The sequence below is a fragment of the Sphingobium sp. GW456-12-10-14-TSB1 genome (assembly GCF_059424385.1).
Genome location: NZ_JBWKZI010000001.1, coordinates 2,655,474 through 2,769,546, shown reverse-complemented (window position 1 = coordinate 2,769,546; position 114,073 = coordinate 2,655,474). Strand labels below are relative to the sequence as shown.

Annotated in this window: 101 protein-coding genes, 1 tRNA gene and 2 pseudogenes (2 of these 104 only partly in view); 51 read left to right on the top strand and 53 right to left on the bottom strand. The window is 63.5% G+C overall.

Features of this window, described 5'->3' with window-relative positions:
- The 4 genes in view from AC07X9_RS13480 to AC07X9_RS13465 are tightly spaced (at most 17 nt apart) and all read left to right on the top strand, a layout consistent with a single transcriptional unit that may run on beyond the window.
- Window positions 1–659, top strand: the 3' portion of a protein-coding gene (locus AC07X9_RS13480) for an MlaE family ABC transporter permease (protein WP_017183222.1). Its footprint begins 451 nt before the window's first position; 659 of the gene's 1,110 nt are visible here — the last part of the coding sequence; the start codon falls outside the window, past its left edge; it ends in the stop codon at window positions 657–659.
- Window positions 659–1,543, top strand: a complete 885-nt coding sequence (locus AC07X9_RS13475; RefSeq protein WP_017183221.1) for an ABC transporter ATP-binding protein — start codon at window positions 659–661, stop codon at window positions 1,541–1,543. The genes AC07X9_RS13480 and AC07X9_RS13475 overlap by 1 nt, the downstream gene beginning before the upstream one ends.
- Window positions 1,544–1,546: 3 nt before the next feature.
- Window positions 1,547–2,509, top strand: coding sequence for an MlaD family protein (locus tag AC07X9_RS13470; RefSeq protein WP_017183220.1), 963 nt, complete (start codon window positions 1,547–1,549; stop codon window positions 2,507–2,509).
- A 17-nt stretch (window positions 2,510–2,526) separates the two neighbouring features.
- On the top strand, window positions 2,527–3,138 hold the full coding sequence (locus tag AC07X9_RS13465) for an ABC-type transport auxiliary lipoprotein family protein (RefSeq protein ID WP_017183219.1): 612 nt from the start codon (window positions 2,527–2,529) through the stop codon (window positions 3,136–3,138).
- Here AC07X9_RS13465 and AC07X9_RS13460 read toward each other — a convergent pair.
- Together AC07X9_RS13460 and mutS are read right to left on the bottom strand one after the other, a co-directional pair.
- Window positions 3,135–5,897, bottom strand: coding sequence for a [protein-PII] uridylyltransferase (locus AC07X9_RS13460; RefSeq protein WP_017183218.1), 2,763 nt, complete (start codon window positions 5,895–5,897; stop codon window positions 3,135–3,137). The genes AC07X9_RS13465 and AC07X9_RS13460 overlap by 4 nt on opposite strands.
- Before the next feature lie 9 nt (window positions 5,898–5,906).
- Window positions 5,907–8,558, bottom strand: coding sequence for a DNA mismatch repair protein MutS (mutS, locus tag AC07X9_RS13455; RefSeq protein ID WP_017183217.1), 2,652 nt, complete (start codon window positions 8,556–8,558; stop codon window positions 5,907–5,909).
- A 112-nt stretch (window positions 8,559–8,670) separates the two neighbouring features.
- On the opposite strand from mutS, the gene AC07X9_RS13450 reads away from it, so the two are divergent.
- The 4 genes from AC07X9_RS13450 (at window position 8,671) to AC07X9_RS13435 (ending at window position 13,852) form a co-directional block, all read left to right on the top strand.
- Window positions 8,671–10,932, top strand: coding sequence for an NADP-dependent malic enzyme (locus AC07X9_RS13450; RefSeq protein WP_017183216.1), 2,262 nt, complete (start codon window positions 8,671–8,673; stop codon window positions 10,930–10,932).
- A 67-nt stretch (window positions 10,933–10,999) separates the two neighbouring features.
- Window positions 11,000–11,497 (top strand): flavin reductase family protein, encoded by a 498-nt coding sequence (locus AC07X9_RS13445; RefSeq protein WP_017183215.1) that lies wholly within the window; start codon window positions 11,000–11,002, stop codon window positions 11,495–11,497.
- Window positions 11,498–11,660: 163 nt separating this feature from the next.
- Window positions 11,661–12,641 (top strand): polysaccharide deacetylase family protein, encoded by a 981-nt coding sequence (locus tag AC07X9_RS13440; protein WP_017183214.1) that lies wholly within the window; start codon window positions 11,661–11,663, stop codon window positions 12,639–12,641.
- Entirely contained in the window at window positions 12,638–13,852 is a 1,215-nt protein-coding gene (locus AC07X9_RS13435; RefSeq protein ID WP_017183213.1) for a carboxylate--amine ligase, read from the top strand. Before AC07X9_RS13440 ends, AC07X9_RS13435 begins: the two co-directional genes overlap by 4 nt.
- Here the strand turns inward: AC07X9_RS13435 and AC07X9_RS13430 are convergent.
- Complete coding sequence (locus AC07X9_RS13430) at window positions 13,821–14,372, bottom strand: arsenate reductase/protein-tyrosine-phosphatase family protein (protein WP_017183212.1); 552 nt, start codon at window positions 14,370–14,372, stop codon at window positions 13,821–13,823. The two genes, AC07X9_RS13435 and AC07X9_RS13430, sit on opposite strands and share 32 nt — an antisense overlap.
- 20 nt (window positions 14,373–14,392) lie before the next feature.
- A tRNA-Ser gene (locus AC07X9_RS13425) sits at window positions 14,393–14,484 on the bottom strand.
- 234 nt (window positions 14,485–14,718) lie between these two features.
- Here AC07X9_RS13425 and AC07X9_RS13420 point away from each other — a divergent pair.
- Entirely contained in the window at window positions 14,719–15,501 is a 783-nt protein-coding gene (locus tag AC07X9_RS13420; protein ID WP_017183211.1) for a DUF1134 domain-containing protein, read from the top strand.
- Window positions 15,502–15,537: 36 nt separating this feature from the next.
- Here the strand turns inward: AC07X9_RS13420 and dinB are convergent, their stop codons facing one another.
- From dinB to AC07X9_RS13400, 4 genes are read right to left on the bottom strand one after another with little or no spacing between them, the layout of a single operon-like run.
- On the bottom strand, window positions 15,538–16,626 hold the full coding sequence (dinB, locus tag AC07X9_RS13415) for a DNA polymerase IV (RefSeq protein ID WP_017183210.1): 1,089 nt from the start codon (window positions 16,624–16,626) through the stop codon (window positions 15,538–15,540).
- A gap of 58 nt (window positions 16,627–16,684) precedes the next feature.
- Entirely contained in the window at window positions 16,685–17,215 is a 531-nt protein-coding gene (locus AC07X9_RS13410; RefSeq protein ID WP_017183209.1) for a DUF177 domain-containing protein, read from the bottom strand.
- Window positions 17,212–17,739, bottom strand: coding sequence for a ubiquinol-cytochrome C chaperone family protein (locus tag AC07X9_RS13405; RefSeq protein ID WP_017183208.1), 528 nt, complete (start codon window positions 17,737–17,739; stop codon window positions 17,212–17,214). Before AC07X9_RS13405 ends, AC07X9_RS13410 begins: the two co-directional genes overlap by 4 nt.
- A gap of 5 nt (window positions 17,740–17,744) precedes the next feature.
- Window positions 17,745–17,924, bottom strand: a complete 180-nt coding sequence (locus AC07X9_RS13400; RefSeq protein WP_167383138.1) for a hypothetical protein — start codon at window positions 17,922–17,924, stop codon at window positions 17,745–17,747.
- On the opposite strand from AC07X9_RS13400, the gene AC07X9_RS13395 reads away from it, so the two are divergent.
- Window positions 17,904–18,419 carry an outer membrane protein assembly factor BamE gene (locus AC07X9_RS13395; protein WP_026002401.1) on the top strand — a complete coding sequence of 172 codons (516 nt, stop codon included), beginning with the start codon at window positions 17,904–17,906 and terminating at the stop codon, window positions 18,417–18,419. The genes AC07X9_RS13400 and AC07X9_RS13395 overlap by 21 nt on opposite strands.
- Window positions 18,420–18,432: 13 nt before the next feature.
- Here the strand turns inward: AC07X9_RS13395 and pepN are convergent, their stop codons facing one another.
- The 7 genes from pepN to AC07X9_RS13360 form a co-directional block, all read right to left on the bottom strand.
- Complete coding sequence (gene pepN / locus AC07X9_RS13390) at window positions 18,433–21,030, bottom strand: aminopeptidase N (protein ID WP_017183206.1); 2,598 nt, start codon at window positions 21,028–21,030, stop codon at window positions 18,433–18,435.
- A 117-nt stretch (window positions 21,031–21,147) separates the two neighbouring features.
- The gene (locus AC07X9_RS13385) at window positions 21,148–22,071 is read right to left on the bottom strand and encodes a ParB/RepB/Spo0J family partition protein (RefSeq protein WP_017183205.1); all 924 of its coding nucleotides are present in this window, start codon (window positions 22,069–22,071) and stop codon (window positions 21,148–21,150) included.
- A complete protein-coding gene (locus tag AC07X9_RS13380) occupies window positions 22,068–22,850 on the bottom strand; it encodes a ParA family protein (RefSeq protein ID WP_017183204.1) in 783 nt (260 codons plus the stop codon). The genes AC07X9_RS13385 and AC07X9_RS13380 overlap by 4 nt, the downstream gene beginning before the upstream one ends.
- Entirely contained in the window at window positions 22,847–23,491 is a 645-nt protein-coding gene (gene rsmG / locus AC07X9_RS13375) for a 16S rRNA (guanine(527)-N(7))-methyltransferase RsmG (RefSeq protein WP_017183203.1), read from the bottom strand. Before rsmG ends, AC07X9_RS13380 begins: the two co-directional genes overlap by 4 nt.
- The gene (mnmG, locus tag AC07X9_RS13370; RefSeq protein ID WP_026002400.1) at window positions 23,488–25,338 is read right to left on the bottom strand and encodes a tRNA uridine-5-carboxymethylaminomethyl(34) synthesis enzyme MnmG; all 1,851 of its coding nucleotides are present in this window, start codon (window positions 25,336–25,338) and stop codon (window positions 23,488–23,490) included. Before mnmG ends, rsmG begins: the two co-directional genes overlap by 4 nt.
- A 61-nt stretch (window positions 25,339–25,399) precedes the next feature.
- Window positions 25,400–26,683: a tRNA uridine-5-carboxymethylaminomethyl(34) synthesis GTPase MnmE gene (gene mnmE, locus AC07X9_RS13365; protein WP_017183201.1), complete on the bottom strand. Its 1,284-nt coding sequence runs from the start codon at window positions 26,681–26,683 to the stop codon at window positions 25,400–25,402.
- 15 nt (window positions 26,684–26,698) lie between these two features.
- Entirely contained in the window at window positions 26,699–26,947 is a 249-nt protein-coding gene (locus AC07X9_RS13360) for a DUF6489 family protein (RefSeq protein ID WP_017183200.1), read from the bottom strand.
- A 149-nt stretch (window positions 26,948–27,096) separates the two neighbouring features.
- Between AC07X9_RS13360 and AC07X9_RS13355 the strand changes: the two genes are divergently transcribed.
- On the top strand, window positions 27,097–27,795 hold the full coding sequence (locus AC07X9_RS13355; RefSeq protein ID WP_026002399.1) for a dienelactone hydrolase family protein: 699 nt from the start codon (window positions 27,097–27,099) through the stop codon (window positions 27,793–27,795).
- Window positions 27,795–28,763, top strand: coding sequence for a quinone oxidoreductase family protein (locus tag AC07X9_RS13350; RefSeq protein ID WP_017183198.1), 969 nt, complete (start codon window positions 27,795–27,797; stop codon window positions 28,761–28,763). Before AC07X9_RS13355 ends, AC07X9_RS13350 begins: the two co-directional genes overlap by 1 nt.
- Before the next feature lie 264 nt (window positions 28,764–29,027).
- On the opposite strand, the gene AC07X9_RS13345 is transcribed toward AC07X9_RS13350, so the two are convergent.
- Entirely contained in the window at window positions 29,028–29,750 is a 723-nt protein-coding gene (locus AC07X9_RS13345) for a YjbE family putative metal transport protein (RefSeq protein ID WP_017183197.1), read from the bottom strand.
- A 16-nt stretch (window positions 29,751–29,766) separates the two neighbouring features.
- Entirely contained in the window at window positions 29,767–31,023 is a 1,257-nt protein-coding gene (gene rho / locus AC07X9_RS13340; protein WP_017183196.1) for a transcription termination factor Rho, read from the bottom strand.
- A gap of 299 nt (window positions 31,024–31,322) precedes the next feature.
- Here rho and AC07X9_RS13335 point away from each other — a divergent pair, with 299 nt between their 5' ends.
- Entirely contained in the window at window positions 31,323–32,312 is a 990-nt protein-coding gene (locus AC07X9_RS13335) for a retroviral-like aspartic protease family protein (protein ID WP_017183195.1), read from the top strand.
- A 62-nt stretch (window positions 32,313–32,374) separates the two neighbouring features.
- On the opposite strand, the gene AC07X9_RS13330 is transcribed toward AC07X9_RS13335, so the two are convergent.
- The 9 genes from AC07X9_RS13330 to AC07X9_RS13290 all read right to left on the bottom strand — a co-directional run bounded on the left by AC07X9_RS13330 (window position 32,375) and on the right by AC07X9_RS13290 (window position 42,622).
- Window positions 32,375–34,459 (bottom strand): transglycosylase domain-containing protein, encoded by a 2,085-nt coding sequence (locus AC07X9_RS13330; RefSeq protein ID WP_017183194.1) that lies wholly within the window; start codon window positions 34,457–34,459, stop codon window positions 32,375–32,377.
- A gap of 161 nt (window positions 34,460–34,620) precedes the next feature.
- On the bottom strand, window positions 34,621–35,064 hold the full coding sequence (msrB, locus tag AC07X9_RS13325; protein ID WP_017183193.1) for a peptide-methionine (R)-S-oxide reductase MsrB: 444 nt from the start codon (window positions 35,062–35,064) through the stop codon (window positions 34,621–34,623).
- A complete protein-coding gene (locus tag AC07X9_RS13320) occupies window positions 35,057–36,139 on the bottom strand; it encodes an NAD(P)/FAD-dependent oxidoreductase (protein WP_017183192.1) in 1,083 nt (360 codons plus the stop codon). The genes msrB and AC07X9_RS13320 overlap by 8 nt, the downstream gene beginning before the upstream one ends.
- The gene (locus AC07X9_RS13315; protein WP_017183191.1) at window positions 36,118–36,792 is read right to left on the bottom strand and encodes a methyltransferase domain-containing protein; all 675 of its coding nucleotides are present in this window, start codon (window positions 36,790–36,792) and stop codon (window positions 36,118–36,120) included. Before AC07X9_RS13315 ends, AC07X9_RS13320 begins: the two co-directional genes overlap by 22 nt.
- Complete coding sequence (locus tag AC07X9_RS13310; protein ID WP_086012010.1) at window positions 36,789–37,844, bottom strand: type III polyketide synthase; 1,056 nt, start codon at window positions 37,842–37,844, stop codon at window positions 36,789–36,791. Before AC07X9_RS13310 ends, AC07X9_RS13315 begins: the two co-directional genes overlap by 4 nt.
- A 73-nt stretch (window positions 37,845–37,917) precedes the next feature.
- On the bottom strand, window positions 37,918–38,943 hold the full coding sequence (gene holA / locus AC07X9_RS13305) for a DNA polymerase III subunit delta (RefSeq protein ID WP_017183189.1): 1,026 nt from the start codon (window positions 38,941–38,943) through the stop codon (window positions 37,918–37,920).
- Window positions 38,940–39,443: an LPS assembly lipoprotein LptE gene (gene lptE, locus AC07X9_RS13300; RefSeq protein ID WP_017183188.1), complete on the bottom strand. Its 504-nt coding sequence runs from the start codon at window positions 39,441–39,443 to the stop codon at window positions 38,940–38,942. Before lptE ends, holA begins: the two co-directional genes overlap by 4 nt.
- A 98-nt stretch (window positions 39,444–39,541) precedes the next feature.
- A complete protein-coding gene (gene leuS, locus AC07X9_RS13295; RefSeq protein ID WP_017183187.1) occupies window positions 39,542–42,070 on the bottom strand; it encodes a leucine--tRNA ligase in 2,529 nt (842 codons plus the stop codon).
- Window positions 42,071–42,172: 102 nt separating this feature from the next.
- On the bottom strand, window positions 42,173–42,622 hold the full coding sequence (locus AC07X9_RS13290) for a DUF3576 domain-containing protein (protein WP_017183186.1): 450 nt from the start codon (window positions 42,620–42,622) through the stop codon (window positions 42,173–42,175).
- 240 nt (window positions 42,623–42,862) lie between these two features.
- Between AC07X9_RS13290 and AC07X9_RS13285 the strand changes: the two genes are divergently transcribed.
- Window positions 42,863–43,585, top strand: a complete 723-nt coding sequence (locus AC07X9_RS13285) for a hypothetical protein (RefSeq protein ID WP_026002396.1) — start codon at window positions 42,863–42,865, stop codon at window positions 43,583–43,585.
- A 238-nt stretch (window positions 43,586–43,823) separates the two neighbouring features.
- Here AC07X9_RS13285 and AC07X9_RS13280 read toward each other — a convergent pair whose 3' ends face one another.
- Window positions 43,824–44,177: a GIY-YIG nuclease family protein gene (locus tag AC07X9_RS13280; protein WP_017183184.1), complete on the bottom strand. Its 354-nt coding sequence runs from the start codon at window positions 44,175–44,177 to the stop codon at window positions 43,824–43,826.
- Between the two features lie 70 nt (window positions 44,178–44,247).
- Entirely contained in the window at window positions 44,248–44,805 is a 558-nt protein-coding gene (locus tag AC07X9_RS13275) for a thiamine phosphate synthase (protein WP_017183183.1), read from the bottom strand.
- A gap of 23 nt (window positions 44,806–44,828) precedes the next feature.
- Between AC07X9_RS13275 and AC07X9_RS13270 the strand changes: the two genes are divergently transcribed.
- Window positions 44,829–45,575 (top strand): YggS family pyridoxal phosphate-dependent enzyme, encoded by a 747-nt coding sequence (locus tag AC07X9_RS13270; RefSeq protein ID WP_017183182.1) that lies wholly within the window; start codon window positions 44,829–44,831, stop codon window positions 45,573–45,575.
- On the opposite strand, the gene AC07X9_RS13265 is transcribed toward AC07X9_RS13270, so the two are convergent.
- Both AC07X9_RS13265 and pdeM read right to left on the bottom strand, forming a co-directional pair.
- On the bottom strand, window positions 45,553–48,348 hold the full coding sequence (locus AC07X9_RS13265) for a TonB-dependent receptor (RefSeq protein ID WP_026002394.1): 2,796 nt from the start codon (window positions 48,346–48,348) through the stop codon (window positions 45,553–45,555). The two genes, AC07X9_RS13270 and AC07X9_RS13265, sit on opposite strands and share 23 nt — an antisense overlap.
- 188 nt (window positions 48,349–48,536) lie before the next feature.
- The gene (gene pdeM / locus AC07X9_RS13260) at window positions 48,537–49,196 is read right to left on the bottom strand and encodes a ligase-associated DNA damage response endonuclease PdeM (protein ID WP_017183180.1); all 660 of its coding nucleotides are present in this window, start codon (window positions 49,194–49,196) and stop codon (window positions 48,537–48,539) included.
- A gap of 43 nt (window positions 49,197–49,239) precedes the next feature.
- Here pdeM and trhO point away from each other — a divergent pair, with 43 nt between their 5' ends.
- Complete coding sequence (gene trhO / locus AC07X9_RS13255) at window positions 49,240–50,109, top strand: oxygen-dependent tRNA uridine(34) hydroxylase TrhO (protein WP_017183179.1); 870 nt, start codon at window positions 49,240–49,242, stop codon at window positions 50,107–50,109.
- 47 nt (window positions 50,110–50,156) lie between these two features.
- On the opposite strand, the gene AC07X9_RS13250 is transcribed toward trhO, so the two are convergent.
- The 4 genes from AC07X9_RS13250 to AC07X9_RS13235 are packed head-to-tail and all read right to left on the bottom strand — an operon-like array spanning window position 50,157 to window position 52,240.
- Window positions 50,157–50,456 (bottom strand): hypothetical protein, encoded by a 300-nt coding sequence (locus AC07X9_RS13250; RefSeq protein ID WP_017183178.1) that lies wholly within the window; start codon window positions 50,454–50,456, stop codon window positions 50,157–50,159.
- A gap of 4 nt (window positions 50,457–50,460) precedes the next feature.
- Window positions 50,461–51,177: a M48 family metallopeptidase gene (locus tag AC07X9_RS13245; RefSeq protein WP_017183177.1), complete on the bottom strand. Its 717-nt coding sequence runs from the start codon at window positions 51,175–51,177 to the stop codon at window positions 50,461–50,463.
- On the bottom strand, window positions 51,158–51,583 hold the full coding sequence (locus AC07X9_RS13240; RefSeq protein ID WP_017183176.1) for a YcgN family cysteine cluster protein: 426 nt from the start codon (window positions 51,581–51,583) through the stop codon (window positions 51,158–51,160). Before AC07X9_RS13240 ends, AC07X9_RS13245 begins: the two co-directional genes overlap by 20 nt.
- Window positions 51,584–51,586: 3 nt before the next feature.
- Window positions 51,587–52,240 carry an SCO family protein gene (locus tag AC07X9_RS13235; RefSeq protein ID WP_017183175.1) on the bottom strand — a complete coding sequence of 218 codons (654 nt, stop codon included), beginning with the start codon at window positions 52,238–52,240 and terminating at the stop codon, window positions 51,587–51,589.
- 41 nt (window positions 52,241–52,281) lie between these two features.
- On the opposite strand from AC07X9_RS13235, the gene AC07X9_RS13230 reads away from it, so the two are divergent.
- On the top strand, window positions 52,282–52,908 hold the full coding sequence (locus AC07X9_RS13230; protein ID WP_026002393.1) for an ankyrin repeat domain-containing protein: 627 nt from the start codon (window positions 52,282–52,284) through the stop codon (window positions 52,906–52,908).
- A 13-nt stretch (window positions 52,909–52,921) separates the two neighbouring features.
- Here the strand turns inward: AC07X9_RS13230 and AC07X9_RS13225 are convergent, their stop codons facing one another.
- The 11 genes from AC07X9_RS13225 to AC07X9_RS13175 all read right to left on the bottom strand — a co-directional run bounded on the left by AC07X9_RS13225 (window position 52,922) and on the right by AC07X9_RS13175 (window position 60,033).
- Window positions 52,922–53,416: an MmcB family DNA repair protein gene (locus AC07X9_RS13225; RefSeq protein ID WP_026002392.1), complete on the bottom strand. Its 495-nt coding sequence runs from the start codon at window positions 53,414–53,416 to the stop codon at window positions 52,922–52,924.
- 111 nt (window positions 53,417–53,527) lie between these two features.
- Entirely contained in the window at window positions 53,528–54,199 is a 672-nt protein-coding gene (locus AC07X9_RS13220) for a cell wall hydrolase (RefSeq protein ID WP_017183172.1), read from the bottom strand.
- Window positions 54,200–54,376: 177 nt separating this feature from the next.
- Window positions 54,377–54,730, bottom strand: coding sequence for a DUF1491 family protein (locus AC07X9_RS13215; protein ID WP_017183171.1), 354 nt, complete (start codon window positions 54,728–54,730; stop codon window positions 54,377–54,379).
- Entirely contained in the window at window positions 54,720–55,190 is a 471-nt protein-coding gene (locus AC07X9_RS13210; protein ID WP_026002390.1) for a PaaI family thioesterase, read from the bottom strand. Before AC07X9_RS13210 ends, AC07X9_RS13215 begins: the two co-directional genes overlap by 11 nt.
- Window positions 55,177–55,644, bottom strand: a complete 468-nt coding sequence (locus tag AC07X9_RS13205; protein WP_017183169.1) for a PTS sugar transporter subunit IIA — start codon at window positions 55,642–55,644, stop codon at window positions 55,177–55,179. The genes AC07X9_RS13210 and AC07X9_RS13205 overlap by 14 nt, the downstream gene beginning before the upstream one ends.
- A gap of 130 nt (window positions 55,645–55,774) precedes the next feature.
- Window positions 55,775–56,380: a ribosome hibernation-promoting factor, HPF/YfiA family gene (gene hpf / locus AC07X9_RS13200; protein WP_017183168.1), complete on the bottom strand. Its 606-nt coding sequence runs from the start codon at window positions 56,378–56,380 to the stop codon at window positions 55,775–55,777.
- Window positions 56,381–56,455: 75 nt separating this feature from the next.
- The gene (dnaQ, locus tag AC07X9_RS13195; protein WP_017183167.1) at window positions 56,456–57,157 is read right to left on the bottom strand and encodes a DNA polymerase III subunit epsilon; all 702 of its coding nucleotides are present in this window, start codon (window positions 57,155–57,157) and stop codon (window positions 56,456–56,458) included.
- Window positions 57,158–57,189: 32 nt separating this feature from the next.
- Window positions 57,190–57,783, bottom strand: a complete 594-nt coding sequence (gene coaE / locus AC07X9_RS13190) for a dephospho-CoA kinase (protein WP_017183166.1) — start codon at window positions 57,781–57,783, stop codon at window positions 57,190–57,192.
- Window positions 57,784–57,794: 11 nt separating this feature from the next.
- Window positions 57,795–58,619 (bottom strand): shikimate dehydrogenase, encoded by an 825-nt coding sequence (gene aroE, locus AC07X9_RS13185; RefSeq protein WP_017183165.1) that lies wholly within the window; start codon window positions 58,617–58,619, stop codon window positions 57,795–57,797.
- Window positions 58,616–59,209, bottom strand: a complete 594-nt coding sequence (locus AC07X9_RS13180; RefSeq protein WP_017183164.1) for a Maf family protein — start codon at window positions 59,207–59,209, stop codon at window positions 58,616–58,618. The genes aroE and AC07X9_RS13180 overlap by 4 nt, the downstream gene beginning before the upstream one ends.
- Window positions 59,206–60,033: a pyruvate, water dikinase regulatory protein gene (locus tag AC07X9_RS13175; protein ID WP_017183163.1), complete on the bottom strand. Its 828-nt coding sequence runs from the start codon at window positions 60,031–60,033 to the stop codon at window positions 59,206–59,208. The genes AC07X9_RS13180 and AC07X9_RS13175 overlap by 4 nt, the downstream gene beginning before the upstream one ends.
- A 289-nt stretch (window positions 60,034–60,322) precedes the next feature.
- Between AC07X9_RS13175 and hemE the strand changes: the two genes are divergently transcribed.
- Window positions 60,323–61,378: a uroporphyrinogen decarboxylase gene (gene hemE / locus AC07X9_RS13170; protein ID WP_017183162.1), complete on the top strand. Its 1,056-nt coding sequence runs from the start codon at window positions 60,323–60,325 to the stop codon at window positions 61,376–61,378.
- On the top strand, window positions 61,378–61,818 hold the full coding sequence (locus tag AC07X9_RS13165; protein WP_017183161.1) for a CopD family protein: 441 nt from the start codon (window positions 61,378–61,380) through the stop codon (window positions 61,816–61,818). Before hemE ends, AC07X9_RS13165 begins: the two co-directional genes overlap by 1 nt.
- A 157-nt stretch (window positions 61,819–61,975) precedes the next feature.
- Here AC07X9_RS13165 and panC read toward each other — a convergent pair whose 3' ends face one another.
- On the bottom strand, window positions 61,976–62,821 hold the full coding sequence (panC, locus tag AC07X9_RS13160; RefSeq protein WP_017183160.1) for a pantoate--beta-alanine ligase: 846 nt from the start codon (window positions 62,819–62,821) through the stop codon (window positions 61,976–61,978).
- 109 nt (window positions 62,822–62,930) lie between these two features.
- On the opposite strand from panC, the gene AC07X9_RS13155 reads away from it, so the two are divergent.
- The 16 genes from AC07X9_RS13155 to AC07X9_RS13080 all read left to right on the top strand — a co-directional run bounded on the left by AC07X9_RS13155 (window position 62,931) and on the right by AC07X9_RS13080 (window position 79,201).
- Window positions 62,931–63,737 carry a division plane positioning ATPase MipZ gene (locus tag AC07X9_RS13155; protein WP_017183159.1) on the top strand — a complete coding sequence of 269 codons (807 nt, stop codon included), beginning with the start codon at window positions 62,931–62,933 and terminating at the stop codon, window positions 63,735–63,737.
- Window positions 63,737–64,162, top strand: a complete 426-nt coding sequence (locus tag AC07X9_RS13150; RefSeq protein ID WP_017183158.1) for a J domain-containing protein — start codon at window positions 63,737–63,739, stop codon at window positions 64,160–64,162. Before AC07X9_RS13155 ends, AC07X9_RS13150 begins: the two co-directional genes overlap by 1 nt.
- Window positions 64,159–65,541, top strand: coding sequence for a phosphoglucomutase/phosphomannomutase PgmG (gene pgmG / locus AC07X9_RS13145; RefSeq protein ID WP_017183157.1), 1,383 nt, complete (start codon window positions 64,159–64,161; stop codon window positions 65,539–65,541). Before AC07X9_RS13150 ends, pgmG begins: the two co-directional genes overlap by 4 nt.
- Before the next feature lie 399 nt (window positions 65,542–65,940).
- Entirely contained in the window at window positions 65,941–67,236 is a 1,296-nt protein-coding gene (locus AC07X9_RS13140) for an OmpP1/FadL family transporter (protein ID WP_026002389.1), read from the top strand.
- Window positions 67,237–67,356: 120 nt separating this feature from the next.
- The gene (gene ispG, locus AC07X9_RS13135) at window positions 67,357–68,517 is read left to right on the top strand and encodes a flavodoxin-dependent (E)-4-hydroxy-3-methylbut-2-enyl-diphosphate synthase (protein WP_017183155.1); all 1,161 of its coding nucleotides are present in this window, start codon (window positions 67,357–67,359) and stop codon (window positions 68,515–68,517) included.
- A gap of 20 nt (window positions 68,518–68,537) precedes the next feature.
- Entirely contained in the window at window positions 68,538–69,437 is a 900-nt protein-coding gene (locus AC07X9_RS13130) for a DMT family transporter (RefSeq protein ID WP_017183154.1), read from the top strand.
- Window positions 69,438–69,932: a GNAT family N-acetyltransferase gene (locus AC07X9_RS13125; RefSeq protein WP_017183153.1), complete on the top strand. Its 495-nt coding sequence runs from the start codon at window positions 69,438–69,440 to the stop codon at window positions 69,930–69,932.
- A gap of 250 nt (window positions 69,933–70,182) precedes the next feature.
- Entirely contained in the window at window positions 70,183–72,501 is a 2,319-nt protein-coding gene (locus AC07X9_RS13120; RefSeq protein ID WP_017183151.1) for an FtsK/SpoIIIE family DNA translocase, read from the top strand.
- A 100-nt stretch (window positions 72,502–72,601) separates the two neighbouring features.
- Window positions 72,602–72,850, top strand: a complete 249-nt coding sequence (locus tag AC07X9_RS13115) for a DUF5678 domain-containing protein (protein WP_017183150.1) — start codon at window positions 72,602–72,604, stop codon at window positions 72,848–72,850.
- Window positions 72,837–73,250: a retroviral-like aspartic protease family protein gene (locus tag AC07X9_RS13110; protein ID WP_081490913.1), complete on the top strand. Its 414-nt coding sequence runs from the start codon at window positions 72,837–72,839 to the stop codon at window positions 73,248–73,250. The genes AC07X9_RS13115 and AC07X9_RS13110 overlap by 14 nt, the downstream gene beginning before the upstream one ends.
- Before the next feature lie 79 nt (window positions 73,251–73,329).
- On the top strand, window positions 73,330–73,965 hold the full coding sequence (locus AC07X9_RS13105) for a LolA family protein (RefSeq protein ID WP_086485796.1): 636 nt from the start codon (window positions 73,330–73,332) through the stop codon (window positions 73,963–73,965).
- 275 nt (window positions 73,966–74,240) lie between these two features.
- Window positions 74,241–75,038, top strand: coding sequence for an exodeoxyribonuclease III (gene xth, locus AC07X9_RS13100; protein ID WP_017183147.1), 798 nt, complete (start codon window positions 74,241–74,243; stop codon window positions 75,036–75,038).
- Window positions 75,038–76,111 carry a GTP cyclohydrolase II gene (gene ribA / locus AC07X9_RS13095; RefSeq protein WP_017183146.1) on the top strand — a complete coding sequence of 358 codons (1,074 nt, stop codon included), beginning with the start codon at window positions 75,038–75,040 and terminating at the stop codon, window positions 76,109–76,111. Before xth ends, ribA begins: the two co-directional genes overlap by 1 nt.
- Window positions 76,108–76,608: a L,D-transpeptidase family protein gene (locus AC07X9_RS13090; protein WP_017183145.1), complete on the top strand. Its 501-nt coding sequence runs from the start codon at window positions 76,108–76,110 to the stop codon at window positions 76,606–76,608. Before ribA ends, AC07X9_RS13090 begins: the two co-directional genes overlap by 4 nt.
- Before the next feature lie 415 nt (window positions 76,609–77,023).
- Window positions 77,024–78,190 carry a nucleotide sugar dehydrogenase gene (locus tag AC07X9_RS13085; protein WP_017183144.1) on the top strand — a complete coding sequence of 389 codons (1,167 nt, stop codon included), beginning with the start codon at window positions 77,024–77,026 and terminating at the stop codon, window positions 78,188–78,190.
- A gap of 204 nt (window positions 78,191–78,394) precedes the next feature.
- Complete coding sequence (locus AC07X9_RS13080; RefSeq protein ID WP_017183143.1) at window positions 78,395–79,201, top strand: class I mannose-6-phosphate isomerase; 807 nt, start codon at window positions 78,395–78,397, stop codon at window positions 79,199–79,201.
- Window positions 79,202–79,337: 136 nt separating this feature from the next.
- On the opposite strand, the gene AC07X9_RS13075 is transcribed toward AC07X9_RS13080, so the two are convergent.
- The 3 genes from AC07X9_RS13075 to AC07X9_RS13065 form a co-directional block, all read right to left on the bottom strand.
- Complete coding sequence (locus AC07X9_RS13075) at window positions 79,338–80,405, bottom strand: glycoside hydrolase family 62 protein (RefSeq protein WP_485637001.1); 1,068 nt, start codon at window positions 80,403–80,405, stop codon at window positions 79,338–79,340.
- A 76-nt stretch (window positions 80,406–80,481) separates the two neighbouring features.
- Window positions 80,482–82,851 carry a glycoside hydrolase family 127 protein gene (locus tag AC07X9_RS13070; protein ID WP_086485794.1) on the bottom strand — a complete coding sequence of 790 codons (2,370 nt, stop codon included), beginning with the start codon at window positions 82,849–82,851 and terminating at the stop codon, window positions 80,482–80,484.
- Between the two features lie 233 nt (window positions 82,852–83,084).
- A complete protein-coding gene (locus AC07X9_RS13065) occupies window positions 83,085–86,009 on the bottom strand; it encodes a TIM-barrel domain-containing protein (RefSeq protein ID WP_176342120.1) in 2,925 nt (974 codons plus the stop codon).
- Between the two features lie 381 nt (window positions 86,010–86,390).
- Here AC07X9_RS13065 and AC07X9_RS13060 point away from each other — a divergent pair, with 381 nt between their 5' ends.
- Both AC07X9_RS13060 and AC07X9_RS13055 read left to right on the top strand, forming a co-directional pair.
- Window positions 86,391–87,365, top strand: a complete 975-nt coding sequence (locus tag AC07X9_RS13060) for an alpha/beta hydrolase (RefSeq protein WP_086485792.1) — start codon at window positions 86,391–86,393, stop codon at window positions 87,363–87,365.
- A gap of 47 nt (window positions 87,366–87,412) precedes the next feature.
- Window positions 87,413–87,736 carry a hypothetical protein gene (locus tag AC07X9_RS13055; protein ID WP_176342119.1) on the top strand — a complete coding sequence of 108 codons (324 nt, stop codon included), beginning with the start codon at window positions 87,413–87,415 and terminating at the stop codon, window positions 87,734–87,736.
- A gap of 237 nt (window positions 87,737–87,973) precedes the next feature.
- Here the strand turns inward: AC07X9_RS13055 and AC07X9_RS13050 are convergent, their stop codons facing one another.
- The gene (locus tag AC07X9_RS13050) at window positions 87,974–89,017 is read right to left on the bottom strand and encodes an IS110-like element ISShsp1 family transposase (protein WP_026150064.1); all 1,044 of its coding nucleotides are present in this window, start codon (window positions 89,015–89,017) and stop codon (window positions 87,974–87,976) included.
- A 51-nt stretch (window positions 89,018–89,068) separates the two neighbouring features.
- Between AC07X9_RS13050 and galA the strand changes: the two genes are divergently transcribed.
- The 6 genes from galA (at window position 89,069) to AC07X9_RS13020 (ending at window position 98,470) form a co-directional block, all read left to right on the top strand.
- Window positions 89,069–91,738 carry a beta-galactosidase GalA gene (galA, locus tag AC07X9_RS13045; RefSeq protein ID WP_254908071.1) on the top strand — a complete coding sequence of 890 codons (2,670 nt, stop codon included), beginning with the start codon at window positions 89,069–89,071 and terminating at the stop codon, window positions 91,736–91,738.
- A 460-nt stretch (window positions 91,739–92,198) separates the two neighbouring features.
- Window positions 92,199–93,440: a cation:proton antiporter gene (locus AC07X9_RS13040; RefSeq protein ID WP_086485791.1), complete on the top strand. Its 1,242-nt coding sequence runs from the start codon at window positions 92,199–92,201 to the stop codon at window positions 93,438–93,440.
- A gap of 139 nt (window positions 93,441–93,579) precedes the next feature.
- Window positions 93,580–94,731 carry a fumarylacetoacetate hydrolase family protein gene (locus AC07X9_RS13035; RefSeq protein ID WP_086485790.1) on the top strand — a complete coding sequence of 384 codons (1,152 nt, stop codon included), beginning with the start codon at window positions 93,580–93,582 and terminating at the stop codon, window positions 94,729–94,731.
- A 54-nt stretch (window positions 94,732–94,785) separates the two neighbouring features.
- Complete coding sequence (xylB, locus tag AC07X9_RS13030; protein ID WP_086485789.1) at window positions 94,786–95,568, top strand: D-xylose 1-dehydrogenase; 783 nt, start codon at window positions 94,786–94,788, stop codon at window positions 95,566–95,568.
- Window positions 95,568–96,449, top strand: coding sequence for an SMP-30/gluconolactonase/LRE family protein (locus tag AC07X9_RS13025; protein WP_086485788.1), 882 nt, complete (start codon window positions 95,568–95,570; stop codon window positions 96,447–96,449). The genes xylB and AC07X9_RS13025 overlap by 1 nt, the downstream gene beginning before the upstream one ends.
- A gap of 134 nt (window positions 96,450–96,583) precedes the next feature.
- Window positions 96,584–98,470, top strand: a complete 1,887-nt coding sequence (locus AC07X9_RS13020; RefSeq protein ID WP_176342118.1) for a glycoside hydrolase family 97 protein — start codon at window positions 96,584–96,586, stop codon at window positions 98,468–98,470.
- Window positions 98,471–98,620: 150 nt separating this feature from the next.
- Here the strand turns inward: AC07X9_RS13020 and AC07X9_RS13015 are convergent, their stop codons facing one another.
- Window positions 98,621–100,750, bottom strand: coding sequence for a glycoside hydrolase family 2 protein (locus tag AC07X9_RS13015; RefSeq protein WP_254908070.1), 2,130 nt, complete (start codon window positions 100,748–100,750; stop codon window positions 98,621–98,623).
- A gap of 441 nt (window positions 100,751–101,191) precedes the next feature.
- Between AC07X9_RS13015 and AC07X9_RS13010 the strand changes: the two genes are divergently transcribed.
- The 5 genes from AC07X9_RS13010 to istB all read left to right on the top strand — a co-directional run bounded on the left by AC07X9_RS13010 (window position 101,192) and on the right by istB (window position 110,757).
- Window positions 101,192–103,651, top strand: a complete 2,460-nt coding sequence (locus AC07X9_RS13010; RefSeq protein ID WP_086485786.1) for a glycoside hydrolase family 3 protein — start codon at window positions 101,192–101,194, stop codon at window positions 103,649–103,651.
- 22 nt (window positions 103,652–103,673) lie between these two features.
- Window positions 103,674–105,323, top strand: coding sequence for a DUF5597 domain-containing protein (locus AC07X9_RS13005; protein ID WP_217884248.1), 1,650 nt, complete (start codon window positions 103,674–103,676; stop codon window positions 105,321–105,323).
- Window positions 105,324–105,340: 17 nt separating this feature from the next.
- A complete protein-coding gene (locus tag AC07X9_RS13000; protein ID WP_086485785.1) occupies window positions 105,341–108,250 on the top strand; it encodes a glycoside hydrolase family 31 protein in 2,910 nt (969 codons plus the stop codon).
- A 277-nt stretch (window positions 108,251–108,527) separates the two neighbouring features.
- Entirely contained in the window at window positions 108,528–110,042 is a 1,515-nt protein-coding gene (gene istA, locus AC07X9_RS12995; protein ID WP_021238707.1) for an IS21 family transposase, read from the top strand.
- Window positions 110,029–110,757: an IS21-like element helper ATPase IstB gene (istB, locus tag AC07X9_RS12990; protein ID WP_031304487.1), complete on the top strand. Its 729-nt coding sequence runs from the start codon at window positions 110,029–110,031 to the stop codon at window positions 110,755–110,757. Before istA ends, istB begins: the two co-directional genes overlap by 14 nt.
- A gap of 96 nt (window positions 110,758–110,853) precedes the next feature.
- Here istB and tnpC (AC07X9_RS12985) read toward each other — a convergent pair whose 3' ends face one another.
- Complete coding sequence (gene tnpC / locus AC07X9_RS12985; RefSeq protein ID WP_140159590.1) at window positions 110,854–111,696, bottom strand: IS66 family transposase; 843 nt, start codon at window positions 111,694–111,696, stop codon at window positions 110,854–110,856.
- Window positions 111,697–111,854: 158 nt separating this feature from the next.
- Window positions 111,855–112,587: pseudogene (locus tag AC07X9_RS12980) on the bottom strand (IS3 family transposase); the annotation flags it as partial.
- Window positions 112,588–112,687: 100 nt separating this feature from the next.
- Here AC07X9_RS12980 and AC07X9_RS12975 point away from each other — a divergent pair.
- The 3 genes and pseudogenes from AC07X9_RS12975 to tnpC (AC07X9_RS12965) form a co-directional block, all read left to right on the top strand.
- Complete coding sequence (locus tag AC07X9_RS12975) at window positions 112,688–113,017, top strand: transposase (protein WP_017181823.1); 330 nt, start codon at window positions 112,688–112,690, stop codon at window positions 113,015–113,017.
- On the top strand, window positions 113,014–113,361 hold the full coding sequence (gene tnpB / locus AC07X9_RS12970; protein WP_026002167.1) for an IS66 family insertion sequence element accessory protein TnpB: 348 nt from the start codon (window positions 113,014–113,016) through the stop codon (window positions 113,359–113,361). The genes AC07X9_RS12975 and tnpB overlap by 4 nt, the downstream gene beginning before the upstream one ends.
- A gap of 187 nt (window positions 113,362–113,548) precedes the next feature.
- Window positions 113,549–114,073: pseudogene (gene tnpC / locus AC07X9_RS12965) on the top strand (IS66 family transposase) (its annotated part continues 984 nt past the right edge of the window); the annotation flags it as partial.

The window sequence follows — 114,073 nt, the reverse complement described above, 5'->3', positions numbered from 1 at the left end:
TGGTCCAGCGGTTCGAGGTTGTCGGCGTGTCGGCGCTGGGCATTATCGGCCTGATGAGTTTCCTGATCGGCATCGTCATCGCGCAGCAGGGATCGGTGCAGTTGCGCCAGTTCGGCATGGAGATGCTGACGATCAATCTGGTGGGTCGGCTGACCTTCCGCGAACTGGGCGTGCTGATGACCGCGATCATGGTCGCGGGCCGGTCCGGATCCGCGTTCGCCGCGCAACTTGGCACGATGAAGCTGACCGAGGAAGTCGATGCGATGCGCACGATCGGCGTATCGCCGATGGAGGCGCTGGTGCTGCCGCGCACGCTGGCGGTCGTCGTCATGATGCCGCTGCTGGGCTTTTACGCGTCGATCATGGCGGTCATCGGCGGCGGTTTCCTCTGCGCCATCGCGCTCGACATACCCCCGATCACCTTCGTCCAGCGCCTGCGCGAAGTCGTGCCGATCACCGACCTGTGGGTGGGGCTGATCAAGGCCCCGGTATTCGGCCTGATCATCGCCATTTCCGGCTGTTTCCAGGGGATGCAGGTCAAGGGCAATGCGGAGGAAGTGGGGCTGCGCACCACGGCTGCGGTCGTGCAGGCCATCTTCCTGGTCATCGTTCTGGACGCGATATTCGCCGTGTTCTTTACCTGGGTGGGGTGGAACTGATGGCCGAGCATGAGGACATCGTCGCCGAGGAAGAGCGGATCGAAACCGTGATGGAGCAAAGCGACATCGCGATTTCGGTGCGCGGCATCCGCAACAGTTTTGGCGATCAGGTGGTGCATGACGGGCTGGACCTGGACGTGCGCAAGGGCGAGATCATGGGCGTTGTCGGCGGGTCCGGCACCGGCAAATCGGTGCTGATGCGGGCGATCATCGGCCTTCAGACCCCGGACGAGGGGGAAATCCACGTCTTTGGCGAATCGATGATCGGCCGTTCCGACGATGAGGCGCTGGCGATCCGCAAGCGTTGGGGTGTGCTGTTTCAGGGCGGCGCGCTGTTTTCGACGCTGACCGTCGCGGAAAATGTCGAAGTGCCGATCCGCGAATATTATCCCAATATCGGCGCGGAACTGCGCGACGAAATCGCCGCCTACAAGATCCGGATGACCGGGCTTCCTGCCGAGGCTGGTCCCAAATATCCGTCGGAACTGTCGGGCGGGATGAAGAAGCGGGCGGGGCTGGCGCGCGCGCTGGCGCTGGACCCGGACCTGTTGTTTCTGGACGAGCCGACGGCCGGGCTGGACCCGATCGGCGCGGCTGCGTTCGACGAACAGACCCGCCAGTTGCAACAGACGCTGGGGTTGACGGTGTTCCTGATCACCCATGACCTTGATACGCTCTATTCGATCTGCGACCGGGTCGCCGTTCTGGCCGACAAGAAGGTGATTGCCGTCGGCACGATCGACGAATTGCTGGCCACCGATCATCCGTGGATTCAGGAATATTTCAACGGCCCGCGCGGCCGCGCCGCGACGGCGGCGGTTACCCGTCAACATGACCGCGAACAGGATAGGGTGGCCCAGACGTCGCCCGATGGAAGGCAATAGGATATGGAAACCCGGTCCAACCATGTGCTTGTGGGCACGGTCACGCTGCTGCTGCTGGCGGCGATCATCGGTGCCGCCTTCTGGTTTTCGCGCCTGTCCGATGGCGAGAATAAGGAATATGACATCTTCTTCAAACAGTCGGTCAACGGCCTGGCGAAGGGATCGAGCGTCAATTATTCGGGCGTGCCGTCCGGCCAGGTCGAAAAGATCGAACTGTGGAAGCGCGATCCCGGATTTGTGAAGGTCCGCATTTCGGTGAAGGACGGCACGCCCGTCCTGCAGGGCACGACCGCGACGATCGCGGGCGTGGGCTTTACCGGCGTCAGCGAAATCGTGCTGGATGGCGCGGTCAAGGGCGCGCCGCCGATCATTTGCCCGGCCAACAATCCGTTGACGGTTTGCCCCGATGGCGTGCCGGTCATCCCGACCAAGCCGGGCGCGCTGGGCGAATTGCTTAACAATGCGCCGCAACTGCTGGAACGCCTGTCGACCCTGACCGAGCGGCTGACCGAATTGCTGAACGACAAGAATCAGCAGTCGATCGCCGGCATCCTGGCCAATGTCGAGCGTATTTCGAGTTCGCTGGCGGATCGCAGCCCGGAAATCTCCGCCACGCTGGCCGAAGCGCGCATCGCGGTGCAGCGCACCGGGGTTGCGGCCGAACAGATTGGCAAGCTGGCCGCGACGACCGATTCGCTGCTGACCGACGAGGGCAAGCCGCTGATGGCCGACCTGCGCAAGAGCGTTCAGTCGGCGACGCGCAGCATCGACACGCTGGATAAGACAATTGCCGAAGCCCAGCCGGGCGTGCGCGCCTTCAGCAACCAGACCATGCCGGAGGTCAACCAGCTGGTCCGCGACCTGCGCGAAATGTCGCGCGCCTTCCGCGGCGTGGCCGAAAAGCTGGACCAGCAAGGCGCTGGTTCGCTGGTAGGATCGCCCAAATTGCCGGATTACAAGCCATGATGAGAGGGACAAGGCGTATGTTCAACCGCCAAACGCGCAGCGCCACGGTTGCGCTCACCGCAGCCTTCCTGTTGGCTGGCTGCGTCTCCTTCGGCGCCAAGCCGCCAGAACAATTGCTGGCGCTGAGCGCCACGCAGACCGTCGCGCCGGGACGCCTGCTGACCGGCGCGCAGGGACCAAGCCTGACCGTGGCCGATCCCGAAGCGCCCAAGACGCTCGATACGGTGCGGGTGCCGGTAAAGCTGTCGCCCACCTCGATCGCGTATGTGACCAAGGTGCAATGGGCCGACACGCCCCGCCACCTGTTCCAGAAACTGCTGGCGGAGACGATTGCCGCGACCAGCAACCGCATCGTGCTGGACCCAGGCCAATATGCGGGCGACGCTGGCCAGCGGCTGATGGGCGAACTCGTCGCTTTTGGCCTGGATGCGCCAGGCAACAGCGCGGTCGTGACCTATGATGCGATATTGACCAAGGGCAGCGGCACCGTGATCGCGCGGCAGCGCTTTACCGCCACCGTACCGGTCGGCGCCAAGATCGAGGCAGGCACGATCGGCGTGCCGCTCAATGCCGCAGCGAACAAGGTCGCGGCGGATGTGGCGGCCTGGCTGGCAACGCAGCCGGGTTAAGCCCGCTCCAGCGCTTCACTCACCTCGCCGCCTGCCGCTTCGAGCAGGCGGCGCTCAAGCGTTTGCAACCGCGCCTTGCTCTCGATCTTGCCGCCGAGCAGGTCGGTGACATAGAATGTGTCGACCGCGCGTTCGCCATAGGTAGCGACATGGGCGCTATGGACGGTGACCTTCGACTGGAACAGCGCATTGGCCAGGCTGAACAGCAGGGCTGGCCGGTCGGCAGCGTTGATTTCCACCACGGTGAAGCGATTAGACGCCTTGTTGTCGATCAGCACGTTGGGGACGATGCGGAACGCTTCGGCGCGGGTCCGGGTCAGCGGGCGCGCCGACAATTTGGTGATCATCCGGTGGCGATTGGACAGCGAATCCTCGATCGCGTTGCGGATGCGGGTCAGCTGGTCGGGATCATGAAAGGCGCCGCCGAACGGGTCCTGCACCAGGAAATTGTCGATCGCCACGCCGTCGCGCGTCGTGTGGATGCGCGCGTCGATGATGTTCCCGCCCGCCAGATGGATGGCGCCCGCGATGCGATAGAACAGCCCCGGATGGTCGGTCGCATAGACCGTTACCAGCGTCGCGCCGCGCTGCGGATAATAATGGGCGGCGATCGACAGGGGCGCATCGGCAGACGCCAGGATGTGCTGCGCATTGTGGATCAGAATATCCTCTGGCTCGGCGATCCAGTAGGATTCGGGCAGCCGACGACGCAGCCGTTCAAATTCCGCATCAGGCAGACCCAACGCCTGCCGCGTCGCTTCCTGCTTGGCCGCGACCCGTTCGCTGCGGCCCTTCTGCTTGTGACCCAGCCGCAGCAATTCTTCGGCGGCCTCGTACAGGTCGCCCAGCAACTGCCGTTTCCAGCTGTTCCACACCCCCGGCCCGACTGCGCGAATATCCACCACGGTCAGGCAGAGCAGCAGGCGCAGCCGCTCCGGGCTTTGCACGACATCGACGAAATCGAGGATCGTCTTGTAGTCGGCCAGGTCGCGCTTGAAGGCGGTGGCCGACATCAGCAGATGATAGCGCACCAGCCAGGCGACCGTTTCCGTCTCCGCCGGGGTCAGGCCCAGCCGCGGGCACAGCTGTTTGGCGACGTCTGCGCCCAGGATACTATGGTCCCCGCCCCGTCCCTTCGCAATGTCATGCAGCAGCACCGCGACGTACAGGACGCGGCGCGACAGCAGCTTGCCCATCAGTTCGGTCGCCAGCGGATGATCGCCGGGCAGGTCGCCCTTTTCGATCCGGGCCAGCAGGCCAACGGCGCGGATCGTATGTTCGTCCACCGTATAATGGTGGTACATGTCGAACTGCATCTGCGCCACGACGCGGCGGAAATCGGGGATGAAGCGCCCGAAAACAGTGGATTCGTTCATCCAGCGCAACACGGTTTCGGGATCGCGCGGGGATGTGAGCACATCCATGAAGGCCGCATTGGCGCGCGGATCCTTGCGCACCTTGGCGGTGATCAGCCCGGCGTCGCGGCTGGCCGCGCGGATCGCGCCGGGGTGGATGGCCAGGCCATGGCGGTCGGCGACGGCGAAGATTTCCAAAAGCCGGACCGGATCGACCTGAAAAAAATCATCGCTGGGCAGCGACAGCCGACCGCGTTCGAGGACGAAGCCGTCCAGCTTTTTGGGCCGGCGAAACAGGGCGGGGATGTAGCGCCGCCCCCTGGCCCCCAACTGATCGTCCAGATGGGCCAGGAACATGGCCGTCAGGTCGCCCACGATCTTGGCGTTCAGGAAATAATAGCGCATGAAGCGCTCCACCCCCGACCGGCCATGCCGCCCGGTAAAGCGCATCCGCGTCGCGGTTTCCAGCTGGAGGTCGAAGGTCAGTCGATCCTCCGCCCGGCCAGTGATGGTGTGCAGGTGGCAACGCACCGCCCACAGAAAATCCTCCGCCTTCTGAAACTGGCGCAGTTCCAGCTGGGTCAGCAGCCCGACATCGACCAGTTCGGCCACCGACCGCACCCGGTTCACATATTTGCCGATCCAGAACAATGTGTGCAGGTCGCGCAGGCCGCCCTTGCCCTCCTTCACATTGGGTTCGACGACATAGCGGCTGTCGCCCATCCTTTTGTGGCGCTCGTCACGCTCGGCCAGCTTGTCGGTGACAAAGGCGCGGGCAGTGCCCTGCATCACTTCCGCGTCGAAGCGGGTTGATGTTTCCTCATATAGCGCGCGATCGCCCCAGACATAGCGCGCCTCAAGCAGGGCAGTGCGGACCGTGAGGTCGGCCTTGGCCATCCGCATCGTCTCGTCAATCGAGCGGCTGGAATGCCCGACTTTCAGACCGAGATCCCAGAGCGAATAGAGCATGGATTCGATGACCTGCTCGGTCCAGCCGGTCGGTTTCCACGGGGTGATGAAGCCGATGTCGACATCGCTATGCGGCGCCATTTCGCCCCGGCCATAGCCGCCGACCGCGATCAGGGCGATCCGCTCCCCCGTGCTGCGATTGCCCGACGGGTAGAGATGATGCGTCGTCGCGTCATAGAGCAGGCGCAAAATCTGGTCGATCAGGAAGGCAAAGGCCGTCACCGACTCCCGCCCGCGCGTGGGCTTGGCATGCAGCCGCCGGGCGATTTCGGCCCGGCCGTCGTCCAGTGCCGCCTTCAATTCCTTGACGATCACGCCGCGCAGCAGCATCGGATCGCTCCGGTGCAGTTGCGCCTGTGCGGTAATATTGTCGGAAATCGCACGCCGATCGATGATCGCGCGGCGCGATCCCAGCGCGGGAAATTGCATGACCATGATGGCTATCTAGTCTTGCTCGCTGGTCGCGGCCAGTTGTTTCAGCCGATATATGTGATCGAGCGCTTCGCGCGGCGACAATGCGTCGGCATCAATGCCATCAAGCGCGGCGCGCAGCGGATCGACCAGCGGTTCGGGCTGGGCGGCGACAGCGGCAAACAGCGGCAGGTCGTCCAGTCCCGCCGCGATGCCACCCGTCCTGGCCTTGCCCGCCTCCAGCCGGGCCAGCACATCCTTGGCACGCTTGAGGACCGCAGCCGGGAGGCCCGCCAGCCGCGCGACGGCCAGGCCATAGCTGCGATCGGCCGGCCCGTCGGCCAGTTCATGCAGCAGCACCAGATCCCCCTTCCACTCGCGCGCGCGCACATGATGGAGCGAGAGCGAGGACAGGCTTTCCGCCAGCCGGGTCAGTTCATGATAATGGGTGGCAAACAGGCAGCGGCAGCGATTGACCTCATGCACCGCCTCCACCACCGCCCATGCGAGCGCAAGCCCGTCATAGGTGGATGTGCCGCGCCCGACCTCGTCCAGAATGACGAAGCTGTCGGCGGTCGCCTGCGCCAGGATCGCGGCGGTCTCCACCATCTCGACCATGAAGGTGGAACGGCCCCGCGCCAGATTGTCCGACGCGCCGACCCGGCTGAACAGCCGGTCGACCAGACTGAGCGTCGCGGCCTGCGCCGGGACATAGGCGCCCGCCTGCGCCAATATGACGATCAGCGCATTTTGCCGCAGGAAAGTGGATTTGCCGCCCATGTTGGGGCCAGTGACCAGCCATAGCCGGTCGTCCTGCACCAGACGGCAATCATTGGCGACGAAGGGTTGCCCTTCGCGCCGCAGCGCGTCCTCCACCACCGGATGCCGGCCGCCGACAATGTCCAGGCATGGCCCGGCCCCGTCCGCCACCACGAAATGGGGCCGCTGCCAGCCGCCCTCCGCCGCCCGTTCGGCGAGCGCCGCGGCGACATCCAGCCGGGCCAGGGCCTGCGCGGCGCGCGCAATGTCCGCCTTGCGATCCAGGACGGCGGCGATCAGGTCTTCCAGATGGGCCGCTTCGGCGACCAGCGCATGCCCCCCCGCCTGCGCGACGCGCCCGGCTTCCTCATGCAGATCGACCGAGTTGAAGCGCACGACGCCCGCCAGCGTCTGGCGATGGGTAAAGCCGCTGTCGGGTTGCATCAGCGTGTCGGCGGCGCGGGCGGGGACTTCGACATGATAGCCGAGCACGCCATTATGGCGGATCTTGAGGGCGGAGATGCCGGTTTGCGCGCGATATTTCGCCTCTAGCGCGGCGATCGCCCGGCGGCCATCGCCCGCCATGCGGCGCAATTCGTCCAGCGCCGGATCATAGCCATCGGCAATATAGCCGCCACTCGCCGTTTCGGTCGGCGGTGCAGGCACCAGCGCGCGCGCCAGATTGTCGACCAGCGCGCCATGGCCATCGAGCGCGGGCAGCAAGCGGGCGAGGAGCAGCGGCTGGTCGGGCTGACGCCCCAGCCGCTCCCGCAAGAGGCGCGCTTCGCCAAGTCCGTCGCGCAACTGGCCAAGGTCGCGCGGGCTGCCCCGGCCCACCGCGACCCGGCCCAGCGCCCGGCCAATGTCCGGCAGTGCGCGCAAAGCGCCACGCAACTGGTCGCGCAGCCCCGCATCGTCATGGAACAATTGCACCAGCCCCAGCCGCGCGTCGATCAGGCCCATATCCATCAGCGGCGCAGACAGATCCTGCGCCAACAGCCGCGCCCCCGCCCCCGTCACGGTGCGATCGACCGCGCCCAGCAGGCTGCCCGCCCGCGCGCCATTCATCGTCGCGACAATTTCCAGGCTCTCGCGCGTCGCCGCATCGATGGCGACATGGCCACCGCTCGTCTGGCGCAGGGGTGGCGCAAGGAAGGGCAATGTCCCCTTGCCCGCATGGTCGAGATAGCCGATCAACCCGCCCATCGCCGCCAGTTCGGCGCGGCTGAACTGACCAAACCCGTCCAGCGTCGCGACCCCGAACAGCCGTTTGAGCGCGGTTTCGGCGCGGCTGCTGGAAAAGGCGGCGCGATCAAACATATGCGCGTCGGCTATGTCGAGCGTCGCCCCTTCCGCCACCACCGTCTCGCTGGGGCGCAGGCGGGCGAGTTCGGCGGGCAGATCGGCGGGCCGGCAGGTCATCGTTTCGAACCGGCCAGTCGAGATGTCGGCGGCGGCCAGGCCGACCTCGCCCTCTCCGCCCACCTGCGCCAGCGCGACAAGCATGTTGTCGCGACGGGAATCGAGCAATGTTTCCTCGGTCAGCGTGCCCGCCGTCACATAGCGGACAATGTCGCGCGCCACGAGCGTCTTGCCGCCGCGCGCCTTGGCCTGCGCCGGCGTTTCGGTCTGTTCGGCGATGGCGACCCGGTGGCCCGCCTTGATCAACCGGGCCAGATAGCCTTCCGCGCTGTGCACCGGCACGCCGCACATCGGGATCGGCACCCCGCCATGTTCGCCCCGACTGGTCAGCGCAATGTCGAGCGTCGCGGCCGCTGCCTTCGCATCGTCGAAGAAAAGTTCGAAGAAATCCCCCATGCGGTAGAAGAGCAGGCAGTCATTCGCCTGAGCCTTGAGCGCCAGATATTGCGCCATCATGGGCGTAGGGGCGGGCTGGATCGCGATGTCGTTCGGGGCGCTGGGCATGAAGCCCGGATAGCGCCAAGCTGCACAGCAGGAAAGAAGCCTTCTCGCACTTGCCCACAAGGCGCGCTTGCCGCTAGGGCCGACGCAACGGACAGCAAAGGGCGGATGAGTGATGACCGACAAGTCGAATGTGGAATTTTCCGAGCGCGAGGCGCTGTTTTTCCATTCGACCGGACGCCCCGGCAAGATCGAGATCATCGCGTCCAAACCCATGGCGACCCAGCGCGACCTGTCGCTGGCCTATTCCCCCGGCGTTGCGGTGCCCGTGCTGGCCATCGCAGCGGACGCCGCCACCGCCTATGATTATACCGCAAAGGGCAATCTGGTCGCCGTCATCACCAACGGCACGGCGATTCTGGGCCTTGGCAACCTCGGCGCGCTCGCATCCAAGCCGGTGATGGAGGGCAAGGCGGTGCTCTTCAAGCGCTTTGCCGACGTGGACAGCATCGACATTGAACTCAAGACCGAGGATGTCGACCGCTTCATCGAGGCGGTGGAACTGATGGAACCGACATTCGGCGGCATCAACCTTGAGGATATCAAGGCGCCTGAATGTTTCATCATCGAACAGGCGCTCAAGGAGCGGATGAACATTCCGGTATTTCATGACGACCAGCATGGCACCGCGATCATCGCGGCCGCAGGCGTCATCAACGCCGCGATGCTGACCGGGCGCGAATTGAAAGACCTGAAAGTCGTGGTCAATGGCGCGGGCGCGGCATCGATCGCCTGCACCGAGCTGATCAAGGCGCTGGGCGTGGCGGGTGACAATGTCATCATGTGCGACAGCAAGGGCGTGATCTACCAGGGTCGCACCGAAGGCATGAACCAGTGGAAATCGGCCCATGCGGTCAGGACCGACGCGCGCACGCTGAAGGAAGCGATGAAGGGCGCAGACGTGTTCCTTGGTCTGTCGGTCAAGGGCGCGGTGACGCCGGACATGGTCAAGGATATGGGCGAAAAGCCGATCATCTTTGCGATGGCCAATCCCGACCCGGAAATCACCCCGCCCGATGCGAAGGCGGTGCGCCCCGAAGCGATCGTAGCGACGGGCCGGTCGGACTATCCCAATCAGGTCAACAATGTCATCGGCTTCCCCTTCATTTTCCGCGGCGCGCTGGACGTGCGGGCGACGACGATCAACGAAGCGATGAAGGTCGCCGCCGCCCATGCCATCGCCGAACTGGCACGCGAACAGGTGCCGGAGGAAGTGGCCAAGGCCTATGGCCGTTCGCACAGTTTCGGGCCTGACTATATCATCCCCGCCCCGTTCGACCCGCGCCTGATGGAAGTGGTGCCGTCCGCCGTCGCGCAGGCGGCGATGGACAGCGGCGTGGCGCAAAAGCCAATCGCGGACATGGCCGCCTATCGCCAGTCGTTGAAGGGCCGGCTGAACCCGACCACATCGGTCCTGACCACGGCCTATGAAGTGGCCAAGGCCAATCCCAAGCGCGTCGTCTTTGCCGAAGCGGAAGAGGAAGTGGTGTTGCGCGCGGCGATCCAGTTCCGCGACCTGGGCTATGGCATCCCGGTGCTGGTCGGTCGCGGCGATGTGGTCGACAAGCTCAAGGCGCTGGGCGTGCGCGATCCCGACAGTTTCGAACTGCACAACAGCGTCAACTCGCCGCTGGTCCCGCAAATGGTCGACCTGCTCTACGCGCGCCTGCAACGGCGCGGCTATCTGCGCCGCGATTGCGAGCGGATGGTGAACCGCGATCGCAATATTTTCGGCACATTGCTGGTCAGGATGGGCGTGGCCGATGCGATGATCACCGGCATGACCCGCCCCTATGCGCAGACATTGCGCGAGGTGAAACGGGTGATGGACCCGGCGGCAGGACGCACCCCGTTTGGCATCCATGTCATGGTGGCCAAGGACAAGACCGTGTTCCTGGCCGACACCACCGTCAACGAGCGCCCGACGGCAAACGAACTGGCCGATATAGCAGAAGGCACCGTCGCCGTGGCCCGCCGCATGGGCCATGACCCGCGCGTCGCCTTCCTCTCCTACTCCAATTTCGGCAACCCGCCCGGCGCGTTTCTGGAAAATGTGCGCGGCGCGGTGAAGTTGCTCGACGAACGCGGCGTCGATTTCGAATATGAAGGCGAAATGACCGCCGATGTGGCGCTCAACCCGGCGGTCATGAAAAGCTATCCGTTCAGCCGCCTGTCCGGCCCCGCCAATGTGCTGGTGATGCCCGGCCTGCAATCGGCCAATATCTCGGCCAAGCTGCTGCGCGAACTGGGCGGCACGTCGATGATCGGCCCGGTGCTGGTGGGCATGGAAAAATCGGTACAGATTGCGACGATGGCGTCCAACGCATCGGAACTGCTGACGCTGGCAGTGCTGGCGGCGGGCGGGATTGCGCTTTGATCGACATAAAATCGCACCCCATCCTGTGGCAGCAAGGAAACATGATGGGGTGCAGGGGAGAGTCCGCATGAATGACGTGATCAGTTTCGACAGCGCAACCTTTCGCCGGGTGCTGGGCCATTATCCCACCGGCGTATGCGTCGTCACCGCCGTAGAGGCGGACGGCGCGCCCGTCGGCATGGTGGTAGGCTCCTTCACCTCGGTCTCGCTTGATCCGCCGCTGGTCGCCTTCTTCCCGGCCAAAACGTCGCAAAGCTGGCCACGTCTGGCTGCGGTCGGCAAATTCTGCGTCAATGTGCTGGCCAGTGACCAGCAGGCGCTGTGCCGCCAGTTGTCCGGGCGCGGCGAGGACAAGTTTGCCGGCGTCTCGCACCGTGTATCGGCCAATGGATCACCGATATTGGACAATGTCGTCGCCTGGATCGACTGCACGCTGGACGCGGTGCATGAGGCGGGCGACCATTATATCGTGCTGGGCAAGGTCATCGCGCTGGAAGTCGACCGGCCTGAAAGCCCCTTGCTGTTCTTTCAGGGCAATTACGGGGAATTTTCGCTGCTCGCGTGACGGAGTGGGCATTGTCGCAGCGTCGGATAGGGATGGCAGCGGATTGACGGCCCGATGCTATCTTTCCAATATGTGGACCAGAGGACATATTGGGGACATATCACCGGTCCTTAACTCCTGATCCCTATTGCTGTCCAATTGCCTCCCCCCGACCGGATCGCCCATGACCGCGCTGCTCATCACCGTCGATACGGAACTGTCCGCCTCGCTCCAGCAGCGCGGCGTCGACCTGGATGACAATATCCGCCGTTCGATCTGGGCCGAAGCGCAGGGGCAGGCGCATGGCATAGGCTGGCAGATGGACATGCTCGACCGCCATGGCCTGAAAGGCGTGTTCTTCCTCGATCCCCTGCCCGCGCTGGTCCACGGCGCCGATTTCCTGACCCCGATCGTCACCGCAATCGTGGAGCGCGGCCATGAAGTGCAGATGCACATCCACACCGAATGGCTCGCCTGGGCGAAGGAATCGCCGGTCGGTGGACGACAGGGCCGCAATATCGGCGATTTCACGCTGGCGGACCAGATCGTTCTGCTGGGCCTGGCCAGGCAGCTGCTGGAACAGGCCGGGGCGCCCGCCATCACCGCCTTTCGCGCGGGTAATTTCGGGGCCAATGACGACACGCTGCGCGCCCTTGCGGCAATCGGCCTGTCGTGGGACAGCAGCGTCAATCCCGCCTATCTGGGCCTTGACTGCCATATCGATGCCGATCCGGGCGAGATAGGCGCAAGCCGCCTGCACGGTATCAGTGAATTGCCGGTATCGGGCATATCCGACCGGCCCGGCCGCTTTCGTCCGGCGCAAATCTGCGCCATGTCCGCCGCCGAAATGCGCGCGGGGCTGCGCCATGCCGCGCAGGAAGGCCATGATGCCTTCGTCATTGTCACCCATAGTTTCGAAATGCTGTCCCGCGACCGGCAACGCCCCAATGGCGCGGTCAAGGCGCGGTTCGTCGCGCTCTGCCGGGAGGCGGCCCGCCTGCCGCAGATCCGTGGCGCAGGCTTCCACGACCTGCCCGACGATCTGGCCGATCGCGCTGGCCGCAGCCTGACCCGCGTGCCGCCCAGTCGTCTGCGCACCGGGTTGCGGATCGCCCAGCAGGCCTGGTCGACATGGCGCTACGAACATCGGCTGGTGCCTGCGTGACAGCCCTGCCCGGCGCCATCGTCCTGGGTCTGGAGAACGCCATCGGCCTGACGGTCGTGCGTGAACTGGGGGAGCATGGCGTGCCCGTGCACGGCGTTGCGGGCGATGCGGACAGCGTGGGTGCGGCCTCTCGCCACTGCACCCGGTCGCATTTGCGCCCCGACGGTCCTGCCGCGCTCTGGCTGCCGGACCTGATCGCCCGCACCGGCGCGGGCGCGGTGCTGGCCGTGTCCGAATCGGACCTGCTGGAACTGGCGGAGCTGCCACCCACGATCGGCGATTGCCACATATTGGTGCCCCGACCCGACCGGCTGGCCAAGGTCATCGACAAATTCCGAACGCTGGACATTGCCGAAAAGGCTGGCCTGCGCGTGCCGCAAACCTGGCAACCACAGATCGGCGAGGATTTTGCCGCCCGTGTCGCGACGATGCAGTATCCGCTGGTCGCCAAATGGGCCAATCCGCCCGCGATCATGCCAATCTTGGAGCAGGCCGGGCTTGAATGGCTCAAGACCGAATATGTCCACACGCCGCAAGAACTGGTCGCACTGCTGGACCGCTACGCGCCTGTAGGCCTTTGGCCGTTGATCCAGCAATATTGCCGCGGCGTCGGCCTGGGGCAGATGCTCTACATGGAACAGGGACAGGCGACGCTGCGCTTCCAGCATCGCCGCCTGCACGAATGGCCCCCCGAAGGAGGCGTATCCACGCTGTGCCGGGCCGAACCGGCGGACCTGCATGGCGATCAGATGGCGCTGTCCGAACAATTGTTGCGCGCGCTCGACTGGGACGGGCAGGCGATGGTCGAATATCGCTATGAGCCGGACAGCGGACGCTATTGGCTGATGGAGGTCAATGGCCGTTTCTGGGGCAGCCTGCCGCTGGCCCGCCATTGTGGCGCGCATTTCGCCTGGGAAGCCTATCGCCGCACCGTGCTGGGCCAGCGTGACCCGGCGCCGCCGCCGCGCGATGATCTGCGCGCGCGCTATATGGTGCCGGAAACCAAGCGTCTCATACGCCTGTGGATTGCGCCGGGACGCATCAGCGATCCGTTCTTCAAACGGCGGCCAGTCAGGGATCTGATCGGCTATGTGCTGGGCTTTTTCGACCCGGCAACCCGCTATTATGTGCTGACGCTATCCGATCCCCGTCCCTGGATGCGGGATATGGCGCAGATGTTCAGGAAAGCCGTGCGCGGGGGAAAGCGCTGACCAGCCGCTCGACCGCCTGCTCGATTCGGGCAAGGCAGGTCGCCATATAAGGGTCGTCCAACCCATAGGGATCGTGCAGATGCGGCAGCACCGGCACCGTCCACCGCCCAAGCAATGTCCGCGGCAGATGGTTGAGGCGCGGATCGGCAGCCAGCCGGTGCAATTGCCGCACCTCCATCGCCAGCAGCAGGTCGCCCGCCTGCGGCACATAATCCGCCATGTCGACCGCACGATGCTGCGCCAGATCATGGCCCAAGGCGCGGGCGGCGGCGATGGCGGGATCATGCGCGGCCCGCCCCGTGGTGGTCGACAGCCCGAAAGACGCCGACCGCAGCCCCGCCCTGCGCGCCACGACATCGGCAAAGGCGCTGCGGCAGATATTGCCCTGACACACGAACACCAGCCGCCGCACCTGCGCAGGATCAGCCGGGCGACTGGCGGATAGGCCCAGCGCCAGTTGCGGATAGGACAGGATCAGGCGGACCAGGCCGCGCAAAGTGCCGAAACGGGCGCGGATCATCGGTTCAGTCCGAAAAAGGGTGGCGGAGACGGAGGGATTCGAACCCTCGGTAAGGAGTTATCCCTACGACGGTTTAGCAAACCGTTGGTTTCAGCCACTCACCCACGTCTCCAAACATGGCCTGAACGCCCGCTTGGGGCGGGGCTGCGGCTAGGCGACGTGTCCTATAGCGACGGCTTTGGCGCATGGCAACGGTCCTGTTCGGGGATTTTTTGCGCTAATGTCATGCTTGTAAATCGTTCCGGCCCGGAATCGACTCAGGTGGACGTTCGTTCATTGTCGTTTCAGGTTGAAAGCCGATAGTCTGGGGGATGGTTAGAATGGAAATTTGCGGGGAGCATCGGGCATGATCGGGATTATGGGACGGAAAGGCGCCCGCCTGGCACGCGCAGGCGCGCTGGTCGTGGCGCTGGCGGGGCTGGCGCTCAGCCCGGTGGCGTCTGCCCAGGTGCGCACGATCGATCCCAACACCGCGATCGACGCCGATCTCGCGCCGCCGCCACCCGCGCGCCCCGCCCCTACGGAGCCGGGCGTCGATCCCAGCGTCTATAATGACAGCCCGGCCAACAGCGCCGTCACGTCCGGCACCACCGCAACCGGCGCACCCGTTACGGAATCATCCCCGCCTGCCGCCATCGCGCCCAGCGATTCTTATCAGCAGGACGATCTGATCGGCGCGGCGGAAGGCGTGTTCGGCAAGGGCGCGGAAGGGCTGGCGGGCCTTATCGAAAAGATATTGAAGGATCAGGGTCGCCCCAACGCCTATATCGCCGGGCGTGAGGCGTCGGGCGCCTTCGTTGTCGGCCTGCGCTATGGGTCCGGCACGCTCAATCACAAGGTCGAGGGCAAGCGCGAAGTCTATTGGACAGGGCCATCGATCGGCTTCGATGTCGGCGGCAACGCGGCCAACACCTTCGTGCTGGTCTACAATCTCTACGACACGCAGGATCTCTATCACCGCTTCCCGGCGGCCGAAGGCACCGCCTATTTGGTCGGCGGCTTCACCGCCAGCTATCTGCGCTGGGGCAATGTCGTGCTGATCCCGATCCGTCTTGGCGTCGGCTATCGGCTGGGCGTCAATGCCGGTTACATGAAGTTCAGCGAAAAGCGGACCTGGCTGCCATTTTAAGGGGCGATCATCGGCGGGCGGACTGACGGCTGGGGCTTATAACCCCAGCGCCAGTTGATCGCCCTGCCCCGCTTCTTCCTCCACTTCCAGATTATGCACCCCCAGTCCCAACAACCGCGCGCCCATGCGCAGCGGTAGCTGGGCCAGCAGCAAGTCCCGCGCCGCTTGCGCCAGCAAGTCGGGCGAACGCACCGGCGTAGCAAAGCTGCGTGAGCGGGTGATGATACGGAAGTCGGCGAATTTGATCTTGAGCGTCACCGTCCGGCCCCAGGCCTGCGCCTTTTCGATCCGGCCCCACAGACTGGCGGCGATTCGCTCTATCTCCGCCACCAGCCGATCCCGATCGGTCAGATCGTCGAAAAATGTATCCTCGACACTCACCGACTTGCGCTGCTCGCGTTCGCGCACTGGCCGGTCGTCCTGCCCGCGGGCGGCCCGGTAATAATATTGGGCGGCGTTACCGAAATGCGCCTGAAGGAAGGGCAGGTCGCGCGCGCGCAGGTCTGCCCCCGTCTCGATCCCCAGCGCGTGCATCCGCGCCGCCGTCACTGGACCCACGCCATGAATGCGCCGCACCGGCATGGCGGCGATAAAGGCCGGGCCTTCGCTTGGCCGCACGACACATAGGCCGTCGGGCTTGTTCTGGTCCGATGCCAGCTTGGCGATCAGCTTGTTATAGGACACGCCGGCCGAGGCGGTGAGCCCGGTTTCCGCGCGAATCAGCGCGCGAATCTCCGCCGCCACCTGCGTCGCGGACGCGATGCCTGGCTTGTTCACGGTGACGTCCAGATAGGCTTCGTCGAGCGATAGCGGCTGGATCATGTCGGTAAAGCGCGCGAAGATCGCCCGGATCTGCCCGGACACCGCACGATAGGCTTCGAATCGCGGCGGCACGAAGATGAGGTCGGGGCAGAGCCGCCGCGCCCGTGCGCCGGGCATGGCGGACTTCACCCCGAACGCCCGCGCCTCATAGCTGGCCGTGGCGACCACCCCGCGCGGGCCGCCCCCGCCCACCGCGATCGGCTGGCCGCGCAGCGCGGGATTGTCCCGCTGTTCCACCGACGCATAGAAAGCGTCCATGTCGATATGGATGATCTTGCGCGGCGATGGCGGCGGGGCGTCCATGGCCCGATCTTATGCCATGACAGGAACGAAAGGGAAACAGCGCAGCCGCGACCGCGACTTATTCCTTGCCCTTGAGTGCCAGCAAGGCGGCAAAGGGACCGGCCTGATCCTCCTGCAACACGCCTGCTTCGCGCAAAATGGCGTCGGCATCGGGCGCGCGGGGATAGGGCGCCATCGCCAGCGCCACTGTCTCGGCGACGGCTTCGCCCATGTCGATGCTGTTGCCGCTATAGCCGATCGTGTCGCAATCTTCGGCGTCCAGCTCCATTTCGGCGCCTTCGACGACATCCTCATCGTCAGGAACGAAACGGAGCAGGAATTCTGTGTCGATGGTTTCTGCCACCGGCTGGCCAGTTGCGACACAGGCCTGCGCCAGGCTGGCCCGCACCCGACCGCGCGCGAAGATGCTGCCATTCTCCTCACTGATTCGATAGTCCGCCTCCAGCGCATCGAGCGCCAGCAGGCCGAACCGGCGCATCAGCGCTTCCCGCTCGGCCGCGTCGGCGACGATGCTGGTGCTGCCGCTGATATGGCCGATCTGGTCCAGCCGGACGGGGCGCGAAAATTCGGGCGTCGGCAGCGCGCTCATCCCAAGTCCCCCGCCAGCATCGCATCGCGGGTCAGGCAGCCCAGCCGCGTCCAGCGTTCCCGCAACGCGCCTTCGACATGGGCGAGCGCGGCGTCGCTCACCGGTGCGCCGCGATAGAGGTTGCGGCGCAGTGCGTCGGCCATGTCGGCTTCCCCGGCCAGCGCGGCACGATAGGCGCTGATCCGGCCACCCAGCGCGCTCACCATCCGGCCGATATGCTTGCCGACCACGACATCGCCTATGCCTTCCTGGCGCAACTGGCCGTCCATGTCATCGACGAACAATTCGGTCAGCCAGACGCTTTCCTGCGTTGCCCCCTGCTGCTCCAGCCGCATTAGCACCTGCGCCAGGACCGCGACGATCATGTCGAACCGTCCGTCCAGCGTGTCGGGCACCGCGCCGTCGATATACCAGTGCGGCTGCCGCCCCTGCGCGACGATGACATTGTAGAGCGGCAGCAGTCCATCCTTGGGATCGGTGCGGCCAAACAGGCGCTGGAGGAAGGAAGGGGAGGCTGTGGACATGGGGACTATGCTTTTTTAAGATGGATCGTTCGACGGAGCACCGTCTTGCCAAGTGTCGCCCCTTGCCGGGAGCGACGCATTTCCATATTGATCGAGCCGCTGCCCAATGCAATGGCGGCGTCATGTTTATTGGGTTCGCGGGAGCGTTCCGCCAGGAGAAGTCCATGCGTCAGTTCAGCCGTCATTCCACACGCGGGCGTGTCCTGTTGGCTCTTGGCCTGGGCGCGCTGGTGCTGGGAGCATCGGGCTGCACCCGCATCCGCACCCATCAGGGCTATCAGGTCGACAAGCTGCTGGTTGATTCGGTTCAGCCGGGCATCGACAATCGCGCATCGGTGGAAGGCACGCTGGGTCGTCCCAGCTTCGTCTCGCAATTTGGCGAGCAGGACTGGTATTATGTGTCGCGTGACATGCGCGCGCTGGCCTTCTCCAACCCCAAGCCCGTTGCCCAGACGGTACTGCGCGTCCATTTCGACGCGGCGGGCAATGTCGCAGCGGTGGACCGCATGGGGCTGGAACAGGTCGCCCATATTTCGCCCATGGGCGACAAGACGCCGACGCTGGGTCGCAATCGCAGCCTGTTTGACGAGATATTCGGCAATATCGGTGCGGTCGGCGCTGGCGGCATGGGCGGCAATGCCGGCGGCAGCGGTCCGGGCGGCGGCCCGAACGGCAGCTAAGCCAGCCTGCCCCTCACTCCAGGCTTTTGCTGGCCTGTTCGGTGACATCCTTCGACAGGCCCGGCTGCGCCAGGATGCGTGACAATTGCGCACGCATCAGCCCGGCCCGATCAGCATCGAAACGCTTCCAACGCCCCAGGGGCGGGACCAGCCGTGCCGCAGTCTGCGGATTGCGCTTGTCGAGCGCGATGATGCAGTCGGCCACCAGTTGATACCCTTTGCCCGACCGATGGTGGAACGCCCATTGGTTGCCCGAAAATGCGCCATAAAGGGACCGCACCCGGTTTGGATTGGACAGAGTGAAGGCCTTGTGCCGTCCCAGTTCCTCGACCTGACCGACCGTATCGGGATGCAGCGCGAACGCCTGGGTCTGGAACCATTTGTCGAGCGTCAGCGCGTCATGGCCGTAGCGGTTGTAGAATATGTCGATCGCCGCGTCGCGTTCCATGCTGGTCCTATTGGCCAGCGTGGCGAGCGCTGCCTGCCGCTCGGTCATATTGTCCGCCTCGTGGAACTGGGCGAAGGCAATGGCGGGGCCATCCTCCGCGCCCGACGCCACCAGATAATGCAGCGCTGCGTTGCGCAGCTTGCGCGCACCTTTGGCCGCCGGTGACAGCGAAAAGCCGTTCGCCTTGGTGCGGCTGTGCATGTCGCGCCATAGCGGCGCCAGATCCGCGCCGATCCGCCGTTGCAGCGATTCCCGCGCTGCATGGATGGCATCGGGGTCGACGACCGCCATCTGGTCGCCCAGATAGGCTTCGCTGGGCAGACGGATGGCTTCGGCAACGAAGGCAGGGTCCAGCAGCGGATCGTTGATCGTATTGCGCACTGCTGCGACGACGGCGGCGTCATCGACTGGCTGCCCCGCGATCGCGCCGACCAGCACGTTGACCATCAGTTGCTGCATCGCTTCATAGCGCGCGAACGGATCGTCATCCCGCGCCGACAGGAACGCGAGGTCATCCTGGCTGCGGTTGGTTTCCACGATCACCGGGGCCGAAAAGCCGCGGTTGATCGACAGGATCGGCGGGGCAGCGAAGCCTTCGAAACGAACATTTTGCTGCGCCTCCGTCAGCATCAGCAATTCATCGCCATGATGCGTGCCGGTAGCGGGATCGAACAAGGCGACCCGGAGCGGAATGGCCATGGGCTGCTTGTCGGGCTGGCCGGGGGTTGGCGGTATGCTCTGTTGCAGATCGAGGTCAACCGTGCCGGTCGCCGCGTCATGGCGCAGCAGCGCGCGGACATGCGGTGTGCCCGCCTGCTCATACCAGCGGCGGAACTGGGTCAGGTCTATGCCTCCGCCCTCTTCCATCGCGACCACGAAATCCTCGCAGGTCGCGGCCTGCCCGTCATGCCGGTCGAAATAGAGATCGCTGCCGGCGCGGAAGCGTTCAGCACCCAGCATCAGCGCCATCATGCGGATGATCTCCGCCCCCTTATTATAGATGGTCGCGGTGTAGAAGTTGCTGATTTCCATATAGGATTCAGGACGGATCGGATGCGCGAGCGGGCCGCTATCCTCCTGGAACTGGGCGGCGCGCAAGATGCGGACATCCTCGATCCGCTTGACCGCATGACTACCCATGTCGGCGGAAAAATTCTGGTCGCGAAAGACCGTGAATCCTTCCTTCAGGCTCAATTGGAACCAGTCGCGGCAGGTGACGCGATTGCCCGACCAGTTGTGGAAATATTCGTGCGCGACGACGCCTTCGACCCCGTCATAATCAATGTCGGTCGCGGTTTCGGGATCGGCCAATATGTAGCGCGAATTGAAGATGTTGAGACCCTTATTCTCCATCGCACCAAAATTGAAATCGGCCACGGCGACGATGTTGAACACGTCCAGATCATATTCGCGGCCATAGACGCGCTCGTCCCACGCCATGCTGTTCTTGAGCGCCTGCATGGCGTGCGCGGTGCGGGGCAGATCGGCTTCGCGCACCCATATGCCCAACTGCACCTCCCGTCCGCTCATCGTCACGAAGCGATCGGCGTTGCAGGCCAGGTCGCCGGCAACCAGCGCGAACAGATAGCAGGGCTTGGGAAAGGGATCGTTCCAGAGCGCCCAATGGCGGCCATCGTCCAGCACGCCCTGCTCGACCGGATCGCCATTGGCCAGCAGGATGGGATAGCGCGCCTTGTCGGCGGTCAGCCGAACGCTGTAGCGCGACAGGACATCGGGCCGATCGGGGAAGAAGGTGATGCGCCGGAACCCTTCCGCCTCGCACTGGGTGCAGAGCAGGCCGCCGCTGGCGTAGAGGCCCATCAGCTTGCTGTTGCTTTCCGGGGCCAGTTCGACGAGCGTTTCAATGCTGTGCGCCGCGCCGGACAGCGCGATGATCAGCGACCCGGCCTCCATATGCCAGTCATCCGCAGCCAGCGCCGTGCCGTCGACCTTTACCTCCAGCGGCACCAACCCGTCGCCATCGAGGCGCAGTGGCCTGTCATGATCGCCATTGCGCGTGACCGACAGCGTTGCGCGAACGATGGTCAGCGCCGGGTCGAGATCGAAATCCAGCGCGATGGCGGGGACCAGCCAGTCGGGCGGGCGATAATCCGAGCGGCGGATGATCGTGGGAGCGGCGGTAGAGCTTTGCATGTCGGCCATGCCCGCAACCTAGGGAGCGGGTGGGTAAAAGACCAGTCTGCTTTGGTTCAAACTCTTCAAACTTCGCCCATGTCGCATATGGCGATTCACGGTCGGCAGCGCGCTACCCATGGTCGCCTAAATGCGTTCGCCCGACAGGCGCTGGCACAGCATGTCGAGCTGGTCGAGCGTCGAATAGCGCAGCGACAGCGTGCCGCCCGCGCCGCTGGCATGATCAATATCGACCTTCAGCCCCAATATGTCGGCCAGATGCTGCTCCAGCGCGGCAATATCCGCATCCTTGTCGCCCGAACCGCCGCCGCGCCGTGCGGCCGGTGCGTCCTCGCCCTTCTTGACCCGGCGAACCAGCTGTTCGGTATCACGGACGGACAGCCCCTTCTGTTCGACCTGCCGCGCCAGCGCCTCGCAATCGGGTGCGCCGATCAGCGCGCGGGCATGGCCCATGCTGATTTTCTGTTCGACCACCTGCTGCTGCACCGTTGCTGGCAGATCGAGCAGGCGCATGAGATTGGCGACATGGCTGCGCGATTTGCCGACCAGGCGGCCAAGCGCTTCCTGGCTATGGCTGAATTCGGCGATCAGCTTGCGATAGGCTTCCGCCTCTTCGATCGGGTTGAGATCTTCACGCTGGATATTCTCGATCAGCGCGATTTCAAGCGTTTCGGCCTCATCGAAATCGCGCACGATCGCGGGGATGCGGTGCAGATGGGCGCGCTGGGCCGCGCGCCAGCGGCGTTCGCCCGCAACGATCTGGAAGCCGCCACCATGGGGCCGGACGATGATCGGCTGAATCACGCCGCGTTTGCCGATGCTTTCGGCCAGTTCCTGCAACGCGCCTTCGTCGAAATGGCGACGCGGCTGTTCCGGGTGCGGCTGGATCAGCGCGACCTCGATGGACTGGATTGCCTTGCCCGATGGCGATGGAGCGACCGCCGCGACAGGTTCTTCGCGCGCGACGTCGCCGAGCAGCGCGGACAGGCCACGGCCCAGCCCGTGCGGGCGCTTGGCCATTTTGGGCTTTTCGCTGGTTTCGTCGCTCAAGCCGCCACCTCCTGCCGGGGCAGGCGCGCGATCAGTTCGCGTGCCAGTCGCATATAGGCTTCCGACCCCGAACAGCGGAAGTCGTAGATCAACGCCGGGACGCCATGGCTGGGCGCTTCGGACAGGCGCACATTGCGCGGGATGACAGTGGAGAATACCAGATCGCCCAGGCAGGCGCGCACATCGTCGGCAACCTGATCGGTCAGCCGGTTGCGCCGGTCATACATGGTCAGCGCCACACCCATGATCGACAGGCTGGGATTGAATCGGCCCCGGATGCGCTCGACCGTCTGGAGCAGTTGCGACAGACCTTCCAGCGCGAAAAATTCGCACTGCAACGGCACCAGCAGCGATTGCGCCGCCACCATCGCGTTGATCGTCAGCAGGCCGAGCGACGGCGGACAATCGATCAGGCAGATGTCCCATCGACCTGCCGGGGCTTCGGACAAGACCCGTTCCAGTCGGTGCGTACGCTCTTCATATTCGATCAGCTCAATCTCGCAGCCAGACAGATCCTGCGTCGCGGGAACGATGTCCAGCTTGGGCACGCGGGTCGCGACAATGGCGTCCTCCAGCGCGCAGTTACCGACCAGAAGATCATAGCTGGACTGCGCCCGATCCGCCTGCATGACGCCCAAACCAGTCGACGCATTACCCTGCGGATCGAGATCGACCAGCAACACGCGCAACCCCGTGGCCGCCAATCCCGTGGCCAGATTGATGGCGGTGGTGGTTTTGCCCACGCCGCCCTTCTGATTGGCGATGGCGATGCAGATCATGCGCGGCCTTTCCTCCTGGCGACGGGTTTGACGGATCGGGCGATCAGGATGGCGCTATCCGCATCCGTTACGCTGGCTTCCATGTGAAAGTCACCTTGCCACGATGGGCGCACGGCCTCCAGTTCATTTTGCGCATTTCGTCCCTTCGGCAGCACCCATAGCGTTTTTTCATTCGCCAGATGCGCCGCGGACGACAGAAGTTTGGGCAAGGGCGCATAGGCACGCGCGCTGATGACCGCCGCTGCCGTTGGCGGAACCGCTTCGACCCGACCACCGAACACATGCGCGCGCTTGAGACCCAGTTCGTCGATCACGCCGTCCAGAAATTCGATCCGCTTGCGCCGCGATTCCACCATCATAACTGGCCGCGTAGAAAGGCAGGCGATGACGATGCCGGGCAGCCCCGCACCAGAACCGAGATCATACCAATCCCCCTCCTCTGCATCCTCCGCATGGCGCAGCAACTGCGCGGAATCCACGATATGCCGCGCCCAGACATGGGGGCGGGTCGATCGGGCGATCAGATTCTGCTCGTCCATCGCGGCCAGCAGGATCGCGACATAGCGCTCCAGCCGGTCCCATGTTTCACGTGAAACATCGAATTGTGAATCGAGCCAGGCCCGCGCTTCATCCTCCGTCACGCGGCCACCCGGCGGACGTGAACAAGGATTGCTGCCAGTGCCGCCGGGGTGATACCCCTGATCCGGCCAGCCGCCGCGAGCGTATCGGGTCGCGCCGCATCGAGCCGTTCGATCATCTCCGTCGACAGACCGCCGATCCGTGCAAAGTCGAAATCGGCGGGAATCATCACCCTCTCGTTGCGGCGCATGTCGGCAATCTCGGCATCCTGCCGTTCGAGATAAGGGGCGTAATGCGCGTCTTCCAAAATCTCGGCGCGCAGATCATCCGGCGCATCACGCAGACCGGGCACCAATTCGAGCAACAGCGCCTCGTTCACTTCGGGGAAACGCGCCCATTCGAACAGGCTGCGCCGCGCGCCATCCTGCCGAACCGATGCGCCCGCACGGGCCATTTCCGTGGCGGTCATCATGCGCGCCAGTTCTGTTTCGATCGCCAGACGTTGCGCCGCGCGACTCCCCAACCGCGCCTGCCGCACCGCGCCGATCAGTCCATGCGCCAGGCCGATCGCGCCCAACCGCGTTTCGGCATTATCGGCGCGGAGCCGTAGTCGATATTCGGCGCGCGCCGTCAGCATGCGATAGGGTTCTGTCACACCCTGCAAAACCAGATCGTCGATCATCACGCCAATATAGCTGCTGGCGCGATCAAGGACCAAAGCCGCCTCCCCCCGCGCTCGTGCCGCGGCGTTGGCGCCGGCGATCAGACCCTGCGCCGCCGCCTCCTCATAGCCGGTGGTGCCGTTAATCTGTCCGGCGCAGAACAGGCCGGGGATAGCGCGTACTTCCAGCGAGGAATCCAGTGCGCGCGGATCGACATGATCATATTCGACGGCATAGCCCGGCACGACTATCTCGGCCTGCTCCAGCCCGCACATGGAGCGGACCATCGCAACCTGCACATCGGTCGGCAGCGACGTGCTGATGCCATTGGGATAGACCAGCGGATCGTCCAGCCCTTCTGGCTCCAGAAAAATCTGGTGCCCGTCACGATCGCCGAAGCGCTGAATCTTGTCCTCGATCGACGGGCAATAGCGTGGCCCCCGCCCCTCTATCGCACCGCTGAACAGAGGCGAGCGCCCCAGCCCGTCGCGGATGATGTGATGGGTGCGTTCATTGGTGCGGGTGATGGCGCAGGCGAGTTGCGGCAGGACGCGGCCATCCGATAGCGGGGACATGGTCCAGTTCGCGCCGTCGGAAGGCTGCGCCTCCAGTCGCGCCCAATCGATCGTGCGACCATCGATGCGTGGCGGCGTGCCGGTCTTGAGCCGCCCGATCGGCAAGCCGATCTCGCGCAACTGAAGGCCAAGCGTCGTGGCCGCGCGCTCCCCTACGCGACCGCCGGCCTCGCGCTCGTCACCCCGGAACAGCTTGCCGCCCAGAAACGTCCCGGTCGCCAGCACGATGGCGGGGGCTGACAAGAGACGCCCATCCGCTAGCTTCAGCCCGGCAACAGCCTCCCCGGCGAGCAGCAACGCATCGGCCTCACCCTCCACGATCGTCAGCCCCGGCTGCGCGTCGAGCATCTGATGGATCGCCGCGCGATACCGCTTGCGGTCCGCCTGAACGCGCGGCCCCTGTACCGCAGCGCCCTTGCTGCTGTTCAGCATGCGATAATGGATTGCAGCGGCATCGGCGGCGCGGGCGATCAGTCCGTCCAGCGCGTCGACTTCGCGCACCAGATGGCCCTTGCCCAGACCACCGATGGCCGGGTTGCAGGACATCGCGCCCACGGTCGCCCGTTCAAAGGTGAGCAGCGCCACCGTCGCGCCTTTGCGCGCTGCGGCAGCGGCCGCCTCACACCCGGCATGGCCGCCGCCGACCACGATCACATCATAGCTTGTTCGCATGGTGCCGCCCTTATCAGAAAGGCGCGCGCGGAGCAAAAGCGTTCCACGTGGAACATGCCGCTCATTTGCCGATACAGAAGCCCGCAAACAGCCGGTCTAGCATATCCTCGGTTCCGGCTTGGCCGGTCAGCGCGTCGATCTCTCGCCGCGCCTGTCGCAACTCCTCGGCCAAGATCAACAGGTCATGCGCGCCAGCAGCGGAATCGAGAAATGCCGCAATCTGTCCAACGCGCTGGCGCTGTCGCGCGTGCAGTGCATAGTCGCCTTCGCCCGGCAGCATGTGCGCGGCGCGCTCCAGCAGCATCGCCACCAATGCGTCCATCCCTTCCCCCGTGCGCGCGGACAGGCGCAGGCCCGGACGCTCTGCCGCGCCGTCGCGGTCGCACTGCGCCGCGATCAATATCGCATCGTCGCGCGGTGCCTCTGCCTCATCGCCCAGCCACAGGATGATGTCCGCCGCCGCCAGCGCCGATCGCGCCCGGTCGATGCCGATCGCCTCGATCGCGTCGCCTGTCTCGTCCCGCAGTCCCGCCGTGTCGGTGAACAGGAAGGCGACGCCGCCGATCGCCGCAGGCACCTCGATCCGGTCACGCGTCGTCCCGGCGATGTCGGATACGATCGCTGCATCCCGTCCGACCAGCGCATTGAGAAGGGTCGACTTGCCCGCATTGGGCGGCCCGGCCAGCACCACTCGCACGCCGTCCCGCAACCGCTCGGCAGACGGCGCGGCGAGCATGGCGGCGACATCCTGCGCCAGCGCCGTGATGCCCGCGCCGATCCGCGCCTCGATCGCGGCGTCGGGCACATCATCCTCATCGGAGAAATCGAGCGCGGCTTCGGCCATCGCCGACAGGTCGAGCAGGGTCGCGCGCCAGCCCTCTATCCGTCGGGAGAAATGCCCTTCCGCCATCATCAGCGCGGCGCGGCGCTGTTGCTGGGTTTCGGCGGCCAGCAGGTCCGCCAGCCCTTCCACCGCGTTCAGGTCCATCCGGCCATTGGCGAAGGCGCGACGGGTAAACTCGCCCGCTTCGGCGCGGCGCAGCCCCGGCATCGCCGCGAGCGTTGCCTCTACTGCCGCCACGACCGCGCGGCCGCCATGGCAGTGCAACTCGACCAGATCTTCGCCGGTGACGGTTGCCGGACCGGGGAGCCACAGGGTCAAGGCCCGGTCGAGCGGCGCATCGTCCTGCGGGTCGACCAGCAGCGCAAGACTGGCGGTGCGCGGTGGCGGGACGCGGCGGGCCAATCGTTCCAGCGCGGCGCGGGCGGCGGGACCACTGACGCGGATCACCGCAATCCCCGCGGGCGGCGCGCCGCTCGACAGGGCGAAAATCGTGTCGGTCACGGTCGGTGGCGTGGCTTATTTCTTCTCGGTGCCGGACATGCCCGACAGGCCGATATTCATCATCTGCTGGAACAGGCGCACGCCCGCATCGCCCATGGGGGAGAAGCTTTTGAACAATGTTTCCATCTGTTCGGCGCTGCCGACGCCCTCAAACCCTTCCAGCATCGTCTTGATATATTTGTCGTGAATCGGGGTCACGTCCGGCAGGCCCAGGAAAGCGCGCGCTTCGGCCGGGCTGCAATCGACATCGACGGTCACTTTCATGTTCAAAGCCCTTCCAGCGCGGAAAATTCCGTTGCGCCCGTCATGCCGCAAGTGGGGCGGTCATGGCAAATATTTTGGGCGATACGCCCGTTGCGCTGCCTGTCGATCAGGCCAATATGGGCCGGACACAACAGTTGGAAGGGATTCCCATGGCAGGCTTTATTTCCGTCCCCACGCTGGAAGAGGAGGGCGCATTCGACGCCTATGTCGCCAAGCCGGCAGAGGACGCCACCGCCGCGATCGTCGTCATTCAGGAAATTTTCGGCGTGAATGAGGGCATCCGCCGCAAGTGCGACAGTTGGGCCAAGGCAGGCTATGTCGCCTATGCCCCCGACCTGTTCTGGCGCGAAAAGCCGCATGTCGAACTGGACGCCGACGTGCCGGAGGATTTCCAGGCGGCGCTGGGCCATATGCAAAAGTTGAATCAAGACCAGGCGATCCGCGACATCGAAGCGACGATCCGGGCGGCGCGGGCGGCTGTCGGCGGTGGCAAGGTCGGGCTGGTCGGTTATTGCCTGGGCGGGCGGCTGGCTTTCATGGCCGCGTGCCGGACCGATGGCGATGCGTTCGTCGCTTATTATGGCGTGGGCATCGACGGCTTGCTGGGTGAGCAACATGCGATCGGCAAGCCGACCATGCTGCATATTCCGACCGCGGACGGCTTCGTCCCCGCCGAGGCGCAGGCCGCGATGCATGCCGGGCTGGACGATAATCGCCATGTTACGCTGCACGACTATGACGGTCTGGACCACGGCTTTGCCGCTGAAATGGGCAATCGCCGGGACGAGGATGCGGCCCAACTGGCGGACAAGCGTACGGCGGATTTCTTTGCCGAGCATCTCGCCTGATGGCGGACGCGTGGCGCATGGTCGCCCGCAGCCATGGCGGGCCGGAAGTGATCGTACGCGAGGATTTCGATCCCGGCGCACCGGGTGAAGGCGAGCTGCTGGTTGCGCAGGACGCCGTCGGCCTCAACTTCATCGACACCTATTATCGCACCGGCCTCTATCCCGCGCCCCTCCCCACCCCCCTGGGGTCGGAAGGCGCGGGCCGCGTCGTGGCTGTTGGCGCGGGCGTCACCGGCTTTGCCGTTGGCGATCGGGTCGGCTGCGTCAGCGGGCTGGGCGCCTATGCCAGTCACCGCATCATCGCCGCCGACAAGGCTGTCAGGATTCCCGATGGCGTGTCGAACGAAGATGCGGCCGCGATGATGCTCAAGGGCATGACCGCCTGCTACCTTGCCGAGGACAGTATCGACCTGCACGCCGGGCAGGTGGCGCTGGTCCATGCGGCGGCTGGCGGTGTCGGATCGGTGCTGGTCCCCTGGCTGCGCGACAAGGGCGTGACCGTCATCGCCCATTGCGGGTCCGCCGAAAAGGCGGCGCAGGTCGATGCCGATCATAGCCTGCACGCTCCCTTTGACGAGTTGGCCGCGACGGTGCGCGACTTGACGGGCGGCAAGGGCGTTGATGTCGTCTATGATGGCGTGGGCAAGGATAGCTGGGCCGCATCGCTCGCCAGCCTCAAGCGGCGCGGACTGACGGTCAGCTATGGCAATGCGTCAGGCGCGGTGCCGCCGGTCAGCCTTCTGGAACTGAGCCGTGGCGGATCGCTCTATGTCACCCGCCCTACCCTGTTCGATTATATCGCGACGCCACAGGAACTGGCCCATACTGCCGAGCGATTGTTCGACCGGATGCAGCGCGGCGTCGTGAAGGCGGTGATCGGCCAGCGTTTCGCGCTGAGCGATGCGGCGCAGGCGCACCGCGCGCTGGAGGCGCGGCAGACGATCGGTGCGACGGTGCTGGTGGTGTGATCCTCCCCCGATGGGGAAGCACCGCTATCGCGTACGGAACGGACCTCATTTTACTTCGTCATGCTGAATTTATTTCAGCATCCATTGTGCCCCAAGAGCCACCGCTTGGGGCGAGAAATGGACCCTGAAACAAGTTCAGGGTGACGAGTATAGTGGGGATGGCTCCATATGCGACAGCCTCATTGGGGCCATAAACGCCACAAAAAGGGGGGGCGGAACCTGTGTGGTTCCGCCCCCCTTTTTGTTGCGTCGCTGCGTTCAGCCTCAGGCGAACAGCGTCAAAATCCCGACCTGATGATCGACAAAGCCTTCGTAGATCATCTTGACCGCGACATAGACGATTACCGCCAGGCCGAGATAGGCGATCCAGCGGAAACGCTCGATATATTTGGCGATGATGTTCGCCGCGATGCCCATCAGCGCCACCGACAGGATCAGCCCGATGATCAGGATGCCCGGATGGTCCTTGGCCGCGCCAGCGACCGCCAGCACATTGTCCAGGCTCATGCTGACATCGGCGACGGCAACGGCCCAGGCGGCGGCGGCGAAGCTCTTGGCCGGGCGCAGGCCCGATATATCATCGTCGCTTGTGTCGCCGGGCGTTTCGCCACCCCGCTTGGGATGCAGTTCACGCCACATTTTGAAGCTGACCCACAGCAGCAGCAGGCCGCCAGCCAGGATCAGGCCGACAATCTGCATCAACTGGCTGACCACCAGCGCAAAGGCGATGCGCAGCACCAGCGCGGCGATGATGCCGATCAGGATGACCTTCTTGCGCTGGGCGGCGGGCAGTCCAGCCGCCAGCGCGCCGACGACGATCGCATTGTCGCCCGCCAGCAAAATGTCGATCATCAGCACCTGACCAAAGGCGGCCAATGCGCTGGGCGATGTTATATTGCTGAAATCATTGACGATATGCGCCCAAATGTCAGCGGGCGAACCCAGCCCCTGAGCGGCGGCGGCTGCGGTGGTGAGAAGGTCGAACATGTCGGCGCAATCCCGCTTACTGGTTCATCGAATCGAAGAAATCTTCGTTGGTCTTGCTGTCCTTCATCTTGTCCAGCAGGAACTCCATCGCGTCGATCGTACCCATCTGCATCAGGATGCGGCGCAGCACCCACATTTTGGAAAGCTTGGCCTTGTCGACCAGCAATTCTTCCTTGCGGGTGCCCGACTTGCCGACGTCCAGCGCCGGGAAGATGCGCTTGTCGGCAACCTTGCGGTCCAGCACGATTTCGGAATTGCCGGTGCCCTTGAATTCTTCAAAGATGACTTCGTCCATCCGGCTGCCGGTGTCGATCAGGGCCGTGGCGATGATCGAGAGCGAACCGCCCTCCTCGATATTGCGGGCCGCGCCGAAGAAGCGCTTGGGCCGCTGGAGCGCGTTGGCGTCCACACCGCCGGTCAGCACCTTGCCGGACGAGGGAACGACCGTGTTGTAGGCGCGGCCCAGGCGGGTAATCGAATCGAGCAGGATCACCACATCCTTCTTGTGCTCCACGAGCCGCTTGGCCTTCTCGATCACCATTTCGGCGACCTGGACGTGGCGGGTGGCGGGTTCGTCGAAGGTGGAAGACACGACCTCGCCCTTCACGCTGCGCTGCATGTCGGTCACTTCTTCCGGGCGCTCGTCGATCAGCAGGACGATCAGGAACACTTCGGGATGATTGTCGGTAATGGCCTTGGCGATGTTCTGGAGCATCACCGTCTTGCCGACGCGCGGCGGCGCGACGATCAGCGTCCGCTGGCCCTTGCCCTGCGGCGACACGATGTCGATGACGCGCGCCGACTTGTCCTTCTGGGTCGGGTCGCCCGGATCGAGCGTCAGCTTCTGTTCGGGATAGAGCGGCGTCAGATTGTCGAAATTGACGCGGTGGCGGACCACATCGGGATCGTCGAAATTGACGGTGTTGAGCTTCACCAGCGCGAAATAGCGTTCGCCGTCCTTGGGTGCGCGGATTTCGCCGTCCACCGTGTCGCCGGTGCGCAGGCCAAAGCGGCGCACTTGATTGGGCGAGACATAGATGTCGTCGGGACCGGCCAGGAAATTGGCTTCCGGGCTGCGCAGGAAGCCAAAGCCATCGGGCAGCACCTCGATCGTGCCCTCGCCCATGATCTGCTCGCCATTTTCGGCCTCGGCCTTCAGGATCGCGAACATCAGATCCTGCTTACGCAGGGTCGACGCGCCCTCGACGCCCAGTTCCTCTGCAAGTTGCACGAGGTCGGCTGGCGCGGTTTTCTTGAGGTCCTTGAGATGCATTGCGAGTCGATCCGATGACGAGAGGAGAATTGTGCCGGAAACGGCGAGATACAGGCAAGCAGGACGCCGCCAGACGCCTGCCCAGGACGGACAGGGTCGATAATGCGCGCATTTAGCGAAGCGGGCCGGCCCAAGTCAAGGCGGGACTATGGGCAGGGACCAGAGAAAATGGCTTTTCAGCGCGGTTTCGGGCCAAAGAGTGTCGCTGGTGCGACCACGCGGCTTCATGCTATAACGGGCCGATAAAATCGGGAAAGGATGCGGCAATGGGACGGCACCGGCTCACAGGGTCAGGGGCCATGGGGCTGGGGGCGCTGGCCATCGGCCTGGCGATGGTCGGCCTGATGACCGCCGGAGCGCCGCTGGCCGCGCAGGACGCGCCGGCGCTCGATCCCGCCGTGCCGCCAGCCATCGTCCGTACCGGCCCGTCGCCTGACGAACGGGTGACCATCCCCATTCATATCGACGGCAAGGGGCCGTGGAACTTCATCATCGACACCGGATCGCAGCGCACCGTCATTGCCCGCGATCTGGCCGAGCAGCTGGCGCTGCCGCCCCGCGCCAATGTGACGATCCTGAGCATGACCGGCCGGACGGAAGCGGAGACGGTCGCGGTGCCCAAGCTGGGCTTTGGCGGCGGGACGATCGACGATATCGAGGCGCCGGTGCTGGAGGGCGAGAATCTCGGCGCGCCGGGCCTGCTGGGGCTGGACAGTCTGCACGCCAAGCGGCTGCTGCTCAATTTCCGCACCGGGCGGATGGAAATCAGCGCCAGCGGCGGATCACGCCGCCGCATCGCCATAGACCCCGACGCCATCGTGGTGGAGGCGCGGCGGCGGCGCGGCCAGCTGATCCTGCTCGATTCCGAAGTCAACGGCATGACGGTCGCCGTCATGCTGGACACAGGCAGTCATTTCAGCATCGGCAATCTGGCGCTGCGCGACCGGCTGATCGCCAAGAAGCGCGCGCCGGACATGGCGGAGGCCGTGCTGACCAGCGTTACCGGCGGGCAATTGACGGGCCAGGTGGGGCGGATCAAATCGGTGCGGATGGGCCGGGTCAACCTGATCCAGGTGCCCGTGCTGTTCGCCGACGCCAGCCCCTTTGCCGAACTGGGCATGAAGGACAAGCCCGCCTTGCTGCTGGGGATCAGCGCGCTGCGGATATTCGACCGGGTCGCAATCGACTTTGGCCGGGGCAAGGTGGATTTCCTTCTGCCCGACGCCAGCGCGATCAGCCAGACGCAGCTGGCGGCAGCAGTGCCGCCGGTTAAACTGCCCGTCCAGTAATCGAGCGAGCGGGGCAAAAACCTCCGTTCGCTTCGAATGGATCAGGGTGACGTGATCAAACCCTACGGACCAGGCGCTGGCCGCGGAGGCGGCTGGCGCTGACGGTCGCGGCCCAGCACATTGTCGATCCATTGCTGGTCGATCCGCTGCGACGACAGACGGTCCTGCGGATCGACCTCCATGTCCTGATCGTCGCGCGGATCAGGCTGCGCGGGACGGGCGCGCTCGATCGGCAAGCCATTCTCGTCCACCATCATGCCGTCATCGACGCCATTGTCGGGGCTGCCATAATAAGCTTCGGCGTCCGGCTCCAATTGCCATTCGGGCAAGGTCACTTCGGTTTCGAACGGTTCGACCGGGCGTTTGGCGACCGCGACCTTCATATAGTCGGCAAAGGCGCGGGCCGGCGCGCGTCCCCCCTGCAACCCGCCGACCGCGCGGGCATCGTCGCGGCCCATCCATACGCCGGTGGTGACGCCGCTGGAAAAGCCCAGGAACCAGCCATCCTTGTTGCTGGTGGTCGTGCCGGTCTTGCCCGCCACGGGCCGTCCGATCTGCGCCGCCTTGCCGGTGCCGGTGCTGACGGCGGTCTGCATCAGGTCCGTCATCCCCGCCGCGACCCAGGGCGCGACCAGCACGCGGCTGGTATCGTCCTGATGCTCGTACAACAGCCGCCCGTCGGCGGTCGTCACCTTGGTGATGCCATAGGGCGTCACTGCAATCCCCTTGCGCGCGATCGAGGCGAAGGCGCGGGTCATGTCGATCAGGCGCACGTCCGACGTGCCCAGCACCATGGACGGATGGGTGTTGATCGGCGTGGTGATGCCAAAACGACGCGCCATGTCGGCGACGGTCGGAAAGCCGACTTCGACGCCCAGCTTCGCCGCGACCGTGTTGATCGAATAGGCAAAGGCGGTGCGGATATCGATATCGCCGGAAAAACGCCCCGAACTGTTGCGCGGCTTCCACCCGTTAATGTCGACGGGTTCGTCCGTGATCCCGGTGTCGGGGGTATAGCCCGCCTCCAGCGCAGCCATGTAGACAAAGATTTTCCATGCCGATCCGGGCTGGCGCGTCGCGGTGGTCGCGCGGTTGTAATTGGACGTCACATAATCGAGGCCGCCGACCATCGCCCGCACCGCCCCGTCACGGTCGAGCGACACGAGCGCACCCTGCGTGCCCGCGGGCACATTGGCCTGGATCGCGGCGGTCGCCGCCTTCTGCATGTTAAGGTCGATGGTGGTATAGACTTCCAGCGGTTCGTTCGGCTCGTCGATCAGCACGTCGAGCTGGGGCAGCGCCCAGTCGGTAAAGTAGCGCACGCTGTTCTGAGGCGGTTCGGGGGCCAGCTTCACCCCCTGCATGTCGACCGCCGCCCGTTCCGATGCGCTGATCACGCCATTGTCGCGCATCAGGTCCAGCACCACGCCCGCACGGCCAATCGCGGCTTCGGCGTCGGCGGTGGGCGAATAGCTGGACGGCGCCTTGACCAGCCCCGCGATGATCGCGGCTTCGGGCAGATCGAGCGTCGTGGCGGAGTGACCGAAAAATTTGCGGCTGGCCGCGTCGATGCCATAGGCGCCGCCACCGAAATAGACCTTGTTCAGATAGAGTTCCAGGATCTGGCGCTTGGAAAATTTGCGCTCCAGCGCCATCGCCAGCACCATTTCCCGCACCTTGCGGCCCCAGCTATAGCTGTTGTTCAGGAAGATGTTGCGCGTCACCTGCTGGGTGATGGTCGATGCGCCCTGCCAGCGGCGGCCCTTGCCGCGATTTTCCACCGCAACCCAGGCCGCGCGCGCCATGCCGATCGGGTCGACGCCGGGATGAAGGTAGAAACGCCTGTCCTCGGTAGAGATCATCGCGTCGACCATGACCTTGGGGATCTGGTCATAATCCATCCAGCGCCCGAAACTTGGCCCCAGCGATACGATGACGCTGCCGTCGGCGGCATGCACGCGGATCATCTGGCCATTGGGGGAGGATTTCAGACTATTGTAGTCCGGCAGCGACTGCATTGCGATGACGACGGCGATCACCACCGCCAGCAGCCCGGCGACACCCGCCGCGACGCTGATCTTGAGGCCGCGAACCAGCCATCGCTTCGCCTTGCCCGGCGTGCCCTTGCTCTTGCCTGATCCTGCCATCTGTGCGCCCCGGATACCCGCTAATCCCGGCCCCGGCCAGCATGTTTCATGCGTCCCGCCCGGAAAATTGCCTAGATCGTCTCCATGACGATGGCCGCTTTACGGGCGATGAACGATCCATCCATGAAATTGCGCCCAAAAGCGCATCTCGTGCCGAACGGCTACGCGTCGCCGTCGCGCGGCTTGAAGTCCAGCGAAGCGCTGTTCATGCAGTAGCGCAGGCCGTTGACGCCCGGACCATCGGGAAACACATGGCCCAGATGCCCCTCGCACTTCGCGCAGCGCACCTCGGTACGGATCATGCCATGGCTGGTGTCACGGATTTCCTCGACCGCGTCGATATCCACGGGCGCTGTAAAGCTGGGCCAGCCCGACCCGCTGTCATATTTTTCTTCCGCGTCGAACAGTTCCGCGCCGCAGCCAGCGCAATAATAGACGCCGTCGGCCTTGTTGCTGTTGAGCTTGCCGGTAAAGGCCCGCTCCGTCCCGCCCTCACGCAACACATGATAACGGTCGGGGGAAAGGCGCTCGCGCCATTCGGCATCGGTCAGATTGATCTTGTCCATGGCCGCAATATGGGCGCTGGCAGCGCGCCGATCAAGCATCCGCGATCCGGGTGAGCCGCATCGCCAGGCGTGCCGCCCCCGGCGTCGCGGTCAGCAGCCGCAGCAGCCCCGGCGAGCGTCCCAGCGCGCGAAACCCGGCCGCCGCGCGCAGCGGCAGCATCGCGCGACGGGAAAAATCCCTCTGATAGCGGACCGCGCCATCGCGCCCCTCCCCCTGCCAGCGCGCCACCGCCGCCGCCGCGCTGGCCAGCGCGATGCCGATCCCCTCCCCCGCCAGCGACGGGATCACCGCCGCCTGATCGCCCAGCCGGTAAAGACCCGGCCAGCTTGTCGTCGCGCGCCAGCCATAGGGCACATCGCCAATAGCATCGACCTGCGCATCGTCCGGCACTTCGCCCAGCCGGTCGGCCAATGCGGGCGAGAGGTCGGCCAGCCGCGCAATCAGGGCAATCGGACGCCCGCCCGCCGCTGCCAGCGCGCTCTTGCGCACCGCCATGCACAGATTGGCGCTGCCATCCTCCTGCAACAACAGCCCGACATAGCCACCATCGATCCAATGAAGTTCGATCCGGCTGCCGATCAGCCGGCGCCGCGCAGGACTGGACGGCAGGCGCAGACGCAGGCCGAGTTCCGGGTCCGCGCCGCCATGGGGCCGCGCCGCGCCGCGCAGGTCATGCTTGCCCGTCGCCAGAAAGAGGCTGTGCCAGTCGATCGCGTCGCCATCGTCCAGCGTGATCGTGGTGGGCGTCAGCGTCCGCACCGCGCGCCCCAGGCGTAACGTGACGCCCGCTTCCTGCGCCGCAGCCCGCAACATCGTGTCGAGCCGATGACGCGACAGGCCCATGCCCGCCGCCGGGAGCGGCAGGACGATTTCCTGTCCGCCCGCAAACAGCGCCAGCCTATCGACCCTGTGGCCGCCCAGCGCCGCCGCCTCTATCCCCAGCGCCTCGATCTGCGCGATCGTCGCCCAACTCAGGAACCCGCCGCACAGCGCATCGCCCGGCACAGTGTGCCGGTCGATCAGCAGCGGTGCCGCCCCTGCCCGCGCCAGCCGCATGGCCGCCGCCGCGCCTGCCGGCCCCGCGCCGACGATTATCGGCGCCGGGATACGCACAGCCGGAACGGAAAAACGCGCGCGATCCGCGCGTCGCTGATATACGCCGCGTCCAGCATCGCCCGCCATTCGGCGGCGACGAAGCTCCGCGCGATGGAAAGTTGGCCGTCCGCCCGCACGATCGGATGCACCCGCAGCAGCCGGGCCAGCCAGGGATAGCCATGATAGGCAAAGCCATGGCGGTGCAGGTCGTTGACGAACCAGCCCATGCGCGCCTGATCCTCCATGAAGCGCAGGAACGCCAGCCGCTCCGCATCGTCCATATGGTGCGTCACCAGGCTGGAAATCAGTATGTCCCATGGTTCATGCGCCAGCGCGGCATAGTCCCCGGTGCGATAGTCGATCGCCATGGCCGGATCGGTCCGCGCCTGCGCCACGGCCTGACTGCGCGGATTAAGGTCTATGCCCACCAGTTCGCAGGCCATGCCGCGCCGCTTTGCCCAACGCGCGACCTGCCGCAGCATACCGCCATCGCCATAGCCGACGTCCAGCAGGCGGAACGGCCCGGTCACAGCGCGATCCAGAAAGGCCAGCGTCGGCCGCGCCGCCATCGTCACCCGGTTCACCCGGTCGAGATCGGCCAGCACCTGCGCATAGACATTGGCGGGCAGGTCGGCTGCGTCCATCTGCTCGTCGGCAAGCGACCGTTTCATGGTGCTTCGCGGCGAAAGGTCAGCCCCTCCGCCGCCAGGCCCGGCCCGAAGGCAAGCGCAACGCCCTGCCCCGTCGCCTGCCCGGCCAATATCCGCGCCAGCACGAACATCAGCGTCGCCGACGACATGTTGCCGAACGCGCGCAGCACCGCGCGGCTATGGTCCAGCGCGTCCGGGGCAAGGTCCAGCGCGCGCGCCACCGCGTCCAGAATGGATCGTCCCCCGGCATGGACGGCCCACATATCGACGCTGTCGGCCGGAACCGGCAGCGTCACCGTTCCCGCCAGCGCCTGCGCGATCGCGCCCGGCACTTCGCCCGACAAATGCATCGCAAAGCCATGGTCGCCCAGATCCCAGCGAATAAGGCCCGCCGTATCCGGCACGGTCATGGCAAAGGGCTGGTCCAGCGCAATGCCGCCCGGCGCGGCGCTCACCAGCGCCGCCGCCGCGCCATCGCCAAATTGCAGCATCGCCAGCAACGGCTCGACCTCCGCATTCGCCTGCAAATGCAGGCTGCTCAGTTCCACGCACACCACCAGCACCCGCGCGCCCGGTTCGGACCGGACGATATGCCGCGCGGATCGCAATGCGACGATCGCGGCATAGCACCCCATATAGCCGACCATCAGCCGCTCGACCGAAGGATCGAGCCCCAACAGCCTGATCAACTGCTGGTCGATGCCCGGCGCGGTAAAGCCAGTGCAACTGGCGACCACCAGATGGGTGATGCCGTCGATCGCGACCTGATCCCCCAGCGCCGCCACAGCCCGCGCGGCCAAGGCCGGCGCTTCATCGGCATAGATGGCCATGCGCTGCGCCGTCGTCGGCCAGGCGTCGCCGTAAAAGCCGCCCTGCGCGGTCGGCGATCCGCCGCCGCCGTCCAGCACCGACCAGCGATGATGGATGCCGCTGCGCTGCGCCATCCGCATGAACAGCGCCCGCTCCCGCGGGTCGGTTATGCGCGCGCCTGCCCAGTCGATAAAGGCCGGGTGGACATCAGTGGCGGGGACGGCTGTGCCGATGGCTTGGATGGTGGCGGTGGACGAAATGATGCGCTGCCTTTGTTGCGCGCTGGCACATGGCCACGCTCTACCCTGTCTTATTCGTCAAAGCGCACGTCGGCGTCTATCGTTCCCGTGCCGCCTGCCGCGCGATCGTCAACAATTCGTGCCGTACCAGCAGGTCGCCCGTGCCCCGGCCGGACCGGGTCGCGCGCTCGGCCTGCGCCAGCCTCTGGATGACACGGGCGATGCCGGTTGCGTCCCACAGCCGTACCTGCCGCGTGACCACGCCCTTTTCCTTCCAGAACACCGCTTTGCCCGCCGCCTCGACCGCGCCTTCCAGCCGTCCGCTACTGTCGAAATCGGCGCGGATATTGGCCAGCAGCATGGCGCGGGTCAGCAGCGGGCGAATGACCGACGCCATGCTTGCGCCAACCTCCGACAGGCTGGTCAGTTCGCGGTGCATGGCTTTCAGGTCGCCGCCCAGCACGGCATTGACCAGGGGCGCGACCTCCGTATCGGGATTGTCGGCCGACAATGCGTCCAGCGCTTCCGCCGTCGCCTCGCGCGGGCGGTCGGGCGCGGCATCCAGATAGAGGATCAGCTTTTCGACCTCGCCGCTCATCAGCGCCCGGTCGCCATTGGCCAGATCGACGATCCGCCGCGCCAGTTCGGTCGACAGCCGCAGCCCGCCTTCGCGCGCGATGCCGATCGCGATCTGCTCCGATTCGCGCGCGTCGGGCTGGTAGGACACGAAAGCCAGTGCCCCCTTGTGATCGAGCGTCAGCTTGAGCAGCTTGGACGTCGCTTTCAGCGCGCCCGCCACCGCGATGACCGGATTGCCCGCCGCCTCCGCCTCCAGCAGCGCGGTCAGCGCAGGCAGCGATTCCTCGCCCATGCCATGCACGCGAATCCAGCGCTTGTCACCGAACATGGAAAAGGATGCGGCCTCGTCCGCCAGCCGGGCCGGATCGTCGCGCAGCGTCGACCCGTCCAGGTCCACCCGCTCCGCCCCCGGCCCCATCGCCCGTTCCAGCCGCCGGACCAGCGCCTGACTGGCGGCTTCGTCCGGGCCGTAGAGCAGGATGAAGCGCAGCGCCGCCGATGGCGCGTCGAGCGCCTTTTCAATCTGGCCGCGATTGGCCTTCAAGGGGCGGCGTCCCGGCTGGCATAGAGCGCCAGCCGCGCGATGATCTGGTCCGCCACGGTCTGCGACAGGCGTTCCAGCGCTGTATCCTCCGCTGCGATCGTCGCATATTCGCTTGACGTGACGTCGATGCCCGCGTCCGATCCGGCGCTGTCGTCCAGCAACTGCGCGCCGGTCGCTTCGTCCACCAGCTGATAGCGCGCGCGCAACGTGCGGCGTTCGCGGGTGACGGCGGCGTCGGACCGCAGACCGAAACCGCTGATCTGGTCGTCCAGCTTGACCACCAGCTTGTAGCGCGGCCCGGACCCGCCCTGCTGCATCGCGGCCAGCCGGTCATTGAGCGCATTGCGCATCAGCCAGCCATTCTTGCCCGCGATCGGCTGAACATCGACATGGCCCAACGTCTGCGCTACGGCCCCGTTAGCGCCCCCGCCATAGACCGGCCGCAAACCGCAGGCGGTGAGGAGGAGCGGAAGGCTCAGGAGCAGGGGCCAAGATTTCATGCCAACCTCCATAACCGTTCGCCCTGAGCTTGTCGAAGGGCCGTTCTTCTATTCGCAGAAGGGCGGGGCTTCGACAGGCTCAGCCCGAACGGACATTGTTAGATAACCAGATTCACCAGACGATCCGGCACGACGATGACCTTCTTGGGCGTCGCCCCGTCCAGGATGCGCATGACATTGGGCGCGGCCAGCGCCAGACGCTCCAATTCGTCTTTCGCCGTCCCCTTGGGCACGGTGATGGTGTCGCGCAGCTTGCCCATCACCTGGCAGGCGATGGTCACTTCGTCATCCACCAGCAAAGCCGGATCGACTTCGGGCCAGGCAGCGTCGGCGATCAGGCCGGTTTCGCCCATATCGGCCCAGGCTTCCTCCGCCAGATGCGGGGTCATCGGCGCGACCAGCAGCGCCAGCGCACGAATGGCGGCGTTGCGCGACGCGGACGGTGCCGCTTTCTCCACCGCATTGGCCAGTTCGTAAATCTTGGCGACCGCCTTGTTGAAGGACAGCGCCTCTATGTCCTTCGCGATCCCGTCGATCGTCTGGTGCAGCTTGCGGTCGAGCTGCTTGTCCTGCCCTTCCGCTCCCGTCTCGACCTGACCGAACAACCGCCACAAGCGGTTGATGAAGCGCCACGATCCCTCGATCCCGCTTTCGGTCCAGGGCAGGTCGCGCTCTGGCGGGCTGTCCGACAGCATGAACCACCGCACCGCGTCCGCGCCATATTGGGCGATGATGTCATCGGGATCGACGACATTCTTCTTGGACTTGGACATTTTGACGACCCGGCCAATCTCGACCGGCGCCTTGTCGGCGATCAGGGTCGCGCCATCGGCGGCGCGTTCGATCTCGCCCGGCGCGAAATAGACCGGCGGCAGGCCATCGCCCTGTTCGCGGCTATACGTCTCATGCGTCACCATCCCTTGCGTGAACAGGCCGGTAAAGGGTTCGGCAAAACCCAATTGCCCCATATGCTGGAGCGCGCGCGTCCAGAAACGGGCATAGAGCAAATGCAGGATCGCATGTTCGACCCCGCCAATATATTGGCCGACCGGCAACCATTGCTCCACCGTCGCACGTTCGAACGGCTTGTCCTTGGGCTGGCTGGCGAAGCGGATGAAGTACCAGCTTGAATCGGCGAACGTATCCAGCGTGTCGGTTTCCCGCACCGCCGGCTTGCCGCACGATGGGCATGCCACATGCTTCCAGGTCGGGTGGCGATCGAGCGGATTGCCGGGGATGTCGAACGTCACATCGTCGGGCAGCACCACCGGCAATTGCGCCTTGGGCACCGGCACCACGCCGCAATCGGCACAATGGATCACCGGGATCGGCGTGCCCCAATAACGCTGGCGCGACACGCCCCAGTCGCGCAGGCGGAACACCGTCTTGCCCGCGCCCCATCCTTCGGATTCGGCCCGCGCGATGACTGCGGCCTTGGCCTCCTCGACCGCCATGCCGTCGAGGAAGCGGCTGTTCACCAGCCTGCCCAGCCCGACATAGGCTTCGTCATGGATCGGCGCTGCTTCGTCCCCCTCGGCCGCGACCACGCGCTCGACCGGCAGCATATATTTGTGCGCGAAGTCGAGGTCGCGCTGGTCATGCGCGGGAACGCCCATCACCGCGCCGGTGCCATAGTCCATCAGCACGAAATTGGCGATAAACACCGGCAGTTGCCATGCGGGATCGAACGGATGGGTGACGGTCAGGCCGGTGTCGAAACCCAGCTTCTCCGCTGTTTCCAGCTCCGCCGCCGTGGTGCCGCCTGCCTTGCACAGATCGATAAAGGCCTGCGCCTGCGCATTGTCCGCCGCCAGCTGCTGCGCGACCGGATGGTCCGCCGCGATCGCAACGAAGCTCGCCCCGAAAATCGTGTCGGGGCGGGTGGAATACACCTCTATTTCGCTCTCGAACGGCGCGACCGGCTGAAAGCGGAATTGCAGCCCGACCGACTTGCCGATCCAGTTTTCCTGCATCGTGCGGACCTTGTCGGGCCACTGGTCCAGACCTTTAAGGCCCTCCAGCAGATCATCGGCAAATTGCGTGATTTTCAGGAACCATTGGCTGAGCTTGCGCTTCTCGACCGTCGCGCCCGATCGCCAGCCCTTGCCGTCGATCACTTGCTCATTGGCCAGCACGGTCATGTCGACCGGGTCCCAATTGACCGCCGATTCCTTGCGATAGACCAGCCCTGCGTCCAGCATGTCCAGGAACAGAGCCTGTTCATGGCCATAATAATCGGGGTGGCAGGTGGCCAGTTCCCGGCTCCAGTCCAGCGCAAAGCCCAGTTTCTTGAGCTGCGCCTTCATATTGGCGATATTCTCATAGGTCCATTTGCCCGGATGAACCTTTTTCTCCATCGCGGCATTTTCGGCCGGCATGCCGAACGCGTCCCAGCCCATCGGGTGCAGTACCTCATGCCCCGTCATCCGGCGGAAGCGCGCCAGCACGTCCCCCATCGAATAGTTGCGGACATGGCCGATATGGATGCGCCCGGACGGATAGGGGAACATCTCCAGCACATAGGATCGCGGCTTGGGCGAAGCATCGTCCGCCCGAAAACTCTGCTTCTCGTCCCAGATCGCCTGCCAGCGGGCGTCGGCCTCCAGCGGATTGAAGCGCCTTTGCATGTCCTGTCCTACCAAATGCGAGGGGGCTGGGCCTTTGCAAGCCCAGCCCCGAACCGTCGAAAAACCGGGGCTTCGCGCACGCAAAACCCAGGCGAAGAAATATCAGCCGGAAATCGCGGTGCGGCGCAGGTCGCGGGCCTTGGTCAGGATGACCTCTTCCAGCTTCTGCACCGTCGCCGCCTTCACCGGGGCGTCGATCCACTGGCCATTCTGGTTCACCTGACGGCTGGCCGCGACACGCAGCGCGTCCGCGCGCAGATCCTGATCCAGGATCGACACGGTCAGCTTCATCCGCTCATTGGGGCTGTTGGGATTGGCATACCAGTCCGTGACGATGACGCCGCCGTTGGAATCGGTCTGCACCATCGGCATGAAGGACAGCGTGTCCAGGCTGGCGCGCCACAGATAGGCGTTGACGCCGATCGTGGTGACCCTGGACGCGGCCAGATCCGCCTTGGGCCGGTCCTTGGCCCCGCCACCGCAGGCGGCCAGCGGCAACAGGGCGGTCAGCAGCAGACCTGCGGAAACGGAACGAAAAAAGCGGCTGGCCATCAGGCATGTCCTAGCTGAAAAGACGAAAAATGCTCGCGCCTTCTATAGTGGTCCCGCGCCAAGGAGCAAGGGGCGGCGGGCGACGGCGCATGCGATCCGGCACGGATCATTCTGCGCGCCTGTGTGTTCCGTGCAACATCTCTGACAAAAAGGGGTGCAAGAAGGGGGTGGCACTAGCCAGTGGCGGCTTTGTACGTGTAGAGCGTTGTGCAATATAAGTGGCGGGGAAAGAATCGAATCATGCGCGTGAATAGGGGACATTTGGCATTGGCGGGCGCGGCGGTTGCCGTGGCTGGCTTCATGCTGTCTCCTGCCATCGGCGCAGCGACCGATCTGGTGCGCACGCAATCGCCGGTTTCGCTCGGCGCGCTGGGCAGCATCTCTTCCTTCACGCCCACGACCAAGGACCCGCGCCTTGCCGCCGCCTATGCGAAGATCGCAGCGTCGGCCAGCCGTCAGGGCTTCCGCTTCACGCCGACCAGCGGCTCGCTCAGCGGCCAGCGGGCGATCACCGTGATGGTCCGCGCGGGCGACAATGATCGCGTTGCGGTCAACACCACCCTCACCCCGGTCAATATCGCGCCCGTCGCCTTCAGCCTGAACGGCGCGCATGGCTGGCGCAAATTCGCCCTGCCCGAAGCGATCGGCCGCAAGGCGCTCGATCCGGTGCCGGTCGAAACCATGGTCGATGCCAAGAATTTCTCGCTGGATAGCGGCAAGAAGGATCGGTTCAGCACCAAGATGCTGATCGAAACCCGCCGCGACGCGGTTGCCGCGACACGCAATCCGGCCGCCGACAAGGATTATTCGCTGGATCTCGCCAGCTCCTATTCGCTGACGCGCAACCTGAACGTCACCGCAGGCGTGCGCTACAACAACAGCGTCGCAGGCCGCCTGACCCCGATGACCGACGATCGCCAGGACAGCCAGGCCGTCTATCTGGGCACCGTGTTCAAATTCTGATCGGCTGAAAGGCTGGCGGGAAAGAGCGACGGGCGTATCGCCTGATCGCGTCTCCCTCCGTCATCCCGGCCCCTTCGACAGGCTCAGGACAGGCTTGATCCGGGATCCATTCACGCAAGCGTTGCGATTATGCGTGAAGATCGCGCCAATGGATCCTGACGTCAGCTACGCTGCCGTTCAGGTCGTCAGTCGGCCATTTCCTTCATCGTCACCCCAGCGAAGGCTGGGGTCTCAAGCGTCAGAAGATAACGTCTGACATATCGCGCCAATCTGGATTGGCTTCTTCCACAAGGCGGATTTTCCATTCGCGTTTCCAGGCTTTAAGCGCCTTCTCGCGGGCGATGGCGAGCCTAATGTCATCATGTGGCTCGACCAGAACAAGGCGGGTCAACCCATATTTCTTGCAAAAGGCGGAGCCGGTGCCTTTTCGATGGTGTTGGGCGCGCGTAGCTATGTCGGCTGTGACGCCAATATAGAGCACGCCCCTTGGCTTATTGGTCATGACATAGGTGTAGCCGCCTCGCGCCATATCCAACTGTAGCGCATCTGCGCCAGAGACCCCAGCCTTCGCTGGGGTGACGGTGAAAGGCATCTGCCCTCTACGGTTCTTGCACCCACAAACCCTCCATTCCGCAATCCATCCAAGACCAACAAAGTCCCCCCTACTCGCTCACTAGCCCATCAATCGCCGCCCATCCCGCAGCGCCGATAGTGCGCAACATCCGGCCATGCTTTCGCTTCACGCCGCCCAGCGCGATGACGGGCATGTCTGCCCCCCTCGCGAGCTTCGCAAACCTTACCCGCCCCAGACTCGCCCCTCCCGGATGCGAGCGTGTCGGAAATAGGGGCGACAGCAGCACCATGTCCGCCCCGCCCCGCCGCGCCGCCACCATCTCCCGCGCGTCATGCACCGGCGCGCTGTGCCGCATCGGTCGTGCTGCCCGGCGTACGTCGCGCCCGTGCCAGCCATCCGCTGCCCAGGCCGCGGCCTGCCGCGCCGTCCCCGCCAGCAGCAACGTCAGCCGCCGCCGCCGCGCGATCGCCCGTACCGCATCGAACAGCGCCCGCCGCGCGCCCGGCGCCGTCCTGTAATGGCGAAAGATGATTCCCGCCCGCCCCCTGGGCAATCGCGCCACCGCCGCCAGCAAGGCCGCCTCCCCGATCCGCTCGTCGGTCATCAGCCAGATCAGCGGCATATTTTTGCGGTGGCGACAGGTCATGACCCTGCCCTATAGCAGCGCGCATGACGACAGACAGCAGCATTGCCACCCAGGACGCCGCCAGCCGCCTGGCCACCATTCAGGATGAGATCGCCAAGGCCGCCCGCCTGACTGGCCGGACCGCGGACGCCATCACCCTGATCGCCATATCCAAGACCAAGGATGCCGCCGCCATCCAGCCGCTGATCGATGCGGGGCAGCGCGTGTTCGGCGAAAACCGGGTGCAGGAAGCGCAGGAGAAATGGCCCGCGCTGCGACAGGCGCATCCCGACATCCGCCTGCATCTCGTCGGCCAGCTGCAATCCAACAAGGCCGCCGATGCCGTCGCCCTGTTCGATGTTATCCACAGCCTTGATCGCCCTTCGCTGCTGACCGCGCTGGCCAAGGCGATGGACGCGCAGGGCAAGCGCGTCCCCTGCTATGTTCAGGTCAATATCGGTGCGGAGCCGCAAAAGGGGGGCTGCGCGATCGCCGACACGCCCGCGCTGATCGCCGCCGCCCGCGCCGCCGACATTCCCCTGCTCGGCCTGATGGCCGTCCCGCCCGCCGATGTGGAGCCAGCCCCCTATTTCGCGCTGCTTGCAAAAATGGCGCGGGAAGAAAGCCTCCCGCGCCTGTCGATGGGCATGTCCAGCGATTATGAAACCGCGATCATGCTGGGGGCGACCGATATTCGCGTCGGCACCGCCCTGTTCGGCGATCGTCCCCCGCCAGCCCGCCCCGTTCCCCGGAGCGGGCTGGGGATGCTTAGAAACTCCCCCGGAGCGTGATGCCGTAGGTGCGCGGCTCGGCGAGGTAGGAGGAGATCAGCTGGTTCGCCATCGGCGCGCCCGCTGCGAACTGGCCGGTGGTGGAGGTTGCCGGGCTGCTCGACTGGAGCGGGCTGCTGAACGACACCTGGGTATAGTCCTGGTTGAAGATATTCTGACCCCAGAACTCTACCGCCCAGCGCTGGTTGGGACCGCGAATGCCGACGCGCGCGTTGACGATGGCAAAGCCATCCTGCCGCTTTTCGGGGAACAGGTCCGACCCGGTATTATAGTCGCTGGTCAAGCGGCCATCGACATAGAAGAGCGCTGACAGGCCGCTCGTCCCGATGTCGGGTGTCCAGGCCATGCTGGCGGTCGTCACCATCTTGGGCGCGTTGCTGTTGATGGAGCCGGGCAGCAGGAACAGGGCAGGGTCCAGCGGGACCGCGCCATTGCCGCTGCCCACCAGCCGGTTGGCGAATTTCGCCTCGGCATAGGTTGCGCCGCCCGCCACGCGGAAATTGCGCGCCGGGGTCACCGACCATTCCAGTTCGACACCCTGGCTGATCAGGCCCGGCCCGACATCCCCCGCCGCGCAGGTCCGCGCCGCGCTCAGCGCACTGTCGCAGCCATTGATATTCTGGACGACGAAGCTGGTGCCGTTGAAGGTGTTGAGCTGGAAATTCTTGAACTCCTGCCGGAAGCCGGCCAGGTTCACGCTCCATTTGGGCGCGCTATATTTGAGGCCCACCTCGAACGAATCCACCTTTTCCGCGGCAAAGCGCAGGCTGGTCACGTCGGCGTTGGTGCGCGGCGCGAACACGGCGGGGATGACATTCAGCCCGGTCGATCCCAGCTGGAAGCGATCGAGGTTGAAGCCGCCCGCCTTATAGCCCTTGGAATAGCTGCCATAGACCATCAGGTCGTCAGTCGCCTTCCAGGACAGGACCGCCGTGCCGGAAAATTCGCCGTCGCTGATCTTGTCGTTCAGGTCGAGCGCATTGAGCGTGGTCGATCCGTTGCCCAGGCATCCCAGCGTCAATATGCCGCCCGCCAACGCCGCAGCGCTGCCCAGCGACGGGTTGGTCGCGATCGGCGCCAGTCCGGGCTGCAATGCAGCGCAGGTCGCGTTGTTATTGTTGAAATCGGCGGAGAATGTCTTGCTCTCATGCGTGTAGCGCAGGCCCAGCGTCAGATCGAGCCGATTGGTGATGTGCACGATATTGTGGGTGAACAGCGCCCAATTCTCGCTCTTCTGGCGATAGATGGACGCGATGTCGCCCGTGCCCGACGGGATCGCCGCCAGCGCGCGCAGACCGTTGCCCAGACCCGTCGAGATGGCGGCCGCCTGGCCCGCAGCGACTGGCGCTGGCAGGCCGGCGTTGAGGAAGGCGGCGTTCAGCCCGGCGTTCAGGTTCGCCTGCGTGCCCGTGATCAACGCGCCGGTCGCCAGCCCGCTGCCACAGGCAGCCAGCGTCGACGCCGGGAAGTTGCTCGTCGCGCCAGCCCCTGCCATCAGGCGGCAGGCGGCAAAGCGGCCATAATCCGCGCCAAAGCGGATATTATCCTGCAAGGTCAGCCGTTCATTGGCATAATAGCCACCGACCAGCCAGTCGAGCATGTCGCCAAAGGCCGAACCCTGCGCCCGCAATTCCTGGGTGAAGGTCTTGAACTGGCGATAGGTATTGGGATCGCGATAGAGCAGGTCGGCGCGATTATAGTCATAATCGCCATAGTCGCTCGACTTGTAATCGCGATAGGCGGTGATGCTGGTCAGCTTCACGTCGCCCAGGTCGTAATTGACCTCGCCCGACACGCCCCAGTCCTTCAATTTGCTCACATAGTCGCGACCCGGCGTGATCGTCAGTTCGCGATCATAGGGGTCGGCCGCGATCACGCTGCCCTGCCCTGCCAGAATCGCGGCGATGCGGTTGAACGGCGCGGTGTTATATCCGCCACCTGCCGCCGGGGTCCGTTCGCGCGCCTCGGTATAGGCGGCGCCGCAACAGCTTTCGTCGCGATTGGTATAATCGCCGATCAGACGGATCGACAGATCGTCGTTCGGCTCGATCAGCGCCTGTCCACGCAGGAAATAACGGTCGCGGTCATTGGTGTCGCCTACATTGTTCCCGGCCGTATCGACCAGCTTGTAGAAACCGTCACGCTTGGACCATACCCCGTCCAGGCTGAGCGCGATGCCATCGGCCACCGGCCCGGTGACGCGGCCCGACAGCCGCCAATAATCATAATTGCCGTAGGTGATCTCACCCTTGGCGCTGAACGTGTTTTCCGGCGCCTTGCTGATTATGTTGATCAGGCCCGCCGACGCATTGCGGCCAAACAGCGTCCCCTGCGGCCCGCGCAGCACCTCGACCCGTTCGATCTCGCCCAGTTCGTTGAGGCCCGCGCCGGTGCGCGAGCGATACACGCCGTCGATGAACACCGCGACCGAGCTTTCCAGGCCGGGATTGTCGCCGACCGTGCCGATGCCGCGAATACGCGCCGACGCATTGGCTTCCGATCCGGTCGATGACACCAGCAGCGACGGGGCCAGCTGGTTCAATGTGCGGATGTCGCTGGCGCCGCTATTCTGCATCGCCTGCGCGCTGACGGCGGACACCGCGATCGGCACGTCGGACAGGGGACTCGCGCGCCGGGTGGCGGTCACGATGATTTCCGCACTGTCCTGATCGACGGCGGCTTGCGGCGCGGTCGTGTCTTGTGCGGCGGCGGGCATCGCCATCGTCAATGCGATCATGCCGGCGGTCGTCAGCCAAAGGCTCTTGTCTGTCATCATGGTCGTTCCTCTCCTGCCCGCACGCCTTTTCGACGTATCGGGTGCTGCCCTAGTTTATGATGCCACAGCAGGGCGAAGGCAAGAGAGCCTAGCTTTTCTGCGCCTTTTGCGATGTCTGGTGGCGTGATATTCACACCCTGTTGCCTATCAGCAACAGCTTAAAATCCGGTTTCCGTAGCGTTTCTTTACGATAACGGAAAGCGTAACAATCGGTCGGAAACAGGGACCAAAGCGCTCGCACCCGGTCCCACCACCCGCCGAATCTCTCCATGACCCGCATCCAGCCCTCCCGTCAGCGCGCCCAGCGCGGGTAGAATCAGCTTTGTCGACGACTCCACGAAGCAGCGGCGCGCGACATGGCGTCCGCGCACCGACAGGCGGAATTTGGGGTGGAAATGGCCGGAGATTTCAGGCCGTGGATCGTCCGGTTGCGCTTCATGCCGCAGGATGATCCCGCCCAGTTCCGTCTCGACCAGCCTGCGTCCTCCCGGCATGTCCGCCACGCCGACGTCATGATTACCCGTAATCCAGGTCCAGTCCAGCCTTTCCGTAAGGGAAACCAGCCGCTCTCTCGCGCGCGGGTCCAGCCGCGCGGCGCCATCGGCATCGTGAAAACTGTCGCCCAGCGACCAGACCGACCGTGCGCCCGTCTGCGCCACCAGCCCCTCGATCAGGTCCAGCGTCGCCTCGCTGTCATGGGGCGGCAGGAACTGGCCAAAGCGCGCATACCAGCTCGCTTTCTCGAAATGCAGGTCGGCGACCAGCAAGGCCGCGCGAGCGGGCCAGAAGAGCGCAGCCTGCGGCAGCGCCAGAAACGCCTCACCAGCGAACGAAAGGGGAACCATGGCCCGGCTATGCGCCGATGCGGTCCCGCTTTCAAGAGGGCCGATGAACGCCTATAGCGCCGCCATGTCCGATACCGCGCCTTGCCCCGACCCTTTCACCGTCGCCGCCCTCTATCGCTTCGCCACCTTCGATGATCCCCAGGGCATCGCGGCGGATCTGCGCACGCTCTGTACGGCGCTCGACATGCGCGGCACGCTGATCGTCGCGGGCGAAGGGATTAACGGCACGGTCGCTGGCCGTGCGGACGCGATTACGGCCTTGATCGATCATCTGCGCCAGTTGCCTGGTTGCGCCGATCTGGACGTCAAATATGCGACCGCGCAGGCCGCGCCGTTCGCCCGGATGAAGGTGAAGGTAAAGCGGGAGATCGTGACGCTGGGCGTGGGCGATCTTGATCCGGCAAATCAGGCCGGCACCCATCTCGACCCGGTCGACTGGAACGCGCTGATCGCTGATCCCGACACGATCGTCATCGACACACGCAACGCCTATGAAGTCGCGGTCGGCACCTTCGATCGCGCCATAGACCCCGGCACCCGCGCCTTTCGCGACTTTCCCGGCTGGTTCGACGCGTTCGCCGCCGACCTGAAGGCGCAGGGGCGCAGCCCGAAGATCGCGATGTTCTGCACCGGCGGCATACGCTGCGAAAAATCCACCGCCCTGGTCAAGGCGCGCGGTTTCGACGATGTCTTCCACCTGAAAGGCGGAATCCTGCGCTATCTGGAGGAAATGCCCGAAGGCGATAGCCGCTGGCAGGGGGATTGCTACGTGTTCGATGAACGGGTGGCGGTGGGCCATGGCCTCAAGGTTGGCGACTATGTGACCTGCCGTGCCTGCGGCCTGCCCTATCCCCGCGATGCGGCCCATGCATGCGCCGCCGACGGATCAGGCGTGTGGCCGCATCGGGGATAGAAACACCCAACTCCGTTCGTTTCGAGCGAAGTCGAGAAACCTGTGCGCTACGTTTCTCGACTTCGCTCGAAACGAACGGCTTTAGGCGCTGTCTCCGTCTCCACCAGTTCCGCAATCTCGAACGCATAGCTTTTCCAGCCCCGCATCCGCGCGCCGTCCTCCGCTGCCCCACGCTTCTTCTTCGCCTCGGCCAGGGAACGGCTATGGCCCCAGAACACTTCCGTCTTGCCATTTTCCAGCACCGCGACGATCCGCCAATAATGGGTGAGGGGGTCCGCCGTCGGCCCGATCGTCTTGACATAGCCGTCCGCCATGGTGGCGGTCAGATAGCGTTTCCGGCGCGCCATCGGCTCAGGCCCGATAGCGGTGCAGCCCCGCCCCGTTGGCGCGCAACCACGCCCGCGCAGGCCGGGGGTCTGCCCCAAGGATTCGCGCATGTGCCGCATGAAAGGCCGCGCTATGATCCATATGCAGCAGATGCGCCAGTTCATGCGCCACGGTCGACCGGCGCACGTCGGGCGGGCAGAGGATCAGCCGCCAGCTATAGCGGATCGCACCGGACGAAGTGCAACTGCCCCAGCGGCTGCGCGGATCGCCCACGCCCACCGACGCGACGATCAGGCCATGTTCGCGCGCCAGTTCCGTCGTTTCGGTCTCCAGCACCGCCCGCGCCCGCGCCACCAGCCAGCGCTGCACCCGCGCGCTGACAGACTCCGCCGCCCCACCGAGCATCAGCCGGTCGTCCGCCAGCCGGATCGTACGCGACGCACCCTCGACCCAGCAGATGCGGACGGCCCGTCCCTCCAGCGGAAATGTCGCGCCATCGTCCAGCAGGGTCATCGCCGGTTGCGCCGCCATTTGCGTACGCACCCAGCCTTCATGCTGCTGCGCCCAGCCCAGTGCGCGCTTCAGGTTCGCCCGCACCGGCATCGACAGGCGCAATTCGCCGCGCGCGCCGTCGATCGTCAGCCGGTAGGCGCGCGCCCGTGCGGACCGGCGCACCCGCACCGGCATCGCCACGCCGTCGATCAGGATCGCGACGTCGGGATCAGATGTCCCGGTCGACAAGATGATTCTCCAGGTCGCCCGCTTCCGCCTCCGCCACGGTCCAGCCGCGCACCGATTCCTGCGCGCGATGCACCGCTTCCCGGTCGCCGCAGACCAGATAATGCCAGTCGGGCAACGGCTCGCCCGCTTCACGCAGGCGATAGGCGCAGGTGCGCGGCAGCCAGCTGATCTGCTTCACCTTGGCCGGGGTCAGCCGCACGCAATCGGGCACGAATTTGCGGCGGTTCCTGTAGCTGGTGCACTGGCCGCTATGGCGGTCGAGCAGGCGGCAGGCGACATTGGTGGGGTAGATATGCCCCGTATCCTCATCCTCCGCCTTGTGCAGGCAGCATTTTCCGCACCCGTCGCACAATGCCTCCCACTGGGCGGCATCCAGCGTGTGGAGAGGCTTTTCCCAGAAGTCCAAGCCCTATTTCACCCATTTCCTGAGGGCAGCCAGCACCTTGTCCGGCGCGCCTTCGTCCACGTTCGGCGTGCCCGGATCATCGACCGGGACCAGCGCAACCGGCTTGCCGTCGGGATCGAACAGATATGGCGTGCGGCTGTGGCTGACCAGATAATCCTTGTCCCCCGGCTTACCGTCCACATTGTAGAGGACGACGAAATCCTTGGCGACCCTGGCGATCTGCTCCGGCGTGCCGGTCAGGCCGATGAGGCGCGGGTGGAAAGCCGCGACATAGGGTTTGAGGACCGCGGGGGTATCGCGCGCCGGATCGACGCTGATGAAGATCGGCTGGACCTTCGCCGCCAGCGCGGGCTGCGCCTTTTCGAACTGGCTGAACGCCTGCATGATGCGTTGCAGGTCGACCGGGCAGACATCCGGGCAATAGGTGTAACCGAAATAGACCAGGCGATACTGGCCCTTGAAATCGTCCCAGCTTCTGGGCTTGCCATCCTGATCGGTCAGGGTGAAAGGCGCGCCGATCCGCGCGCCCGCCAGTTCGCCCTGCGCGCTATCGCCGCTTGATGCGTTCCCGTCCGTCCCCATATTGCACGCAGCCAGCAGGGCCAGCAGCGGCAGGGCGATCGCAATCTTTGCTTTGTTCATGGTGCCGCCAGCCATGCCTTGCTATGGGCCGATTTGCAAATGATACGGGGCAGATGATGAGCAAGACCGGGTTGAGCGCATGGATGGGTCTGGGGCGCGCCGCCGCATTGACGCTGGCGCTGCTGTCCCCGGTCGCCGCGCAGGCGCAATTTTCCGACAATTATAATTTCCTGAAGGCCGTGAAGGATGCCGACGGGCAGAAGGTCACCGACCTGCTGCAAAAGCCCGGCTCCACCGTGGTCAACAGCCGTGACGTCACATCGGGTGAGACCGCGCTGCACATCATCATCGCCCGGCGCGACGCCACCTGGCTCGCCTTCATGCTGGCCAAGGGGGCGAACCCCAATCTGGCCGACAATGAAGGCAACACCCCGCTGATGAAGGCGGTGCAGGGCCGTTTCGAAGAGGGGGCACGCACGCTGATCGCGCGCGGCGCGCAGGTGGACAAAACCAATGGCAGCGGCGAAACCCCGCTGATCCGCGCGGTGCAACTGCGCGATCTGGGGCTGGTCCGGCTGCTCGTGGCGCAGGGCGCCGATCCCGACAAGCGCGATTCCATCGCCGGCATGTCCGCCCGCGACTATGCCAACCGGGACAACCGCACGCCCGGCCTTGCCGAAGCGCTCGCCGCCGCCAAGACCAGCACCACGCCCAAAGGCCCGGTGCAGGGTCCGGTATTCTGAGCTAAAGCCCGGCCTACCAGCCGATCTCGGCCGCATGATCGGGATCGTTGATCGCCGTCAGCCGCCGCGCCGCCCGCCGGGCAAAGCGTAATGTCTCCGCCTTGCGCCGGGCCGCGGCCAATGGCTCGATCGGCGCGGGACGGACCAGTTCGGCGTCATATTGATCCGCGACGATCAGGCCGGTGCGCGCGGGCCACAGCGATTCACTGTCGAACAGCGACAGGTCGAACCCCATCGGCACTGCCCAATAATAGCGGTCGCAATAGTCGAAATAATCGGGCCATTTCATGTCGCCCAGCAAGTCCGCCCGGCTGCACTTGATCTCCACGATCGTCAGCCGCCCCGCCCCGTCGATCGCCATGATGTCGGCGCGCCGCCCGTTGGGCAGCGGCACTTCCATTATGCCGCTCATGTCGTGGCGGAAAAACAGCCGCAACGTCCCCCGCGCCACCGCCAGCGCAGTGCCGTCGGTCAATGGGGAACAGCTTTCGATCGGGGCGCTACTCATGGCGCGACTTTAGAACAAGTCAGGAACAAAAGAAAAGGCCGATTCGGTAGAACCCGAACCGGCCTTTTCATGATCCACCCCAAAGGAAGCGCGCCAATCGCGCGCCGTCGCTCAACGATAGAAGATATGATTGTCGATCATCGCCAGCTTGGCCTTGCCCCAGCCCGGCGAAACGCGGCGGGCGTGGAAGAAAAGGGCGCCTTCGGCCCGGCTGTTCCAGCTGTCGTCCATGGCGATCTGGGCGATGGCGACGGCCTCGCGCCAGGCGTTGCTTTCGATGCGGATCGGCGGCATCCCGTGCCCGCGCACGAAGCTGAACTGGCTGGGCTGATAGACGACGCCGCACAGGCTGTCGGCAAAGCGGCCCGATTTGGCGCGGTTGATGATCACCCGTGCCACGGCCAGCTGGCCTTCCAGGCTTTCGCCCTTGGATTCGAAATAGACCGCTCCGGCCAGGCATTTCATGTCGCCGTCCACGGCTTCGGCGTCGCCATGGGCGTCGACCAGCGCGGCCAGGCTGCTCGCCTGCATGTCGGATTCGGTGGAATAGGTCAGATCGGCCTTGGAGGCCGAAGCCAGCGGCTGCACGATTTCGCGCGGCGCGGCAAAAGTGATTGCGGGCTTCTGTGCGGCCGCAGGCGCTGTCGTCAGCGCGTCGCCGCTGGACAGGGACGCTACCGAATGGATCGACTCACCGGCGATCGACATGTCGGAAGCGGTCACGGCCGCTGTAGCGGACAGCGCAAATGCCACGATGATCGCGGCCCTCAATCGAAAACTCATTATGACTCAAAAACGTGCGGTTCTTGGCCTTGGACGTCGTCTTATACCCATATTCCTTGACGTCTGGCCGCCCCCCGTCTGCGTGTTTACCAAATCCGCCCCCCTTGGACGAATGCAGCAACCTGCGCGTTCAGCGTTGGCGGGGCCTCTGCACGGACCATTGCACTAAGTCAACGATCAGCAGATCGTTTCAGCGGCGAACCGTTCTGCTTCCGGGATATCGAGTTCGATTATCCACAGGTCGGGGTCCGACCTGCGCCGACGCGCCACATAGGTGGCGAGCGCCTCCGGGCCATCCTCCAGGGACGGTCCACAGCGCATCAACGCATAGCCGCCGGCAAAGTTCGATACACGCTCGAACAAACCAGTTTCTTTGCCCTTTTCAAGGACTTGTACCAATATGACGCCGCTCGTTTCGTCGCCCTTGACGATGATCGTGGCAAAGCCGCCAGCCGCATTGGTGCGCCGCACCAGCGCATTGACCAGGATAGCGCTGGTCAGCCGCGCGCCGTCCTGCGACTCAGCCACCATATCCCGGCAGCGATGACAGCGGGAATTGCGACCGCATGAAGGTGCCGGTGCCGCGCCCGACCTCCTCGCCATCGGAATCGATCAGGCTGGCCTCGGCCACATAGACGCGGCGCTTGCCACTGATCCAGCGTCCCTCGGCCCGAATCCGGCCCGGCGCAATTGGCCTGGTGAACAGCAGGTTGAACGCGGTGGTCAGCAGGAATCGGTCACTGACCAGGCTGTTGGCCGCGTAAAAGGCCGCATCGTCCAGCATCTTGAAATAGACGGTGCCGTGGACCGCGCCGGCGGCATGAAACTGGCTTTCATCGACATCGAAATCGATGATGCAACGCCCCGGTTCCTGAATCGCGATATCCGACCGGAACAGCCGGTTGATCGGCGCGGAGCGATAGAGATTTTCCAGCGCACGGAAATGCGCGGTCTCGCCGCTTGCGGGCGTGCCTGCCTCAGGCAGCGTCACGCGCCCCGCCACCGGCCAGCAGCGCGTGCAGCGCCGCGTCCGACTTGGCCCCGCGCAACCGCGCGACCTGATTATCGTCACGCAGATAGCGCGACACCCGCGCCAGCGTCTTGAGATGTTCCGCTCCGCTATCGACCGGCGACAGCAGTGCAAAGACGATGTCGACCGGCGCATCGTCGACCGCATCGAACGGCACTGGCGGATCGAGCAGCACGACCAGCCCGCACATTCGGTCCAGCCCGGCAATCTTGGCATGGGGAATGGCGACACCGCCGCCAAATCCGGTCGAACCCAGCCGTTCCCGCTCGAACAGCGCGTCGCCAACCTCGTCGGCGTCCAGCCCATAGGCGCAGGCCGCGAGCGTCGCGATCTTCTGGAACAACTGCTTCTTGCCGTTTACCGTCAGGCCGGTGGCGAGCGCGTCCGCTGAAACGATGTCGTGGAAATCAACCATGGTCTGTCCGAACCAGCCGAGCCGCGCTCAGCCTGGGGTCTAGATGCGCGGTGATCGGGGAATAGAAAGCCCGGCCCCATAAGCCGCCTGCACCATCAGGTCAACAGGCGGCCCATGGCGACTGGCTGGTTCAGCGCGCCGTCATGCGCGGTTCGACCCAACCGATGGTCCCGTCATGGCGACGATAGACCATGTTGTAGGCCGCGGTGCCGGCATTGACGAACAGCAGCGCATTGGTGTTGCGCAGGTCCAGCATCATCACCGCGTCGGACACGCTGGCTTCGGGAATATCGACGCGCGTTTCCGCAACGATCAGCGGGGAATCCTCGACCTCCTCCTGCTCGTCCGCGGGCGAGGCGAAGATGGTGTAGCCCGCCCCGTCAATATCATCGACGCTCAAGCTGCTGACCCGCTGCGCTTCGGCCGCACTGGCTTGGCTGTGCCGGTCCTTCAGGCGGCGCATATAGCGGCGCAGCTGCTTTTCGATCCGGTCCGCCGCCTGGTCAAAGGACGGATGCGCCTCCTGCGCCTCGCCTGCTCCCTTCAGGATCAGGCCGGTCATCACATGACAGATGATGTCGCAGTGGAAGGCGCCGTGCGGCGCGGGTCGAAAGGTCACATGGGCCGAAATCGTGCGGGAAAAATATTTCTCGGCCATCGCCTCCATGCGGTCTGCGACATGCTGCTTGAGCGCATCGCCCGTGTCGACCTGATGCCCGGAAACACGAATATCCATATGCCTTCTCCTTATTCTTGCCGGGTCGCAGGAAGCGGCCCGGATAAACTGGAGGCACGGACACGGGCCTTTGTGTCAGCCCGCCAGCGCCTCCTCCAGCCAGATCGGCTTGTCCAGGGTCGCGATGAACCTGCCATGCCGTTCCAGCTCCACCGCGCTCGCTGCAAAAACGCGCGCGGGACGAACAGGGCGAACCATGGCGCCAGCGCCAAGTTCCCCGTCGATGGCTGCTTTTTCCTCCTCCTGTGCAAGACCCAGGCCGATCTGACGGCCGCCGGTCAGTTCGATGTAAAGCTGCGCCAGCAATTCGGCGTCCAGCAGCGCGCCATGCTTGATGCGATGGCTGCGATCGATGCCGTATCGGGTGCAGAGCGCGTCCAGGCTGTGCTTAGCGCCCGGATGCAGCGTCCGGGCGATCGCCACCGTGTCGATCATCCGCGTCATCGACACGTCGGGCCGCCCGCACAGCCGCAATTCATGGTTCAGGAAGCCGAAATCGAAGCGCGCATTATGCGCGACCAGCGGGCTATCCTCCAGAAAGGCGAGCAGTTCGTCCACGCCGCTGGCGAACAGCGGCTTGTCCTTCAGGAAAATCGACGACAGGCCATGCACCGCCTCGGCCGCCGCAGGCATGTCGCGCTGCGGGTTGTAATAGGCATGGAAGGTCCGCCCGCTTGGCACGCGATTGATCAGTTCGATGCAGCCGATCTCGACCAGTCGGTCGCCGGAGGCCGGATCGAATCCGGTCGTTTCGGTATCGAAAATAATCTCGCGCATCGCCCTCTTCATATCGACTCTTGGGCAAACCCTTATCGGCCTATCTTTGCCCCAAGGCAAGCGACCAGACGCCGCACCTGCGCGCGAGTCTGGGTAAAGGTCGTGCCGGTGTGGATGATATGATCGGCCCGCCGCCGTTTTTCCGCGTCGGGGGTCTGGAGATGGACGATCCGGCGGAATTTGGCGGGCGTCATGCCCGGCCGCGCCAGCACCCGCTTGCGCTGTTTCCACGCCGGCGCGGTGACGACGATGACGCCGGCCAGCCGCTTGTGCCCATGGGTCTCGAACAGCAGCGGTACATCGAGAATCACGAAACGGCGCGAACGGTGCCGTTGCAGGAACGTGCGCCGCGCCGCCTGCACCGCCGGATGGACGATCGCTTCCAGCGCCCTGAGTTCATGGGGATGGCCAAAGACAGCCGCGCCCAGTTTCGCCCGGTCCACGCCATCGGGTCCGGTCGTGCCGGGAAAGCGCGCCTCGATCGCGGGAATCAGCGCGCCGCCCGGCCCTTGCAGCCGATGGACTTGCGCATCGGCATCGAACAGGGGCACGCCCTCCCGCCGGAACATCGCCGCGACCGCGGACTTGCCCATGCCGATCGATCCGGTCAGGCCGTAAATCTTCATGACGCTATCCGTCAGTCCGCCGCCAGCAGCAACGCGCGCAATTGCTCGTCCAGCTCGCGCGGTGCCTGCGCATCGAAGAAGATGTCAAAGGCCAGCGCCGCCTGCCCGATCAGCATCTCCAGCCCGTCGAGCGTCTTGAGACCCCGCGCCCGCGCCGCCTTCAGCAAGTCCGTTTCCAGCGGCGCATAGACAATGTCGTAAACGGTCGCGCTGGCGGGCAGGGGGGTAAGGTCCAGGTCCAGCACCGGCTGGCCGACCATCCCCAGCGACGTGCTGTTGACCAGCAGGTCGCAGGCCGGCAGCGGATCGGTCATGCCGATGACACGACCTTTCAGCCCCGCCCGGTCGAACAAGGCCTGCCCCTTGGCGACATCGCGCACCATGACGGTCAGGTCGGCCACGCCCAGGCTCGACAGCGCAAACAGGATCGCCCGCGCCGCGCCGCCCGCGCCGATCAGCACGGCGCTCTGCCCTTTCCATTTGTCGCGCAGCAGGGGCTGGAGGAAGCCGCCCGCATCGGTATTGGTGCCGATCAGCGGCCCGCCGGTTTCGCTGGCGATCGTATTCATCGCCCCGATCCGCGCGCGCACCCCGCCCGGATCGTCGGTATAGTCCATCACCGCAATCTTGTGCGGAAGGGTGACATTGCAGCCCAGCCAGTCGGGATCGGCGCGCCGTTGCAGGAAATAGGCGGCCAGCCCGTCGGGCGTCACATGCGTCTTGCGATACTCCGCCTCTATATCCAGCGCTTTCAGCCAGAAATTATGGATCAGCGGCGATTTGCTGTGCGTGATCGGGTCGCCAATCACTTCGGCATAGGGGAGCGTGTCGGTCATGCCGCCAGAACGCCGCGCACGCGCAGAAAGTCAAGCAGGGGCAGCAACGGCAAGCCCTGAATCGCAAACTGGCTGCCCTCCACCTTGCTGAACAGCTGCGCCCCCGGCCCCTCGATCCGGTAACAACCCACGCACCAGCGGCATTCCTCCCAATCGCTCTCCAGATAGGCGTCGATGAAGGCGTCGGACAATGGCCGCACCGTCATCCGCACTCGCTCGACATGCCGCCAGATCGGTTCGCCGTTCAGCACGATCACCGCTGCGCTGTGCAGATGATGCACCCGCCCGGACAGCAGGCGCAGTATCCGCGCTGCGTCCGCCCGGTCGACCGCCTTGTCGATCATGCTGCCATCATCCAGGCTTAGCGTCTGGTCGCACCCCAGCACCAGCCCGCCCGGCACCCGGCGCGAAACCTTGAGCGCCTTCAATTCCGCCAGCGCATCGGCCAGCGCCCGCGCGTCCAGCCCGTCGGCGCGCAACGCCTCCTTGGCCGCCTCCTCGTCCACGCCGGGCGAAAGCGCTTCAAACTCTATCTTCGCCGCCTCCAGCAGCGCCCGGCGACTTGCGCTTTGCGACGCGAGCACGATCATGATGCCGCCCCTTCATCCAGAACATGGTCGTTGAACAGGTTGATGATCGCCGCGGCCGCTTCCTCGATCGACCGGCGCGTCATGTCGATCACCGGCCAGCCATTGTCGGCGAACATGCGCCGGGCAAAGGCCAGTTCCTCCTGCACCTTCTCATTGTCGACATAGGCGGTTTCCGGCGCCTGATTGAGCGAGAGCAGCCGGTTGCGCCGGATCTGGATCAGCCGATCCGGGCTGACCGTCAAGCCGACGATCATCGGATGCTTCAGGCTATAGAGGCTTTTGGGCGGCGGGGATTCCGGCACCAGCGGGATGTTGGCGGTCTTGTAACCGCGATTGGCAAGATAGATCGACGTCGGCGTCTTGGACGCGCGCGACACGCCCGCCAGCACGATGTCGGCCTCCTCCCAATTTTCATGGCCCACGCCGTCATCATGGGCGATGGTAAACTGGATCGCCTCGATCCGGGCGAAATAGGCTTCGTCCAATATATGTTTGCGCCCCGGCCGGGTCCGCGTTTCCTGCCCCAATATGTTGGACAGCGCGTCTGCCACGCTGTCCAATGCGGCGACATGGGGCAGGCCCAGCGCCCTGCAGCGCGTTTCCAGCCGCCGCCGCAACATATGGTTGGTCAGCGTGAACAGCACCAGCCCCGGATTGGCCGCGATTTCCTGCATGATCCGGTCGAGATGGACTTCGGAGCGCACCATCGGCCAGAAGTGCCGGATCGCTTCCACATTTTCGAACAGGCCGATCGCGGCCTTGGCTATATTCTCCAGCGTTTCACCGGTGGAGTCCGACAGAAGGTGCAGGTGGATGCGCGACATGGCCCATATCTGTGTGGGCAGGCTGTGGATAAAGCAAGGGAGGAGTTGGGGACAAAATCCCGCCTTTCGCTTCGTCCACGAAGCCCGGAATCTTATCCACAGACCCCCAACAGACCGATAATTTCATCCACAGGCTGTGGATAACGGGGATAGAGCGGCTGACTCGGACGGCAAAGCGTCAGGCAGGGGAGTCAAGCTGTTGGCAAATCCGGGCACAGCGCATAAACCCCGCTGCCAACGTCCCTACTATCTCCATCATCCTTCTGAATCCTATATTAAGAGAGAATAGATGAGCCTCGACGCGCCGCCGGTCCTTGCTACCAAGCCTCTGCTTGGCGTCCTCTCTGGCGACCGTCCGGCCGTGCCGCCCATGTGGCTCATGCGCCAGGCCGGGCGCTACCTGCCCGAATATCGCGCGCTGCGGGCTGACAAGGGCGGATTCCTCGAACTCGTCTATGACAGCGCCGCCGCTGCCGAAGTGACTCTGCAACCCCTGCGCCGGTTCGGCTTTGACGGGGCGATCCTCTTTTCCGACATTCTGATCGTCCCCTACGCCATGGGACAGGATCTGTGGTTCGAGGCTGGCGAAGGCCCGCGTCTCGCGCCCATCCTCGCTGAAACCGACCTTGCCGCCCTCAAACCCGATTTCAGCCGCTTCGACGCGGTCTATGAGACGGTCCGGCAGGTCAAGGCAGCGCTCGACCCTTCCGTCACCTTCCTGGGCTTTGCAGGCAGCCCCTGGACCATCGCCACCTATATGGTCGCAGGGCAGGGCAGCAAGGATCAGGGCGCGGCCCGTCGCCTCGCCTATGGCGATCCTGTCCGCTTTGGCGCGCTGATCGATGCCATTGTCGATGCGACGGTCACCTATCTGTCGGGCCAGATCGATGCCGGGGTCGAAGCGGTGCAATTGTTCGACAGCTGGGCCGGCAGCCTGGCCCCGCTTCAGTTCGACCGCTGGGTGATCCAGCCCAACGCCGCGATCGTGCGCAAGTTGAAGGCGCTGCATCCTGCTATCCCGATCATTGGCTTCCCCAAGGGCGCAGGCGCGAAGCTCGCCGATTATGCCGCTGGCACCGGGGTCGATGCGATCGGCGTGGATGAAACGGTCGATCCCCACTGGGCCAACCGCGTCCTGCCAAAGGGGCTGGCCGTACAGGGCAATCTCGATCCGCTGGCGCTGATCGCGGGCGGGCAGGCCGTCGAACAGGCGGTGGACAATATCCGCGCGGCCTTCGCCGACCGGCCGCACATCATGAATCTGGGCCATGGCATCCTCCCCGACACGCCGATCGCGCATGTCGAGGCGCTGATCGCCTATGTCCGCAACGGAAAGGGCGTCTGATGGCTTATCTTGGTGCCGCTTATCTCTGGGTGAAGGCTGCCCATGTGATTTTCGTCATCTTCCTGATGGCGGGATTGTTCATGATGCCGCGCTTCTTCGTCTATCATCAGGAAAGCGCGCCGGGATCGGACGAGGATCGCAAATGGATCGATCGGGAAAAGCGGCTGCTCAAGATCATCCTCAACCCCTCGCTTGCGCTGACCTGGATTTTCGGGCTGATGCTGATGGTGGAGATTGGCGCGTGGAGCTTTGGCTGGTTCCACCTCAAACTGCTCTTCGTGCTGGGCCTGTCGGCCTATCATGGCTGTATCGCTGGCTATGCCAGGAAACTGGCCAAGGGACAGCGCACCCTGACCGACAGGCAGTTGCGCCTGTTCAACGAAGTCCCCGGCATCGCCGCCGCAGTCATCGTCATCGCCGTGATCGTGAAGCCTTTTTGAGTAGGGGAGGGGTCGTCTGTCCTACACCGGTCTGTGCTGCTATTATCCCCTGGTCACTTTCCGATAGGATCAGCCCGGCGCAATAAAATGTCCGATTCACCGGGAAAAGTGCGAAGTTAAGCGGAATGACTTCACTTTGATCCGGTTGAGATAGTATCTAGGCTGGATCGACGGCGATATTGTCGATGAGCCGCGTCCTGCCCAGCTTGGCGGCGCCCAGCAGCCGGGCCGGGCGGTCCAGCACATGCATCGGCTCCAGCGTCACCGCATCGCACAACATCACATAGTCGACCGGATCAAAGCCCTGGGCGATCAGCGTCGCGCCCGCTCGCGTCAGAGCCTCCTCGACCGATCCGCCCTTTTCCATCTGCCGCTTCGCCTCGCCCAGCGCCCGCGGCAAGGCCAGCGCCGCCTTGCGCTCCTCATCGTTCAGATAGGCGTTGCGCGATGACAGGGCCAGGCCGTCCTGCGCCCGCTGGGTTGGCAGCCCGATAATCTCTATGCCCAGATCCAGATCGGCCACCATCTGCCGGATGACCGCCAGTTGCTGATAATCCTTCTCGCCGAATATCGCGACGTCGGGCCGGACCTGGTTGAACAATTTGGTCACCACCGTCGCCACGCCATCGAAATGACCCGGCCGCGCCGCGCCGTCCAATCCTTCGCTGACGCCGCTGACGCTGATATTGGTGGCAAAGCCTGCCGGATACATGACGTCGACAGTGGGCGCCCATAAAATGTCCACCCCGGCGGCGGACAGCATCTGCGCGTCCTTCGCCTCGCGCCGCGGATAGGCGGCCAGATCCTCGTTCGGGCCGAACTGCTTGGGATTGACGAAGATCGACACGACGACATGCCGCCCGTGCCGCCGCGCTTCCTCGACCAATGCCATATGCCCGTCATGCAATGCGCCCATGGTCGGCACCAGCGCCAGCGGCTTCCCGTCGCTTTTCAGCGCGGCGATGGCAGCGCGCAGCGCTGGCAGGTCAGACAGAGTTTGCACGGGAGGAACGGCTCCGATAAGGGCAGGGGTGACAAGGACGTCCTGCTAGGCGCGCAGTCGCTGGACGGTCAAGAATCATTGCGACAATAACGGGGTTATCAGGGGTCCAATGGCCAATTCGCAGCCACATCTCATCGTGTTCGCCAATGAAAAGGGCGGAACCGGCAAATCGACCACGGCCGTTCACACCGCGATCGCGCTGACGGCGCTGGGCCACCGCGTCAGCATGATCGACCTCGATCCGCGCCAGCGCACCGTCACGCGCTATCTGGAAAACCGCGCAGAAACCGCGCGCCGTCGCGGCATCGAACTGGTCGCGCCCAGCTTTACGGTGTTGAAGGGCGACAGTATCGACGCGCTGGAATCCGAAGCCGCCGCCGTGTCGCAGGACGCAGATTTCCTGATCGTCGACACGCCGGGCCGCGACGATCTGTTCGCCCGCCACATGGCCGCCCGCGCCAACACGCTGGTCACGCCGATGAACGACAGTTTCGTCGATTTCGACCTGATCGGGCAGGTCGATGCGGAAAGTTTCAAGGTCAAGCGCCTGTCCTTCTATTCCGAACTCATCTTTGAAGCGCGCAAGACCAGGGCCAAGGCCGATGGCGTGTCGATCGACTGGGTCGTGCTGCGCAACCGCGTCCAGCATCAGGATGCCCGCAACAAGAAACGGGTCGGCGACGCGCTGATGGAATTGTCCCGCCGCGTCGGTTTCCGCGTCATTCCGGGCCTGTCGGAACGCGTGATCTTCCGCGAACTGTTCCCGTCCGGCCTGACCTTGCTGGACAAGGGGCATCTGGGCGAACTGGGCGTCAGCCACATCGCCGCGCGGCAGGAGTTGCGCGAAATGGTGGCGGGCCTGGCGCTTCCCGAACGCAGCGGCGTCGGCTCCATGGACTTGATCGGCGCGGCTTGATGGGCTGGCTTGCGCTGTTGCTGGCGGGCCTTGCGGGCTGGCTGATCTGGACAGGAAGGCTGCAACGCATGAGCGCAAAGGACGGAATGGCGCTGGGGGCGGCGCTGGTGGGCGCCGTGCTGTCGGCCAAGGGCAAGCCGGTGATCGGCGCGCCCATGCTGATCGGCGCGGCGCTGTTTTTCGCAGGGCAGGGCAAGCTGCTCCGCAAGGGCAGGACCGCCACGCCCAAGCCCCTGCCGCCGCAGGATATTGCCCAGGCCCGCGCCCTGCTGGGCGTCGCGCCCGATGCCGATGCGGACATGATCCGCGCCGCCCATCGCCGCCTGATCGCCTCGGTCCATCCCGACAAGGGTGGGACGGAGGCATTGGCGGCCCAGATCAACGCTGCCCGCGACCTGTTGCTTCGTCATCAGGCGGAGCGTTGACCCACTGGTTCGATCCGACGCTGCTGCGCGACTATGACATGCGCGGCACGGTGGGCGAAACGCTGGACGCTGCCGACGCCTGGGCGCTGGGGCGCAGCTTCGGCACGGTCATCGCGCGGGCAGGGGGATCGCGCATCGCCGTGGGCTATGACGGGCGGCTGAGTTCACCCATGCTGGAAGAGGCGCTGGTCGACGGGCTGTGCGCCAGCGGCATCGACGTGCTGTGCATCGGGGTGGGACCGACCCCGATGCTCTATTATGCCGAAATGGTCGGCCAGGTGGACGGCGCCATTCAGATAACCGGCAGCCATAATCCCGGCGATCAAAATGGCTTCAAGCTGGTGCAGGGCCATGCGCCCTTTTTCGGCGAAGCCATCCGGCAACTGGGCGTCATGGCGGCGGCGGGCGACTGGGACGACGGCTTTGGCCAGAGCCGGAGCGTCTCGATCATCGACCGCTATGTCGATCGGCTGATCGAGGGTTTTGACGGCTGCGGCTGGCGCATCGGCTGGGACGCGGGCAATGGCGCGGCCGGGCAAGTGGTCGAGCAGCTGGTGCAGCGCCTGCCCGGTGAGCATCATCTGCTCTTCACCCACATAGACGGCCATTTTCCCAACCATCATCCCGATCCTTCCGAGGAACGGAATCTGGCCGACCTGCGCGCCCTTGTCTTTGCCAAGCAACTCGATTTCGGTGTGGCTTTCGATGGCGATGGCGACCGGCTTGGCGTGATAGACGGGCAGGGCAGGGTGATTGCGGGCGATCAGCTATTGGGCCTGTTCGTTCCGGCGGTCCTGGAAAAGCGGCCCGGTGCCGCGATTGTCGCTGATGTGAAGGCGAGTCAGGCGCTGTTCGACAGCATCGCCGCGCTGGGTGGTCGACCCGATATGTGGAAAACCGGCCACAGCCATATCAAGTCCAGAATGAAGCAGATTGGCAGCCCGCTGGGCGGCGAGATGACCGGGCATCTCTTCTTCGCCGACGATTATTATGGCTATGACGACGGTCTCTATGCCGCTGTCCGCCTGATCCGGGCCGCCCGCCCCGGTCGCAGCGTCACTGACCTGCGCGGCGCGATGCCCGACCTTGCCAATACGCCGGAGCTGCGCTTTCCCGTGGCGGAGGATCGCAAATTCGCCGTGATCGACGAGATACTGGCCCGGCTGCGCGGGGCGGGCGCCGATGTGAACGCCATTGATGGTGCCCGCGTCCGTACGGCCGATGGCTGGTGGTTGCTGCGGGCCTCCAATACGCAGGCGGCGTTGGTCGCCCGCGCCGAATCGCATGATCAGGCGGGGCTGGTGCGGCTTGTCACCCAGATCGACGCCCAGTTGCACGAATCGGGGATCAGCCGACCTTACGTCGGCTTGGGGGCATGAGCCGACACCGAAAAATTCGATATCGCTATCATCTCATCCTGCGCCTTTCCCTTACGGAAAGCTGACAACGCAATCATCGTTGCATTTTATGCAATCACTCCATCATATTTCGCATTTGCAACAATCGTCGCTGCGCCGCAAAAGAAACTCGCCTTTCAGGCATCCTCTCCTAAAACTTATACAGCCGTCCTTCGGGGCGGCTTTTTTTTGTCCAGTCGCCGCGCGGGCCTGCCGTAGCGTCCGGCCGTCCCCGACCCACGCAACCACCTGTAAATGCGATGAATCGGACACGCCCGATACTGGAAATTAACCATGATGCTGCTATCCGCGCTGCGCAAAGTCGACCTGTGCGCGCATCAGCGTGACGGCGTCGGCACGATAGTCAAAAGAGGATCGCCCATGTCGTTTAGCCGTCGCCTTCTTCCCTTCCTCCTGTCAGGCATGCTGGCAGCCCCGGTCCCGGCGCTGGCGGGCGGCTTCTATCTTCAGGAACAATCGCCCAAGGAAACCGGGCGTGCCCTGTCGGGTGGTGCGGCGGCGGGCGATGATCCATCGACCATCTATTTCAACCCATCGGCCATGACTCAATTGCCGGGCATCCAGACGTCGGTTGGCGGCGTCATCCTGTCGGCGACCGCCCAGCAGAGCAATCGCGGGTCGAGCCGTTCCGTGCCGGGCCTGCCTGTATCGGTGCCGGTCACCGGCAATGATGGCGGCAACCCGTTTGCCAAAGTCATTCCCATTCCCAGCTTCTATGCCACCGCACAGGTCAGCGACCGGCTCTGGCTTGGCCTGGGCGTCAACGCCCCCTTCGGTCTGAAGCTGGATTATGACGAAAGCTATTTCGGCCGGTATGATTCTCTGCACACCGACCTGAAAACCTATAATATACAGCCCTCTGCCGCCTATAAGCTGAGCGACAACCTCTCCATCGGCGGCGGCGTCGACGTGCAATATGTCAAGGTGAAGCTCACCAACGCGCTGCCCCAGCTGTCCCCGCTGCTCGCCGACGGCCATGCCTCGGTCGAGGGGGACGACCTGTCGGTCGGCTGGAATGCGGGCTTGTTCTACACGACCGGCGATACCAATTTCGGCGTCCATTATCGTTCGCGCATGACCCACAATCTGAAGGGAGACCAGACGATTTCGGGACTGGTGGGGCCGCTTGCCGCCGCCAACGGCACGTTCGACGCCAATGCCCCGCTGGAACTGCCCGACATCGTGACCGTCAGCATGATGCACCGGCTGACCCCGAAATTGCGGGCGATGCTGACCGCGCGCTGGTATAACTGGTCGGTGTTCAGGGCGATCACCATCAACACCGCCACCGGCGCTTCGGTCAAGGAAATGCATTATCATGACAGCTACAGTGTCAGCGCTGGCGGCGAATATGATGTCAGCGACCGCCTGACCCTGCGTGCGGGGACAATGTTCGACCGCACGCCGACCAATCCGCAATTTCTCACCACCCGCGTTCCCGATGGCGACCGCGTCTGGCTGAGCGGTGGCGCGACCTGGAACATGTCGTCCGCAATGGCGCTGAACCTGAGCTACGCGCATACCTTCGTGGAAAAGGCGAATATCATTCGCCCGGATCATTATTATCCCGCACCCGCCACGGTGACGACCACGACCCTGTCGAGCGCCAGCGGCAATGCGGACCAGTTGGCCGCGTCCCTGACGGTCCGTTTTTGACGGGCCGCGCCAGCGACTCAGCGCTGCGCGTTTCGGCTTGGCAGAAACAAAAAACAGCAACGGTTTTAACCGTCACCAAACATCCCTATAGCGGCTCCATATTGATGGAGCCGCTTACAGATGTCCGACCATAATCCCGGCCTGCGCCCCTGGCGCGACATTGCGCGGCGCAACAGCCGCCAGATCATGGTCGGCAATGTGCCCGTCGGAGGCGGCGCGCCGGTCACGGTCCAGACCATGACCAACACGCTGACCCACGACATCAAGGGCACGATCGACCAGATCCGCCGTTGCGAGGAGGCGGGCGTCGACATCATCCGCGTGTCCTGCCCCGATGAGGAATCGACCGCAGCGCTTAAGCAGATCGTCCGCGCCGCGCGCGTGCCGATCGTGGCCGACATTCATTTCCACTATAAGCGCGCGCTTGAAGCCGCCGATGCGGGCGCGGCCTGCCTGCGCATCAACCCCGGCAACATCGGTTCGTCCGCGCGGGTCAAGGAAGTGGTGGACGCGGCAAAGGCGAACAATTGCGCCATTCGCATCGGCGTCAACGCAGGAAGCCTGGAGCGCGACCTCCTCGAAAAATATGGCGAACCCTGCCCCGAAGCGCTGGTCGAAAGCGCGCTCGACCATATCAAGCTGCTGCAGGACCAGGATTTTCATGAATATAAGGTCGCGGTGAAGGCCAGCGACGTGTTCCTGGCGGTCGCTGCCTATATGCAACTGGCCGATGCGGTCGATTGTCCGCTGCACCTTGGCATCACCGAAGCCGGCGGGCTGATCGGCGGTACGGTCAAGAGCGCGATCGGCATCGGCAACCTGCTCTGGGCCGGGGTCGGCGACACGATCCGCGTTTCGCTGTCCGCCGAACCGGAAGAGGAAGTGCGGGTCGGCTATGAGATTCTCAAATCGCTCGGCATCCGCACCCGTGGGGTCAAGGTGATCTCCTGCCCCTCCTGCGCGCGACAGGGATTCGACGTCATCCGCACGGTCCAGGCGCTTGAGGAACGGCTCCAGCATATTCACACGCCGCTCTCGCTTTCGGTCCTGGGCTGCGTCGTCAACGGTCCCGGCGAAGCCCGCGAGACCGACATCGGCCTGACCGGCGGCGGCAATGGCAAGCATATGGTCTATCTGTCGGGCGTCACCGACCACACCATCCAGGACGAAAATATGATCGACCACATCGTCCGACTGGTCGAGACCAAGGCCGCCGAGATCGAGGCGGCCAGCGCCGAATCCGACATGACCGACGCAGGCAAGGCCGAGGCGGCGGAATAGCGCCGGGCATCACAGCCGCCATGTCGTCATCGCGCGCATTTCTCATTCCCTTTGCCGTCTGCTGCATGGGCGTCGCGTTGTTTTCCGTGATGGATGCGGCGATGAAGGGCCTCAGCCTCGCCATCGGCCTCTACAACGCCCTGTTCTGGCGGGCGCTGACCGGGACGCTGCTGGGGCTTGGCCTGATGCTGATGACCCGCCAGCGCTGGCCCGACGCCATGGTATTGCGCCTGCACCTGCTGCGCGGATCGGTCGTGGCGCTGATGGCCGGCTTGTTCTTCTGGGCGCTCATGCGGATGCCGCTGGCCGAAGCGATCGCTCTATCCTTCATCGCGCCGCTGATCGCGCTGTATCTCGCTGCCCTGCTGCTGGGCGAAACCATCGGACGACAGGCGATCTTCGCGTCGCTGCTGGGGCTTTTGGGGGTCGGGGTGATCCTGTCGGGGCGTTTGCAGGGCAGCTATGATCGCGGCGCCCTGCTTGGCGCGCTGGCGGTGCTGGCGTCGGCGGTGCTCTTCGCCTGGAACCTCATCCTGCAACGTCAGCAGGCGCAGCGCGCCTCGCCGATCGAGGTCGCCTTCTTCCAGCATCTTGTGATGCTGGGCGTGTTCGCCATCGGCGCGCCTTTTTACGCGCGACTGCCAGTTCCGTCAGCCATACCGCTGATCCTGCTGGCGGCGGGTCTTGCCTTCACCTCGCTTGCCGCACTGGCCTGGGCCTATGCGCGCGCGGAGGCGCAGCGGCTGATCCCGGTCGAATATAGCGCCTTTCTCTGGGCAGCCGTTGTCGGCTGGCTGGCCTTTGGCGAGCGGCTGACGCTGACCACCGTGGCGGGCGCGGCCCTTATCATCGCCGCCTGCCTGATCACCGCGCGCGGCAAGCGGGCCGCCATTGCCCATGTCGAACCGGGAACTGCCTGAATGACCCTGACCATCCGCCCCGCTATGCCGGACGACATCGACATGATCATCGGCTTCATCCGCGCGCTGGCGGACTATGAAAAGCTGTCCCATGCGGTGAAGGCGGACCCGGCGACGCTCACGCATTATCTGTTCGGCCCGCGTCCCATGGCTGAAGTGCTGATGGCGGAATCGGGCGGCGCAGCCATCGGCTTCGCGCTTTTCTTCCACAATTTTTCGACCTTTGAAGGGCGACCGGGACTTTATCTGGAGGATTTGTTCGTCCAGCCCGAATCGCGCGGCGTCGGCGCGGGCAGGGCGTTGCTTGCGCGGTTGGCGCAGATCGCGCTGGAACGCGACTGCGCCCGGCTGGAATGGTCAGTGCTGGACTGGAACGCGCCAGCCATCGCGGTCTACCGCGCGATCGGCGCGCAGCCGATGGATGAATGGACGGTCCAGCGGCTCGATGGGGAAGCCCTGCGCGCGCTTGCCGCCACGGCAGCGATCAGCGTTTGATCGCGTCCTCGACGCTGACGAAAATCAGCATGGCGGCAAAGGCGCCCAGCGACAGGGCAACCACGGTGGGGAAATATTCGGCGATCATGGCACATTCCTTTCGGGTCTGTTCCTGCCCTGCCGCCAACCCCGTTCGCCATACGGAATGTTACGGATCGGGCGGGACGAGCCGTGGGCGCGCACCCTTGACGCCGACTCCCCGCTCGGCGCAATGTGCGCAAACGGAACATTTGGGGGACATGGGGTTAAGATGGCTGTCAGCCGCACAGTGAAGCGCACGCCCGAATGGCGCGAAATGCTCAAGCGCAGCCTGCTTCGCAGCGGTGCGCTGATCGGGGCGATCGCGCTGATGCTGGCGACCCTGTTCCTGGCGCTGGCACTGCTCAGCTATACGCCCAGCGACCCGTCGATGAACACCGTGGCGGGCGATCATGTCGCCAATGTCATGCAGGCGCCTGGTGCCTGGACCGCAGATTTCCTGCTCTGGCTGCTGGGCGTGCCCATAGCGCTGATCCTGCCGCTGATGGCGATTACCGCGCGCCGCCTTTGGGGCGATCAGGATATGAGCGCGTGGAAGGGCCAGTTTGGCCAGTGCCTGTTTGGCATCATCCTGATCGGGATCGCGCTGGCCCTGTTTCAGAGCAATCCGCTGGTTGGCCTGCCCGCTGGCTGGGGCGGGGTGATCGCGCTCGTCACGGCCAAGGGGATCATCAGCCTGACTACGCAGGTGCCGGTGGCGCAGCCGTGGATCATCGGCGCTATCGTCATCCTCGCCATGATCGGCGGCCTGTTCGCCTGCTATCGCAGCCTGGCGCTGGAAAAGCCGATCCTTGCGCTCCGTCGCCCGACCCTGCCCAGGCTCAGCCTGCCCCGGCCCAGCCTCGGCCTTGCCGGCAGCAGCGCTGAGGATGACGATGAGGACGAAGTGATCGGCGAACGGGTCATCGCCCCGCGCAAGACCGTGTCGAACGAACCCAAGCCGCCCATCACCATCCAGACGCCCAAGCCCGCACCGGCCCAGCGGCCCATGGCCCCGGTCAGCCAGGACGACCTGTTCGGCCACAGCTCGCTGCCGTCGCCCGACCTGCTCAACCCGGTTCCCGTCAGCCAGGGCGGCAAGATCGACAAGGCGGCGCTGGAGCGCAATGCCCGGTTGCTCGAATCCGTGCTCGACGACTTCCATGTGAAGGGCAATATCGTCGAGGTTCGCCCCGGCCCCGTCGTCACCATGTATGAACTGGAACCAGCCCCCGGTATCAAGGCCAGCCGGGTGATCGCGCTGGCCGACGACATCGCCCGCAATATGTCGGCGCTCTCCGCCCGCGTCGCGACGATTCCGGGCCGCACCGTCATCGGCATCGAACTGCCCAACGCCCATCGCGAAGGCGTGTCCTTCCGCGAACTGATCACCAGCGAACAATTTGGCGGCGAAGGCACGCTGCCGATCATATTGGGCAAGAATATCTCCGGCGAACCGATCATCGCCGACCTTGCCCCCATGCCCCATCTGCTGATCGCGGGCACCACCGGATCGGGCAAGTCGGTCGGCCTCAACGCCATGATCCTGTCGCTGCTTTACCGCATGACCCCGGATCAGCTGCGCCTGATCATGATCGACCCCAAGATGCTGGAACTGTCGACTTATGACGATATTCCGCATCTCCTCTCCCCGGTCGTGACGGAACCGCAAAAGGCGATCCGCGCGCTCAAATGGGCGGTCGAGCAGATGGAGGACCGCTATCGCATGATGGCGTCCATCTCCGTCCGCAACCTGGCCAATTACAACGAAAAGGTCCGCGCGGCGAAGGCCAAGGGCAAGCCGCTCGGCCGACGGGTCCAGACCGGCTATGACCCCGAAACCGGCAAGCCGATCTATGAGGAAGAACAGCTCGATTTCCAGCCATTGCCCCAGATCGTGGTCGTGGTGGACGAACTGGCGGACCTCATGATGACCGCTGGCAAGGAAGTCGAATTCCTGATCCAGCGTCTGGCGCAGAAAGCGCGCGCGGCCGGTATCCACCTGATCCTTGCGACCCAGCGCCCTTCGGTCGACGTCATTACCGGCGTCATCAAGGCCAACCTGCCGACCCGGATCAGCTTCTTTGTAACGTCGAAGATCGACAGCCGCACGATTCTGGGCGAACAGGGCGCCGAACAATTGCTGGGCAAGGGCGACATGCTCTATATGCACGGCGGCAAGGGGTTGATGCGCGTCCACGGCCCGTTCGTGTCCGACGATGAAGTCCGCGTCGTCGCCGATCACTGGCGCGCGCAGGGCCAGCCCGACTATATCCAGGCCGTTACCGAGGAACCGGAAGAAGGCAGCTTCGCACTCGATGGCGTGGACCTGGGCGACGACAGCCCCGACGCGCAACTCTTCCGCAAGGCGTGCCAGCTGGTGTTCGAAAACCAGAAAGCCTCGACCAGCTGGCTGCAACGCCAGCTTCGCGTCGGCTATAACAGCGCCGCGCGCCTGATCGAGAAGATGGAGGAAGAAGGGCTGGTCGGTCCCCCCAACCATGTCGGCCGCCGCGAAGTTCTCCGCGATGAAAATGGCAATCCGCTATAACGGTTCGACTCAGGAAAGACTCGCTTCGGCGTATTTTTCGCGCCCGACAGCGCCGATTGCCGCGAAACAATGATAGCCTCTTGCCTAAAGGGGACAAGGAATGAGCCATAGCCAAGCCGCCGAAGTCGATGCGAATTACGACTATTTCCTTCGCCATCTTGGCGAATTTTTGACTAACCATGCGGGCCGTTATGCGGTACTGAAAGATCGGAAAGTCGTAGATTTTTTCGACCAGCCCGGAGAGGCGTATCGATTTGCGCGTGACAGCATCCCAGATGGTGTTTTCTCGATTCAGGAAGTGACCGACGAACCCATTGATCTGGGTTTCTTCTCGCATGTCGGAAATTAATTGGTCACATGACGGGCGCAGGATTACATTGCCCGTTCGCATCCTGCGCGCCGATAATCCGTTCGATCTGACATTTTTGGATGCAGTTGCACTCGTCGATACCGGTGCAACGGTCAGCGGGATCGACCAAAGCATTGCTGAAAAGCTCGGATTGGAATCGCTGGGTAAGCGGCCACTCCAATCTGCTCAAGGGCTGGGTCATACCGAACGTTATATGTTTCGGATTGGATTGATGCCGGATGGGTCTGATCAGGCCAGTTTGCCGTTCATCTTTGATGCCTGCTACGGATTTAGCCTGACTGGCAGCGAACATTTTACAGCATTGATTGGCATGGACATATTGCGCCAATGCGATTTCGCGATCGATCGTCAAAGCCGTTGCCGCCTTGTCTTTGGCTGAACGGCAGGGAACGGGGGAGTTCACAGGTCGTTCAATCGCTTCGTTCTACACGGCATCCGTAACAACCGGAGAATATTCCATGAAGCGCATCAGTCTCGCGCTGGCCGCCGCGCCTGTCCTGCTTGCCGTCCCGCTCGCCGCGCCGCTGCTCGCGCAGCAGGACCAGTCCGAATTGAACCGGGTCAACGCCTATATCCGCGCGGTCACCAGCATGACTGCCGATTTCAGCCAGACCGATCGCAACGGCCAGACGCTGACCGGCCAGCTGACGCTCAAGCAACCGGGGAAGATCCGTTTTCAATATCAGAAGGGCGTGCCGCTGCTGATCGTTGGCGATGGCAAGGCGCTGACCATGATCGATTATGAAGTGCGGCAGGTGCAGCGCTGGCCGATCGGCAATTCTCCGCTGGGCGCGCTGCTCGATCCGAACAAGGACCTGTCCAAATATGGCAAGGTCGTGCCGACCGGCGCCCCGTCGATCCTGAGCGTGGAGGCGCGCGATCCCAAGCGGCCCGAATATGGCACGATCACCATGATTTTCCGGCGGGACGCGGCCAGCCCGGCTGGCCTGCAACTTTATGGCTGGGTAGCGCTCGATTCGCAGAATAATCGCACGGCCATCCGACTTTCCAACCAGCGCTATGGCGTGCCGGTCGCCGATTCCGCGTTCCGCTGGACCGATCCCCGGCCAAAGGGCCGCTCCGCAGGCGGCTGAAACGAGCGCCCTGCACGATGGACGGAAAAACTTGGCTTTCCGTTCATCTGCCGCTCATATCCAGAGCGCTATCTAGAACTCCACGGCGAGAGGCCAACCGGGATTTCCCCCCTGTTACCCGGCACACTCCTCCCGTCGCATAGCGCTTCAAGGGCGCGATCGAGACCCCCGTTCCATGCCCCCGGAGCGGGGGTCTTACTTTGTCCGCGATCCATGCAGCCCCATGGCCGAGCAGCGATCTTGCAAGCCGCGGATTACGCCCCTAGTGCCGGACCATGGCCGACACTCTTTCCATCGCATCCTGGAACATCAATAGCGTTCGCGCGCGTATCGACATTGTCGAACAATTCCTGACCCAGGAAGCGCCCGACATATTGTGCCTTCAGGAAACCAAGGTGGTGAACGAGACTTTTCCGGCCGATATGTTCCGCCGGCTGGGCTATGTCCATCAGGTGCTGAACGGGCAGAAAATGCACCATGGCGTCGCAATCATGAGCCGGGTGCCGATTTACGAGGATGACCGGCTCGACTGGCAGGCCAATGGCGAAGCCCGTCATGTCGGCGTCCGGCTCGACAATGGGGTGCGGATCGAAAATGTCTATGTTCCCGCTGGCGGCGACATTGCCGACCGGGATCAGAACCCCAAATTCGGCCAGAAGCTCGATTTTCTCGAACGCATGATCCAATGGTCGTCGACGCTGGCTGACAAGCCCACCATCCTGACCGGCGATTTCAACATCGCGCCGCTGGAATGCGACGTGTGGAGCCACAAGCAACTCATCAACGTCGTCAGCCACACGCCGATCGAATGCGAAACGCTCGCCCGCCTTCAGGCATCGAACGACTGGGTCGACATAGGCCGCCATTTCCATCCTGCGCCGGCGCGGCTCTATACGTGGTGGAGCTATCGCGCGAAGGACTGGGCCGAATCCGATCGCGGTCGGCGGCTGGACCATATGTGGATGACCCGCGACGTCGCCGACAAGGCGGTCGCCCACCGCGTCGTCGAACCCGCGCGCAACTGGGGCAAGCCGTCCGATCATATCCCCATCATCACCGACTTCGCCTTCTGATGGGCGGGCGGGCGACAGGGCGTGACGCAGCGCGCGCTATCGACGCGCTGCGCCGTGGCTGGGCGGTGCGGGTGTCGGCCGCCGACGGTGCGCTGCGGCTGATGGCAGTGGAGGGCGCTGACGCGGTAACGCTGGCCGATTTCGATCCTGCGGGCAAAGCCGACATTTTGATTTCCGCCGCGCGTGGCCAGACGCTCAAACTCGCCAACCAGATCGCGGCGGCCGATCCCGACATGCCTGTGATGATCGCCCGCGCGCCATGGATCGACGCCGATGTCGCGACCGCCATATCCGATCCCGTGCTGGACCTTGCGTCGCCGCTAAAGGGACCGTTTCAGGCCCGCGCCCTCGCCGCACCCCTGGCTGCCAAGGCGGCGCTGCGCCTCGCCCGGCTTGCCGGTATCCTTCCTGCCTATTTCGCGCTGGATGGCGACGGCGACCGGGACATCGACGTCAGCGTCGACGCGATCGACGCCTATGACGATGCCATCCACCTTGCCATCGCCACCCGTGCCAGACTGCCGGTATCGGCTAGCGAAAGCGCGGAAATCATTGCCTTTCGCAGTCCCGATGAACCGCGCGAACATGTCGCACTGATTGTCGGCAAACGGGACTCGTCGCCCCCCGTCGTTCGCCTGCACAGCGAATGTCTGACCGGCGATGTGCTTGGCAGCCTGAAATGCGATTGCGGCCCGCAACTGCAAGAGGCGCTTCACCAGATCGCCGACGCGCCCTGGGGCGTGCTGCTCTATCTGCGGCAGGAAGGGCGCGGCATTGGCCTCGTCAACAAATTGCGCGCCTATGCGATGCAGGATCAGGGCTTTGACACTGTGGATGCCAATGTCCGCCTGGGCTTTGCCATCGATGCGCGCGATTTTTCGGTCGCGGCGCGCATGCTGGACCTGATCGGAGTTCATACCGTCCGCCTGCTCACCAACAATCCGCAAAAGGTAGCGGGGCTGGAGGCGGCGGGGATCAGCGTGGCCGAACGACTGTCGATCATCCTGCCGACCAACCCGCATAATGAACGCTATCTTGCCACCAAGCGCGACCGGACCGGCCACCAGCTATGAGGCTGATCCGCGTCGATAGTGGCGCGGGCCGCCTGAGCTTCGGCACGATCGCCATGCCCTGCGCCATCGGCCGGAGCGGTGTTTGTGCCGCGAGTGACAAGCGGGAGGGCGATGGTTGCACCCCGCTCGGCGTCTGGCCGATCCGGGGCGTATTGCTGCGACCCGGCAGGATCGATCCGGCGGGCATCCGCTTGCCATGGCGCTGGGTGCGGGCAGGCGATGGCTGGTCGGATGACCCGGCCGATCCCGCCTATAACCGCCCGGTTCGCTTGCCGCGCGGCTTTTCGGCCGAAAATCTGATCCGCGCCGACGACGCCTATGATGTGATCGTCATTCTGGGCCATAATGACCGGCCGCCGGTGCCGGGGCAGGGCAGTGCGATCTTCTTCCATTTGTCGGAAGGACGGCCGACCGCGGGCTGTGTCGCGGTGGAACGCGGTGACATGGTGCAATTGCTGCCGCTGCTAGAACCTGGCGATGCCATGGAGATTGTTTGACGCCCAGGCGGCGTGTTCGATCGTCCGTCGACTCGCGGGTGGTCGTGAAGTTGATAGCGATATTGCCGGACATCGTTGAGATTCGAGGCGGCGGGCATCCCAACAGCATGATATTTGCGTGTGGCAGCGCATGGCTTGCACGCTGTGAATGGAGCGACGCTCTCACTTTGCGCCGCGATCCCGACTTGAAATATCAAACGGATGGTGGCCCCGGTTCAGCCAATGTTCGCCTGATCCTACACCCGACTCAGCCGAGGCATATTCGCTGATCAAAGTGCTTTTGGCTGGATATTGTGCAGCGCAGTAACGCTTGCGTATTTTTTTTGATGTAAAATGCCTATGCAGGACATGAATCATTATTTGGGTGACGACGTAGGTTTCACCGGGTTTGAGCAATGCGAGGAAGCGACGACAGATGAAAATCGCGGTTTTTGGGCTTGGATATGTGGGTCTCTCCAACGCAGTGTTGCTGGCGCAGCATAATGAGGTGGTCGCCGTCGATATCACGCCTGAACGGGTCGACATGCTCAATGCGCGCAAATCGCCGATCATCGACGCTGAACTCGAAGAATTTCTTGCCACGCGTCCGCTCAACCTTACCGCGACGCTCAATCCGCAGGAGGCTCTGGACGGTGCCGACTATGTGATCGTCGCTACGCCCACCAATTATGATGTGAGCAGCGACAAATTCGATACATCCTCGGTCGAAGCCGTGATCGAGATAGCCAAGGTTGGCAGCCCCGCTGCCACGGTCGTCATAAAATCGACGATCCCGGTCGGTTTCGTGGAAGATGTGCGCAAGCGCCTGGCGACCGAACAAGTCATCTTCAGCCCGGAATTCCTGCGTGAAGGCCGGGCGTTGCATGATAATCTTCATCCTTCGCGCATTATCGTGGGCGAACGGTCAGAACGGGCGCGCATCTTTGCCGATATGCTGTTGCAGGGCGCGGAAAAAACCGACGTCGAAATCCTGTTCACTGATCCCCGCGAGGCCGAGGCGATCAAGCTGTTTGCCAACACTTATCTTGCCATGCGCGTCGCCTTCTTCAACGAACTGGACAGCTATGCCATCGCGCACGGCATGGATTCGCGCCAGATCATTCAGGGCGTTGGACTCGATCCGCGCATAGGGTCGCACTATAACAATCCCAGCTTCGGTTATGGCGGCTATTGCCTGCCCAAGGATACCAAGCAGTTGCTCGCCAATTATTCCGAAGTGCCGCAGAATCTGATCCGCGCGATCGTTGACGCCAACCGGACCCGCAAGGATTTCCTGGCCGACCAGATCATCGCCAAGGGGCCGAGGAAAGTCGGTGTTTTCCGTCTCGTCATGAAGGCGGGTTCGGACAATTTCCGCCAGTCTTCGATCCAGGGCATCATGAAGCGGATCAAGGCAAAGGGTATCGAAGTGGTGATTTTCGAACCCGCGATGACAGACGATCAATTTTTCGGTTCAAAGGTCGTGCGTGATCTGGCTGCTTTCAAGGAAGATTGCGACATCATCATTGCCAACCGCATGACGCCGGACGTTGCCGATGTGGCGGACAAGATCTTCACCCGGGACCTGTTCGGATCGGATTGATCTCCTGTCCCGGCGATTGCTTTACACCGTCTGAGTTGGTGCACGACAGGCCGCAGGGCCTGTCGTGCATCATGCCGTTTGGTTGAGAAAAGACGACGCCCAGTGCGCAACGGGTTTAATCCCGTCATTTGTTGATAGCGGAACGGGCATCTCCTATTGCTGGCACCATGTTGGAAATCGGGAATAAAGCCCGACAGGATATTGATGCTGAAGCTTCGCCCACATTATGTTGAAAAGCCGTGGGGCCGGACTGACCTCCCGTCCATTTTCTCGGCGACCGAAAGCCGCCAGATCGGGGAAGTGTGGTTTGAAGGCCCAGATGGACAGGATTGGCCGCTGCTGGTGAAATATATCTTCACCAGCGAAAGATTGTCGATCCAGGTTCACCCCAATGATGCGCAGGCAATGGCCAAGGGCTTGCGTCGGGGGAAGGCGGAAATCTGGTATATATTGGATTGCGAGCCTGGCGCAGCATTGGGGATCGGTCTGATCCGCCCCATGACGGCCGAGGCGTTTCGCGCGGCCGCGACGGATGGATCGATCGAACAGCTTGTCGATTGGAAGCCGGTGAAACCGGGAGATTGCTATTTCATTCCTGCAGGGACGGTTCATGCGATCGGGGCAGGCATTACCTTGGTTGAAATTCAACAAAATGCGGACATCACCTACCGGCTTTATGATTATGGCAGGCCGCGTGCATTGCATCTGGAGGATGGTGCTGCTGTCAGCCACCTTGCGCCATATGCGTGCGACCTAATCGAAGCGCCGTTAGGCACTGAACGCCAAATTATCGCCGATACGGAGGCGCCGTTTACGCTCGACCTGGTGCATTGGCACGGCGAAAAATCGGTAAGCCTGCCTGATTACAAGCAGATGTGGTTTACGCCGCTAAGCGGGGCAGGGACGGTCAATGGGGAGGTATGGGCGAAGGGCGATTGCCTGCTGCTGACTGGCGACTGCACAATCGACGTCGCGACGCCTGCCTCGATCCTGCTGGCTACCCCGCGATAGAGGCGCTGCGCCAGGCGACCTGATTGACCTGCCAATATTGTCGATCGCATGGAGCCTCAATTGAGGCTCCATGCGTCCCAAGACGACGAACCCTATCCTGCTACAATCTCTTACGGCAGTTGCGATGAGCTGCAGGTTATTTGGGGCACATTTTGCTTATCGGATTGGGGCCCTTGGCAGTGATCACGCCGAGCCTGTAGGGCAACTGGATATATTCATATGTCTTGCCCTTCTCCATATCGAGCCCCTGGTAGAGAAACTGAAGAGGCTTGCAGGGATCGATCGCCATGGTCTGATCGCTCGTCGAGCGGATCATTTCACCGTGGGAAACGCCTTCTGACCAGACCCGGCCCTTGAAGCGCACATTGTCGGCACTGGCGAATATATTCATCGGGTCCGGGGTTAGCGGCTTCCATTCGCCGGCCAGACTGTCGCTGGTCCACGCGCGGAAATAGCGGCCCTTGGGACCAATTGCTTCGATCAGCGTCAGATAGTTGTTCGTGCCGGCGATCTTATAGGTATTGCTGGCTTCGAATATATCTTCCTTCCGGCCTTCCATGACGCGGGTGGTGTTGTGGAATCCCTTGGGAAATTCCGCCAGCGATGTTTCGGCGCGGTAGAAGCTGCCATTGTCGTTCGTGAAGAAGAGATAGCAGTTCTGGTCGTCGCAGATCGTCCAGAAATCAAGCCATCCCGGCTTGCCGTTCGGCTGCTTCACGATTTCGGGTACCGTATCGTAAAAGGGCTTGGGCGCGCTCCACGAAGTGGGGTCGCTGATGTCGCTGCTGGTCGAATAGAGCGGATCCCCACCCTGATAGCCCAGATACCATAGCTTTTGCGGCGCGAAGTAGAAGACCTGCGGCGCGGCGCGATAGCCCGGCCCCATCGGTGCCTTTTCCAGCCCGACGATCGGCGCTTTCGGTGCGTCTTTCCAGTCTGCGAACGAGGTATAGGCGACGCCCCAGCCGTTGCTTGTCGCTGTCGTCAGAAAGACATGATATTTGCCGTCATGATAGACGATCGACGGGTCTTTCACGCCGTGAAAGCCCGGCGCGCCGTCCGCCGGGGGCGTAATCAGCGGAAGAGAGGATTCCCAGCGAAACCCGGCCGGTTGCGACGAACCGGCCCATGCGCTTGCCGATGCCATTACGCCCAGTGCGGCAATGGCTGTCAGTATCGATCCGGAATAACGCCTGTTTCTCAATGTCCTAAATCCTCTCATGATGGTTTCCGGCTTTGCGGCCGATGGCTTGGCAATCGCTTCAGACGGCCGTGGCATGTCAGGTTGATGGCGCTTTCCCGCCGGCAACGGTCCTGCATTCATAGACGGTCACCCACTGGTCGCTGTTCGCCTCGAAACGGACGGTGATGTCGCGGCCGCTCAGCAGATGATCGGGCAGGGGATAGCTCACGATGTTTCGCTGAACGGTCGGCTCCCCGGCCAGCCTCTCCCTGACGAGCGGCTCGCCGTTGACGAGGATGGCGAAGTCTCTGTGGCGATCCGGCCCGGCATAGACGACGCGCAGTTCGACCGGCCCAGGCCGGATCGCCAGCTTGAACTGGAAAAAGCCTTTCATGACGACGCGGCCGCGCTCGGCGAGATGCTCGACCGTCCCTGTGTTGGCCGTGCCGGAAAAGGCGTGGTCGCGCTCGGGCTGCATTTCCCCTAAGCGGATCGTGTCGATGGTTCGCGCCAGCGCTTCGGCCTGCTCTCGCGCGTTCGCCAGATAGCCGACCTCCGCCGTCGTCCATTGCGTCGGGGTGAAGTGGCGGAAATAGACGGCAGTGCGGTTGTCGTGCTGATTGAAAAAGGGCTTGAGCATCAGCTGTTCCGGCCTGCTCTGGCCGCCAAGCGCAAATACGGGCTCCCCGCCGACCTGGCGCACACCGTCTTTGGCGCTACCGGAAACGACCACGGGATCGAAATATTGATCGCGGGGCTTGTCGGACGGGCCAAGGTCGGCGGCAAGGACCATCGGCCCGTAGAGATAGGCCAGGATGCGGTCGTCATCGGGCATTGTTTGATGATGAAGGCTCATCGGCAGCGTCAGGTCGATGACATCGCCCGTCGCCAATTGGTCCAGCATCAGATAGCGGTTCGCGATCTTCGCCCGCACGGGCTTGCCATTGATCCTGATCCGGGGCGCTGCGCACCAGAGCGGCACGCGCAGGCCGAGGTCGACGGCGGCATTCGCTTTGACCAGATGGATGCGCACCCTGTCCTTGAAGGGGAAGCCCGTGTCCATTTCGATCTGGACGCCCTTTTCCGTCCAGTCGAGCGAGGAAGGGTAGTACAGGTTGACCAGCACCCTGTCGTCCCGATGCCACCAGATGCTGTCGCCATGCTTGGAATGACTTTCCATGCCGGAGCCGACACAGCACCAGAAGGAATTGTCCGGCGTGGAACGGACGCGGCCGAAACCGGACGCTAGCGGGGTGAAATAGCTGTACATCCCCGTCGCAGGATGCTGCTGCGACATGATGTGATTGAGATGGGCGCGCTCGTAAAAGTCGAAATAGCGCGCATCCCCGGTCCAGCCGTAAAGATGGCGGCTGAGCTTGAGCATATTGTAGCTGTTGCAGGCCTCGCAGGTTTGCTGGCCCAATCGTCCTGCAAGTTTGCGCGGCTCCCCGAAATGTTCATAGTTGGAATTGCCGCCGATCACATAGCTGTGGTCGCGCGTCACCGTGTCCCAGAAGAACATGGCCGCCCCCGCGCTGTCATGGCGATGCTGTTCCGATGGCGCGACTTCGTACAGGCGCGCCAGGCCGATCAGCTTGGGAATTTGGGTATTGGCATGCTTTCCGTTCAGTTCGTCGCGCCCTTGCGCCAGCGGATCGAGCACCGCGCGATGGCGGAGGCGTTCCGCAATCTTCAGCCAGCGCGCGTTGCCAGTGCGCGCATAAAGTTCGGCATAGCTTTCATTGATACCGCCATGTTCGGCGACCAGTATCTGCTGAACCTGATCATCGCTCAGCCCTTCGATAATAGTGCCGAGATAGCCGGCGAGGCCAATCGCGACATCAAGTGCGACACTGTCCTGACAATGCAGATGGGAGTCGAGCGCGCCCGCAAAGACCTTGTGATAGGTGTAGATGGGCACCCAGCCATCGTTAAGCCCGAACCCGGATGTGCGAATGTCGCCGCGTCGAAGCTCTTCGAACACAGCCTTGCCGTCCACCGTCTTGCCACCGCGATCGACCGTGGTCGCCCCGGCATAGCCGTCGCCATGTCCCGCCTGCACCGCCGCCAGTTCGCGCGAGATGGCGAGAGAACGGTCGCGAAAGCGGCTGTCGCCTGTCTGTGCAAAGACGAGGCTGAGCGCGGATTGATAATGGCCCAGGCTGTGTCCGGCGATTCCCTGCGCTTCCCAGCCGCCATATTTCGCGCCCTTGGGCGCGATACCGGCGAACAGGTGGAAATTATGGAGCAAACGGTCTGGATCGAGCGAGAGCAGATAGCGTTTGTTGGCTTCGACCGAATCAAGAAAAATGGATGGCCTCAGGCGGACCTGCGACAGGGGAAAGGGCTTGGCGGGCCCGTTGGCCGCAGCCAACTGGCCAACCTCCTCCGCCGCCAGTCCGGCGCTGGCGATGGTGGTCAGGCCGGTCATCCCTGCAAGGACCCCGCGCCGCGAAAAGCTGCTCATCCAAATCCTCTGCCATGCATTGTCGAGATCATGCCGAGTCTATCTGCGCGAAGGTGGCCTGTAAATACTCAGACAAAATCTTTGAACATGAAATTGCGCTATTGCGGCAGCATGAGCCGACCAGTGCCATTTTCTGCCAGTTTGACCCGATGGACCACGCCGTCGTAGCGCAAGCTGAGTTCGCCCCCATCTCCTTCATTGCCGAATGGGCGCCTGGATCTGTGCGGTTGCCCTCAATGGCCAAACCGCAACGTCATCGCGTGCCCGTCATAATTGACGCTGCGGTCGGCGCGCGCGGGGGCTATGGCCGTCGCATTGGTAGGATCGACGATGGCGATATTAAGTTGTCGCCGCCGGATCATGTCCGGAAAGCTGCCTTGCCGTGTGCCGATGGACAGCGTCCGCTTCGCATCGTTCCAGTGCAAATCGTAACGGGCGGACTGACCACGCTCATAGGCGTAGGTCTCATTATCGTCTTCATAGATGGTGAAGCGGCCGTCAGCGCCGGGATAGACCCGGATTTCCAGCGGAGCCTCCGGCTTTTCTGTCGCATATTGCACGATCGGCCCCATCGGGATGATCGACCTGGCGCGGACGTACAAGGGAATGACGTCCAACGGTGCGTCGCGCGTTACCCTTTGCCCGCCCGCCAGGCGCTGGTTCGTCCAGAAATCATACCAGGCGCTGCCCCTGGGCAAGTAGGTGGTCATCGACAGGTCTTGCGCTGGTTTGGTCGCCGCCATGGTCCGTAGCTCGCCCGGCGTGCGCCACGCCAGTCGCAGCGATCGACCGCCCCCGCCCTGATAATAGTCGATGCGGATGGGGACGCGCTGCCCCTTGCGCAGCACGCGCTTCACGCCAGCATAGCGATTGGGCCCGTCGTTCCAGTCCTCCAAGACCTTTTTGCCGTCCAGAAACAGGCGATAGCCATCATCGCCCGACAGGCCGATTTCATATTCGCCGTCCTCTGGCGCGACCAATTCCCCTTCCCAACGTGCCGAAAAGTCGGTGAGGGCGGTAAGTCCGGCGGGCATTTCCGCAAGCGGCGGTCCCGGCCAGATATGGTCGACCCGCTCGTCGACCTGCCCGGTCCCCCTGGGCGCGTCGAAGTTGCGACCCTGGAAATATTGCAGGTTCAAACCCTGTTTGCCTTCCCCGGTGCGCAGATAGGCCGCGGGGATCGTCGGGGGTGGCGGCGGCTGGATATGATAGATGGCCCGCGTGACGGGGTGGACCAGCAGCGACGATCCGAACATGAAACTGTCGTTGATGTCGTAGGTTGCCGGGTCGTTCGCAAAGTCCATCGGCAACGGTCGCATGAGCGTATAGCCGTCCGACGTCACTCTGGCGCTCAGGCTGTATATATAGGGTAGCAGGCGGTAGCGCAGATGGACGGTATCGAGCAGCGACTTGTACATCGCCGGGTCCATATCCTTGAAGATATAGGGTTCCCGCTCGATGCTGGTGCCGTGCACGCGCATCAACGGATTGAAGGCGCCATATTGGAACCAGCGCGCGAACAGTTCGCGGTAGGCCGGGTTCTTTTCACCGCCGGGGAAATCATCGACGAAAAAGCCGCCAATATCCTGCGTCCAATAAGGGTTGCCGGTGACGGTGACGTTGACGCCGCCGGCGACCTGCTTCCTGAGCGTATCCCAGCTTGCCTTTGTATCGCCGGACCAGGATGCCGCCGCCGTTCGCTGTGCGCCCGCCCACGCGGATCGCGTCAGCGTCAGCACGCGCTTGTCACTTGTCGCGCGTTGGCCGTCATAGGTGCCCTGCGTCGTCAGCAGCGTATAGGGATTCAGGTATCGCGAAAAATCGCCCATGGCGTTGCGGCCCAGCGCCTTTGTATCGACGATGTTGGAGTGGGGATCCCACATGGCGGAGCTTGCCTCCACTTCCGTTCCGTCCATCCACAGGGCATCGACGCCATTGTCGAGCAGGCCCGATTTGATGTGCTTGAAATAGATGTCGCGTCCCTTGGCGCTGTATGCGTCATAGACGCGCGCCTTCTTCGAAATCCAGTGCAGCGGGGCGAAGCGCAGGCCATATTGGTCCAACTCCTTCGCCAGCGCCGTGTCATTGCCCACTGACGGCCAGATCGAGATCATGAATTTCATGTGGAGTTCGTGGATCGCCCGCGTCATCCCTTCGGGGTCCGGATAGCGTTCCGGGTTCCAGATCATGCCCGACCAGGTGCCATCCTTGTCGCTGCCCCAATATTGCCAATCCTGCACGATGTAATCGAGCGGGAAGCCTTCCTTGCGGAAGGTGCGGGCGACCTCGACCAGGCGGTCTTGCGTCGGGTAGCGCTCCTTGCTCATGAACAGGCCGAACGCCTGTTTGGGATACATGGGCGCCTGACCCGTCAGCCGGCGATAGGCGCCGACCACATCGTCCATGGTGTCGCCCGCCATCAGATAATAGTCGACGCCGCCCGGCGCGTCCTCGGCCCACAAGCGCGCGCCCTGCGCATTGTCGGTAAAGCGCATTTGCGAATAGGTGTCCCATAGGACGCCATAGCCTTCGGTCGACAGCATGACGGGGATGATGATGCCGATATTGGTCTGGACGAGCAGCAGATCCTTGCCGCGCCGGTTCACCTCTGCATCGTCGGTAAAGCCGAAGCCGTAGATGCCCTCGCCGGGTTTCAAGGTGAAGCGATTCTCGACCTCATAGGTCGGTGAGTCAGCGACGGTGCGTGCGGTGATCGACTGCGGCGCGCCGGCTTTTTCGCGCGTCAACAGCCGGCTCTTTGCGTCGAAGAAGCTGATCGCCCCGTCGCGCTTGTCGATCGCCACCCGCACCTTGTCGCCAGTCAGGCTCAGCGTTGCGTCCGTTTCCGCCACGGCAAAGCGGACTGGCTGGAGCGTTTGGGTGACGACCAGGCTTGGCTGGCCCCAGTGTGACTGGCCAAGGCTTGCATTCACGCGCACGACGTCCGGCCCGTAGAAAAGGACCGTCTTGACCGTTCCGTTCAGTTGAAACTGAACGCCGTTGCGCAACTGGACGAAATGAAAGGCGGGCGAGGACGCAATCGCGACATTGGCGATCTCGCCGGTCGCGGTAAGCCCGCTATGGACCTCTTCGGCCGCTGCTGGCAGCGCAAGCGCGAGACCAACAATCGCCACAGACAAGCGTAACCGATACCGCATCCTGACCCTCAAATTGTATGAGTAGTTTTTCCGGCTATGTCATGACTGAGACGTCAGTTCAAGGTGAGAGCAAAAACCGCAGGGCCGGGGGCAACACGCTGTTGAGCGACGGTTGAATGATGGAGACATAGACATTCAAGGGCGCTCAATTGACGCATATTGGCCATACGCCTGTGGGGAGCGGATTGTCATATCCCGCTGAGATGGCGCGCGCAATCATCGGCCCGGTATGAGACCAAATGCATGCCAACCGGTCGGCTTTCATATTGACGAACTGGCCATCCAATTATACTCATACAAATATATTTGCCCGTAAATGCGATGGGCGCTGGATCGGACGGGCGCGGTCATCACCGTCAGCCACTCGACAGAGAGGATAGTATGACGATCACCCGACGTATGGTGATAGGTGCCGGTGCGGCTCTGGCGACGGTGCCCTTACGGGCGTTGGCGCAGTCGGCGCCCGCCGACGAAGTGGTCGACCTGTGGCCCGCTTCCGCACCCGGTGCATCCGGAAACAAGATCGCCCGCAAGGTTGAGGATCAATCGCGTGATCCCGCCAAACCTGACCGCTGGATCAGCGGGATCGATCGGCCCTTCCTGGTCGTGCGCCGCCCGAAACATCCCAACGGTACTGCGATGCTGGTCGTTCCAGGCGGAAGCTACTGGTTCTTGTCCTATGACAATGAAGGGGTCAGCCAGGCCGACTGGCTCAATGCGCAAGGGGTGACCGCGTTCATCCTGATGTATCGCCTGCCGGGCGAGGGCTGGCGGCAGCGGGAAAATGTGCCGTTGCAGGATGCGCAGCGGGCCATGCGCCTGATCCGGTCGCGCGCGCAGCAGTTCGGCATCATGCCGGAGCGCGTGGGGGTGCTTGGTTTTTCGGCTGGCGGTCATCTGGCAGGATCGCTCGCCACATGCCATGCCGAGCCCGTCTATGCCCCGGTCGATTCCGCCGATCGCCTTTCGGCGCGGCCCGATGTTGCCGGCCTCATCTACCCGGTGATCAGCGTCGATGCGCCGTTCACGCATGAAGGGTCTCGCGCGGCCCTGCTCGGTCAGAACCCGACGGAAGCGTCCCGCAAGGCGCGATCGGTCGAGATGCGGGTCACGGATGACACGTCACCAGTCTTCCTGATGCACGCCGCCGACGATGGAGCAGTGCCGGTGGCCAACAGCATCGCCCTGTTTCAGGCGATGCAGGCCAAGGCACGACCAGTCGCGCTGCATGTCTTCGAGCATGGCGGGCACGGATTCGGCGTGCGTTTGCCGGCAAGCGAACCCGCGTCCATATGGCCGACATTATTTGCGGCCTTCGCCGCCCGGCACGGCATTTTCCCGCCACAGCAGCATTGATCCTTCGCCGTGCCAGACGGGAAATAACAGGTTTGAGAGGAAAGTCCGTGTCGGGCAGCCAGTCGCCGATCGTCCTCAAACGCAGGGAATTCATGGTGGCTGCGGGATCGGTCGCCGCGATGGCTCCTGTGGCGGGAGCCGAGGCGGCCAGTGTCAGGACCGGCCCGCATCCCGGCCTGCCGATGCCAGCCTCACGAACGGTCCTGCCCCCCCGTCCGGAGCCTGATGAGCCGGGACGCCTGCTGCTGGATCGTGCCTGGCAATTCCATCAGGGGGACATCCCCGCTCCTGAGATCAAGGGCCATGGCTGGAGCTATTCCAATGCCATATGTGGACGGCTCCCTCTTGCAAGGGCTGAACGGAAAATTTGATCGGATCGCTTGCTTCCATATGTCCGGCCTTTCGGTGCGGTCGCACGTGACCGCTGGCCAAGATGGTTTCCGCGGTGTGTGTTCCCAACAAGGCAGCGGCCTGTGATGGCCATTGGAACTGACGGAGTGTCACACGCCTCGGATCGATCGATCGCACCATCTGCTCTCTTCATGCAAGATCACGGATCAGCTCAGTACGATAGCATTGATATTTTGCTCATCGTCCCTGGCTAATTCTTATGCTGCTACCGCAGTTAGCGCGGGCGGCGCGACGCACTGGTATCGCTCGCCGCTCACCATGAGTTTCCACGCGACACGTGCGGCTTTGTTAGCAACGGCAACCGCAACGAGCTTAGGCGATTTTCGTGCAATCAAGCCGATAAGCCACGGTGTTAGATTCCTGCCTCGCCCATTGCGGGCGTGCTGAACGACTGCGGTGGCTCCGACCACGAGCGTGCTTCTGAGAAGCTCATCACCAGCGCGAGTGATAACGCCGTGTCTTGTCTTGCCGGCGGTCGAGTGATCTTTGGGGGTCAGGCCCATCCATGCCGCAAAATCCCGACCGGATTTGAATAGATGCGGATCGGGCGTTTTCATCATGAGCAAGGTCGCGCCGATAGGCCCAACGCCGGGAATTTTGGCCAGTCGCTGACTACATTCGTCGTTGCGATGCCATTCCATCAGCTTCGCGTCGATCCGTTCGATCTCGCACTGGAGCTGCGCATATTCCTTTCCCTGCAGCGCAAAAAGTTCGCGCGCCAATTCGGGTATCGTTTCATCTTCCGCGATGCACTCGAGAAGCGGTACGACGCGACATGCACCCGTCGCCGCGGTGATGCCGAACTCCGCGCCATACCCTCGTATAGCGTTGACGAGCTGGGTGCGCTTCTGAATAAGCCTTTCGCGCACCCCGACCAACATGAGCGCGGCCTGTTGTTCTGCAGTCTTTACCGGAACGAAGCGCATTGTTGGGCGGCTCACCGCTTCGCAGAGAGCTTCGGCATCCGCAGCGTCGTTCTTGCCGCGCTTGACGTAGGGCTTCGCTAATTGCGGCGCGATCAACCTTACATCATGCCCGAGCGATCCGAGAAGACGAGCCCAATGATGTGAACTGCCGCATGCCTCGATAGCGACGAGGGTGGGTGGCAGCTTTTCGAAAAACCGAATCATCTCTCGGCGCGTCAACTTCTTGCGCAGCACTGGCTTCTCCGCTGCATCGACGCCATGCAGTTGAAAAACGTTCTTTGACGTATCCATGCCTATGCGGGTAATTTGCTCCACGGGCGGCTCCCTTGATTGAGTCTTGCAACGCACTCACTCTGGCACATTGCGATGCCGTTGGGAGCCGTCCACCCCAACAAGGCAGGGCAGGCGCAAGGCGCGGCGGCAACCAATTTCGACGATTCGGACTGGCCGAATGTCGACCTGCCGCATGATTGGGCGGTGGCTATGCCGTTCGACAGGGACGCCAACCCGTCGCAGGGATACCGCCGACGCGGCTATGCCTGGTATCGGCGTACCCTGCGGCTGGAGCCGGAGGACCGGGGCAAATATATCGAGTTGCAGTTCGGCGCGATCGCGACCAACGCCACGATCTGGTTCAACGGATCGGTCATCGCGCATAACTGGAGCGGCTATAATTCCCTCTATCTCGACCTGACTCCCACCGCGCGCTTTGGCGATCATCTGAATACCATCGTCGTGCGCGTCGATGCGGAAAAGATGGAAGGCTGGTGGTATGAAGGGGCCGGCATCTATCGCCATGTGTGGCTGGCGAAGCGTCCGCCCGTCTATATCGAGACCGATGGCATTCATGCCGATCCACGGCTGGGGCCGGACGGTCGCTGGAGCGTGCCTGTCACGGCGACGCTGGGCAACATATTGAAGGCAGAGGCAAATGCGACTGTCTCGGTCGAACTGACCGACGCCGGGGGCGGCGTGGTCGCACAGGGAAGCACCGGGGTGACGGTGCCGCCACTGGCCAGGCGGGAAGCCCATTTTGATCTGGCGGTACCGGACCCCAAGCTCTGGTCCGTCGATGCGCCCAATCTCTACACGCTGCGCGCCCGTCTGACGCGCGAGGGTCAGCCCGACGACCGGCGCACCCTGCGGATCGGCTTTCGCACCTTCCACTTTGACGCCGACAGGGGCTTTTTCCTCAACGGGGAGCCGCTCAAGATCAAGGGCACTTGCAATCATCAGGATCATGCGGGCGTGGGCGTCGCCGTTCCCGATGCGCTGTGGGAATGGCGGATTGGGCGGCTGAAGGCGATGGGATCGAACGCGATCCGCTGCTCGCACAATGCGCCAGCGACCGAGTTGCTCGATGCATGCGACCGTCTGGGGATGCTCGTCATGGACGAGAATCGCAATTTCAACACCAGCCCTGACTATATCGAGCAACTCCGCTGGCTGGTCCGGCGCGACCGCAACCGGCCGAGCATCTTCATCTGGTCGGTGTTCAACGAAGAACCGATGCAGGGCAGCGAGGCGGGCTATGAAATGGTCCGCCGCATGGTCGCCGAGGTGAAGGCGCTGGACGACAGCCGGCCCGTCACGGCGGCAATGAACGCGGGCCTCTATGCGCCGAAAAATGTCAGCCAGGCGGTCGATGTGGTGGGGTTCAACTACCAGCCCGGCGAATATGACCGGTTCCATGCCGCCAATCCGCACCTGCCAATGATCAGTTCGGAGGATACGAGCGCCTTCATGACGCGCGGCGCCTATGAAAGCGACCAGGCGGCGCACGTCTTTGCTTCCTATGACGATGTGCGGTCAAGCTGGGGCAACACGCATCGCGAGGCGTGGAAGGCGATCGCTACCCGCCCGTTCGTCGCGGGCGCCTTCGTCTGGACCGGGTTCGACTATCGCGGCGAGCCCTCGCCCTATGAATGGCCGTCGGCGTCAAGCTTCTTCGGGATCATGGATCTGTGCGGCTTTCCCAAGACGGCTTTCCTGCTCCATCGCGCGCAATGGGTGGACGACCAGCCGCTGATCGACATCGTGCCGCACTGGAACTGGCCGGGGCGCGAAGGGCAACCTGTCACGGTGATGGTGCTGACCAATATGGATCGGGTGCGGCTCGTCCTCAACGGCAAGACCGTGGGCGAGCAGGACGTCGATCGGTTCGAGATGCCGCGCTGGCAAGTGCCCTATGCGCCGGGGCGGATCGAGGCGATCGGCTATCGCGGTGGGCGGGAGGTCACGCGCACGGTGGTGGAGACGACAGGTGCGCCCGTGGCATTGCGCCTGACGCCAGACCGGATGCTGATGGCGGGCGACGGCGAGGACGTGCAGCCGATCACGATCGACGCGGTCGATGCCAGGGGGCGCCACGTCGCCACCGCCAACCTGCCGGTCAGCTTCACGATTTCGGGCGGGGAGATCATCGGGCACGGCAATGGTGATCCTAACAGCCATGAGGCGGAAAAGGGTGAAAGCCGCCGTCTATTCAATGGCTTGGCACAGCTGATCGTGCGGACGCAGGCGGGCGCGGGGCCACTGGTGGTGACGGTGAACGCGCCAGGTCTGCGCCCAGCGCGGACTAGCATAGGCCGCCTTCCAGCGACCCCACGCGCTCAGGTTCCGCCGACGGCGTCGGTGCAGGTGATAGAGGGCTGGCGTCAGTCGCCCACTTTCGCCGAAAAGCCTGATCCGAACATGAAACCTGCCGAAACCGACATGAACAGCTGGCTTTGGCTGGGCGCGGGCGAGCTTCAGGCCGCCCCGGAAGACAAGCGCTGGATCGTGCTGCGCACAAGCTTCACGCCGCGCCGCGGAGTGCAGGCGCGTGGCGGCATGCTGAAATTCGGCGGGATCATCGGTCGCGCGGAAATCTGGCTGGACGGCAGGCAGGTCGCGACCAAACCGGGATATGACGAGGCTGCGCTGGCCATTGCGCTACCACCGGGGAATGGCGAACGGATTGTGACGCTGCTGGTGGAAAATGAAGCCGCCAAGCCGGGGGGGCTGGTCCAGCCGGTCGCGGTCGCCAATCACTGATACCCCCGCTGGCCTGCGCAGCGCGATGTCCCCATTCACTTTGCTCACCCATGTGGCAGGCATCAGCCCCTTCGGAAGAGGGCGACTATGACATCCCGGTGATTACCATCGACCATTCGACTCCTCCATATCTGGATTATAACTCCGACATTACAGAATGATTCGGACGGTTTAGCGCACAGAATATTTTGTAGCTGGAGGGGATTGAACATGGCCGGACGAGTTTGAGTCAGCACTCTGATCCCCGCCAAGGCTATATGATCCTTTGGTCCAAGCTCTCGACGAAGTAGTGGATCATGCAGCATCCTTTCACATTATCTCGATCCCTTACCACAGCAAAAAACAGATGCATTTTGCCTGACATTTTGTACGAGAAATAAACACCGAGTCGAGGACGGGCGATTGGCGCGCCGATCCGTGGGACTCCCTGTTGGCCGGCGTCCTGGGAGGGGCAGCACGCATGCACGGAACCATGTCCACGACGGAGGTCTTTCTCATCGCGTTGCTGATCATTTTCTCGATCCCCTATCTCGTCTGGCGCATCGCCCGTATCGACTATTATGTGCCCTTGGTCGTCATGCAGATCATCGGCGGTGTGGTGCTTGGCCCCCGTGTCATTGGTGCGGCCTTCCCCGATTATTACAGCTTCGTATTTCGGCCCGAAGTGGTAGCGGCGTTGAACGGCATCGCCTGGTGGGGGGTGATGATTTTCGTATGGATTGCCGGCCTTGAGCTAGACCTGAGGCATGCGTGGCGGCATCGTTATGAAACGGGTGTGACGTCCGGCCTGGCGCTGATGGTGCCGCTTGTTCTGGGATGCGTGGCAGCCCTGGTGCTGCTGTCACTAGACGACGGTTGGCGCGGCCCACTTGGCGAAGATTGGCAGGTTGTGCTCGGCATCGGCATGGCTTGTGCTGTGACGGCGCTTCCTATCCTCGTCCTGTTTCTGGAAAAGCTCGCAATTTTGAGAGAGCCCCTGGGCCAGCGGATCCTGCGCTATGCCAGCCTGGATGATATCGCTATCTGGGGCGTGCTAGCGCTGATCCTTCTCGACTGGGATCGCATCGGTCGGCAAGCGATGTTCATCATGGCCTTCGTCGCTGCGGCATGGCTGGTTCGTCGGGTGGTCCCGCGACTGGCTGAGCGTGATCGCTGGTATGGCGCGCTTGTCTGGCTCGCCGCCTGCGGGTTCGCGGCGGATTGGTGCGGACTGCATTTCATGGTCGGGGCTTTCCTGGCCGGCGCCGTGCTCGATGCGGAATGGTTCGATCGGGAACGGATGGACCTCTTCCGCGATCATGTCCTGCTGGCGGTCATGCCCGTCTTTTTCCTCAGCACGGGGTTGAAGACGCAGTGGGACGTCGGGGGCATCGCCGTTTTCGGCGCGGCGGCGCTGCTGCTGATCGCTTCCGTTGGCGGCAAGCTGCTGGGTTTGTGGTGCGCGGGCCGCGTCCTGAAATGGCGCAAGGGCGAAGCCACTCTTATCGGCTGGCTGCTCCAGACCAAGGCGCTGATCATGATCATCTTCGCCAACATCCTGCTGGACCGGCAGATCATTTCGCCGGAAAGCTTCACCGCCCTGCTTTTGATGGCAATTGCCAGCACGATGCTGAGCATCCCGCTGGCGGCGCCAAAGCTTCGGCTCTTGATGGCCGATCCGGGGGTTGCGCGGGACTCGGCCGAAGCGAACCGGCATCGATGAACTCAATGCCCCTGTCAGGCCGCATCTATGATGCTGAACGGATCGGCCTGCCCAAGGTCGAAATTGAAATTCTCTTGACAAAAGACGTACACACAGGAAATGGTAGCGTTATCATAATGTCTAGCGGGAGGAACAGTAGGTGAAGGACGCTTCCACAGCGGCAGATTTGCTGTGCGCCGACTGGCGGTCGGCGGTATTTGTCGGGCGAATTGCGACAGTTGCGGGACCGTCACCGATCCTTATTCGCGATGGCGAGGTCTATGATGTGGCGACCACCGCACCGACCGTCTCCGCGCTGCTTGCCATGCCTGATCCCGCCGCCGCAACGGGCGACCATCTGGGCGCGCTTGACGACTTGCTGCCCGGCTTGAACATCCTTTCGCCCGTCGATCTGCAATGCGTGAAGGCCGCAGGTGTTACCTTTGCTGTCTCGGCGGTGGAGCGGGTGATCGAAGAACGGGCCCGTGGCGACGCCGATGCCGCAGCGGCGGTGCGCGCCAAGCTGGAAGGCCGGATCGGGGGTAGCATCCGTTCCGTCGTGCCGGGCTCGGCAGAGGCGGCTGCGCTCAAGACCGCATTGGCGGATGAGGGCCTCTGGTCGCAATATCTGGAAGTCGCGATCGGCCCGGATGCGGAAATTTTCACGAAGGCTCCCGTCCTTTCGACCGTCGGTTGGGGTGATGACATCGGCGTGCGTTCGGATTCATCATGGAACAATCCAGAACCTGAAATCGTCCTGATCGTCGATCCGCGCGGGCGTATCATGGGCGCGACGCTGGGCAACGATGTCAACCTGCGCGATTTCGAGGGACGCAGCGCGCTGCTGCTGGGCAAGGCAAAGGACAATAATGCGTCATGCTCGCTCGGTCCGTTCATCCGGTTGTTCGATCAGGACTTTACGATGGATGATGTGCGCGATGCGGTGGTGGAACTGACGATCTCGGGCAGCGACGGCTATCATCTGGCCGGTGTTTCTTCCATGCGCGAAATCAGCCGCGATCCCGAAGAACTCGTCCGTCAGGCGCTTAGCGAACATCAATATCCCGACGGCTTCGCGCTGATGCTCGGCACATTGTTCGCGCCGACGCAGGACCGCGATGTGCCCGGCCGCGGTTTTACCCACAGGACCGGCGACGTCGTGCGTATTTCCTCCGAGCGCCTCGGTACCCTGGTCAATCGCGTCACGACGTCGAAGAGCGCGCCGCCATGGACGACTGGTATCGCCACGTTGATGGCTAACCTTGCTGGCCGTGGGTTGTTGCAGCCGCCTGTCATGCAGGACCATGCCTGACATGCGCCCGGCCCGTCGATTCCAATTCCCCGTTTCTGCCGGAGACCATCATTGTTGAAGCTCAAGACCCCGACAGCTGTGCGCGCTGTCTATCCCAGCCTGACGGACAAGCATGTGCTTGTGACCGGCGGCGGCGCCGGTATCGGAGAGGCGCTGGTGGAAGCCTTTGCCCGTCAGGGTGCCAGGGTCTTGTTCATCGACATTCTCGATTCCCCTTCACACGACCTTGTCGAACGGCTGAGCGGCGACGTGGCGCACGCGCCCCTGTACCGCTACTGCGACCTGCGCGACATCGAAGCGATCCGGCAGACGATTGCTGATGTTGAACGGGAACAGGGCGCAATCGACATTCTGGTCAACAACGCCGCCAATGACGACCGCCACAGCATCGATGATATTACCCCCGAATATTGGGACGACCGCATTGCCGTGAACCTGCGACACCAGTTCTTCGCGGCGCAGGCGGTTGTTCCGGGAATGCGGCGTTCGGGTGGCGGCGCCATCATCAACCTTGGTTCGATCAGCTGGCATCTCGCGCTGGCCGACCTTGTACTCTACCAGACCGCCAAGGCGGGGATCGAAGGTTTGACCCGCGCACTGGCGCGCGATCTTGGGCCGGACAATATCCGCGTCAACACGATCGTTCCCGGCAATGTCCAGACTCCGCGCCAGATGCAATGGTACACGCCGGAGGGCGAAAAGGAGATCGTTGCAGCACAGTGCCTGAAGGATCGAATCCAGTCCGATGATGTCGCCGCGCTCGCCCTGTTCCTTGCCTCTGACGATGCGCGCATGTGCACGGGCCATGAATATTTTGTCGACGCGGGCTGGCGTTGATGCCTGTCCCTGTCGAACAGGCTTGCAAGGTCGGCGCGACGCTGGGCGAAGGACCCTATTGGTCCGAGAGTGAAGGCAAGCTCTGGTTCGTCGATATCAAGGAACAAAAAATCCATCGTTTCGATCCGGGGGCGGGCCGACTCGAAAGCTGGAATGCCCCTGCCCAGCCCGGCTGGATTTTTCCGACCGACAGCGGACGGATGGTGGCGGGCCTGCAAAGCGGCATCCATATGTTCGATCCGGCAAGTGGCAGCTTTGAGTTGCTCGCCGCGCCAGAAGCGTCCGAGCCCGGCAACCGGCTGAACGACGCCGTCATCGATCGTTTTGGCGCCATCTGGTTCGGCAGCATGGATGATGGCGAGACGCGGGCGACGGGCCGCGTTTACCGCTTCGCTGACGGGAAAGTCGTTGCCACGACCATTGCGCCCTGCGCGATCACGAACGGCCCTGCATTGTCCCCTGACGGCAACACCCTCTATCATGTCGATACGCTGGGGGGATCCATCTACGCCTGTACGCTGGGCGATGACGGCTTGCCCATTTCCCAACGCCGTCTTGTCACCATCGACCCCGCACAAGGGTATCCCGACGGGCCGTCCGTCGATTCCGAAGGCTGCATCTGGATCGGTCTGTTCGGTGGATGGAAAGCCCATCGCTATGCCCCGACAGGGGAATTGCTGGACACCGTCAGTTTCCCCGTGGCCAATGTGACGAAGATCGCGTTCGGCGGTGCGGATCTTCGCACGGCCTATGCGACGACGGCGCACAAGGGTTTGTCGGCGGCCGAACGTGCGCAGCAGCCTGGTGCGGGCGACCTTTTCAGTTTCCGTGTGGATGTGCCGGGCCTTCCGGCACCCAAGGTCGCCCTGACCGCCAGCTAGATCAAAATCGTTGCGCAATGTTCCGACGGAATGGTGCGCGCCATGGGGGAGAGAAGGACATGCCCGAAACTGCGTCGGCGCAAGTCAATATTCCATGGCGGCAGTGATAAACGAATAAGGAAAGGAAGACGGACGTGATCCCCATTTTGCTGGCAGCCGCGACTGCGCCGGTGGCCGTAGCGTCGCCCGACAAGAGCATCGTCATCAGCGTCGCCCCCGATGGCAAAAGCTATTCGGTGACTCGCAAGGGTGAAATCATCATCCGCAATGCGCCGCTGGGCCTGGAGATGGCGAACGAGCCGCAATTCTCCAACCTCAAGTTCGTCGATGCCAGCAAGCAGGCGGTCAATCGCACGATTCCGCTCACGGCCACGAAGGCAAGCGAGGCCAAGGATCATTATAACGGCGCTGTCATCCGTTTTCGCGAAAAGGGCGGCAGCGGGCGGACCATGTCGATCGAGGCGCGCGCCTATAATGAGGGCGTTGCCTTCCGCTACGTTGTTCCCGGCGGCAAGCCGGTCGCCATCGCTGGCGAAAAAACCGGCTTTCGCCTGACTGGCGACACGCGCTGCGAGGTGACCGAATTTGCCAGTTCGCACGAGTTGCCATGGAATTCGATGACGATCGCGGCGCTTGATCGAGCCAAGCTTTATGACCTGCCCATGGTCTGCGCCTCATCCACCGGACGGACCCATTTCGCGTTCGCCCAGTCGGGGATTGCAGGCTATGCAAGCTCGGCGTTGCAGCCGGTAGAGGGCGGGTTAGACGTTCATCTGTTTTCGCCCAAGGACCGCCCGAATGTGGCTGTCCGCTCTGCTGATGGTCTGCATAGCGCGTGGCGCGTCATCATGGCCGGCGACCGTGCAGGCGACCTGATCGCCTCCCCCATCATCGGCAATCTGTCGCGGCAGGCCACTGGTGACTTTTCCTGGGTAAAGCCGGGCAAGGCGGCGTGGGACTGGTGGTCCGGTCCGTCGACGTCGGAAAAGCCGAGCATGGATCGGTATCGCCGCTTCATCGATTTCGCGGCGCAATCGGGCTTTCAATATTTCATGGTCGATGCTGGCTGGGCCTATAATTCGGGCGAGTGCTGCGGGGTCGAACCGAACCCGGATACCGACATCACCCGCGCCGAACCCGGCATCGATATCCCCGCTCTGGTGCAATATGCCAGGAGCAAGGGCGTGGACCTGCTGCTGTGGGTGCATTGGGCACATCTCAATTCCCGCATGGACCAGGCGCTCGACCTCTACCAGCGCTGGGGCGTCAAGGGCGTGAAGGTCGATTTCATGGAGCGCGACGACCAGAAGATGGTCGCTTTCTATGTGCGCGCGGCGGAAGCGACGGCAAAGCGGCATTTGCTGCTCAACATGCACGGCGCCTTCCCACCTTCGGGGCTTCAGCGCACCTATCCCAACTATATCACGCAGGAAGGCGTGATGGGCGCTGAATGGAACAAGTTCGGCTGGGGTCGCATAACGCCAACCCATAATGTGAAGCTGGCCTACACGCGGATGCTGCTGGGGCCGATGGATTACACGCCAGGCGGGTTCCGCAACGGCGCGAAGGCCGCAGGACCGGGCGATGGGTCCATGCCGACGACGCTGCATACGCGCGGACAGGCGCTGGCCCAATATGTGGTGTATGACAGCCCGCTCCAGATGGTGTCGGACAAACCGGAAGCCTATGCGAACGCCAGCGGCTTCGATTTCATCGAGCAGGTGCCGACTGCCTGGGACGAAACGCGCTTCATCGATGGCACGCCGGAGAGCCATATCGTCCTCGCCCGGCGCAAGGGGACGGATTGGTACATCGGGGCCATGACGAACGGAACCGCGCGGCGCGTCGACATTCCGCTCTCCCTGCTGGGATCGGGACGTTTTGAAGCGACGGTCTGGCAGGACGGCGCGTCGCCCAACATGGTGGATCGCACGGCGCGGCAGGTCACCAGCGGCGATACGCTGTCGGTCCAGATGAGCGCTGGGGGCGGTGCCGCCATCCACATCAGGCCCGTTTCCTGAACCATTCCGGCGCAACAAAATAGGCCGCCATGCTCAGTCAGCATGGTGGCCTTCCTGTCATTTGGTACGATTATCTGTGGGTATCATTTCCCACCCTCGGAGATGCAGACCGTTCGCCGCTCCATGCGGCGATCCGGCCGCCGCCCGCCATCATTGCCTGGCCGGAGGATCGACATTCCCGACCGGCAGATTGGGGAGCGGGGCGTTAGGGTCATAGGTCCAGAGGGCCTCGTCCCGCAGGTCACCCGACGACAGAGCGATCCGGTTGCTTCCCGGCGTCATGGCCACGTCGGTCCAGGTCGCCACATGATCGACCACGGGGACTTCGGGATAGGATCGACCATTCACGGTCAGGCGAACCGACGGCTGATTGCTGTACGCGCGGACGGTCACCCGATCCCGCGTCCGGTAGCTGTGGCGGCGTTCGGTCAGGTGCAGCATCGGCCGGTCGGACCAGTTTGCCTGATACCAGTAATAGGCGTCCTTTTTGACCGCGCGGTCATATGTCACCAATCCCTTGTCATTGATGCCGCTACGATCCCCTTCGCTTCGCCCATCGGACGCCAGATCGAAGGCGACCCAGATGAAGGAGCCCCACAGATAGGGAAGATCCCGGATTCCGCGCCAGCTCTGTTCATGGGAAAGCGCCTGATATTGTTCGGGATGCCAGGCGCTGGTCGTGACAGGTGGGGCGGGGTCGCTTTCCTGCGCACGGATACCGCCACCCGCGCCATATTCGCCAATTGCAAAAGGACGGTCGGGGAAAGCGGCATGGAATTTCCGCGCCCATTCGCCCAGTGAGCCCTTCTGGTCGGGATACCAGCCGAAATAGCGGTTGAAGCCGCTGAGGTCGGCGACGAGCGCCTTGGGGTTGTCGTCATTCTGGCAGCAATGCGCATAGCTGGTCGGACGCGACGGATCGGCGGTTTGCGCCGTCGCCTGCGCAGCGCGCAGCAGGCGCAGCACATCGTCGCTCACCTCATAGACCTCGTTACCAAGCCCCCAGACGGCGACGGAGGGATGTTGGGCGTTCTGGGCGATCAGTTCTCGCATTTGCTGAACCACATTGCGTTCGAAAGCCTCGCCCTTGTCGATCACGCCGTTCAGGGGAATTTCCGTCCACACCAGCAAGCCCCGGCGATCGGCCTCTTCATAGGCGCGCTGAGGGTGTTGGTAATGCACGAACCTGACCGCGGTCGCGCCCATATCGGCGATGATCTGCATGTCATCGGATATTTCCTCGTCAGTGACGGCTGTTCCCCGGCCGGGCCGCTGGGCGTGGAAATAGTTCACGCCATGGAGGCGATAGGGCTTGCCGTTCAGCAACAGCCCCTTGTCGGCGGTCACCTCGATCGTGCGGATGCCGAGCGGCAGTTCGATACGGTCGCGGACCTTGCCCCTGGCGTCGGACAGGGTGGCCACGACCGTGTAGAGATAGGGATCGGCGATGCCGTTCCAGAGGTGCGGGTTTGACAGCGCCATGTCTGCTGTCACCTCGCTCGTGCGGCCCGATCGCAAGCGGGTCCGGTCTTCCGCACGCGCGACTTCGCGGCCATCGGCATCGTGCAGGCTTATATGAAAGCGCACGCCTGCGTCGGCCTTCATATCATTGGCCAGCCGCAACCGCGCGCGAATCCGGGCGGCGCCCGCGGTTACGTCGGGTGTGGAGACATAGACCCCGGGACCGCCGCTATCCTTCATGTCGAAATGCAGCGCGTCGGCCGATACCAGCCAGACGCGGCGGTATAGCCCCCCGAAAACCGTGAAATCCCCACCCAGCGGAGCGATATCGGGCAGGCGGGTGCTATCCACGCGGACGGCGATGCTGTTGCGGCCAGCCTGCAACGCATCGGTGACATCGAAGCGGAAGCGGGCGTAGCCGCCTTCGTGCCGACCGATCCGGTGACCGTTGACCCATAGGTCGGTGGCCAGCGCAGCGCCGTCAAATTCCAGGAAGTAACGGCGATCGGACGCCTTTATCGGCATCACTACATTCGTGCGATACCAGGCCGGACCCCGATAATAGCTGCCGCCATCATCGCCATCGCTGCCATTGAAGCTGTGGGGCAGGGTTACCCGCGACCAGCCTGAATCGTCAAAATTGGGCGACGCAGCATCGGGCGCATCTGCGCGCATGAAGGACCAGACGGCGTCGATTGGCGTCCTTCCGCGCTCCGCCGCCAAGGCTTCGTCCATTGCCAACAAGCCAGAAAGACCGAGAAAAATCGACAGCAGAAGCTTGAGATGCCGGGCGATGACGTTGCCGATGCTGCAGGACATAGCGATAATTATCTCCCCAAACCCACTTCGCGGGCTTTTTTCTCTGAACAAGGCCTGTGATGGCGAAGGATATGAGGGCAATCGTATAGGTCGTTGACCCGGACGCCATTAATGGTATCGGTATCATTCGATAATCAAAAAGTCCACTCAGGGGAGGCGCCGCAGTCCGGATCAGCGAAAAAGTGAAGCGATCGTAAGCCGTTGGCCAAAAGCTGCACGGACATTGTTTGCCGACCAGAGCTTCATCCATACCCAATGCGCTGCGCACGATATCCGCTACGAGCGGTTGTCGGGACGAAAGACGCCGCACAAATCCATCTGATGGGGCCTGATCCAGGTCGGACAGAGGCGGCAAATCCAGATTTTTACTTGATAGCGCTATCATTTAATAAGTATGAGTAATAAGAATTGCAGAATGGCGCTCAAGGGAGAGTGAGTGAAATGCTATTGAATCGTGCGCAAACCGCCTTGCTTGGCGTCTCCTTGTCCGCGGCGAGTCTTGCGCTTTGGGCGGCGTCCGCCGGTGCGCAGTCAGCCGAGCCGGGTAAAGCCCACCCGGCACTTTGGCCCCAGGCCAAGAGCCAGGGTCTGATCGACGCAAAAACCGAATCCCGCATCACCACCCTGTTGAAGCGCATGTCGCTCGAGGAAAAGGTGGGGCAGATGATCCAGGCTGACACGGCATCGATAAAGCCCGAGGATCTGCGTCGATATCCGCTAGGTTCGATCCTGGCGGGTGGCAGTTCGCCGCCGATCAACGCGCCGGACCGTTCGGCGGCCGGACCGTGGATCAAGACCGCCCAGGCATTCAACGCGATCGCGATGGAAAAGCGGCCGGGGCATGAGCCCATTCCGATCATGTTCGGGATCGATGCGGTGCATGGCAATAATAATGTCGTCGGTGCCACCTTGTTTCCGCATAACAGCGCTCTTGGCGCCGCACATGACCCTGACCTGATTCGCCGAATCGGTGAAGCCACCGCCCGGGAAACCGCTGCCGCCGGCATGGATTGGGCCTTTGCTCCGACGCTGGCGGTCCCCCAGAACGATCGTTGGGGGCGGACCTATGAAGGCTATTCGGAAGATCCGGCGCTTGTTCGCACTTATTCCGCCAAGATGATCGAGGGGCTTCAGGGCGCGCCGGGGAAGGGCAAGCTTCAAAACGGCTATGTGTCCGCGAGCGCCAAGCATTTTCTGGGCGACGGCGGCACCCTGAACGGGGTGGATCAGGGCAATACCGATATTCCTGAAAGCGAATTGATCGCCATTCATTCCGTTGGCTATCCGCCCGCGATCAAGGCCGGGACCCGCACGATCATGGCGAGTTTCAACAGCTGGCAGGGCGTCAAGATGCATGGCAACAAAAGCCTGCTGACCGACGTGCTGAAACAGCGCATGGGGTTTGACGGGTTCATCATCGGCGACTGGAACGGCCATGCGCAAGTACCAGGCTGCACCGCGACGGATTGCCCGCAATCCTTCAATGCCGGTCTGGACATGGCCATGGCACCGGACAGTTGGAAGGGCCTGTTCGAAACCACGGTCAAGCAGGTCCGTGATGGCGTGATCCCCATGACGCGGGTGGACGATGCGGTGCGCCGTATCCTGCGCGTGAAGTTCAAGTCCGGATTGTTCGATCCTGCGCGCCCCTATGAAGCGCGTACCGATGTCATCGGTTCGCCCGCGCATCGGGCGATCGCCCGCGAGGCGGTGCGCAAATCGCTGGTCCTGCTCAAGAATGACGGCGTTTTGCCGGTCAAGGCTTCCGCCCGCATCATGGTCGCAGGTAGCGCGGCGGACGATATTTCGCAGCAATCGGGCGGCTGGTCGCTGTCGTGGCAGGGCGACGGCAATACGAACGCCGATTTCCCCAACGCGCAGTCCATCTATGCGGGCATTGCCGAGGCGATGAAGGCCGGTGGCGGCAGCGCAACCCTGAGCGTTGACGGAAGCTTCACCCAGAAGCCCGACCTTGCCATCGTCGTGTTCGGCGAAAAGCCCTATGCCGAGGGCCTGGGCGACCTACGCAGCCTGGAGTTCGAGGCGGGCGACAAACAATCGCTGGCGCTGCTCAAGAAGCTGAAGTCGGCAGGTATCCCGGTGGTGTCGGTGTTCCTGTCCGGGCGGCCGCTATGGGTCAATCCCGAACTGAACCAGTCCGACGCCTTCGTCGCGGCCTGGCTGCCCGGCAGCGAAGGCGGCGGTATTGCGGACATGCTGATCGGCGACGCCAAGGGCAAGCCGAGGGCTGATTTCACCGGTCGACTGTCCTACAGCTGGCCCAAGACCGCCGCGCAGTTCACGCTGAACAAGGGACAGGCAGGCTATGATCCGCTGTTCCCGCTGAACCATGGCCTCAGCTATGCGGCGCCTGGCAAGGTCGGTCAGCTAAGTGAAGTGGCGGGCATCGACGCCACGCCTGCCAACAAGAGCCGCTATTTCGCGGACGGTCGGGTGCATGCGCCCTTCTCGCTCGCTCTGGGCGCCGACATTACCCAGCGTCCGGTCGATTCCGCCAGCCGGCAGGAGGGCGCGCTTCAGCTCAGCTGGAAAGCCGGTGCCATGGCCAAGGCAAGCATTGACGGCGAGGGCGTCGACCTTCGTTTTGAATCCAGCGCGGAAATGATGCTCAAGATGACCTATCGCGTCGATACCCCCGCGGGCGGCAGCATCAAGCTGGGCATGGGTCAGGGCATGGTGAATGCGGATGAGATCTTCAAGGCCGGGGCGGGCTGGCGCACGGTTCGGATTCCGCTGAAATGCTTCGCTGAAAGGGGTGCGGACATGGCGCATCTCCAGCCTGTGTGGACGCTGTCTTCTGCCGGTCCCCTGACGATTTCCTTCTCCGAAATCGAACTTGCCACCCAAGCGCCTGGCGGCGTCTGTCCGTCACAGCCGTAAGATCATGGAACGGAGATTTCCCATGCGCCGATGGACCAGCTGGCTGCTGCCGATTGCCGCCACATGCGTGCCGGTCGCTGCGACGGCCGCCGAGGGCAATGCGCTGCCGCGCCTGGAAAGCCGCAACGGCCAGCATGCGCTGATCGTCGACGGCGCGCCTTTTCTGATGCTGGGCGCGCAGGTCAACAACAGCGCCAACTATCCCGCGATGCTGCCCGAAGTGTGGCCCGCGATCGAAAAAATGCATGCCAATACGGTCGAAGCGCCTGTCGGCTGGGAACAGATCGAACCGGAAGAGGGCAAATTCGATTTTTCCTTCCTCGACGCCCTGTTGCCCCAGGCACGCGAGCATAATGTGCGACTGGTGCTGTTGTGGTTCGGCACATGGAAGAACACGGCGCCCAGCTACGCGCCTTCATGGGTGAAGCTGAACCAGAAACGCTTTCCCCGCATGATCAACGCCAAGGGAGAGGTGCATTACGCGCTCTCGCCGCACTATCGCACGACGTTGGAAGCGGACAAGCGCGCCTTCGTCAAGCTGATGGAATATCTCAAGAAGAACGACCCGCAAAACACCGTGATCATGGTGCAGCCGGAAAATGAAGCAGGCAGCTATGGTAGCGTGCGCGACTTCTCGCCTGTCGCTCAGAAGCTGTTTGACGGACCGGTTCCCGCGCCGCTGCTCAAGCAGATGAAGAAAAAGCCCGGCACATGGCGCAATGTGTTCGGCGCGGATGCAGACGAATATTTCCATGCCTGGTCGATCGCCAGCTATACCAGCGAGATCGCCGCCGCAGGCAAGGCGGTGAAAGCGCTGCCCATGTATATGAACGCTGCGCTGGCCGCAGCTTCTGGCCGCCAGCCGGCGATGACCTATGCCAGCGGCGGGCCGGTGCATCATGTCATTGATGTCTACAAGGCCGCCGCCCCGGCGATCGATATCGTCGCGCCGGATATCTACGCGCGCGATCATGCCGACTATATGGCGTATCTCAACTTTTATGACCGGCCCGACAATGCACTGTTCGTGCCGGAAACCGGCAATGACAAGGACTTCGCCCGCTTCTTCTTCCCGACCGTAGGCAAGGGGGCGATCGGTTTCGCACCCTTCGGCATGGATTATACGGGCTATCAAAATTTCCCGTTGGGCGCGAAAAAGCTAGACGACGAGACGATCAAACCCTTTGCGCGCAATTATCGCCTGTTTGGGCCGATGCAGCGGGAATGGGCGGCCTGGGCGGCTCAGGGCAAGACCTGGGGCGTCGCCGAGCCTACCGATCCCAAGGCCGAGCACACCCAGCATATCGCCATGGGCAAATATAATATGACCGTGACCTTCGGTCAGTGGCAGTTCGGCACCGACAAGCCCACCGGCAATCCGCAGCCTTCGGGCGGCGTGGCGGTGGCGCAACTGGGCGAGAATGAATTCCTTGTCACCGGTTTCCACTCCCGCGTCTATTTCGGCCTCGCCAAGCCCGCGCCGCTTGAATCGATGATGACGCTGCGCGTGGAGGAAGGCTATTTCGACAAGGGCAAATGGGTTTTCCGTCGCGTGTGGAACGGCGATTCCACCGACTATGGCCTGAATTTCACAGACCGCGAGCAAGTCCTTCGTGTCACCCTAGCAACCTACAAGGGCACGCCGCCTATCCCCGTCGGGAATCCCAATTGAAGAACCGGAGCAGGATAATGAAAACGCTTTCCCGCCTCGCCCTTTGCGCGCTGCTTGCGACGTCGAGCACCGCCGCACTCGCGGGCAGTTTCCAGAAGGTCGATCACGGCATCATCGTATCGCCCGACAAGGGCCCCGCCAAGCGGGTCCGCATTCTTGCCTTCGGCGATGAGGCCTTCCGCGTCACCGCCATTCCTGACGAGAATTTCGAGGCTGTGTCCGATGGTGTGATGGTCACGGCCAAGCCGGACGGCGACCCTGTGGTCAGCGAAGACAGGGGCACGGTTACGCTCAAGCTCCCTTCGGCGACCGCGCGCGTCAACCTGACCAGCGGTCAGGTCAGCTTTCTGGACGGTAGCGGCAAGACCATTCTGAGTGAATCGTCCCGCGCCGCATTCGAGCCCAAGACGGTCGAGGGGCAGAAGTTTCTCGCCGTTCGCCAGCAGTTCAACCGCGGGACGGACGAAGGCTTTTACGGCCTTGGCCAGCACCAGAACGGACAGATGAACTATCGTGGCGAGGACGTCGAACTTGCCCAGCACAATATGGACATTGCGGTCCCATTCGTCGTTTCGACGCGCAACTATGGCCTGCTCTGGAACAATAATTCGATCACCCGTTTCGGCAACCCCAAGCCCTATGCCCTGGCAGGCAGCGAAGGCGACGGCCTGAAGATCGTGGGCACCGATGGCAAGCCCGGCTGGACCGCCCAATATTATCTGGGCGACAGGCTGGCCGTCACGCAGAGCGAGAAGGTCATCAATTACCAGTATATCCGCGACAATATGCGCTGGCCCGAAGCCGCAAAGGCGCAGACCGTCGCCTCGACCGCGGGGCAGAACACCGCCGGCAACGCGGTCCAGACGCAGCGGGTGATCTGGTCCGGCAAGGTCACGCCCGACAAGAGCGGCCTCCACCGCTTCCGCCTCTATTCGTCGAGCTATGTAAAGGTGTTCGTCAACGGGAAGGAGGTGCTGGAACGCTGGCGCCAGAACTGGAACCCCTGGTATCATAATTTCGACGTGCCGCTGACGGCGGGCAAGGCCGCCGACATCCGGGTCGAATGGGAGCCCAATGCGGGTTATATCGCGCTCGTCCACAATGATCCGATCCCCGATGCAGATCGTTACTCGCTCTCCTTTACGTCCGAGCTGGGACAAGCGGTCGATTATTTTGTGACTGCGGCCAAGGACATGGACGGCGCGATCGCTGGCTATCGCAAGCTCACTGGCAAGTCTGCGATGCTGCCGGAATGGGCCTATGGCTTCTGGCAGAGCCGCCAGCGCTACGAAACGCAGGATCAACTGCTGGACGTCGTGCGCGAGTTCCGCCGCCGCAACCTGCCGCTCGACAATATCGTTCTGGACTGGCGCTATTGGGAGGATGACAATTGGGGTTGCCATTGTTTCGACAAGACGCGCTTTGCCGATGCGAAGGGCATGGTCGATGAGGTCCATGCGCTCAACGCGCGGATCATGATTTCGGTCTGGCCGAAATTCTATCCGACGACGGACAATTACAAGGAACTCGACAAGATCGGCGGCATCTACCGCCGCATGGTCGAGCAGCGGCCCGGCGAATCAAAGGATCCGAAATATATATCGAAAATGTACCGCGACTGGGTCGGGCCGGGTTACGCCAACGCCTTTTATGATCCCTACAACCCCAAGGCGCAGGACATTTACTGGCGGCAAATCCGCGAAAATCTGGGCGATCTGGGCTTCGATGCCTGGTGGCTCGACGCGGACGAGCCGGATTTCCACTCGAACCTTTCGATCGAGGAACGCGCCTACCGCATGAGCCCGACTGCGAAAGGACCGGGGGCAGCGCTCTTCAACAGCTTCCCGCTGGTGCATAGCGAAGGCGTCTATCAGCGCCAGTTGATTTCGAAGCCCAATGTGCGTCCGTTCATTCTGTCCAGGTCCGGCTTCGGGGGCATCCAGCGTGCTGGAACAGCGGTCTGGTCCGGCGACGTCGCATCGCGCTGGGACGACCTCAGGGACCAGATATCCGCGGGCGTCAATCTGTCGATGTCGGGCATTCCCAACTGGACGCACGATATAGGCGGTTTCGCGCTGGAGGATCGCTATACCAAACAGGATCCCGCCCATATTGACGAATGGCGGGAGCTCAATCTGCGATGGTTCCAGTTCGGTGCCTTTACGCCGCTGTTCCGCAGCCACGGCGAAGCCCCCAAGCGCGAGATATACGAAATCGCGCCCGCCGGCTCGCCCATGTACTCTTCGATGGAATGGTATCTGAAGCTGCGGTACCGGCTGATGCCCTACATCTACACGCTGGCGGGCGATACATGGCAGAAGGACGGCACGATCATGCGCGGCCTGGTCATGGATTTCCCTGCCGACATCAAGGCGCGCAACATCAACGACGAATATATGTTCGGCGGTGCGTTCCTAGTGGCGCCGGTAACGGAGTTCAAAGCCCGCAGCCGCAAGGTTTATCTGCCAGCCGGTGCCGACTGGTATGATTTCAACAGCGGCGCCTATTACAAGGGCGGTCAGGAAATCCGTGCTGAAGCGCCCTATGAACGCATGCCACTGTTCGTGCGCTCCGGTTCGATCGTGCCGACCGGGCCTGAGATCGAATATACGCGCGAAGAGCCCGATGGCCCCATCGTGCTGCACATATTCACCGGCGCTGACGGCAGTTTCTCGTTCTATGAAGATGATGGCACCAGCGAAGGGTATAAGCGCGGCGAATATACGCGCATTCCCATTCAGTGGAACGAGGCCAAGGGCGAACTGACCATCGGCAAGCGCGAAGGCGGTCATGGCGGCATGACCTCCAAGCGTGCCATTTCCGTCCGGTTTTATGACAAGGGCACGTCGCGGCCAGTCGACTTCGCGGAAAATGGAAAAAGCGCTGTCGTCTATGACGGAAGCGCGGTCACGGTGCGCAAGCCCTGATGACGGGTGCTGGCGGGACGTTGCTTCGACACCATCCCGCCATCCTTGCATAACGGCATATAGTGAAAGAGCCGGGTGCGATGCTGTCGCGCCCGGCTCTTTCATATGTTCCTCAAAATCCGTGCTCAGGCCAGGCTGGTGAGCCCCTCGCCGCGCAACCGGTGAGGATCAGCGTGCAATAGGCACCCCCTTCGTGGGGTGATCGGCGTGCAAAAAGGACCCCTTCATCCCGGGGATTTAGTCGGCCGACTGGTTTTGATCAGTTGGCGAGAACGGGATGTTGATCGTGGAGACAGTGGTTCGGATTCGGCGTGAGCATGCAGCGGGTAAGGCGATCAAGGCGATCGCTCGTGACCTTCGTTTGTCGCGGAAGGTCGTCCGCAAAGCGATCCGGTCGCCGGAGGCGGCGTTCAACTATCAGCGCAAAGTCCAGCCGCTGCCGCGGATCGGTCCTTATCAGGATCGTCTCGATGCGCTGCTTGAGGAGAACGAAGGTCGCGGCCGCCGCGATCGGCTACGGATGACGCGTATCCATGACCTGCTGGTGCGCGAGGGGTTCGATGGATCCTATGATGCGGTGCGCCGCTATGCGGCGCGCTGGCGTGCTGCGCGGCGGAAGGATGCTGGCGAAGGCGCACCGGCGTTCATCCCGATGACCTTCCAGCCGGGTGAGGCCTACCAGTTCGACTGGAGCCACGAGGATGTGGAGATCGCCGGCAAGCCGATGCGGGTGAAGGTGGCGCATATGCGTCTCTGCGACTCGCGCGCACCCTATGTCCGGGCCTATCCGCGCGAGGGCCAGGAGATGCTGTTCGATGCCCATGCCCGGGCGTTCGCGTTCTTCGGCGGTGTGCCGCGACGCGGTATCTACGATAATATGAAGACGGCGGTGACGGCCGTGTTCACCGGCAAGGAGCGTGTGTTCAACCGCCGCTTCCTGATCATGACCGATCATTACATGGTCGAGCCGACCGCCTGCTCGCCGGCGGCGGGATGGGAGAAGGGCCAGGTCGAGCAGCAGGTCCAGACAATCCGAGGCCGCTTCTTCCAGCCGCGGCTCCGGTTCGCCAGCCTGGCCGAGCTCAACGGGTGGCTGGAGGCCGAGTGCCGGCGCTGGGCCGAGCATCATGCCCATCCCGAACGCGGGGATATTACCGTCGCCGAGGCGCTGGATATGGAGCGACCGGCCCTGCAGCCGATCCTGGCACCGTTCGACGGCTTCCATGAGAGCGAGCATGCCGTCACCGGCACCTGCCTCATCAGCTTCGATCGCAACCGCTACTCGGTCATGTCGACGGCCGCACGCCGGACCGTTCAGGTGCGCTCCTATGCCGATCGCATCGTCATACGCTGCGGCGATGCGATCGTCGGGGAGCATGAGCGCCACTTCGGTCGGAACCGCACGATATACGATCCCTGGCATTATCTGCCGGTCCTCGCGCACAAGCCCGGCGCGCTGCGTAACGGCGCACCGTTCCAGGACTGGGATCTGCCGCCCGCCCTGCACCGATTACGGCGAAGGCTCGGCACCGGGGACGAGGCCGATCGCAGGTTCGTGCGGGTCCTCTCGGCGGTGCTCACCGATGGCCTGGAGCCGGTAGAGGCTGCCGTGCGCGAAGCGTTGGCGAACGGAACGGCCAGCGACGAGCTGATCCTCAACATCCTCTCCCGGCGCCGCGAGCCGGCGACACCCCACAGCATCGTCACTTCGGAAGACCGGATGCTGCAGCATCCTCCGCTCGCCGACTGTGCCCGCTATGATCTGCTGCGAGGCTATGATGCAGCGGCATGATATGATCGACACGATGCGCGGCCTCGGACTCAAGGGCATGGCGGCGGCGTTCGACGAGGCGGTCACCACCGGCCTCCAGCGCAAGCGCACCACCATGGAGATACTGACCGACCTGCTCCGTGCTGAGGCGACCCACCGGGATGCAGCCTCCATCCGCTATCGGATGACGGCTGCGAGGCTGCCCGTGGTGAAGGACCTGGAGCGGTTCAGCTTCGAGGGCACACCGATCAATGAGGAGATGATCCGCTCCCTTCACGATGGCTCCTTCCTCCCGCCTCGCCGCAATATCGTGCTGGTCGGCGGCACGGGGACAGGCAAGACCCACCTCGCCATCGCGATCACCGCCAATGTCGTGCGAAGGGGCGCTCGCGCCCGCTACTTCAACACCGTCGATCTGGTGACACGCCTCGAAGAGGAGACCCGGATCGGCAAAGGCGGGACCCTGGCGGCGCAGCTGTCGCGGCTCGACCTGATCGTTCTCGACGAGCTCGGTTATCTGCCGTTCGCCCGCTCGGGAGGGCAGTTGCTGTTCCACCTCATCAGCAAGCTTTATGAGCGGACCAGCGTCATCATCACCACGAACCTCGCCTTCGGCGAATGGCCGACCGTGTTCGGCGATCCCAAGATGACCACGGCGCTGCTCGACCGCGTCACCCACCACTGCGATATCGTCGAGACGGGCAACGACAGCTGGCGCTTCAAAAACCGCAGCTGACAGCCACCTTCGGCGCCTTCAAAAATCTATCTTGCGCTGCGCGCGCCTCCGGTCGGGCTACGCCCGCCCTCCGCCGCACGCAGCGCAAGGCCATCTTCAACAAACCAGCATCATATTATCTGAAAAGGGGGTCCCTCTTCGACGCCGATCGGGGGTCCCTTTTGAACGCCGTTTGACACAGTAGCGGATCATGGCCTGCCAGCGGTTGAGCGGATAGCGACACGCACGCGCCAGATTGCTGTCGGACGACAGGCCACGGTTCTGGGTTTCAAGCCAGACGCGCACAGCCTCCAGCTTCGGCACCGCCTTGATCTGGCGGATGCGTCTTCGCTCATCGGGCGGCGCGCCCTTGATATCGCGCTCGATTGCGAAGAGTTCGGCGATCCGCACGACCGCGTCCGCCGCGCTCGGCGACGGGTTCTTCTCCAGTATGTCGGTAAATTTCCTGCGACTGTGAGCCCAACATCCCACTTCGACGATATCCCTTGGCGCCTTGGTCTTGGGATCGCGGTAGAGCGCGTTGTACCCGGCAAAGCCGTCCGCCTGCAGACGGCCTTGATAATCGGCCAGATGTTCCGCCGGATGCGCGCCGCCACGATCGGCACTGAAGCGGAAGGCAACGGCGGGCGGGCTCATGTCGCCGCTCGATCGATCATCGCGCAGATAGACCCAGAAGTGCCCGGTCCGGCTGCCCTCGTCGTTGCCCAGCAGCGTGACCGGTGTGTCGTCACCATGGATCTTGGCGGCTTCGCGGATATAGGCGAACAGCCGCTCGCCCAAGGGCGCCAACAACCATGCCAGTTTCCGCGTCCAGCGGCTCATCACATCCCGATCGATGTGGAGCCCCACGCGGCGGAAGATCACCGACTGCCGGTGCCATGGCTGATGATCGACAAAGCGGCTGACGACGAGATTGGCCTGCAAGGCGCTGCTCGCCATCACCTTGGGCAGCGGTAGATCGACCGCAGGCCGCCGTCCCCACGACCGCTCATATGAGGCTCGTTTAACTGCTCACTGTCCATGCTCACGCCTCCTCAAAGGCCGCGAGCTTTCCTATTCTGGGCCCGGTCACAAGGTCGCATTCCGTAGGCGCTTACGTTGTAGAAGCCATTAATGTACTGGAAGATGACAGCTTCAGCTTGCCGCCGCGTCGGCCAGCGCTGCCGCCAGATCATTTCGGCTTTCAGAGATTTGAAGAATGTCTCGACGGCAGAGTTGTCGTAACAATTGCCCTTGCCGCTCATTGGTGGATGCAGGCCATAGGCTCGCAGCTTCTTCTGAGAGTCATAAGAGCAAATATTAGCTGCTGCGATCGGAGTCGAAAATGCAGTTCCGCGGTGGAATACGCATACGCACCGCCATAAGCGCCCGGCGCCCGGATCGCCAAATCCTTCTTCATCCTGTCGCTGACAGCCCAGCCAACGATGCGACGGCTATGCAGGTCGAGAATAACGGCGAGGTAGAGCCCGCCTTCTGACGTCCAGATATAGGTGATGTCACCGGCCCATTTGCGGTTGGCGCATGGGCGGCAAAATCCCCGTCCAACCAGTTTGCCGCGACACCCAGGCGACGGTGGCTGTCCGTGGTAACCTTGTGTTTGCGCGTGCGAACGGGCTTGATCCCGTTGATCCGCATGAGGCGGCCGACCCGACGCTCGCCGACGTCGAGCCCGGCCTCCCTCAACTCCATCGTCATCCGGGGACGACCGTAGCTGCCAAGGCTGAGGCGGTATTGCTCCCGGATATGCGCCAACACCTTCATGTCTGTCCGTTCCCGGCGACTGATCGGCCGCGAGCGCCACGAACTAAAGCCGCGCTCGCTCACCTGAAGGGTATCGCTCCGGTGAGGGCCGCCTTGCGGTGATTGGCTGATATTTCGAGATGGCACCGGTGCAAGCGCTGGTGTTTGCACCGGTACTAGGGACGGTGCGATGAGTCAGATCACGGTAATTTCAGGCCCGGAGCGGCGGCGAGTATGGACCGATCAGCAGAAGCGCGAGTTGGTTGCTGCTGTTTCGGCGCCCGGTGCGAACGTGGCGGAGATTGCCCGTCGTGCCGATCTTCGGCCGAACCAGATCTACAGATGGCGGCGCCAGATGGGTCAGGCAGCGCACGGCTTTGCAGAGGTGCAGGTGCGCCCTGATCCGGCACCGGCCATGGGGACGGCGATCACCGTGGAGTTCGAGCGGGCGATCGTGCGTATTCCTGCAGGCGCCTCGCCGGGGCTGGTGTCGGCAGTGCTGCGGTCGGTTAAGCCGTGATCCCAGTCCCCTCCGGCGTTCGGATATGGATTGCAACGGGGCACACGGACATGCGACGCGGCATGCGCAGCCTGGCCCTGCAGGTGCAACAGAGTTTCGGACGTGACCCATTCGCGGGCGATCTCTACATTTTCAGAGGTCGCCGCGGCGACCTCTGCAAGGTCATCTGGCACGACGGCGTGGGCATGTCGCTTTATGCCAAGCGTCTCGAGCGGGGGAAGTACATCTGGCCCTCCGCGGTCGACGGCGTGATCGCCATTTCCCCCTCGCAGATGGCCTGCATGCTGGAGGCGATCGACTGGCGTAATCCGCAGGCCACATGGCGCCCGACATTGGCCGCATAAAAGGTCGAGATTGCCTAAAAAGCTAGGGATTCCAGCGCTTTTCTGCTATACGCGCCGGCATGGGTGACGAGGCTCAAGCACAGATCGATAGCCTTCGCGAGCGGCTCGCCGCTGCGGAAGCTGTTGCCGCTGAAGTCGCCCGGATCAAGCCTGTCCTGAGCCCGTCGAAGGGGCGATCAACGCCGACCTGGAAGCCCGTAACGTCCTTCTCGAACTGCAGAATGAGAAGATGCGCCGCACCCTTTTCGGCCAGCGCTCCGAGCGCACGCGCCATCTGCTCGACCAGATGGAGCTGACCTTCGAAGAGTGCGAGACCGCTGCCAGCGAAGATGAGCTCTTGGCTGCGCTGGCAGCAGCGAAGACCAACGTCGCGCCCTTCGAGCGCAAGCGGCCCGCGCGCAAGCCTTTGCCCGAGCATCTGCCGCGTGAGCGCGTCGTCATCGCCGCGCCCGAGGCCTGCCCCTGCTGCGGTTCGGATCGGCTGTGCAAGCTGGGCGAGGATATCACCGAGACGCTTGAGGTCGTGCCGCGCCAGTGGAAGGTGATCCAGACCGTACGGGAGAAGTTCTCCTGCCGCGATTGCGAGAAGATCAGTCAACCGCCGGCACCCTTCCACGTCACGCCCCGCGGGCTTTTTGGCCCTAGCTTCCTGGCAATGCTGCTGTTCGAGAAGTTCGGGGCGCATCAGCCGCTCAACCGCCAGCGCGATCGC

What these genes read in the sequence shown, in the direction of transcription:
- mnmG (WP_026002400.1), bottom strand. Translation starts at nt 25,338, where the DNA reads ATGCGAACAAGCTATGATGTGATCGTGGTCGGCGGCGGCCATGCCGGG.
- AC07X9_RS13470 (WP_017183220.1), top strand. Translation starts at nt 1,547, where the DNA reads ATGGAAACCCGGTCCAACCATGTGCTTGTGGGCACGGTCACGCTGCTG.
- istB (WP_031304487.1), top strand. Translation starts at nt 110,029, where the DNA reads ATGCAGCGGCATGATATGATCGACACGATGCGCGGCCTCGGACTCAAG.
- AC07X9_RS13285 (WP_026002396.1), top strand. Translation starts at nt 42,863, where the DNA reads ATGCGCGTGAATAGGGGACATTTGGCATTGGCGGGCGCGGCGGTTGCC.
- AC07X9_RS13450 (WP_017183216.1), top strand. Translation starts at nt 8,671, where the DNA reads ATGACCGACAAGTCGAATGTGGAATTTTCCGAGCGCGAGGCGCTGTTT.
- AC07X9_RS13445 (WP_017183215.1), top strand. Translation starts at nt 11,000, where the DNA reads ATGAATGACGTGATCAGTTTCGACAGCGCAACCTTTCGCCGGGTGCTG.
- AC07X9_RS13005 (WP_217884248.1), top strand. Translation starts at nt 103,674, where the DNA reads ATGCGCCGATGGACCAGCTGGCTGCTGCCGATTGCCGCCACATGCGTG.
- AC07X9_RS13130 (WP_017183154.1), top strand. Translation starts at nt 68,538, where the DNA reads ATGTCGTCATCGCGCGCATTTCTCATTCCCTTTGCCGTCTGCTGCATG.
- AC07X9_RS13345 (WP_017183197.1), bottom strand. Translation starts at nt 29,750, where the DNA reads ATGTTCGACCTTCTCACCACCGCAGCCGCCGCCGCTCAGGGGCTGGGT.
- AC07X9_RS13040 (WP_086485791.1), top strand. Translation starts at nt 92,199, where the DNA reads ATGCACGGAACCATGTCCACGACGGAGGTCTTTCTCATCGCGTTGCTG.
- dinB (WP_017183210.1), bottom strand. Translation starts at nt 16,626, where the DNA reads ATGGACGCCCCGCCGCCATCGCCGCGCAAGATCATCCATATCGACATG.
- lptE (WP_017183188.1), bottom strand. Translation starts at nt 39,443, where the DNA reads ATGAAATCTTGGCCCCTGCTCCTGAGCCTTCCGCTCCTCCTCACCGCC.
- AC07X9_RS13335 (WP_017183195.1), top strand. Translation starts at nt 31,323, where the DNA reads ATGGGGCTGGGGGCGCTGGCCATCGGCCTGGCGATGGTCGGCCTGATG.
- ribA (WP_017183146.1), top strand. Translation starts at nt 75,038, where the DNA reads ATGGGCGGGCGGGCGACAGGGCGTGACGCAGCGCGCGCTATCGACGCG.
- AC07X9_RS13265 (WP_026002394.1), bottom strand. Translation starts at nt 48,348, where the DNA reads ATGACAGACAAGAGCCTTTGGCTGACGACCGCCGGCATGATCGCATTG.
- AC07X9_RS13025 (WP_086485788.1), top strand. Translation starts at nt 95,568, where the DNA reads ATGCCTGTCCCTGTCGAACAGGCTTGCAAGGTCGGCGCGACGCTGGGC.
- leuS (WP_017183187.1), bottom strand. Translation starts at nt 42,070, where the DNA reads ATGCAAAGGCGCTTCAATCCGCTGGAGGCCGACGCCCGCTGGCAGGCG.
- coaE (WP_017183166.1), bottom strand. Translation starts at nt 57,783, where the DNA reads ATGAAGATTTACGGCCTGACCGGATCGATCGGCATGGGCAAGTCCGCG.
- AC07X9_RS13155 (WP_017183159.1), top strand. Translation starts at nt 62,931, where the DNA reads ATGGCCAATTCGCAGCCACATCTCATCGTGTTCGCCAATGAAAAGGGC.
- AC07X9_RS13090 (WP_017183145.1), top strand. Translation starts at nt 76,108, where the DNA reads ATGAGGCTGATCCGCGTCGATAGTGGCGCGGGCCGCCTGAGCTTCGGC.
- AC07X9_RS13165 (WP_017183161.1), top strand. Translation starts at nt 61,378, where the DNA reads ATGGCTTATCTTGGTGCCGCTTATCTCTGGGTGAAGGCTGCCCATGTG.
- pdeM (WP_017183180.1), bottom strand. Translation starts at nt 49,196, where the DNA reads ATGGTTCCCCTTTCGTTCGCTGGTGAGGCGTTTCTGGCGCTGCCGCAG.
- AC07X9_RS13180 (WP_017183164.1), bottom strand. Translation starts at nt 59,209, where the DNA reads ATGATCGTGCTCGCGTCGCAAAGCGCAAGTCGCCGGGCGCTGCTGGAG.
- AC07X9_RS13360 (WP_017183200.1), bottom strand. Translation starts at nt 26,947, where the DNA reads ATGAAAGTGACCGTCGATGTCGATTGCAGCCCGGCCGAAGCGCGCGCT.
- AC07X9_RS13440 (WP_017183214.1), top strand. Translation starts at nt 11,661, where the DNA reads ATGACCGCGCTGCTCATCACCGTCGATACGGAACTGTCCGCCTCGCTC.
- trhO (WP_017183179.1), top strand. Translation starts at nt 49,240, where the DNA reads ATGAACGCCTATAGCGCCGCCATGTCCGATACCGCGCCTTGCCCCGAC.
- galA (WP_254908071.1), top strand. Translation starts at nt 89,069, where the DNA reads ATGCCGTTGGGAGCCGTCCACCCCAACAAGGCAGGGCAGGCGCAAGGC.
- AC07X9_RS13205 (WP_017183169.1), bottom strand. Translation starts at nt 55,644, where the DNA reads ATGGTTGATTTCCACGACATCGTTTCAGCGGACGCGCTCGCCACCGGC.
- AC07X9_RS13230 (WP_026002393.1), top strand. Translation starts at nt 52,282, where the DNA reads ATGAGCAAGACCGGGTTGAGCGCATGGATGGGTCTGGGGCGCGCCGCC.
- AC07X9_RS13465 (WP_017183219.1), top strand. Translation starts at nt 2,527, where the DNA reads ATGTTCAACCGCCAAACGCGCAGCGCCACGGTTGCGCTCACCGCAGCC.
- AC07X9_RS13060 (WP_086485792.1), top strand. Translation starts at nt 86,391, where the DNA reads ATGACGATCACCCGACGTATGGTGATAGGTGCCGGTGCGGCTCTGGCG.
- hemE (WP_017183162.1), top strand. Translation starts at nt 60,323, where the DNA reads ATGAGCCTCGACGCGCCGCCGGTCCTTGCTACCAAGCCTCTGCTTGGC.
- AC07X9_RS13010 (WP_086485786.1), top strand. Translation starts at nt 101,192, where the DNA reads ATGCTATTGAATCGTGCGCAAACCGCCTTGCTTGGCGTCTCCTTGTCC.
- AC07X9_RS12975 (WP_017181823.1), top strand. Translation starts at nt 112,688, where the DNA reads ATGAGTCAGATCACGGTAATTTCAGGCCCGGAGCGGCGGCGAGTATGG.
- AC07X9_RS13220 (WP_017183172.1), bottom strand. Translation starts at nt 54,199, where the DNA reads ATGAGTTTTCGATTGAGGGCCGCGATCATCGTGGCATTTGCGCTGTCC.
- AC07X9_RS13280 (WP_017183184.1), bottom strand. Translation starts at nt 44,177, where the DNA reads ATGCCTTTCACCGTCACCCCAGCGAAGGCTGGGGTCTCTGGCGCAGAT.
- AC07X9_RS13355 (WP_026002399.1), top strand. Translation starts at nt 27,097, where the DNA reads ATGGCAGGCTTTATTTCCGTCCCCACGCTGGAAGAGGAGGGCGCATTC.
- dnaQ (WP_017183167.1), bottom strand. Translation starts at nt 57,157, where the DNA reads ATGCGCGAGATTATTTTCGATACCGAAACGACCGGATTCGATCCGGCC.
- AC07X9_RS13330 (WP_017183194.1), bottom strand. Translation starts at nt 34,459, where the DNA reads ATGGCAGGATCAGGCAAGAGCAAGGGCACGCCGGGCAAGGCGAAGCGA.
- AC07X9_RS13115 (WP_017183150.1), top strand. Translation starts at nt 72,602, where the DNA reads ATGAGCCATAGCCAAGCCGCCGAAGTCGATGCGAATTACGACTATTTC.
- AC07X9_RS13080 (WP_017183143.1), top strand. Translation starts at nt 78,395, where the DNA reads ATGCTGAAGCTTCGCCCACATTATGTTGAAAAGCCGTGGGGCCGGACT.
- AC07X9_RS13380 (WP_017183204.1), bottom strand. Translation starts at nt 22,850, where the DNA reads ATGATCTGCATCGCCATCGCCAATCAGAAGGGCGGCGTGGGCAAAACC.
- mutS (WP_017183217.1), bottom strand. Translation starts at nt 8,558, where the DNA reads ATGCCCAGCGCCCCGAACGACATCGCGATCCAGCCCGCCCCTACGCCC.
- AC07X9_RS13070 (WP_086485794.1), bottom strand. Translation starts at nt 82,851, where the DNA reads ATGAGCAGCTTTTCGCGGCGCGGGGTCCTTGCAGGGATGACCGGCCTG.
- AC07X9_RS13140 (WP_026002389.1), top strand. Translation starts at nt 65,941, where the DNA reads ATGTCGTTTAGCCGTCGCCTTCTTCCCTTCCTCCTGTCAGGCATGCTG.
- AC07X9_RS13085 (WP_017183144.1), top strand. Translation starts at nt 77,024, where the DNA reads ATGAAAATCGCGGTTTTTGGGCTTGGATATGTGGGTCTCTCCAACGCA.
- pepN (WP_017183206.1), bottom strand. Translation starts at nt 21,030, where the DNA reads ATGGCCGACATGCAAAGCTCTACCGCCGCTCCCACGATCATCCGCCGC.
- AC07X9_RS13395 (WP_026002401.1), top strand. Translation starts at nt 17,904, where the DNA reads ATGCGTCAGTTCAGCCGTCATTCCACACGCGGGCGTGTCCTGTTGGCT.
- AC07X9_RS13120 (WP_017183151.1), top strand. Translation starts at nt 70,183, where the DNA reads ATGGCTGTCAGCCGCACAGTGAAGCGCACGCCCGAATGGCGCGAAATG.
- AC07X9_RS13250 (WP_017183178.1), bottom strand. Translation starts at nt 50,456, where the DNA reads ATGGCGCGCCGGAAACGCTATCTGACCGCCACCATGGCGGACGGCTAT.
- AC07X9_RS13150 (WP_017183158.1), top strand. Translation starts at nt 63,737, where the DNA reads ATGGGCTGGCTTGCGCTGTTGCTGGCGGGCCTTGCGGGCTGGCTGATC.
- msrB (WP_017183193.1), bottom strand. Translation starts at nt 35,064, where the DNA reads ATGCTTGATCGGCGCGCTGCCAGCGCCCATATTGCGGCCATGGACAAG.
- AC07X9_RS13065 (WP_176342120.1), bottom strand. Translation starts at nt 86,009, where the DNA reads ATGCGGTATCGGTTACGCTTGTCTGTGGCGATTGTTGGTCTCGCGCTT.
- AC07X9_RS13000 (WP_086485785.1), top strand. Translation starts at nt 105,341, where the DNA reads ATGAAAACGCTTTCCCGCCTCGCCCTTTGCGCGCTGCTTGCGACGTCG.
- AC07X9_RS13420 (WP_017183211.1), top strand. Translation starts at nt 14,719, where the DNA reads ATGATCGGGATTATGGGACGGAAAGGCGCCCGCCTGGCACGCGCAGGC.
- rho (WP_017183196.1), bottom strand. Translation starts at nt 31,023, where the DNA reads ATGCATCTCAAGGACCTCAAGAAAACCGCGCCAGCCGACCTCGTGCAA.
- AC07X9_RS13215 (WP_017183171.1), bottom strand. Translation starts at nt 54,730, where the DNA reads ATGGTGGCTGAGTCGCAGGACGGCGCGCGGCTGACCAGCGCTATCCTG.
- AC07X9_RS13110 (WP_081490913.1), top strand. Translation starts at nt 72,837, where the DNA reads ATGTCGGAAATTAATTGGTCACATGACGGGCGCAGGATTACATTGCCC.
- AC07X9_RS13400 (WP_167383138.1), bottom strand. Translation starts at nt 17,924, where the DNA reads ATGACGGCTGAACTGACGCATGGACTTCTCCTGGCGGAACGCTCCCGC.
- AC07X9_RS13430 (WP_017183212.1), bottom strand. Translation starts at nt 14,372, where the DNA reads ATGATCCGCGCCCGTTTCGGCACTTTGCGCGGCCTGGTCCGCCTGATC.
- AC07X9_RS13315 (WP_017183191.1), bottom strand. Translation starts at nt 36,792, where the DNA reads ATGAAACGGTCGCTTGCCGACGAGCAGATGGACGCAGCCGACCTGCCC.
- hpf (WP_017183168.1), bottom strand. Translation starts at nt 56,380, where the DNA reads ATGGATATTCGTGTTTCCGGGCATCAGGTCGACACGGGCGATGCGCTC.
- AC07X9_RS13015 (WP_254908070.1), bottom strand. Translation starts at nt 100,750, where the DNA reads ATGTCCTGCAGCATCGGCAACGTCATCGCCCGGCATCTCAAGCTTCTG.
- AC07X9_RS13175 (WP_017183163.1), bottom strand. Translation starts at nt 60,033, where the DNA reads ATGTCGCGCATCCACCTGCACCTTCTGTCGGACTCCACCGGTGAAACG.
- ispG (WP_017183155.1), top strand. Translation starts at nt 67,357, where the DNA reads ATGTCCGACCATAATCCCGGCCTGCGCCCCTGGCGCGACATTGCGCGG.
- AC07X9_RS13235 (WP_017183175.1), bottom strand. Translation starts at nt 52,240, where the DNA reads ATGGCTGGCGGCACCATGAACAAAGCAAAGATTGCGATCGCCCTGCCG.
- AC07X9_RS13405 (WP_017183208.1), bottom strand. Translation starts at nt 17,739, where the DNA reads ATGTCCACAGCCTCCCCTTCCTTCCTCCAGCGCCTGTTTGGCCGCACC.
- AC07X9_RS13290 (WP_017183186.1), bottom strand. Translation starts at nt 42,622, where the DNA reads ATGGCCAGCCGCTTTTTTCGTTCCGTTTCCGCAGGTCTGCTGCTGACC.
- AC07X9_RS13475 (WP_017183221.1), top strand. Translation starts at nt 659, where the DNA reads ATGGCCGAGCATGAGGACATCGTCGCCGAGGAAGAGCGGATCGAAACC.
- AC07X9_RS13460 (WP_017183218.1), bottom strand. Translation starts at nt 5,897, where the DNA reads ATGGTCATGCAATTTCCCGCGCTGGGATCGCGCCGCGCGATCATCGAT.
- AC07X9_RS13275 (WP_017183183.1), bottom strand. Translation starts at nt 44,805, where the DNA reads ATGACCTGTCGCCACCGCAAAAATATGCCGCTGATCTGGCTGATGACC.
- AC07X9_RS13410 (WP_017183209.1), bottom strand. Translation starts at nt 17,215, where the DNA reads ATGAGCGCGCTGCCGACGCCCGAATTTTCGCGCCCCGTCCGGCTGGAC.
- tnpC (WP_140159590.1), bottom strand. Translation starts at nt 111,696, where the DNA reads ATGGCGAGCAGCGCCTTGCAGGCCAATCTCGTCGTCAGCCGCTTTGTC.
- istA (WP_021238707.1), top strand. Translation starts at nt 108,528, where the DNA reads ATGTTGATCGTGGAGACAGTGGTTCGGATTCGGCGTGAGCATGCAGCG.
- AC07X9_RS13350 (WP_017183198.1), top strand. Translation starts at nt 27,795, where the DNA reads ATGGCGGACGCGTGGCGCATGGTCGCCCGCAGCCATGGCGGGCCGGAA.
- aroE (WP_017183165.1), bottom strand. Translation starts at nt 58,619, where the DNA reads ATGACCGACACGCTCCCCTATGCCGAAGTGATTGGCGACCCGATCACG.
- AC07X9_RS13270 (WP_017183182.1), top strand. Translation starts at nt 44,829, where the DNA reads ATGACGACAGACAGCAGCATTGCCACCCAGGACGCCGCCAGCCGCCTG.
- AC07X9_RS13105 (WP_086485796.1), top strand. Translation starts at nt 73,330, where the DNA reads ATGAAGCGCATCAGTCTCGCGCTGGCCGCCGCGCCTGTCCTGCTTGCC.
- xth (WP_017183147.1), top strand. Translation starts at nt 74,241, where the DNA reads ATGGCCGACACTCTTTCCATCGCATCCTGGAACATCAATAGCGTTCGC.
- AC07X9_RS13125 (WP_017183153.1), top strand. Translation starts at nt 69,438, where the DNA reads ATGACCCTGACCATCCGCCCCGCTATGCCGGACGACATCGACATGATC.
- AC07X9_RS13225 (WP_026002392.1), bottom strand. Translation starts at nt 53,416, where the DNA reads ATGAGTAGCGCCCCGATCGAAAGCTGTTCCCCATTGACCGACGGCACT.